Source organism: Aeribacillus sp. FSL k6-2211 (assembly GCF_037966125.1).
Taxonomy (GTDB): Bacteria; Bacillota; Bacilli; order Bacillales; family Aeribacillaceae; genus Aeribacillus; species Aeribacillus composti.
The window spans coordinates 1541436-1656778 of sequence record NZ_CP150190.1; the positions used below are offsets into that span (position 1 = coordinate 1541436).

Below are 115343 nucleotides of genomic sequence, written 5' to 3' on the forward strand. Positions count from 1 at the left end.
ACTGCTTGGGATATCTTCAAAGAAGCGGTTCATTCCTTAACGGACGGATTTTCAGAGAAGGAGTTAGACAAATATAAAGAAACAATTAACAATATACCCGGGGTTCAATCGCTTGAAGATATTAAAGCCAGATATGTCGGAAGCACCGTATATGTTGATGTTGTCATTAAAGTTCATTCTAATTTAAATGTCGTTGAAAGCCATGCGATTTGTGATGAAGTGGAAAGAAGGCTGACGGAAGAATTTAATATTACGAACGTACATGTACATATAGAACCTTTAAAAGGCGACAGTTGAAAAAACGGACTCTTCATTTTTGGAAAGGAAAGTATGAACTGCCGAGAAAGATGAAAAAACTAAATTTTCTATTTCCATTTTAGATGCCTCACCACCAGTCTTAGGTGTTCGATTGTAAATTTTTTCTTGCTTTTGCTGAGTGCAAAATGCATTGACCTCCCCGTTCTTTTTTTGTACGATTATATAGATTTCTGGTAAAGGAGCGTCTTTTTAAACATGGGGTCCTTTAAAGTAAAAAAGGTGTTGAATAATAATGTATTAATAGCTGGCCACGACACCTTTCAGGAAGTCGTCTTGATTGGAAAAGGAATCGGTTTCGGAAAAAAAAGGGGGGAGCTGATTTCCAACGAAACAGTTGAAAAGATATTTGTGCTGAAAAACGAACAAGAACAGGAACAATATAAAAAACTTCTTCCTTATACAAACGAGAAGATGATAGAAGTTGTTTCAGACTGTATTGCCCACATTTCAAAGAAAGTCGGACTTCCTCTGAATGAACATATTCATATAGCTTTAACAGACCATATTACGTTCGCAATTAAGAGGATCGAGCAGGGGATGGACATCAAAAACCCTTTTTTGTCGGAGACTGAAGTGCTTTATCCGAAAGAATATAATATTGCTAGTGAAGTGGTGTCCATTATTGAAGATAAGCTGAAAATCAAGCTGCCCAAAGGTGAGATCGGTTTCATCGCTCTCCACATTCACAGCGCCATAACGCATAAATCAATTTCTGAAGTGAACCGCCATTCTCAGCTTATTGCTCAGTTAATCGAAGTTGCAGAAGATTCCTTAAACATCCAGCTTGATAAAGAAAGCTTTAATTATTTGCGGCTTGTAAGGCATCTTCAGGCAACAATTGAAAGGGTTCTCAAAGAGGAAAAAACGGAAGAACCAGAAGAATTAGCTTTATTGTTGAAAAAAAAATATCCTCTATGCTATAATGTTGCATGGAAAATGATTAAAATGATGCAGCAAGTATTGAAAAAACAAATTGATGAAGCAGAAGCTGTTTATTTAACGATGCATTTATATCGAATAGCAAAAAAAGAATAAATTTTGCGCACGTGTTACTGATTCGATCAGGCATGAGTGAGCAAGGTGTACTGTATAGGGATTTGTTTTCGTACAGTTGACGCCTTGTTTCACCATGCCTTTTTTGTTTTTTCTAATACATCGATTATTCTTGCTGCATTTGTCAAATGATAATTATAAGGAGGTCATGTTATGTTTAAATCAATTTTCGGTGTTTTACAAAAAATAGGACGCGCGCTTATGCTGCCGGTAGCGCTTCTTCCTGCAGCAGGTATTTTGCTTGCATTTGGTAATGCTATGCAAAATCCGGATTTAACAGATAGAATTCCTGCTTTAACGAACGACTGGATCGTGCTTATCGCAAGCGTCATGGAGCAAGCTGGGCAAATAGTATTCACCAACCTGCCGTTGTTATTTGCAGTCGGCGTTGCAATCGGTCTTGCAAACGGCGATGGAGTTGCAGGGATTGCAGCAGTCATCGGCTACTTAATTATGAATGTTACAATGAACGGTATTTTAACAGGTTTGGGTCAAATGCCTAAAGATATTAGTTCTGATCCAGCATTTGCAAACGTTCTCGGAATTGAGACTTTGCAAACAGGTGTGTTTGGCGGGATCATAGTAGGTATCATAGCTGCTTATATGTACAACAAATATTATAAAATTGAGCTTCCGCAATATTTAGGATTTTTTGCCGGAAAGCGGTTTGTTCCAATTGTGACAGCTGCGTCCGCTGTTCTATTAGGGATTGCGATGTACTTTATTTGGCCGCCGATCCAAGGGGCATTAAACCAGTTTTCTCAAGGAATACTTGAGACGAACAAAACGCTCGCCGCTTTTATTTTCGGTGTGATTGAACGTTCATTGATTCCGTTTGGATTACATCATATTTTCTATGCTCCTTTTTGGTATGAATTTGGTTCTTATGTAAACGAAGCAGGGCACGTTGTTCGCGGCGATCAGGCCATTTTCTTTGCCCAAATCAAGGACGGTGTGGAATTGACAGCTGGAACGTTTATGACAGGTAAATTTCCGTTTATGATGTTCGGTCTCCCTGCCGCAGCACTCGCTATTTATCACGAAGCCAAACCCGAGAATAAAAAAGTGGTCGCAGGGATTATGGGTTCTGCCGCGTTGACATCGTTTTTAACAGGAATTACAGAACCGATTGAATTCAGCTTTTTGTTTGTAGCACCGCTTTTGTTTGCGATTCATGCGATATTTGCAGGACTATCCTTTATGGTCATGCATATTTTACATGTTAAAATTGGAATGACTTTTTCAGGCGGAGTGATCGACTTTATATTATTTGGCGTCCTTCCGAATCGAACGGCTTGGTGGCTCGTTATCCCAGTTGGGCTTGTATTTGCGGTCCTTTACTATTTCGGTTTCCGATTTGCCATCCGAAAATTCAACCTGAAAACTCCTGGACGGGAAGATGCAAGTGTTGAAACATCTGATGATGAGCAGGAGAGCGAAAAAGCCGGAGATCTTCCATATAACATTTTAGAGGCGCTTGGCGGAAATGAAAATATTCAGCACCTTGATGCATGTATCACAAGGCTGCGCGTATCTGTTCATGATCAAAAGAAAGTTGATAAAGAACGCTTGAAAAAGCTCGGCGCTTCAGGTGTTTTAGAAGTGGGCAACAACATCCAGGCAATTTTTGGCCCTAAATCGGACAATTTAAAAACTCAAATACAAGACATCATGAATGGAAGAACTCCAAGAGCAGAAAAAGTTCATTCTCCAGAGCAGGAAGTTAAAGAACAAGTGGAAAATGTTATGCCGGAAGAATTACAAAGCGAAAGCTTAACATTTTCATCGCCTATGACAGGTACTCTTCATCCGATTACAGAAGTACCGGATCAAGTATTCTCTGGAAAAATGATGGGAGATGGGATTGCTATTGTACCTGAAGAAGGTATCGTCGTCTCTCCTGTTAACGGTAAAGTGTTAAATGTATTTCCAACGAAACATGCTATTAGCTTGCAGTCTGATTCTGGCCATGAAATATTGATCCATTTTGGTATTGATACAGTAAAATTGAAAGGAAAAGGATTTGACATTTTCGTTTCAGAAGGCGATACTGTAAAATTAGGTGACAAACTTCTTGAAGTGGATCTTGAATATGTTAAAAATCATTCTCCTTCTATTATGACGCCGATTGTCTTCACTAATTTAAAAGAAGGTGAAGCAATTGAATTGAAAAAAGTAGGCAAAGTAAACAAGGGCGAAGAAAACATTATTGCCATTCGGTAGCAGTTAGTAAACCGGCCTTGTTTAAATCGGACAAGGCTGGTTTCACAAATAATTGATTATCAGCTTGCACAACTCGACATGCACTGATAAAATTTTTAAAGAAAATAGCAGAAAGGATTTGATGCAAATGGCTGAAAAAACATTCAACATTACCGCTGACACAGGAATTCACGCAAGACCTGCGACTATATTAGTGCAAACGGCAAGCAAATTTGAAGCCGACATTAATTTGGAATACAATGGAAAAACAGTAAACTTAAAATCTATTATGGGAGTTATGTCATTAGGTATTCCAAAAGGAGCAACCATTAAAGTTACAGCATCAGGTGCTGATGAAAATGATGCACTTCAAGCGATTGAAGAGACAATCAAAAAAGAAGGGTTAGGCGAATAATGATACAGCTATCTGGGATTGCAGCATCAAACGGTATCGCTATTGCGAAGGCATACCGTCTAGAAGAGCCGGATTTAACCGTATCAAAAAAAGAAATACAAAATATTCGAGCAGAAATTGAGCGTTTTGAACAATCTGTCGAAAGCGCCAAAGCAGAGCTCGAGGTAATTAAAAACAGCACAGAAGAAAGGCTTGGTGCGGATAAAGCAGCGATTTTTGAAGCGCATTTGCTCGTTTTGAACGATCCTGAGCTGTTAAATCCAGTCAAAGAGAAAATCGAAAACGAAGCTGTAAACGCTGAATTTGCGATGAGGGAAACAGCTGATCAATTTATTGCGATGTTCGAAGCGATGGAAAATGAGTATATGCGCGAGCGAGCAGCGGATATTCGGGATGTCACGAAAAGGGTTATAGCCCATTTATTAGGCGTTCAAATCCCAAATCCAAGTTTAATTAATGAAGAAGTCATTATTGTTGCAGAAGATTTAACACCCTCTGATACTGCGCAATTAAACAAAAATTTTGTTAAAGCATTTACAACTGATATTGGAGGAAGAACATCCCATTCTGCGATCATGGCTCGTTCTATGGAAATCCCTGCTGTTGTCGGAACAAAGGAAGCTACCGCCAAAATTGAAAACGGTGCTTTAGTCATTGTTGATGGGATTGAAGGACAAGTAATCATAAATCCAAGTGAAGATTGTATTGCCGAATATGAAAAGAAAAGAGAAAAATATGAAGAGCAAAAAGCGGAATGGGCTAAATTAAAAGACGAGCCGACGTTGTCGAAGGATGGACATCGTGTCGAGCTTGCCGCTAATATTGGCACGCCTAATGACGTACAAGGTGTTCTTGACAACGGCGGTGAAGGAATAGGTCTCTACCGTACGGAATTTTTATACATGGGACGAGACCAAATGCCTACAGAAGAAGAACAATTTGAAGCATATAAAACAGTTCTTGAGAGAATGGAAGGAAAACCTGTTGTTGTCCGTACATTGGATATCGGCGGGGACAAAGAGCTTCCTTACTTGAATCTTCCAAAGGAGCTGAATCCTTTTCTTGGATTCCGCGCCATCCGCCTTTGTTTAGAAAAGCAAGATATTTTTCGGACACAGCTTAAAGCGCTGCTTCGCGCAAGCAAATATGGAAACTTAAAAATCATGTTTCCAATGATTGCGACAATCGATGAATTCCATCAAGCGAAAGCTATTCTGCTCGAAGAAAAAGAAAAACTTGTTCAAGCAGGTATTGAAGTAGCTGATGATATCGAAGTTGGAATAATGGTTGAAATTCCATCAACTGCTGTTATGGCGGATCAATTTGCCAAAGTGGTTGATTTCTTCAGCATTGGAACAAATGATTTAATTCAATATACAATGGCAGCAGACCGGATGAATGAACGGGTTTCATATTTGTATCAACCGTATAATCCGGCCATCCTTCGATTAATTTCCATTGTGATCGATGCAGCTCATAAAGAAGGAAAATGGGTTGGAATGTGCGGAGAAATGGCAGGAGACCCGATTGCTATACCGCTTCTGCTTGGACTTGGATTAGATGAATTTTCCATGAGCGCAACATCTATTTTGCCTGCGCGTTCACAAATTAAAAAGCTTTCAAAACAGGAAGCAGAAAGCTTTAAAGAAAAAGTTCTTTCTATGCAAACAACGGAAGAAGTCGTTTCTTTTGTTAAAAAAACGTTCCAAATATAAAAGGTACGGAGCCGATCAGTTTAATCTGAATCGGCTCCTTTTTTTGATGCAAGAGCCGATTTATTTACGGAAGGTGAATATAAAAGAATTTCGGCTCTAAGTAAAATGGAGTATGAAAAACGCAGAGCATCAGCATTTTTTGATTTTACATCCGCTTTATTATCCCGATAAAGTCCATCAAAATATAAAAATGATTTGCAGCGAGCGTATAGCTAATTTGATGCAAACGATAGAAAGCAAAACACAGCAGCTGCAGTTCATAAAAAGCTTTTTGCAGTTTGAGCAACTAAAACGACGGGGTATCACGATATAAATTAGGATAAGTTTGCAAATGCAAAAATTTGAAGCCCTCGATATCCGAATCTCTTCTTGTTACTTTCCTCCAATTTGCTAAAACTTTTTTTCTTTTTCACAGCCGGCACCGCTACGGCGGTATCTTTTTTTAGAAGAAACACATGCAGCCTATGCTTTTTTTTATGCAAGATCGCTCCCAAAAACAAAGCCAATTGGAAATATGAAAAAGATAATTAGTTTCATTTTGTAAAAAGATAAATCAGATTGCCGATATATACATTAGAAAACGTATAAGTTTTCTTAATTATTTTTATTAAATAAAGATTTATGTAGGAGATGGAACAAATGTTTAAAAAGCTTCAGTGGAAATTGACAGCGCTCATCACCATATTGTTAATTTTTTCACTTTTGGTTGTTTTTTTCACGTCTGATTATTTTGTTCAAAAGAACATTAAATCAGATGCGTTTCATACGGGGCAATCGATTGTTAAGCAAGCGAAAAAGAACCTGCTTTTACAGATGCAGGAATATGAAAGAATTTTGCTGCTTTTCAGCAATGAACCGGAAATCGCACAGTTGCTTGAAAAAAATGACGATCAATCTTTACAGTCCGTAAAGGAAACGTTTCAATCGTTTTTAAGCGCTAATCAATTGGTCCGGTCTGTCTATGTAGCCAACACTAAGACTCTTGTTGCTGCAGAACCTGAGTTAAACTTAAAGGAAGATTTGATAATCAATTCACGACCTTGGTATAAAAGCGCTGTAACAAGTCCAAACTTTGTTTCGTGGTCAGAGCCTTATCGTGATGGGGAAAAAGGAGAATATGTTGTTACCGCCTCAAAGGCCATTACAAAGGATGGGGTGTTGCTTGGCGTTATTGGAATTGATATTAATTTAACAACGTTTAATGAATTTGTTAAGCAAGTGGAAGCTGGCTTTGGAGGGTATACATTCCTGCTTGATAGAAATGGAGATGCCATCGCTCATCCGAAAATGACCGGAAAAAATTTATATAAAAACAACGGTCTTATGGCAGCGATTAAAAACCAAAAACGTGGTATAGCTTCTATAAAAGAAAATGGAAAAGATTCAACCATTATTTTTGAAACGATCACGGAACTAAATTGGAAAATCGGTGTAGTCTATTCGGATGCAAATCTGGAGCAAACAGCCCGCACAATCCGGAGCATTAACGTTTCCATTATTATTGCTGCATTGATTGTGGCATTTTTCATCACTAGTTTTGTTTCGAGAAGCATTTCAAAGCCGATTTTGCTTTTGGCTAAAAACGCCGACAAAATGGCTGAAGGGGATTTATCCGGAACATTAACAGTGAAAAATAAAGATGAAATCGGGAAATTGGCTAATAGCTTTACGAAGATGACCGATAACATCCGACAAATTCTCCTCGATCTGGACGGATCCGTGAAGGAGCTGCAGCAATCTGCTCAAACATTAAACGTGGTTTCGGAAGAAGCTACTGCGTCAAGTGAGGAAATTTCCGTTGCAATTGAGGAAATTGCAAAAGGCTCAGGTGAGCAGGCAAACAGTACGGAAATTATAAACGGACAAATCAAACAATTAGAAGATTGTATTCAACAAGTAAACAATGATGTAAAAAATGTCGAAAATTTATCTTACGAATCACAAAATGCCAGCTATAATGGTTTAGAAAAGCTAAATGAGCTTCAAATAAAATCAAATGAGGCTGACAAAGAATCTGAGATGGTCCAATCCGTACTACAAAATCTTGTAGATCGAGTTGAAAAAATTTCTGATATCGTGTCGACCATTTCCAAAATTTCAGATCAGACGAACTTGCTCGCTTTAAATGCAAGTATTGAAGCAGCAAGAGCAGGTGAATCAGGTAAAGGATTTGCCGTTGTCGCTGAGGAAGTAAGAAACCTTGCTGAACAATCGGCAAAAGCGACAGAAAACATTAAAAATATGATTGAAGGAATCCAAATTGAAACGAAAAATGCCTACGATGCAATGAGTCGTTCGAAAAAAATTCATGAAGAACAAAACAAAGCTGTTCAAGTGACAGGCAATGCGTTTCATGAAATTGCAATTAAAATGGAAGATTTGCTTAATGCCATTAAATCAACATTAAATGCGATCGATCGGATGAATGAGCAAAAAGAAACAGTCGTCGAATCGATTGAAAATATTTCTGCAGTAACCCAGCAGCTAGCTGCCTCTGCGGAAGAAGTCAGTGCAACAACGAACGAGCAGGTCAAAGCATTCTCAATGGTTGCGGAAAAAGCGGAATCGTTAAGCGAAGAAAGCAACCGCTTAAAAGGCTTAGTAGAACGCTTTAAGTTATAAAAAATATGCAGGGGGTGTCTAATAAGTCGTTTTTACGGCTTATTGACGCCCCCATTAATGTTTTAGAAACGTTGATATATCGGTGTTTATGATTTTTTGTTTTCAAAGGGATTTCTCTGGACAGCCCTTTCTTTATTTTTGATTTGAATGCAATTCACCTAGATGAGCAGGCAGGTAAGAAAACCATAACAGTTGATGTCAAGAAAAAGCATGGGTTTAAAGCTCCCTTTGAAATTTGAATTTTGGACATACTACTGCGTGAAAGAGGACAAGCTTAAACGCACCTTCGCAGGCCGCCTTTGACAGTGTTGAGCAAACAAAAGAAGCTCTATGTCGTTAATAAATTCAGAATGGGAGTAAAACGAAAGTTTCCCACATTTTGATAAGATCATGATAAGATGAAAGAAAAGGTGAAAGGATGGAATGTCAATGGATTTCGGTTTCAAAGGTAAAACAGCACTTGTTTTGGCATCAAGTCAAGGATTAGGTAAAGCGATTGCAACAAGGCTTGTGGAAGAAGGAGCCGACGTGATGATCACAAGCCGAAATGAAGAAAAGCTAATAGACGTGGCAAATCAATTAAATGCGCTTGGAAAAGGAAAAGCAGCCTTTATTAAAACAGACATTACTTCAAAAGAGGAAATTAGCAGGCTAGTTAATCAGACAATAAAAGAGTTTGGCAAAATTGATTTACTCGTTAACAACGCTGGCGGTCCCCCTGCAGGAGGATTTGAGCAAATGACTGATGAAGATTGGCAAAATGCTTTTGAATTAAACTTGCTCAGCTATATCCGTACCATTCGCGAGATTCTTCCGCATATGAAACAAAGAGGAGGGAAAATCGTAAATATTGCTTCTTCTTCCGTGAAGGAGCCGATCCCGGGTTTAATTTTATCCAACACGTTTCGCTTAGGAATTGTGGGGCTGACGAAAACGTTAGCAACAGAATTTGCAAAGTACGATATTTTAATTAACACGGCGTCACCCGGCAGAATTGCAACAGAACGGATTGATCAATTGGAAGAATGGAATGCAGCGAAGCTCGGTATTCCGAAAGAAGAGATCAAGAACAAATATTTGGAAGCGATTCCTCTCAACCGCTACGGAGAACCGAATGAATTTGCGAACTATGTGCTGTTTCTTCTGTCTGACTTGAATACATATATGACTGGACAAACCTTTTTGATTGACGGCGGTTTAGTAAAGTCCATTTAATCGGGTGTGCACTGAAAGCTGAAAATGCAAGCGTTTCATAGCAGAACAGTTTCATTACTAAGCCGTATACACTGAAATGGGGAAAGGGTGAACAATATGTCAAAAAAAACAATCGGTTTTATTGGGCTTGGAGTAATGGGAAAAAGCATGGCACGTCATTTGCTTGAAGCGGGTTATCCGCTTACGGTTTATACCCGGACGAAAGAAAAGGCCGAAGATTTGATCAATCAAGGTGCTGTTTGGAAAGAATCGATCAAAGATCTCGCAAAAGATGCGAATGTTATTATCACGATGGTTGGTTTCCCGAAAGATGTTGAAGAAGTTTATTTTAGTGAAAATGGAATTTTAGCCAATGCCTATCCAGGAGCTATATGTATTGACATGACAACGACAAAACCATCGCTTGCCGAAAAAATATACGAAAAATCAAAGGAAAAAGGCATTTCCTTTTTAGATGCGCCTGTTTCAGGAGGAGATGTCGGCGCAAAAAATGGAACGCTATCGATTATGGTCGGAGGAGATCAAGAGACGTTCGATGAATGTTTTGAAATTTTTGAGAAAATGGGAAAAAATATTGTTTATCAAGGAAAAGCTGGTGCGGGGCAGCATACAAAAATGTGCAACCAAATTGCGATTGCTGCCGGCATCATTAGTGTTTGTGAATCGCTTGCCTACGCTGTTCGGGCGGGGCTGGATCCAGATAAGGTGTTGAAAAGCATTTCCTCCGGGGCTGCTGGAAGTTGGTCTTTGTCGAACTATGCGCCGAGAATGCTTTCGAATCAATTTGAGCCTGGATTTTATGTCAAGCACTTTATAAAAGATATGGACATTGCTTTAGAGGAAGCAAGAAGAATGGAATTAGACGTACCAGGGCTTGAGCTTGCGAGAAGCTTGTATGAAAAACTGGCTGAAATGGGAGAAGAAAATAGCGGAATACATGCATTATATAAGCTGTGGAAAAAATAAAAACGCACATCATTCTTTTAAGTCACACAATTTTAGTCAGCTTCTTCTTTTTCTCAGCAATTAATTTTCAAAAAAAGTGTGGGGGCATATCCCCCACACCTTTTAAAAAGTTGAAATGAGTGAACTGTCCGATCTATTATTTTCCAATAAACATTTGTGTCCAGTAATTTCCATTTTCTACGTAACCAACGCCGATATGAGTAAAGTTAGGATTTAAAATGTTTTGTCTGTGGCCAGAGCTGTTCATCCAAGCATTAACAACTTCTTCAGGAGTACGTTGCCCCATTGCAATATTTTCCCCTGCTGTTCTGAAGGAAATGCCGAACTTTTTCATCATGTCAAACGGAGAACCGTAAGTCGGGCTTGTGTGGGAAAAATATTTGTTTCTTTGCATATCTAAAGATTTTTCACGAGCTACCTTGCTTAAAGCTTCATCTAAAACAAGAGGCTTTAAACCTTGTTTTTGCCGCTCAGCATTTGTTAGTTCAACTACTTTTTTCTCAAATGCATTTACGGATGAAGCGGTTTGTGATTGTTTTGGTGTTTGGTTGTTGGTTGCTTTGTCATTGGCAGATGGTGCTGGCTGAGTTGTTTTTTGAGTAGTTTGGGCTGGGTTTTTCACAGCTCGCTTGTTCGCAGGCTGGTTTGTGTTTCTTTTAATTGCTTCTTTTATAGCATTATTTGCTTCTATGCTTGGATTTTGTAAACAGTTGTTTAATAGATTTTGCAATTCTTTTGAATCAGCTGATTGAATGAGCTGTTTCAATTGATCTTCGTTTATATGATAAGGTCCGAAAGTTTGTACGTAGCTTTTGATTTGAACTGGTTGGTTTTGAATTTCAGCTGCATTGGCATTTGTGCCGGCGCCTGCAGTGAAAATGGCGGCAGCTGCTGCAATAGAAGCAATAATAGATTTCTTCATGCGTTTTCTACCTCCTTGAAATTTGTTCATGTAATTTACGAAACTATCATAACATGCGTTTTTTGTCATATTTTTGTCTATTCCTTCCATTGACAAATAATAGATTTTAAGTTTATAAACATTATCATGTAATTGTTGAAATTATAGGGTTCCAACCGAGGGAATATATGATATACTTCCTTCAAGAAGTGACAAAATTAAGCAAAATGTCTATAAATTGATAAGAATTAGGGGTTGACAATCTGTATAGAAAACAAAACTTTGTAATGTATGTTACAATATATTTACAAGTTCATGAGTCGACTGAAACATGATTTATAACTGAAACATGATTTATATTAGAAAAGAAAGGAAGATTCCTTCGTGAAAAAAGAAGCGGAAACAACTCCTTCTGAGACAAAACGGCAAAGGAAAGCGAGAATTTTTCGTATCAATTTTTTCTTTTTTATCGTTTTTCTTTTATTTGCCGCACTTGTCGTCCGCCTTGGCATCGTTCAAATTGTTCAGGGTGAAGAATATGCGAAAGAAGTCAGCCGGACAGAAGTGAATGTTGCGCAATATCCTGCACCAAGAGGAAAAATGTTTGACCGAAACGGGAGAATCGTTGTAGACAACAAAAATGTTCCTGCTGTGACCTATACGGTGGAGAAGACGACCAAAACGAAAGACAAGCTGGAAACAGCAAAAAAATTAGCACAGCTGATTGATCTCGACACATCTTTTCTAAGAGAAAGAGATTTGCGGGATTATTGGATAGCCAAAAATCCAAAAAAGGCAGAAAACTTATTGACGGAAAAAGAGAAAAAATTAGAACCTAAGGAAACATATCCACTTCAGGTTGAACGGGTTCCGGAAGAAGAAATTAAAAAAATCGAGAAGGATCCAAAAGAATTGGAGCTTGCCGCTCTATATACGAAATTTTCATCCGGATATGCGTATGAGCCGCAGATTGTCGCAACGAACTTAAGCCAAGAAGAAGTTTCAAGGGTTGCGGAACAGCTGGAAAATCTTCCGGGTGTCGATGTCATCACAGATTGGGAAAGGGTGTACCCTTATGATGACGTATTTAAAACGATTTTAGGGAAAATCTCATCTCCAAAAGAAGGGATACCAGAAGACAATAAATCATTTTTTGTAGCTCGAGGCTATGCCCGAAATGAACGAGTTGGAAAAAGCTATTTGGAGCAGCAATATGAGGATTATCTAAACCCAAGAAAAGCAAAAGTTCAATATATATCTGATAAAGATGGAAATACGATTTCCCAAAAGGAAATTGATGACGGCAGAAGAGGATTCGATTTAAAACTTTCCATCGATATCGAACTGCAAAAAAGAATTGAAAAAATTGTTGATCAGCAGATCAAAGCAGCAAGAGGACGTGGAAATTATTTAGTTGACCGCGCTTTCGTTGTCATGATGGATCCGTATAAAGGAGACGTTTTGGCGATGGTCGGACGAATGTACGATTCAGGAGAGATGTTGAACTTTGATTACGGTGCATTTGGGACGCAATATGAAATGGGTTCTACCGTTAAAGGTGCGACAGTTTTAGCAGGATATCAATTTGGTCTGAGACACGGAACCGTCTTTTATGACGCACCAATTCGTTTAAAAGGGACTCCGGAAAAATCTTCTTATCAAAATATGGGGGCTGTATCTGACCTAACAGCGTTGCAAAGAAGTTCAAACGTTTATATGTTCCATATCGCTATGAAAATTGCTGGTATACAATATTATCCGGGAAGAAGTTTTCCAGCTAAAGATGAAGATTTTCAAAAGATGCGGAATTACTATGCCCAATTTGGTTTAGGGGTTCCGACAGGGATTGATCTCCCGCAGGAGTCTGCAGGGCAGCAATCTGATCCTGGAATTGACAGAGGGAAATTGCTTGACCTTGCCATTGGTCAGTTTGATACGTACACACCGCTGCAAATGGCCCAATATGTTTCAACGATTGCAAATGGCGGATACCGTGTTAAGCCGCGGCTTGTAACAGAAATTCTTGAACCGACTGACGATGGACTCGGACCGATTGCTCAAGAAATGCCGGTAAAAGTGTTAAACCGAATAAACAATACGGAAGAGGATATTCAACGCGTCCAACAAGGCTTTTATCTAGTGACGAATACTCGACGCGGAACAGCTTACGCTCAGTTACATGGATTAAATGTTGCGGGCAAAACCGGAACAGCGGAAACGACTTATTATGGTACGAAGCGTCAATACTGGGGGACAGACGTTTATAATTTAACATTTATCGGCTATTATCCTGCCAAAGATCCGCAGGTTGCTTTCAGTGTTGTCGTCCCTTGGACAAAAAGAACCGGAAGCGAAGATGTGAATAAACGTATAGCGAGAGATATTGTAAAAGCATACATCGATTTACAGAAAGAATACGCCGGAAATTCCAATGCAAAATCAAATGATGACGAGCAATAAAAAATAAATTATATAGAAGGGCCGTCGCTTTTTAACGAGCGATGGCTTTTCTATTAGTTATCGAAAACCATTCATATAAATTGAACGATGCCGCATTCGCATAAAGATTTTTCGATAAACGGTTCGAAATTCGCACATGCCGCAAAAACCGCAAACTTTTGTCCTATCTGCATATCTCCGAATGGTGTGAAACCCGAAGAAAGCGCAAAAACCGCACATGGCCGCAAAATCGGTAAAGCTCATACCACCTCTTGCATGCCTCAGGTGCGTTGTTAAACCTGAGGGAAGCGCAAAAACCGCAAAATAACCGAAAAATCCGCATAAGACAAAAAAAACTAGCCCTTTTTTGGCCAGTATTTTTTAAAATGTTGATACATACATATTTTTTATAGGGAAGGAAATGCAGTGGAAAAAGTCGAAAAAACATTTTAAATAGTAAGATTGACACATTTTTAGATGTTTAATTTGTAAAACTATATTAAAATTTTAGGTGGACAAAAAGTAGCAGGTCAATGAACAAGATAGACTTTTTCTTTCTGGAAAGGGTAGTAATAGGGGGGCCAGGGATGAGTCAACAAATACAAAAGGGTGTGCACAATCAAACAGAAATCATTTATTCGGTTATTTCTAATGAAGGCTATTTTGAATACATCTCCTCAAATTGTTTGAAAGTGCTCGGATATAAACAAAAAGAACTAATCGGTTCCAATCTTTCAGAATACTTGCATGTAGAAGATATAAATATATTTGAAAGCTTTTTATATCATGGAGATGATATCTTTCCTTGTTCCTTCCGTTTTTTGCAGAAAAATGGATCCTATATTTGGATGAAAACGTCAGTTGATGTTATTTACAATCATTTGAACAAGGATCAAAGAGAATTTGTCTTAAAGTTTGCTGTCACTTCGGCGGATGACAAGATAGATGAAGTTCCCAAAGAAGTAAATCCGATACGTGCTGACGGTGCTCTTGATTTTGTGCACGAGCTTCCGTGCCCGCTCATAATTTCAAAAAAAGGGAAAGTTCAATATGCTAATACGGCTGCTGTTAAGCTGCTTGTGGCGACTAGCAGTGAAGATATTGTTGGAAAAATGGTTTTCCAATTTATTGACAAAATGTTTCACGAATCTGTCCATGAAACGATTGAAAATCTTCACAAAGGAATTGATAGCGGAATTTTAGAACAAATTTGGACATCTTTGGACGGGAACAAGATCTATGTTGAGTTGAAGAGCGTGCTTATATCATATAAAGGCGAACAAGCAGAACTGCTTGTCATTACCGATATTTCATCCAAAAAAATATACCAAAGCATTTTGCAGCAAAGCAGTGAAAAGTATCAAAGGCTGATTCAAAATTCCATCGATACAATTGCAGTGATTCATAATGATAAATGGGTTTTTATGAATGAGTCGGGGATCAAGCTTTTCGGTGCGCAAGATTATCCGGACGTATTGGGCAAAAGCATCTATCATTTTTTACACCCGGAATATCATCAGCATGTCAAAGATCAATTAGATGACATAACGAACGGAAGAACGGAAACAATCGTGACCAAGCAAAGCTGGTATACATATTCGAAAAAAATTGTCAATACCGAAATGGTTTGCATTCCGACAACATATTTTGGCGAACCGGCGGTTCAAATAATTTTACGAGATTTGTCTGAACATAAACATGCGGAAGAATTGATGATTCGCTCTGAAAAGCTTTCTGTTGCAGGGCAGCTGGCAGCAGGTATCGCCCACGAAATACGCAATCCGTTAACAGCAATAAAAGGTTTTTTACAGCTGATGCATGGTGAAATCGAAAAAGATAATCAATATTTTGAAATCATTTTTTCAGAGCTGAATCGAATTGAAATGATTTTGAGTGAATTGCTGATGCTTGCGAAACCGCAAGAAACGGTTTTTGAAAAAGCAAATGTCAAAACGATTTTACTCGAAGTTGTTACACTGCTGGAAACGGAAGCAATATTAAGAAATATTGTGATTGAGAAAAAATTTTCTGATGAGAATCAAGAAGTTGTTTGCGATAAAAACCAATTGAAGCAAGTTTTTATTAATCTCATTAAGAATGCAATTGAAGCAATGCCAAATGGAGGAACAGTGACAATTTCTACTAAATCGGAAAATTTTTCCATTGTGATTGAAATAAAAGATGAAGGAGAGGGGATACCGAAAGAGCTGCTAGAAAGATTAGGGGAGCCTTTTTTAACGACAAAAGAAAAAGGAACAGGTCTAGGATTAATGATCACATATAAAATTGTTGAAAATCATAAAGGCACGATCGATGTGTCGAGCAGCGAAAAAGGCACCGTTTTCACAATTAAGTTGCCAAAACAAAAAACAGTGCTTTAAAAGCGCACTGTTTTTCTATTTTCTTTTCAGTTGCACAAAATGCTCAAGCCTGTCCAAAGCTTTTTCCAGCTCTTTTGTCGAGTAAGCGTAAGAGATGCGGATAAACCCTTCTCCAAATTTGGAAAAAGCGCTCCCCGGGACGACCGCTACACCAGCCTTCTCAACCAGCTCCAAAGCAAAATCAAAAGAGCTTTGTCCAAATGATTGAATCGAAGGAAACAAATAAAAGGCTCCGCTTGGTTTAACAACCTCAAATCCCATTGCAACGAGACGACCGTATACGTACTCCAATCTTTTTTCATATTCTTTTTTCATTATTTGACCATCATGAAACCCTTCCGTTAAAGCGTTGTAAGCAGCTTTTTGAGAGATCGACGAAGCGCATGAAACATTATATTGATGCACTTTTAACATATGTTTTGTGATATCTTTCGGCGCAAAAAGAAATCCGATCCGCCATCCAGTCATGCTATGCGATTTGGAAAGTCCATTGACGACGATCGTCTGCTCCCGCAAAAAAGAAGCGATCGAGGTATGAGGTGCATCATACGTTAATTCACTGTAAATTTCATCCGCTAAAATAAAAATATCCTTCCCGCGAACGGCATCGGCAATCTCTATCAGCTCCTCTGCAGTGAATGTAACGCCTGTCGGATTGGACGGGTAAGGCAAAATTATGCATCGGGTTTTTTCTGTTATATTTTGTTTAATCAAATCCGCAGTTAATTTAAATTTGTTTTTTGTCGTATCAACATAAACGGGTATTGCTCCGCACAATTGAATAATTGGCTCATACCCCGGATAAACAGGACCTGGCAGCATTACCTCCGTCCCGGGCTCCAAAATCGTTCGAAGCGCTATATCAATCGCCTGGCTGGCCCCGATTGTAACAATCACTTCCGAACCAGGATCATAGGAGAGATGATATTTTTTATGTACAAATTGGCATGCTGCTTCTCTTACATCGATCAATCCTGCATTATGCGTATACGTTGTATAGTTGTCATCAATTGCCTGTTTTGCCGCTTCTTTTATATGTGAAGGCGTTGGGAAGTCAGGCTGGCCAATCGTTAGCGAAACGACATCGTCATAGTTGGAAACGATGTTAAAAAAAGCTCGAATGCCGGAAATCGCAATGTTTTTTACATTTTGGTTAATCAAATGTTCCATACAAATCACCTGCTTTAATAAGTGTCGTCTTATATTTTATCATGTTTGTCCCAAGCTTTTATTGGTAAACTAAATTTATGTCCAAAAAAATTTAGAAAGTGTGATGTCTATGATACGAACATTAGTCATTACAACTGATTTGGAAGCTAAATATGATGTGGCATTAAAAGAGATTCGAAAAAAGGAAGTTCTTTGGTACTGGGTCGATTTTTACAAGGCGACGGAAGATGAAATTAGATTGCTAGGGAAATTTTTTCATTTTCATCCTTTGTCCATTGAGGATTGTGTCGAAAATGTTGAACGGCCGAAAATAGATTTTTATGACTCTTATATGTTTGTTGTGTTGCACGGAATTCATCAACAGACGCTGGAACCGGAAGAGCTTGACTTATTTGTAAACGAAAAAGGAATCGTCACATTTCACAAAAATGCCATTCGAGATCTAAACAACATTTGGCTGAGAATCAAAAAAGACGATTCTTTAAAAAAAGGGCCTATGAAAATCATGCATCAATTGACTGATAAGCTCGTTGATGATTTTTTTCCGCCCGTGTACCATTTGGAAGATTTATTAAATCAAATTGAGGAAAACAATAAAAACAAATCGATCAATGAGTTAATGAAAGAGCTTTTTTCCATCAGGTCTCAATTATCAAAAATAAGAAGAACAATCATTCCGATGCGGATTTGATGTACCGGATCATCTCGTCCAACAGGCTGAACGAAATGAAGGAGGAAGATTTGTATTTTTATGATGTTTATGACCATTTACTCAAGCTTGTCGAGATGACGGAGGCAAATCGGGAGCTTGCGGCTGATATAAGGGACAGCTATTTATCTTACAACTCAAACCGGATGAATACGATTATGATGACATTGACGGTTATTTCGTCTATTTTTATGCCTCTTACGTTTATCGCAGGAATTTATGGAATGAATTTTGAATATATGCCCGAGCTGAAAATGAAGTATGGCTATTATATTGTATTAGGAGTCATGGCTCTCATCGGAACAGGAATGCTTTATATTTTTTATAAAATGGGTTGGTTCCGGTTTCATAAAGGTCCAAAATTGTAGCGGGCAAAAAATGCGGCCTGCTTCGTAAAAAATAGGATGGGTAAGTTTTTGCACATTATAAAAAAGAAACTTGAAGAGTGCAAAATTTAACAATGAAAGGCGGAAAATTGCTCTTTCAATTTATCGATAAAGCGTCTTTGAAAGACTTGACAAGCATACATAGAAGCTAAAAAAGAAAACAAAGGCGAGAGTAAGAAAAAATTCAGTATGCGCCCCCTCAAATTCTTTTGTAAGGTAAACAATCAAAAGGAACTCTTTTTATAAAAGGCTAAACAGTGACAGCAATACAAGCTGTTCACAAGCTTCGTTCTATAATATAAAACAGCAAAAAATTTGAAATGGAGGCTTATGATGGAGAGAATTGCAGTAATTGGTCAATCCGGCTTGATTCCGGAGCATGTCCGCCTCCTGGCTGAAGAAATCGGTTCAGAAATTGCTAAAAGAGGAGCTGTTCTTTTGACAGGCGGCGGAAGCGGAGTGATGGAGGCAGTTTCACGAGGGGCCAAACAAGCAAACGGCCTTGTCGTAGGTATTTTGGCTGGAGACGACAAACAGGCAGCAAACGAATTTATTGATATTCCGATTAATACTGGATTAGGTTTTGATTACAGAAGCGTTTTGCTTGTTCATTCCGCAGATGCCATCATTATGATTGGAGGAGGAAATGGAACGCTTGGAGAATTGTCTGCCGCATATATGAACAAAAAACGTGTCATCATCGTTGAAAATTCAGGAGGGTGGTCGAACAACGTGAAGCAAATCGCCTTTGAAGGCTGTTATTTAGATGAGCGGAGAACAGTCGAAATTCAGTTCGCTAAAACGGCTAAATCAGCTGTAGATCTTGCTTTTCAATCCATTTACAACCCTGTTGATCCCGATAAAAATACCGGTTTAATAGGTGACTAGCATGCGGATGTTTAAAAGTCCAATCTGTTGAAAACAATATATCAACGTTTCTAAAAAAGTAAAGGGGAGTCCATAAGCCAAAAACGACTTATTAGACAGCCCCGAGTGTCAATTCCTTAAAAACAAGAGAAGGAAGAGATTCTGTTTAAATCAATGCCGAAATATTCCCATCGATTTTGACGAGGTCTCCAGCGCCACCCGGCAATGGACCTTTGTCCTACAAACACAGGGAAATACCAGAAGCTTCTGCCGTTTGTTAATCGGATAAATGTAAAACGATGTAAACATCTTCTAATGCCTCCGGGATCAACTGCAAATGTTCCGACTCCGGGTGATTCTTGAGGAATAAAACTTGGAGGCGGTCCTGAAGGCGGTCCTTGCTGTTGTCCAAAACCGTCACTTGGACTTCCGCCGATTCCAGGAGGGCCGAATGGAGGGAAACCGGGACCAGTCCCCGTAGGAGGAAACGAAGGAAATCCTCCACCCATCCCTGGAAATCCCGGAAAAAATTCTGGCTGTTGAACTCCCGGGAGGATTTGTCGATAGAATGGATACACGTAAATGCTCCTTTCACTTTTCAGTTGTTCACCATAACATATGCAATTTCACTTTTAAGGTGTTTGACCTACATAAAAGTTTTTTATAAAAAAAGGAAATCAAGTCGTCTTTGTCGAAATGAAATGTATCATTTACATTTTTGTGAGTAACGCTGTTCAGACTTATTTCCCACCGATTTGTAGCGAAAGAAGTATTAAATGAACAAAGAATAAAACCGATATAAAAAAGTGAAAAAGAAACGTTCGCAAATATTAGACGGAAGGAAGAAAGATATGAACGAAAAGGGAATTTTGCTTGAAAGCGGTACGAACGAGTTGGAATTTGTAGAGTTTCTCGTCGGCTCGAATAAATTCGGTATAAATGTGATGAAAGTAAAAGAAATCATTCAGCCTCTTCCTGTAACGAGCGTGCCTCACGTCCATCCATACGTTGAAGGAATTATTGAATTAAGAGGAGAAGTGCTCCCGGTAGTTAACGTACCGAAGGCGATCGGCGATCCGAATTGCGAGCCCAGCGAAAAAGATAAGCTGATTGTAACGGAATTTAACAAACAAAAAGTTGTGTTTCGCGTCCATCAAGTAACCCAAATTCATCGTGTGTCTTGGTCGCAAATTGAAAAGCCTTCTGAAATGTATCAAGGATTGGAAACTCAAATTACCGGCGTTGTCAAAATGGGAGACGAAATGATTTTAATGCTTGATTTTGAAAAAATCGTTGTTGAAATTAATCCTGAGTCCGGAATCCAGCAGGAAAAAGCGAAAAAACTGGAAAAGAGGGACAGATCTGATAAAAAAATTGTCGTTGCCGAGGATTCCCCGCTGTTGCGCAGATTGTTGAACGACACATTGACGGAGGCGGGATTTCAACAGATTGAGTTTTTTGAAAACGGCAAGGATGCACTGGACTATTTAGAGAATATTGTAAATGAAGGCGAACCGGTTAAGGAGCGTGTTGATTTAGTCATTACGGACATCGAAATGCCGCAGCTTGACGGATTGCATTTGACGAAGCGAATTAAGGAAAATCCAGAGCTGGATCATATTCCGGTTGTGATTTTTTCCTCATTGATTACGAATGATTTAAAACATAAAGGACAACAGGTAGGTGCAAATGCCCAAATTAGCAAACCTGAGGTCCATCACTTGATTGAGCAAATCGATGAATTGTTATTTAAAAATGAAGAAGATGATGAATTAAAAGACGAGGCTGAATAAGCCTCTCTTTTTACTCAATCATACCGTTCGCCTAATCGTTTAAACACCGGTTTTTGATATGTATGACGATGGAACCGTTTGGGAGAAGAAAGCGGTCGATTCGCTTTATCCATACCGATATAATACTCCAATAAATTTTTTGCCTTTGACAATGATAGATTTGTTTTCGGGTTTCGGTATGAATTATTTAAGGAACCTAAGTGAGGAAGGTTTTGGAAGTCTTCTTTTGTAGGAGGCATATGAAAATAATAATTTCCTGCCGACACCAGAACATCTGACTGCTGTTTGCTTAATTTTGGATTTTTTGAGTAATGCAGTCCTTTCTTTGTTGCTTTTCCTTCAGCGATCAGCTTTTGCAGCGCCTTCTTTTTTAAATAATATAAATATTTAGGATTTGGCGCTGTTTTTGCATGCCGATTGACAACATAGATGGCTCGTGCTATATTTTCCGGCGTCTCATCCCGTAGCTTATAATGACTGATATCGTCCATGATGTCTCTCCTTTTTCATTATTTTCCGTAATCTTTATTTACATTATACTTTCATGAATAGAAAATGCAACCAGTTTTTACAGTCTATTAATTATGCCTATAATAGTTATTATGAAATATTTTAGAAAGCAGGGTGGGTCATGAGCGGAAAAGAGGAATTTCTAGATATAGACGAAGAAACGCTTTTTATCGTGTCGCAAACGTTTAAAGCGTTATCGGATCCGACTAGAATTCGGATTTTACATTTACTTGCGGAAAAACAAGAATGTTCTGTGAATGAAATAGCTGCCGAGCTTGAGCTTTTGCAATCAACCGTGTCCCATCAATTGAGGTTTCTAAAAAATTTGCGTTTAGTCAAATTTAGAAGGGAAGGAACGACCGTTTACTATTCACATGATGATGAGCATGTAAAAAAAATACTAGAGCAAACCATTGACCATGCTCGGCATAATTAAAATGGGCGTCGAGTGGGCAGTTTGATCAGGGGACTAAACGGTTAAGAGATGATCTCGGTATGGAGCCGGGGTCATCTTTTGTAATTTATTGGAAGCGGGGCTGATTTCATTCATTTATTTATTTATTTCACATTCTGTAAAAGATTCGAATTTCTTTCGGAGCATGATAGGGAGGGGGTGTCCAGAAAGTCAAATCGCCATTGAAAACAAAAAATCATAAACACCGATATATCAACGTTTCTAAAACATTCATGGGGGCGTCAATAAGCCGTAAAAACGACTTATTAGACACTCCCTTTTTTGCTTGTTATACGTTTAGTAGAAGTTTTCTTGAGGGTAGAAGCAAAACTAATGATGAATTTTTTCGGTAAAGTTTATTATTATCCCTTTCCTTCAAACGAATATCACAAAAAAACTCCCAATCAATGCGGTTGTAGGGTGAATTCTCATCCACTATGATCCACATTATTGGGAGTATGAGTCTGGCTGTCAAACACATTTTTGTTATAAAACCGATTTGATTGTGTTTTTACCTAGCCGATGCCGTTTTTCGTTTAAATATTTCGGCATCAAGATCATATAAAAGAAAAAGACGAAAAGAATGATAAGAGCCATACCGTAATAAAGTAAATCGATGTTTCGAATGATGTTTGGAAACAATAGTGCAATACATAAAAGCGTAGCAGACTGCGCAAACATCATTAACGGGTCGATCCATCCGCTGACACGTCCCATTAGCTTTGGATGAACGATATTCGGAATCCAACCGCCAATTGCTACGTTCACAGGACCGATGCACATGCCGATCAAAAAAATAATCGACAAGTAAAATTCTACTTCATCCACAAAACCAAGGAGAAAAACAAAAATGCTTGTCAAAAATATCGGTGTAACAAACATTGGAAACGGTTTTATTTTTTTAGCAAAAAATGTTGAAACTGTGCTGCCGACTAAAAGGCCCGCACCGAGAAAAATGGCAAATAAGGATGAATACATTTCATAAGAATTCGGTGCCAGCTCATATTTCATTGTAAATAACGGAAGAACGGCAAAACTTCCTTGAACAAAGCCGAAAATGAAAAAACCAAAAATAATGAGCGATAAAAGCCGATTATGTAAAATGTACCGAATACCTTCCAAAAAGTCGGAAACAGCGGATGATATATGTAAACCTTTCCATGACACTCGACCGTTTGGTAGCCTTGCTGATTTAGGGATTTTACACGAGCGAATGAGCAAGGCGGAAAGAACGAAGCTTATTAAATCAACCAATACGGCCCCATGAATTCCAACTGTTCGATAAGCCAATGCCCCTAATCCGACGCCAAACACTAAAAAAATGCTGAAAAGTATTTGATTCAAACCTGAAGCTTGCGCATATTGATCTTTTCGCAAAATAGCTTGTACTAAACTGGATTCGGCTGGATAAAAAAATTTCGTGACAGCACTCCGCAAAAACAAGATGAAAAAAATGAGCGGAATCGAATTTGTAAATAAGGCGAAAAACAAACATGCAGTCATAATTGCACGAATCCAGTCGCAGTTCTCTGCCACCTTTTTTCGATCGAAGCGGTCTGCTACTACACCGACAATGACAAAAACAAATACAGTCGGCAAAGAATACATCAGCTCAGCAATAGTTGCGTAATAAGGTTTGCTGCTAAAATGCTCCAACAAATAAAAAGCAAACGCCATATTGCCAACTGTTGAACCCATTTGTGAAGCAAGCGCTGCAAAAAACAATTTGACAAAATTGCGGTTTTTAAAAATATCCATTGCGATTCCCCTTAACTGACACTTACAGTAGCTATTATAATTTACCTAATTCAATATGAACATCTTTTTTTCATATTTTGGTTAGAGAAATGAAAGCCAAGTACTTTTAAGCCGGTTAAAAGAGAGGATTATTTGGAATATAATGTAAACAAGGTGATTTCTGGAACTGCCAAAAAACGAAAGGGCAGTCTAGTTGTGCCCAACCCGCGATTGACATAAAGCTTCGTATGATCAACAGTATAAAAGCCCTCCGAAAAGGATTTTGCATAAGGAGGCGTGTAAAGCGGACCTATAAAAGGGATTTTTACTTGTCCTCCATGGCTGTGTCCAGATAATTGGAGATCAACATTGTAATTTTTTGCTTGAAGCACTGTATCAGGTTCATGGGCTAAAAGAATAGTAAAATAGTTTTTGTCAATATTGCCCATTGTTTGATGAAAATCAGGTCTTCCAAGCATGACATCATCAAGGCCGGCGACAATCAATTTGCTTCCGTCAATCAGCTGTATCTCTTTTTTTTCATTTTGCAGTAAATGAAACTCTGCATTTTGTAATATATTGCGATAAACATCAGTGCCGTATCCGCCGTGATCATGATTTCCATAAATTGCAAATTTTCCGAAGTCGGCACGGAGGCGTTTTAAAATCGGGGCAATCTGATGCACAGCGGGATAACTGTTCGGCTCATCGATTAAATCACCAGTAAAAACAATTATATCCGGGTTTAGACGATTGATTTGATTGACGATCCGTTCCAGATTTGCAATTGTAAAGTCGTTATTTAGATGTGTGTCGCTGAATTGAACAATTTTCAAACCATCAAAACCTTTTGGTATTTTTGGATGAGAAACATTTATTTTTTTTATTTCTAGTCTTCCCGGTTCAATATATCTTGAGTAGATGTATAAACCGCTGCTCGCGAATAAACTGCACGCAGCCGTCCAGAAAAAATGCTTTAAAAATTGTCTTCTTGTCAACTTATTCATTCTTACCAACCATTTCAGTTTTTATAGCGATCGAAAAAATTATAACATAAAACTTTCAACATCTTGTTTAATGTTTTTTGACAAATCTTCACATGCACGTTTTTTCTGATTAACTTTTTTGTTATCATCTATGGACGACATTAAAACAATCATTTGGAAAATATGATGAAAAAGGTTTAACTCTTCTGCAGGAGCGAGAAAGTCTTTAGGAATTGAGAAATGAATGGTGTAATTTTCATAAAACATAAAGGGCAGCTATGTAATGATTTAAATTTCTAGTAAAATTGCTATTAAGGAAGGAGGATTAAAATGGTGTCACTTTAAGGGAAAAACCTATTGTAAGAGGAAATGATGCAAGAAGATTTATTAATAAAGCAAAAATTAATAACAGAAATTTGAAAGATAGAGCAAAAATAGAATGAAAAATTTGCAAAGAGAAGGTATTAGTAATGACAAATATCTTCATAAAACCTATTGAATGAAAAGATATGGAAAATAATAATGCGTCAATGATTTTTAATGAAATGAATGATACTGATTTATTTAAAACCAATAAAAATCAACAGTCTAGTTTTGAAATTGATAAAAAGAAAAAGTAAATTCGTTTATGTTGAATAACTAATTCAAATAATTTTAGAGGACACCTCAAACTCCCCTATTCGAATCAGCAAGAGAAAAACTCCATCTTTTTGAATATATTTTCTGCTTAGACGATTTTCTCCGTGTAGAAAAAAGTCATTTTGATGAATATTTTTATCTGGACCCGTCATACTTATGGAAGCAATCACTTCATTTGCAAAGTCGTAGATCGGAGCAGCAGTGCTGAAGCCTTGATGAAACTCGTTCAAACAGATTGTAAATTGTTGAGATTAATGCCGTTAATTGTTTTTCGTTCATTCCTGTATATCTCTATCGGTATTTTAGCCAGAACACTCAAATTACTTTGTTTTCCTTCGGTCCGATGATTTTCGGCTATTTTTCATTTGCAAACGGAATGTTTCTGCTCTCTGTTCTTTTATTGCTCGGTTTTCTGCTTGTATGGTCATTGAAAAAACAAACTACTTTGTTGATTGTGGAAGCGGGCGCAAAACATAAAATCAATTGAGAGGCCAACCGTTGCATCCAGGATGGGCCTCATTCCAATTATGTAAAAATGGGAATGTAGCAAATGCGCAAAAACGGTTCTTCATCATTTTCTAATGTACCAAATAATGCTATAATCATGTATCATATGAGAGTACAAGAAGCGGGGAGATGCCCATGGATCCACTAGATGTCATAACCAATACCGAAAAAATTGTGCCTTATTATCAGGCGATTTTTAGCGCAGATGAACAAAAGGTGATTGGCTACGAAATTTTAGGCAGAATTCATATGGAAGGGGAATACAAAAGCTTAGGCTTTTTTTTCCATGATGATTCGATCCCTGAAGAATACCGAATGGAAGTAGATGATACAGTCGTCAAAAAAGCATTGGAGGAAATGAAAGAACTGGATGATGATCTTCTCATTTTTATAAACAGGGATCCAAATCTGCTTATGATCGATCACGGCGAAAGCTTTTTAAATTTGCTGCTGGAAGAAAAAGAGAAAGGACTTGATTTAAACCGGATTGTTCTGGAAATTACGGAACACAATTATTTAGGAGATATCGAACAGCTCCATCATTTGCTCACTTATTACCGGACTTACGGAATCAAAATTGCGATTGACAATATTGGGAAAGAATCGAGCAATTTGGACCGCATTGGGTTATTATCTCCTGATATTTTGAAAATCGATTTGCAGCCATTAAAATTAGCTTCACCCAGCCAATCGTATTTCGATGTTTTATTTTCGATTTCACTACTTGCGCGCAAAATCGGTGCGACGCTTTTATATGAAGACATCGAGGCAAACTTTCAATTGCAATATGCGTGGAAAAATGGCGGAAGATATTATCAAGGATATTATCTTCATTATCCGGAAAGAGAATTTATTGATCGATGTGTTCTAAAAGAAAGACTGCAGCAGGAATTCAACCATTTCATTCAATTTGAAAAGAAAAAGCTTGAAACACTTTATTCATATTCCGACCAGTTTCATCAGCGGGTGTCACAACTAGTGAACAAATATAAAAAAGCTGTCAGCCAATTTGACGAATTAATTACCCATTTAGCAGAAGAGCTTGGCGACATGAGCTTTCGTATTTATATTTGTGATGAAAACGGGTTTCAAAAGTCAGGAAATATTTTCCGAAAAGAAGACCGATGGATTTTTCAAAAAGAATATTATATGAAAAATTGGAGCTGGCGCCCGTACTTTTTAGAAAATATTATTCGCATGCGCGTCAACAAAAAAGGGTTTTTAAGTGATTTGTATAGTGATATCGAAACAGGGGAGACGATCCGCACGTTTTCCTATCCGCTTGATGACGATCATTATTTGTTTATCGATATTCCATATTCTTATTTATATGAACAAGACGGTCTCCTTTGAATAAACCCCCCTTTTTTCTCAAATAATAGAGAAAAAGGGGGGTTTTTATGCAATTTACGAATTTGATCTTCGGCGGTGTTTTTTTGTTAGTTTTGCTTGTTGGCCTGTTTTATACGTTACAAGTGGGCAGCCAGATGGAAAAAAGGCAAAGTGAGTATGATACAGAAGTAAGCGAAAAAGTTGAAAAGCGCCCGTATATTCGAAATCCGATTTTTATTGCTTATATCGTGCTGATTGCATTCGCGCTTTTTTATATTTTTTATATTAGCTTTTCAACTACTTGGTAGCCATAACTTCGCGTTATGGTTTTTTCTATTAAAGGAAATTTTGTTTTGAAAAATTTTTTTATAAAAAGTGTTGACATCGATATTGATAATCATTATCATTATAAATGTAAGACGAAGTAGTTCACAGACGTCTTGAAGTGAAACATCGCGGCTAAACCCCCGCTCCCCCTTTGTTACACATTCGGACGAGAAACCCGGCTTTGGAGGCCGGGTTTCTTCTTGTGCGCCCGGCATGGGTGTAATCTATAGGGTGAAAGTCCCGAGCTGCGAAGGCAGAAGTAGCAGTTAGCTTAACGCAAGGGTGTCCGTGGTGACGCGGAATCTGAAGGAAGCGAGCGGCAAACTTTAAGGTCTCTCGGAACACGAACTTCATATGAGGCTAGGTATCACTGGGTGAGTTTGCAAGACAAAACAAAGCCCTTTCTGCCGAAGGTGATACAGAGTAAATGAAGCAGATGGATGGAAGGAAAGATTACACTCTTACCCGGGGAGGTCTGGCTGGCACGCCAAGTAACCTTGGTAACCTATCTAGTGATAGATAGCTGAACAGTCAGAAGTCAGCAGAGGTCATAGTATTAGTTGGTCTAGAACAACTAAGAAGGACCGAACAATTAAGAGAGAATAGCCCTTGGCATTCAGTGAGTCATGATGAACACAGAAAACGTAGTACCTCACTTGAGGGAGGAAGCGGTGAATCCCGTGGGAGATCTCTTGGAGGGTGGAGTGACCACTGGCATAAAGAGAACAGCTATTCACGGAAGTTATAAAGACTTGCGTCAATTATCTTAATTGAACCGCCGTATACGGAACCGTACGTACGGTGGTGTGAGAGGACGGGAGTTAATCGCTCCCTCCTACTCGATTCTCTTAAAAAAATGATAATTGACAAGGAGAAAGGGTGGTATTATATTATATTTGTACAAGAAAATGATAATCATTATCAATTTGGAATAAATTGGAGGTTTTCCATGATCCGCCTATACACAGATCGTTTACAAATTTCCTATGGCAATCGACTGATTGTGAAAGATATGAAAATTGAAATTCCAGATAAAAAAATTACAACGATAATCGGTTCCAACGGCTGTGGAAAATCCACTTTGTTGAAAGCGATAACTCGGATTATTCCGCACCAATCCGGTCGAATTATTCTTGATGGCGAGAGTATTTTAAAGCAGGATACGAAAGAACTGGCGAAAAAAATGGCCATACTTCCTCAATCACCAGAAAGTCCAGCCGGCCTTACCGTTGGAGAGCTTGTATCTTACGGCCGCTACCCATATCAAAAAGGCTTCGGCAGATTAACAAAAAAAGATCTTGAGGTCATAAACTGGGCTTTAGAAGTTACGAAAACGGCCGATTTTAAACACCAGCCAGTCAATGCGCTGTCAGGCGGTCAAAGACAGCGTGTCTGGATAGCGATGGCGCTTGCTCAAGAAACGGACATCATCTTTTTGGATGAACCGACCACTTATTTAGATATGGCGCATCAGCTTGAAGTACTAGAGCTTCTACAGCAGTTAAACAAAGAGCAGGGGCGGACAATCGTCATGGTGCTTCATGATATCAATCAAGCAGCTCGTTTTGCCGATTATATTATAGCGTTGAAAGACGGACAAATTATCAAAGCCGGGACGAGTGACGAAGTAATCGACTGCAACGTGCTGAAAGAAGTATTTCAAATTGATGCTGTAATAGGACGGGATCCCCGAACAGATAAACCAATATGCATCACGTACAATCTAATAAAAGGAGAAGAAAAACATGAAAAAACGTCTTATTCCAATTCTGTTCTTGTTGGTTCTCATAGTTAGCGCTTGTGGTAATAAAAAGGAAGACAGCGCTGAAAAGAAAGAAGAAAAACCTGAAACGATTACATATCAATCGGAAAACGGTCCTGTTGAAGTCCCGGCTAATCCTAAAAGAGTCGTTGTTCTCTCGTCATTTGCCGGAGATGTGATGTCTTTAGGAGTAAATCTCGTTGGTGTTGATTCATGGTCAAAAATGAATCCGCGCTGGAAAGACAAATTGAAAGATGTTGCAGAAGTATCTGATGAAGATTTAGAAAAAATCATTGAACTAAATCCGGATTTAATCATCGGATTATCGACGATTAAAAATGTAGATAAACTGAAAAAGATAGCGCCTACTGTTACGTTTACTTATGGAAAAGTCGATTATTTAACACAGCATATAGAAATCGGCAAGCTTTTAAATAAGGAAAAAGAAGCAAGAGAGTGGGTCGAGGATTTCAAAAAAAGAGCTGAAGAAACAGGAGAAGAAATTCGCGCGAAAATTGGGGAAGATGCAACTGTTTCAGTCATTGAAAGTTTTGATAAGCAATTATATGTGTTTGGGAACAACTGGGGAAGAGGAACAGAAATTTTATACCAAGCCATGAAGCTAAAAATGCCTAAAAAAGTGGAAGAGAAAGCTTTAAAACAAGGTTATTATGCTTTATCGACTGAAGTGCTTCCGGATTTTGCAGGGGATTATTTGATCGTCAGTAAGTATTCGGATGCTGATAACTCTTTCCAAGAAACAGATACTTATAAAAACATACCGGCTGTCAAAAACAATCGCGTGTTTGAAGTAAATGCTAATGAATTTTATTTCAATGATCGACTGACATTGGAATATCAGCTTGAATTCTTTCGAGAAAAATTTCTTGGAAAAAAATAAGTAATTAGAAGAAGAGAAATTCAGCAGGCATGAATTTCTCTTCTTTCCATCTATAAAATAGAAAAATAGAAGAGATGAGATGTATGCTAAAAAACGATTCCGCTTCATTTTTCTTTAAATTCATATTCGCAGTCATTTTGCTGATTGGTTCGTTTTTTTTAGCGATGGTGTTTGGAGCGGCAGACACTAGTGTAAAAGATGTTTGGCTGGCGCTAACGACAAATGCGGCTGGTAAGACGATTGATATGATTCGGGAAATTCGTCTTCCGCGCGAAGTCGGTGCTATTTTTGTCGGCGCTTCTTTATCAGTAGCAGGAGCAATCATGCAAGGATTGACTCGCAATCCATTAGCAGATCCAGGATTATTAGGGCTGACAGCCGGAGCAAATGCTGCACTCGCTTTGACAATTGCCCTTTTTCCAAACGCAAATTACTTTAGTATGACCATTGCGTGCTTTATTGGAGCAGCAGCTGGCGCCTTTTTAGTTTTTGGAATCGGTGCGGTAAAAAAAGGAAGGATTTCTCCTTTTCAAATCGTTTTAGCGGGGGCTGCTGTGTCTGCTTTTCTTTTTGCCGTCGCGGAAGGAATCAGCTTATATTTTAATATTTACAAAAATGTTTCGATGTGGACAGCTGGAGGACTTGTCGGTGCAACATGGAAACAGCTCAAGATCCTCATACCGATTGCTCTCGTTGGGATCACCATTTCTCTTTTTTTCTCAAGGCAGCTGACCATTGTAAGTTTAAATGAAGAAGTGGCAGTCGGGTTAGGACAAAAAACGGCACAAATAAAAATGGTGCTGTTTATCATCATTATATTGCTTACTGGTGCATCTGTAGCCCTTGTTGGGAATATGGCATTTATCGGTTTAATGGTTCCGCATATCGTCCGTTCGGTCGTAGGGGCCGATTATCGTTATATTCTCCCAATGTCTGCGATATTCGGCGCCTGCTTTTTATTAATCGCTGATACGCTTGCCAGAACGATTAATGCTCCTTACGAAACACCAGTGGCGGCCATTGTTTCCTTTTTAGGTTTGCCTTTCTTCCTGTTCATTGTGCAAAAAAGGGGGAAAGCTATCACATGATCATACATCCGGCAATTGTAAAAAAGCAGCGGCTGATCATACTTGTTCTGATTCTTTTAATTGCTGCAACGGCCATCATCGGAATGGGATTAGGCACCTCCTCCGTCTCGATGAATCGCTTGCTTCCAACTATTCTCGGCCACGGGACGTTTAAAGAGGAGTTCGTTTTATTTTCCGTCCGCTTGCCGCGGATCATTGTGACCTTATTGGCAGGAATGGCTTTGGCGGTTTCCGGGGCGATCTTTCAAGATATTACAAGAAACGATTTGGCTGAGCCGGGGATCATTGGGATTAATGCCGGAGCAGGAGTAGCTATTGCAGTGTTCTTTTTATTTTTTCCAATTGATGTCGGCTCATTTGTGTATTTACTGCCAGTCGCAGCTTTTATCGGCGCTCTTTTAACGGCAGGGGCTATTTACGTTTTTTCTTATGATCGAAATGCCGGTTTAAACCCCGTTCGATTAGTCCTTATCGGTGTCGGCTTCGCCATGGCTTTATCAGGAACCATGATCGTCATTATTTCTTCTGCAGAACGGCAAAAAGTTGATTTTATCGCCAAATGGCTGGCAGGGAACGTTTGGGGGGCAGATTGGCCGTTTATTTTGGCAATTTTACCTTGGATTGTCATTTTAATTTCGTTTATTGCTTTCAGAGCTCAACAATTAAATTTATTAAGTTTAAACGATCCTACTGCTGTCGGGGTTGGCTTGAAGATTGAGAGGGAGCGAATTACGCTTCTATTGGCTGCTGTCGGGCTTGCCGCAGCTGCGGTTTCTGTAACGGGAGGTGTAGCGTTTATCGGTCTTTTGGCACCCCATTTAGCACGGTCACTGATTGGTCCCCGCAATCAACTTTATCTTCCGATTGCGATTTTGTTGGGAGGGTGGCTTCTACTACTAGCCGATACAATCGGGCGAAACATCGCACTTCCGGACGGCATCCCAGCGGGCATTATGACAGCTTTAATCGGGGCGCCCTACTTTATCTATATTTTATTGAAAAAATCATCATAATCGAGGCACATTTCGTTTAGAAAAGAATGAGGAAAGGAATAAAATAGCTGATAGTAATTTAGAAATCTTCCATTACTCCTATGTGTCGGCTGGCTGTTCATCCTTTTTTAGCTAGAGGGCATCTATTTGCTTACATGATACTCGTAATACATCTGGCTGGAAGTAAGACAAATTGATGCCTTATTTAATAAAAATTGGGCGGCAGGAGGGCTGAAATCTCCCTCCGCCGTTCCTGCCTTTGTCAGTGTGAAAAAGTTTGCCTCATAGACTCTCTTTAAATGCTCATTTTTTAGCAGAATTCAAGAAGTTTGGCAGTTGATCGAACATTTTACTGAAGGTAATGACAGCTTCTTTTTCTTCTTCGTTTTATGTGCAGCCTTTCATAAAGAGTATTTTTGTCTCCAAGAGCTTCAACTGTGATGATTGGAAATTGAACATTTTTCCCACCTAATGACGCATTGATTAGCATCTTTCAACTCTTTGTCCTAATTCGAGCTGTCTGACGTAGAGAATGAACGGAAATACAGCTCTACATGATCTTTTGCTCTAGCTCAACTATTTTTGAGAAAGTTTGGCTGGCTTCATTGTTCGCTTCCGCCTCAAAGATACTCTTAAGTTCATGCGATTTATTGAGCAATGGGTCCATGTTTCCTATTTCATTTCAATCAAATCTTTTCATATAACAGAGAGAGCATACGGTTTCAAAGGGGAGAAGCCCTCGCATCAGTTCCAACCTTTATTGGCGAAGAAACGTATCTATCATTTAGAATCAGTGTAAATAAACACAATTGCCGGAGCCAGAGGAACTGAATGCAGCGGTTCGAACGGTGATGTCATTTAATCGACTTGGTTAATTAAACAAAAAACAATCTGCACATGCTCCAGCTTCGGGCTTCTGATTCGATTTCCAGCTTCTTGTAATTGAAAGCTGCGAAAAAAGGAATATTATTTTTCATGATGTAAGCAAATTTCGACATAATTTTAAAGCTGCTCATTATATGTTATGGTTAGGATGTTTTTTAAAATGAAGGCACTGGAGGATGAATAACGATGCGAGCTGTTCAACCGGTATTGTCTCTAGAAGAAAAGCAATTGCTTGTCGCAATTTTGTTTCGCAACCATTTTGCGATTGAATTGGTTGTGAGCGAAATCAATGATATTGAATGCGGAAAAAAAGAGTTTGATTTATGTACATACAAAAAATTAGTGGAGCTTTATGACAAAATCCGTTCGCATACGTAACCTGTATCCTTGTGAGGACCAGTTTTTGAGTGTGAGAGGCATCTGAACGATGCTCTTTGCAAGAGCATCGCTTTTCGCAGAAATGTAAGTTTATCGCGTGATAAAACGCTTACATAATGATATCATAAAATAGGAAGTTTCTTTTTGGTAAATGGAACACATTTTCCAGATCATATGTTATGATTAAAATGAAATGTCAAAGTGAGAGGAAGAAACGAATGACAAAAGTTTTTTCTGAAGAATTTACAAATATTTCGATTAAAGATTTGATGATACCTGCAGACAAAGTGGCTCATGTCCAAATGGGAAATAACTTAGAGCATGCATTATTAGTGTTGACGAAAACAGGCTATACAGCTGTTCCGGTTTTGGATGCTCAATATCGCTTGCACGGGCTGATTACGACGAATTTGATCATGGATTCAATTTTAGGATTGGAACGAATCGAATTTGAGCGTTTGCAAAATATGAAAGTAGAAGAAGTAATGAACAAAGATGTTTCCAGATTGAATGTATCGGATGATTGGATGAAGGCGCTGAAGCTCGTTATTAATCATACGTTTGTATGTATAACGAATGAGGACGGTGTTTTAGAGGGGATTTTTACAAGAAGGGTCATCTTAAAAAAGCTCCATAAACAACTAATGATATTAAATTCCAGGTTTCCCAAATAAAAACGCCCTTGCCGGCGTTTTTATTTCATATTGGCTCAATAGTTTCGAATCCATCCAACCTTCAAATAATGAAAATATAGATATTGTTTTTTTGGAAAGCAATTGAACGAATGCGAATGCTATGGCAAAATGAATTCATGCTTACAAACGATTGAAAGTGATTTTCAAATGAGGTGATCGTGATGAAAGAGGCGCTTATTGAAAAAGATAGGGGGAAACTAGACCATAAAGAAACAAAGCGTCCGTTCGTTTTAGCTGCCGTCATGCTGGCGATGTTTATGGCTGCAGTTGAGGCAACGATCGTTTCCACAGCAATGCCTGCCATTGTCGCAGAAATTGGCGGTTTTTCAAAATATAGCTGGATTTTTTCTTCCTATTTATTAATGAATTCCGTAACGATTTTAATATATGGTAAATTGGCGGATTTGTTTGGAAGAAAACCGATTTTTGCTTTTGGCATCATTATTTTTTTAATTGGCTCTGTGCTTTGCGGTCTCGCCGATTCGATGGAAACTTTAATTATATACCGTTTTATACAAGGGATTGGAGCCGGAGCTGTGATGCCAGTCGCCACAACAATTGTCGGCGATATTTATACAGTAGAAGAAAGAGCCAAAATACAAGGATATTTGTCCAGTGTATGGGGAATTTCTGCAATAATCGGTCCCGTTTTAGGTGGCTTGTTCGTTGAGTACATAAGCTGGAAGTTTGTATTTTGGGTGAATGTTCCTTTAGGCATTTTATCAATGGCAGGAATCGGTCTGTTTTTGAATGAACGCATTGATAAGAAAAAGTCGAGCATTGATTATGCAGGCGCCATGTTCATGCTTATTGCGATCAGCTTGTTGATGGTCGTCCTTGTCGAAGGAGGAGTCCGCTGGTCTTGGACTTCCTGGGAGGTTGCGGCGTTATTAGCTGTTGCATGCTGCTTCTTTATATTGTTTATTTTTCAGGAAAATCGGGCCGATGATCCGATGATGCCGCTTTCGCTTTGGAAAAATCGCTCCATTTTGCTTGCGAATGTAACGTCCTTGACGACCGGGATGATGCTTATGGGCATTTCCACCTTTTTGCCGACATTTGTGCAAGGTGTTATGGGAAAATCGGCAATGGTGGCTGGATTCACGCTGACAACGATGTCAATCGGATGGCCGATTGCTTCAACAGTAGCGGGGAGGATTTATTTAAAAGCCGGCTTTCGTGCCACATCAATTTTAGGAGGCATTTTTTTATTGGCCGGCAGTCTTGTCTTTGTTATGCTTTCAGCAGATGACGGACCTGTTCATGCTATGATCGGCTCTTTTTTACTCGGCGTCGGAATGGGGCTGACATCGACCTCGTTCATTGTATCGATTCAATCGGCAGTTGATTGGAAAGAACGCGGAATTGCCACCGCCACCAATATGTTTATGCGAAATCTCGGCAACACCGTCGGCGCCGCTTTGCTCGGCGGGATTTTAAACAGCAAGCTGCAAACATATTTGGAGGAGCATAGTGCTGGAAAAAACTTAAACATTGATTCGGCCAACAACCTATTGAATCCAGAATCAGATCTTTCCGGTCCTATAAAAGAGGTTCTTGAGTCTGGTTTGAGCATTGCTCTTCACCATGTTTATTTCGTCGTCTTTTTATTAGCAATTTTGAGCGTTCTTTTTATTTTCTTTCTTCCGAAGAGAGAATTAAAATGAATGTTTTTTGCTAAACTTGTTATGACGGAAAAGCAAAAATATTTTATAATGTTTTTGAACTATTGAATCCACTAAGGAAAGGGTTTAGCGATGCAAATTTCGGAATTGCAAATCCTTGTGACTTTGTCTGAAGAAAAAAATATGAGAAAAGCGGCTGACCGACTTTTTGTTTCCCAGCCTGCTTTGTCGCAGCGTCTTCAGTCGATCGAAAAAGCATGGGGATTTAAAATTTTTTTGCGCTCACAAAAGGGATTGACTCTTACACCGGCAGGAGAAAAAGTTGTCCAGTTTGCAAAAGAAATGATTGAAAAGGAAGAGAAGGTAAGAGAGGAAATCTCTGTTTTGGAAGGAGAAGTGTACGGGACGTTAAAGCTTGCAGTGGCATCCATAATCGGCCAGCACTGGCTTCCAAAAGTTTTGAAAAAATATGTACAAAAATACCCTCAGGCGGAAATTTCACTTATAACCGGGTGGTCAAGCGAAATATTAAAATGTTTATATGAAGATGATATTCATATCGGAATCATACGCGGAAACCCTGATTGGAAAGGGTTTAAACAGCATTTGCTGGAAGATACTTTGTATTTAGTTGACACAGAAATTCAAAGCATCGATGATTTAGTACACACAGAGCGGCCTTTTATTCAATTTAAAAGTGATTCTACATACTATCAAGAAATACAAGAATGGTGGCACAGGCAATTTAAAAACCCGCCAAAAAGGACAATTGTCGTTGATCAGATCGAGACGTGCAAGCAAATGGCGTATCATGGTATCGGCTTTGCGATTTTGCCTTCTGTCAGCATTGATGAAAAGGATGGTTCGATCTTTCGACTGCCGCTCATTGATCATGAAGGAAAGCCGATTAAAAGGGATACTTGGTTGATCGGGCATGAATCATCGTTAAAGCTTAAACAAGTGCAGGCGTTTATGGAAATCGTCCATCAATTTATTAATGAATGATAAATTTGCTTGTCAATTGATTCTTTTCTTTGATACAGTAATGGGGGTACAGAAAAACAGAGAGGAGTATTACGATGAAAATGATGGATGCAAACGAAATTATTTCATTTATACAAAACAGTAAAAAAACGACTCCTGTAAAAGTTTATGTAAAAGGTCAATTAGAAGGAATCAACTTTGGAGAACAGTCCAAAACATTTATTACTGGAAACACAGGCATCATCTTTGGAGAATGGTCTGAAATTGAACAAGCACTAGCAGAAAACAAAGATAAAATTGAAGACTATGTTGTTGAAAATGACCGCCGGAACTCAGCGATCCCGCTTCTTGATTTAAAAGGCGTAAAAGCGAGAATTGAACCAGGTGCAATCATCCGTGATCAAGTGGAAATCGGAGATAATGCGGTCATCATGATGGGGGCAGTGATCAATATCGGCGCCGTCATTGGTGAAGGAACGATGATTGACATGAATGCAACATTGGGCGGTCGTGCAACGGTTGGTAAAAACTGCCACATTGGTGCCGGAGCGGTTTTAGCTGGTGTAATTGAGCCGCCTTCTGCAAAACCTGTCGTAATCGAAGATGATGTTTTGATCGGAGCAAACGCCGTCATTTTAGAAGGTGTAAGGGTAGGAAAAGGCGCGGTTGTTGCAGCTGGTGCTGTTGTAGTGGAAGATGTTGAACCGTACACAGTTGTTGCAGGTGTTCCTGCGAAAAAAATTAAAGATATTGACGAAAAAACGAAAGCGAAAATTGAAATTAAGCAAGAATTGCGGCAGCTCTAAATTCGAAGCGTGGACAGCGTCCACGCTTATCCTTTAGGAGGGGACTCATATGAATAAGGATGCGCTTATTGCCATTCGCCGTGATTTGCATAAAATACCTGAACTCGGATTTCAAGAACATAAAACACAAAAATATTTATTAGATTATATTCATTCGCTGCCGAACGAAAGGCTTGAAGTGAAAACATGGAGAACAGGTATTTTCGTGAAGGTCCATGGAACAAATCCTCGAAAAATGATAGCCTACCGGACAGATATTGACGGATTGCCGATTGAAGAAAAAACGGGGCTTTCATTTCAATCAGAACATCCAGGCTTGATGCATGCTTGCGGTCACGACTTTCATATGACGATCGCTTTGGGGGTTTTAACTCATTTCGCCTATCATCCGATTCAAGATGATCTGCTATTCATCTTTCAGCCGGCAGAAGAAGGGCCTGGCGGTGCAGAGCCGATGCTAAACAGCGAGATTATGCAACAATGGATGCCGGATATGATCACTGCGCTTCATATTGCTCCGGAGCTTCCGGTTGGAACTATCGGAATGAAGCCTGGACTACTTTTTGCTAATACGTCCGAGTTGTTTATCGATTTAACCGGGAAGGGAGGCCATGCCGCTTTTCCGCACACGACACATGATATGGTCGTCGCTGCTTGCTCCCTTGTCACCCAGCTGCAATCCATCGTTAGCCGCAATATAGATCCTTTGGATAGTGCTGTAATTACCATTGGAAAAATTGCAAGCGGCACGATACAAAATATAATTGCGGATCACGCCAGATTGGAAGGAACGATTCGCACATTTTCTGTCGAATCGATGGAAAAAGTGAAAAAGCGGATTGAAGACATGGTCAAAGGTATAGAAATCGGCTACCAATGCAAAGCAGAAATTGACTGGGGTTCGATGTATTATCAAGTGTGGAATGATGAAGCGTTATCAAAAGAATTTATGGAGTTTGTCCAGAATGAAACAGAAGTTCAACTCCACGTATGCAAAGAAGCGATGACTGGGGAAGATTTCGGCTATATGCTGGCGAAAATTCCGGGATTTATGTTTTGGCTTGGAGTTGATTCTCCTTACGGCCTTCATCATGCGAAGCTTTCACCAAATGAACAAGCAATCTTTAAAGCGGTCGATCTTATTTGTCAATATTTTGAATGGAAAGGCAATAAATAGAAGATTCATAGCCTCCTGCATAAAGCAAGAGAAAAAAATTAGAAATACGTTCTATACAAACACGAAGTCATAATTAAAAAGGAAAGGGGATGAGAGATCATCCTCTTTCCTTTTGCTGCTCGTTCTTATGAATCATCACTTGATGAGGGAACGGAATTTCGATGCCGTTTTCATCAAGCACTTCTTTCAGCCGTTTCCGGAGCTTTCTTTCAACAGCCCACTGCTCCATGTTTTTCGTTTTGGCGATGATGCGGATAATCACATCAGACGTGCCGAAATTTTGCACGCCTAAAACGTCCGGACCCTCCACAACCTCTTCAGTTTCTTTTGCAAATTGGTCGCAAGCTTCTTGAAGAATGGACATGACCCGATTTAAGTCTTCATTATACGATATGCTGATATCAACGAGGGCTTGCATATTTCCTCTAGAATGATTGGAAAGGCCGACAATCTGCCTGTTTGGAACATAATGCAATGTGCCGTCAAAGCCTCGGATTTGCGTCGTTCGTAAACCGACAGCTTCCACAATGCCTGAATAATTGCCTGTAGTGACATAATCTCCAACATCAAGTTGTTTTTCTAGGAGAAGGAAAAATCCTGTCACAACATCGCTGACGAGCCCTTGAGCTCCAAAGCCGATCGCAAGACCAACAACCCCAGCCCCGGCTAAAAGCGCTGTGACATTGTAGCCAAACACTTGAAAAACGGTAACAATAAAAATGAAAAACAGGGCATAATGAAAGAAATTCAAAACTAATGTTTGCAGCGTTTTAGCCCGCGTGGTGGAAATTTCCTTCCGATTCTCAAGCCCCTCAAACATTTTGTGAATAATTTTATTGCCGATTGATTTGACGATAATATATGCAATGTAAATTCCAATAAGCTTGGCCAAAACTTCTCCTGATTTTAAAGCCAGATCAGCCCAATCAATAGATTCAAAAAAGTTCAAAACCATTTCCCCTTTCTTTTCAAGCCAATCATTTGGTTATTTGACGGGATCGTGTTAAACTGAATGTACAGTTGAAAGTTTAGCATAGAAAAAGGAATTTTCAATGATTGTTACATTTTTTTAATGATAGCGGCGAAAATTGGAAATAGTATTATTGTTCTCTTCACCGCAATGAAAATGTAAAACAAATTATTTAAATTAATTATTACTTAAAATTGACTAAAATTTTGTTGTTATATATAATAGTAATCGGAGGAAGGATATTGAGAAAATACTCAATTCATTCTCATTTGTTTTTGAAGGAAACGATCAAAAAGTTTCCTTTAAAATAAAATTTTAAAATGGAGGGTTACATAATGGCAGAGCGTTTGGTTGGTAAACAAGCTCCACGTTTTGAAATGGATGCCGTTTTGCCAAACAAAGAGTTTGGTAAAGTAAGCTTGGAAGAAATCATGAAACAAGGAAAATGGACAGTTCTTTTCTTTTATCCAATGGACTTCACTTTCGTTTGTCCAACTGAAATCACAGCTATTTCTGACCGTTATGAAGAATTTGAAGATCTTGATGCAGAAGTGATTGGTGTATCAACTGACACAATTCACACACACTTAGCTTGGATTAAAACTCCTCGCGAAGAGAACGGTTTAGGCGATATTAAATATCCGCTTGCAGCAGATACAAATCATCAAGTATCAAGAGACTACGGCGTTTTAATCGAAGAAGAAGGAGTTGCTCTTCGCGGATTGTTCATCATCAATCCAGAAGGCGAACTTCAATATCAAACAGTATTCCATAACAACATTGGCCGCGATGTTGATGAAACATTGCGTGTACTTCAAGCGCTTCAAACTGGCGGACTTTGCCCAGCAAACTGGAAGCCTGGTCAAGAAACGCTTAAAGTATAATGAAGCTTTTCATTCAAAGGGCCTAGCAGTACGTTAGGCCTTTTTTCAAACGATTATTTTTTTGATATTCATTCTTCAAGGAGGAAGCGGAAATGAAATTACGTGAGCCAATGCCTGAATTAGTCGGAGCAACAACTTGGCTGAATGGCGAAGTAACGAAAGAGCAATTAATCGGTGAAAAACCAACATTAATCCATTTTTGGTCAATCAGCTGCCATTTGTGTAAAGAAGCAATGCCGAAAGTAAATGAGTTCCGCGATCAATATAAAGATAAACTGAACGTAGTAGCTGTTCATATGCCTCGCTCCGAAAAGGATTTAGATATTGATGATATTAAAAAAGTAGCGGAAGAACACGGGATTACGCAACCGATCTTTGTTGACAACGAACATAAATTAACCGATGCTTTTGAAAATCAATATGTACCTGCATATTATGTTTTTGACAAAAACGGCATTCTTCGCCACTTCCAAGCAGGAGGAAGCGGAATGAAAATGCTGGAAAAACGTGTTAATCGGGTGTTAGCGGAAACAGAAAACGCTGAATGATTCAACCATCTGCAAAACATTGCAGGTGGTTTTTCATTTTAGAAAAATACCTTTCCGGCTTTGAAAGGACTTGTTTTTATTGCTTCGAAGCTTTCAAAAGATAAGCATCTCCATTTACCATTCATCTGACATCCTTTTTCCAGCTCTCAATCCTAAAGAAATGATTCACATTCCAAATCACAACATGCTATAATAAATGATGCTAGTTTGAACAAAAAGGAGCATAGGTGGATGGCAAAACAATCACAAACTTTTTCCATTATGAATCTATTAAAGGTGCTTTTGGCTGTCATCGTTATCCTTTTCCTATTTTATTTGCTTGCATTTAACGACGTCGTCGTGCGTTTTATATCTCTGCTATTAAATGGATGTTTAGTTGTTCTCGCCTTCCTTGTCTATCGGAAAATAGACTATATGATAAAGATGAAAGAAGAACGAAAAGAGCCTATTCAAAACGAAAAGCTGCCTGATGAAACAGAAATGGCGCGAAAAGAACAGCAATTAAATAAACTGGAGCTTGATAAAACGCAATTGTTGGAGGAGCTATTAACAAAAGCCGGTATCGAAGAGGAAGAAAAACAAAAGTACCGAGCCAAAATTAGAGAAAAAGAGGATGAAGCTTCAAAGCTTCAACAAGAGCTAGCATTCATGAAAGGCCGGATTGCCAACTTGATTTTAAAAAGAGATCCTGAGATCGAGCGGATTGTCCTGCTGCTTGATGCAGATTTTATATTAAATCATTCGTTAGTGGAAATTAATCAAAGGTTTCAGGAAATTAGCGGCAGTTTTTCTGAACAATCGATCGAGCATTTGAAAAAGGCTAATTATATTGATCAACATTTGCAATTTACTCGAATTGGTTATCGTGAATTATTAAAGACAGCAAAAAGAATCAATTAACCGTTAGCTTGTATTTTTCTATATTTTATGATTTAATGAAATTAAATGAAAATTTCATAATATTAACATACCACTAGGGGAGCCGAAAGGCTGAGAAAGGCGTGTGCCTTGACCCTTTGAACCTGATCTAGATCATACTAGCGTAGGGAAGTGGTGCAGTAATATCGAAACCTGTCTATGGGTTTTGTATATACTTGCCCGTTCCCTTATATTGGGAACGGGCTTTTTGCATTACAAGGCTGGTTGGCAAACCATTTTTCAAAACAAAATGTTAAGAAAGGGGAGACAACGTGTTACAAACGCTATTTCAGCAAATTGATGAAAGGGAAGAAGAACTTCTGAATCTTCTAAAAACACTCGTATCGTTTGAAACGCCAAGCCCTCCGGCAAGAAATGCAAAAGAGGCTCAAAAGTATGTCGCCTCATATTTGGAAGACATCGGCTTTTCCATTGATCAATGGGATTTATATGAACAAGATCCAGTCGTAGTAGGAACGAAAAAAGGAAAAGATCCAGAAAATTACCACAGTTTAATTATTAACGGGCATATTGATGTCGCTTCAATCGAAGAGGGAGAAGAATGGCTAACGCCTCCTTTTGAGGCAACGGTTAAAGGGGATTACATATATGGACGCGGTGTAGCGGATATGAAAGGGGGAATGGCTGCCAGTCTGTTTGCATTAAAGCTGCTGCAAGAAAACGGCATTGAGCCGGGAGGGGATATCATTTTTCAGTCCGTCGTCGGTGAAGAAGTAGGCGAAGCAGGAACAAAATCGTGCTGCGACCGGGGATATCGAGCTGATTTTGCCATCGTTGTCGATTCAAGCAACTGTGAAATACAAGGGCAGGGCGGGGTGATCACGGGCTGGATTACAATTGAAAGCCCCGAGACATTTCACGATGGCACGAGAAGACAAATGATTCATGCCGGCGGGAAGCTTTTTGGGGCAAGCGCGATTGAAAAAATGATGAAAATTATTGAAGGACTGCGAGAGCTTGAACAGCATTGGGCAGTGATGAAAACGAGCAAAGGCTTTCCGCCTGGTTCTGCCACAATTAATCCTGCAGTGATTGAAGGTGGAAGGCACGCCGCTTTTGTGGCCGATAAATGTTCCCTTTGGATTACCGTTCACTATTACCCGGAAGAGCATTATGTAGAGGTGATCCGGGAAATTGAAGAACATATCCATCATGTTGCAATGGCTGATCCATGGCTTCGGAAATATCCTCCGAAATTTAAATGGGGCGGCACATCGATGATTGAAGATCGAGGAGAAATTTTCCCAGCTTTTTCATATGACGAACATTCACTCGGAGTGAAAACATTACAAAAAGCACATAAACTGGCATTTAATGAGGAAGCAAAGCTGACGATGTCCCCTACTGTGACAGACGGCGGCTGGCTGAGTGAAGCGGGAATTCCCGTCGTTTTATATGGACCGGGCACGCTTGAAGATGCACACTCGGTGAATGAAAAGCTGTCCATCCCCCAATTAAAAACATTTACAAAATCGCTGATCGCGTTTTTATTTGATTGGTATCAGAAAAAACGATGACAATTACAAAAGCTGCGAAAGGGGTAATTCAAATGTTTACAGACCGATTGTATAAAACTGCAAAACCGATTTGGGAAGCGAGTTACCATCATCCGTTTGTTCAAGGAATCGGCAATGGGACGCTGGATATCGACAAATTTCGCTTTTTTATGGAGCAGGATTATCTTTATTTAATCGAATACTGCCGCCTGTTTGCCCTTGGAAGCTTAAAGGCTCACAATCTTCAAACAATGACAGTTTTTGCTGATCTTCTACATTCGACGTTAAAAGTGGAAATGGATTTGCATCGTCAATACGCTGAAAGAATAGGAATAGAGAAGGAAAAATTAGAACAAGTTCAGCCTGCTGCTACAACCGTTGCATATACGAGCTATATGTTAAATGTGTCGCAGCGAGGATCATTGGCAGAACTGGTTGCCGCAGTCCTTCCATGTACATGGAGCTATTATGAAATCGGCACACGCTTACATGAGATTCCTGGTGCCAGTGAACATGAGTTTTACGGCGAGTGGGTAAAAATGTACGCATCAACAGAATTCGGTGAATTGGCAAAATGGCTGAAAGATTTAATGAATGAGCTTGCAGAAGGAAAACGGGAAGAAGAATTGAAATGGCTGGAAGATATTTTTGTCACAACGAGCAAATACGAATATATGTTTTGGGAAATGTCTGAACGAAAAGAAATGTGGCCAATCGAAATCAATTCTTAATATAGGAGAGAATGAACATGAAATTTACTGAAAAAATTCGAACAAAAGCAGATCCGATATGGCAGGCCAGCTTCGATCATCCATTTGTAAAAGGTATTGCCGAAGGGAGTTTGCCGCTGGAGTGTTTTCGTTATTACGTTTTACAAGATTCGTATTATTTAAGCCATTTTGCAAAAGTGCAATCGTATGGAGCGGCAAAAGCAAACGATTTATATACGACATCGCGAATGGCTCAGCATGCACAAGGAACATTTGAAGCGGAATTATCTCTTCATGAAACATTTGCCAAACAGCTGGGAATCACAGAGGAGGAGAAGGCGAATTTTAAGCCGGCCCCAACGGCGTACGCCTATACTTCCCATTTATATCGAGCGGCGATCAACGGTCACTTAGGCGATATTATTGCTGCAATACTTCCGTGCTATTGGCTATATTACGAAATTGGCGAAAAATTAAAAGATGCGAAGCCAAAAGAACCGATTTATCACCAATGGATTGCGGCTTATGGGGGCGATTGGTTTAAGCAGCTTGTCGAAGAACAAATTGACAGGCTGGATGAAATCGCACAACAAACGATAGAAGCCGATCTAAAAAGAATGGAAGAGCATTTTATCATCAGCAGTCAATATGAATTAGCGTTTTGGGAAATGGCTTACCGTTTAGAAAAATGGGAAGTGGAACCAAAAATCAGTCAATAAAGGAGTTTGATCATAATGAAAGGATTAAAACTGACAGACATTCTAGTAACAATTGTTATTTCGATCGTTTTTGGAATTGTTTATAAACTATGGGGACCGCTTTACTATGCGGTCAAGCCGATCGGGCTGCATGTCGACCAGCTCATATACGGTATGTGGTTTATTGCTGCGACGGTCGCCTTTCTTATTATTCGCAAGCCTGGAGTAGCGCTGATAGCGGAAACAGCAGCGGCATCTGCAGAATTTATAACCGGCTCTGAATTCGGCATAGAGGTTCTTCTTTACGGAATCGTCCAAGGACTATTTGCAGAGATCATTTTTGCGATTTTTCGATATAAAAAGTTTAATATCGGTGTTGTCATGCTGGCTGCAGCCGCTTCAGCAGCTGGTTCGCTAATTATGGATCTTTATAAAGGCTATATAGATGACTTAGTATTTTGGAACTTGCTATTATTCATTGGAGCTCGATTGATTGGCTCAATCATTATTGCCGGCGCGTTTGCCTATTATCTAGTGAAATCTTTGGAAGCAACAGGAGTGACTAATTTAGTAAGACCTGCGTCGCATGAAGATTATGACGCACTGAACTAGAGGTGGCAAACATGGATCTAGTATGCGAAGTGAAAAATTTACGATTAAAATATCCTGGAGAGGAATCCTTGCTTTTTAAGGATGTATCCTCTTCTTTCTATAAGGGAGAAAAAGTCTTGCTTCTTGGTCCTTCCGGCTGTGGGAAATCGACGTTTTTGCAAGTGCTAAGCGGTTTAATTCCAAAATCTATTGAAGTTCCGATGAAAGCAGAAAAAATCTTGACTCCGTCATCTTGGGGATATGTGTTTCAAGATCCTGACACGCAATTTTGCATGCCGTATGTAGATGAAGAAATGGCTTTTGTTTTGGAAAATTTGCAAGTGAAAAGAGAACAAATGCATGAAAAAATGCGAGTTTACCTGGAAATGGTCGGCCTTCATTTTGATGATCTTCATATCAGCATTCAATCATTATCAGGCGGCATGAAGCAACGGCTGGCGATCGCCACTGTTTTAGCATTGCATCCAGACGTGTTATTTTTGGACGAGCCGACTGCAATGCTGGATCCGGAAGGGACAAAAGCGGTATGGGACACGATGAAACAAGCAGCTCAAGATAAAACAGTTATCATCGTTGAACATAAAATTGATCATGTTCTTGACTTTGTCGACCGCATACTTTTATTTAATCAAAAAGGACAAATCGTCGCAGACGGTCCGAAAGAACAAATTTTTTCTCGGTATCGGAAAGAAATTCGCGAAGACGGCATTTGGTATCCCGGTGTATGGGAGGATTATCTTCGTGATAAGCAGGGGTATTACAAAAAAACCCCTTTAAAAGAACAGGTCGTGATTGAGCTTGAGCAATTTAAAGGATATCGAAAGAAGGAAGTCAAAATCGATGTACCATATGGAAAGGTTCATGCAGGTGAATGGATTGCGATAGTGGGGAAAAACGGCGCCGGAAAGAGCACTTTGTTACATTCATTGATGCAGTTTATACAAACGACCGGCACTTATTTGCTGTTAGAAAAAGAAGCAAAGAAAATAAAAAAGCTTTCCAACATGCTGTCGTTCGTTTTTCAAAATCCGGAATTTCAATTTGTCACCAATTCAGTTTACGATGAAATTGCTTATTCGTTGAGGATTGAACGGATGAAAGAAGAAGAAATTCGAACAAAAGTAGAAGAAATGCTCGAATTATTTCATTTACAGAAGCACCGCCATCAACACCCTTATCAGCTTTCAATGGGACAAAAAAGAAGATTGAGTGTTGCCGCTTCAATCATTAAAAAACAGCCGATCATGCTTTTAGATGAACCGACTTTTGGGCAAGACTCATCCAATACATTTCAGCTCTTGGAGCTTTTAGAACATTATCGCAAACAAGGGTCTACCATTTTGATGGTGACACATGATGAACAAATAGCAAAGCATATGGCGACAAGAGTTTGGCGGATCGAAGGCGGGAAGCTCGTAGAGGATGAAATTCATTCTTGTGAGGATGAGCAGATGTATGTTCAGATATAGAGGGATCTACAATGGATTTTGACATAAAAGAAACATGGCTGCATAAAATCAACCCGAGCTTAAAGCTATTGTTTCTGATCGTTTTATTTATTAGTGTTCTGTTTATTCACAACATTAATTTTTTAATCAACTACACAGTTTCCGCCTTTCTTTTATTTGCTTTTTTTACCGGTCATCCGATGAAGCGCATACTTTTATTGCTGATTCCATTCGTGCTTATTTTTGTGTCGACTGCTACCTCCATGATTTTTTTTGGAAAAGGTGAGACAACATGGTGGGAATGGGGGCTGATCCATATTACAGAAGAAAGCTTTTATCGCGGTCTTCATTTAGGATTTCGTGCCCTTATCTTCGCTCTGCTTGGGTTAATGTTTTCGTTAACGACAAGACCGGTTTTTTTATTTTATTCGTTAATGCAGCAATTAAAGTTGAAGCCTAAATATGCTTACAGCTTTATGGCAGGCATTCGTTTAATCCCTATTATGATCGAAGAGTTTCAAACAATACGGCAAGCGATGATTGTAAGAGGTGTTGAACAAAGAAAAGGCTTAGCGAATTTTTTTCATAAATTGAAAGCATACTCGATTCCGCTGCTATCGCAAAGCATTCGCAGAGCGCACAGAATTGCTGTAGCGATGGAGGCGAAAAGATTTTCGAATGACACAAAAAGAACGTTTTACTACGAAATCGGGTTTTCCAAATACGATCTTTGCTTTGTCCTTTATTTTATAATCGCTATTTTGTTAAGCTACTATGCAGCTAAGATGCTTCCGTTTTTCCCGGTTACAGATGTAAGGTATATTGAATAAATGGCAGCCGGCTGCAAAATGCTTTTTCATAATCGGTTCATGGTAGATTTAAATGATTGAATAGTCCCGAAAGTAAAGTGATTGTCCCAACTTACGAAACGATGGACAGTGTCAAACAATTTTTTCTGAAAAGGAACAAGAAGTAAACCATTTTGAAGCAAAAAGTGAATGAGTTTGTTTGATGAAAAAGAGCCTCTAGGGGAAACACCTAGAGGTATTTTTTTTGAAAAATCATGTTAACATTTTTTCCGTACTTGTTGTATGAAGGAAAGAGAATCGGTATTTTTGTTATATAAAATTACATAAAGTGTTAAAAAGGGGGACAATAATGAAAAAAATTTTTTTATTTCTAACGATTTTCTCTGTAATTTTCGCAAGTGGATGTGCCATGTCTTCTGCTTTAGAGGAAAAGGAATCAAGCGATGGACAGAATAGCGAACAAAATGAAACGGATGTTGTGAAAGTCGGTATTCTCCATTCATTAAGCGGCACGATGGCGATCAGTGAAGTTTCTTTAAAGGACGCAGAATTAATGGCGATTGAAGAAATTAACAACTCAGGCGGGCTTTTAGGGAAGAAAATTGAACCGGTTATTGAAGACGGCGCATCTGACTGGCCGACTTTTGCTGAGAAAGCAAAGAAATTACTGCAACAGGATAAGGTAGCGACGATTTTTGGCGGCTGGACTTCCGCAAGCAGAAAGGCCATGCTGCCGGTAGTCGAACAAAATAAAGGCTTGCTTTGGTACCCCGTTCAATATGAAGGAATGGAATCTTCTCCGAACATTTTTTATACGGGGGCGACCACCAATCAACAAATTGTGCCTGCTGTCAGCTGGCTGTTAAACAATAAAGGAAAGAAGTTTTTTTTAATTGGCTCGGATTATGTGTTTCCGCGCACGGCAAACAGTATTATTAAAGCACAATTAAAAGCTGAAGGCGGAGAGGTAGTTGTCGAAGAATATACACCTTTAGGACATACTGATTACAGCACGGTCATCAATAAAATGAAAAAAGTGAAACCTGACGTAGTCTTTAATACATTAAATGGAGACAGCAATGTCGCCTTTTTCAAACAATTGAAGGATGCCGGAATCACATCGAAGGATGTTACTGTGATGTCGGTCAGCATTGCTGAAGAAGAAATTCGAGGAATCGGCGGTGAAGTATTAGCTGGCCACTTAGCGGTATGGAATTATTTCCAGACAACGGATACACCAGAAAACAAAGCGTTTGTTGAAAAATATAAAGAAGCTTATGGTGAAGAGCGTGTAACGGATGATCCGATTGAGGCGGCTTACATAGCTGTTCATTTATGGGCAGAAGCAGTAAAAAAAGCGGGATCTTTTGAGGTTGAAAAGGTCAAGGAAGCTGCGAAGGGAATCGAGTACAAAGCTCCGGGCGGCACGGTAAAAATAGAAGGTGAGAATCAGCATCTGTGGAAAACAGTAAGAATCGGCGAAATTCAACCGGACGGCCAATTTAAAGAAATTTGGAATTCTGGTGAGCCGGTGAAGCCGGATCCGTATTTAAAAAGCTATTCTTGGGCGGAGAAATTATCTAAAAATAATGAATAATCTAAATTGATAGGAGTGAACAGCTTGTCAATTTTCATCAGTCAACTGTTTAACGGGTTGAGCCTTGGATCGATCATGTTATTGATCGCCCTTGGCTTAGCTATAACGTTTGGCTTAATGAATGTCATCAACATGGCCCACGGTGAATTAATTATGGTCGGTGCGTATGCAACCTATGTAATGCAGCTCATTTTTTCTAAATATTTGCCGGAAAGCTTGTTTAATTATTACTACTTTATTGCTATACCGATTTCATTTCTCGTTGCTTCGTTTATCGGTTATCTGCTTGAAAAAGGAATCATTCGTTTTCTATATAATCGACCAACAGACAGTCTTTTGGCCACTTGGGGAATTAGTTTGATTTTGCAGCAGATTGCCAGATCCATATTTGGCGCTCCGAATGTTGCGGTTGTTGCACCTGCTTGGATGGATGGAGGCTGGCAAATATTTGGCATTACATTGCCTTATAAAAGGTTGTTAATTTTATCTCTGTCAATCGTTTGTATCGCTTTGCTTTATTATTATTTAAACAAAACGTCTACCGGTTTGAGAATAAGAGCGGTCACGATGAATAGAAATATGGCCTCTTGTTTAGGAATTTTTACAAGAAAAATAGATTCTCTAGGCTTTGCTCTCGGAGCTGGATTAGCCGGAATCGCTGGCTGTAGCTTAACTTTATTAGGACCGATCGGCCCTACAATTGGAACGTACTATATTGTCGATGCGTTTATGGTTGTCATTTTAGGAGGAATTGGCGGATTGAAAGGGACGATTATCGGCGCATTTGGCATTGGAATGCTTAGCACTGTTGTTGAATATTCCTTCGGCGCCACGATGGCAAAAGTCATTGTATTTGCAGTGATCATTTTATTTTTGCAGTGGAAACCGTTAGGTATTTTCTCTTATCGCACAAGGGCATTGGATTAGGAGGACGGATTATGCGCAGAAAACAAATGATTTATCTGTTATTTTTCCTGATTTTACTTCTGGCCCCGTTTTATTTAACCGAATTCCGCTTAGCGTTGCTCGGAAAATTTCTTTGCTATGCGATCATTGCAGTAGGAATCTGTCTTATTTGGGGGTACACCGGGATATTAAGCTTAGGTCACGGCGTGTATTTTGGGATTGGAGCTTATTGCATGGCGATGTATTTAAAATTGGAGGCTTCAAAAGGAGCGTTGCCGGATTTTATGGAATGGAACGGAGTGCAGGAGCTTCCGTGGTTTTGGAAGCCCTTCTTTAATCCTTTCTTTTCCATAATGGCAGCAATTTTCATACCAGCAATGCTGGCAGTGGTTTTGGGCATGCTTACGTTTAAAAACCGGATCAAAGGCGTCTATTTTTCTCTTTTGTCACAGGCAGTCGTTGTTGTCGTCGTCACACTTTTAATTGCCAAACAGGATTTGACAGGCGGTACAAACGGATTAACCAATTTTAGCACCGTTTTTGGGTTTTCTTTATCCTCACCAATGGTACAAATTGTTTTATATGCTATTACCGTTTTCGCTTTGTTTGCCATTTTTATGTTATCTGTTTGGATTACCAAAAGCAGACTTGGCCATGTATTAATTGCCATTCGGGACGGCGAAAACCGCCTTCGGTTTTTAGGATTTGATCCGGCTGTTTTTAAAGTGTTTATTTACAGTTTATCGGCTTCGTTTGCCGGAATAGCTGGCGCGTTGTTTGTTTTGCAGGTCGGTCTCATTTCTCCTTCGATGATGGATATAATCCCTTCAATTGAAATGGTTTTATGGGTAGCCATCGGCGGCCGTCATTCGTTATTCGGCGCCATAATCGGAGCGATTTTAACAAACGGAGCCAAAAGCTTTTTCAGTGAAACATATCCGGATGTTTGGCTTTTCTGCTTAGGCATTCTATTCATTTTGATCGTTGTTTTTTTCCCGAAAGGAATTGCCGGGTTGTTCGAAGCTTTTCCAAAGCGTATTGCGAAATTTTTTGAAAAAGGTGTGAAAAAAGGTGAATCCGATTCTGTCGTGTCATGATATTATTGTTGATTTTGACGGCTTTAAAGCGCTTCAAGGTGTCAATTTAGATGTTCATCACGGAGAAATTCGTTTTTTAATTGGTCCGAATGGTGCGGGCAAAACGACTCTTCTTGATGTCATCTGCGGCAAAACAAAAGCAGCAGATGGAAAAGTGATGTTTCAAGGAGTAGATTTGACAAAGCGGAGAGAGCACGAAATCGTTCGGCATGGAATCGCTAGAAAATTTCAAAATCCGTCCGTTTTTACTGAATTAACCGTATTTGAAAACATGGAGTTATCGATCAAACAAAATAGAAATCTTTTTTCCGTTATGAAGGCGAAATTAACCGCGGATGAAAAAGACGAAATTACCGAAATGCTTGAGAGAACCGATCTTTTAGATCGAGCTTATGACCCAGCAGGCTTGCTGTCCCACGGCCAGAAACAATGGCTTGAAATCGGCATGCAGCTGCTGCAAAAACCGGAAGTTTTACTTCTTGATGAACCGATTGCCGGCATGACTGGGGCGGAAAGGGAAAAAACCGGCTTGTTTATTCAAGAAATAGCTGAGAAATGCGCAGTGCTGATTGTTGAACATGATATGGATTTTGTTCGGAATTTTGCTGAACAGGTAACAGTTATGCATGAAGGGAAAATTTTGTGTGAAGGTTCCATGGAGGAAGTGCAGCAAAATGAGCTTGTTGCAGAGGTTTATTTAGGAAGGGAGGCAAAGGTGTGCTAAAAATATCTAGTTTGAAAGCAGGATATGATGAAACGATGGTGTTGAATAATGTCCATCTTGAAGTTGAAAAAGGAAAGGTCGTTTCCATTCTGGGAAGAAACGGGGCGGGAAAAACAACATTGATCAAAACGATTATTGGATTGTTAAAGCCGATGGACGGGACTATTTATTGGAATGATCAGGAAATTACACATGAGCTTCCGGAAAGGAGGGCAAAAAAAGGAATCGGATATGTTCCCCAAGGCAGGGAGATTTTCTCTTCGCTGACTGTGGAAGAAAATCTCATTTTAGGCTTTGAAGCTGTTTCGAAAAAGATAGAAAAAACGCTTGTTTTAGAGGAAATTTTCGAGCTTTTTCCTGTTTTAAAGGAAATGTTGAAGAGAAAAGGAGGAGATTTAAGCGGCGGGCAGCAGCAGCAATTGGCCATTGCGAGGGCTCTTGCCGGGCAGCCCGAGCTATTATTGCTGGACGAACCGATGGAAGGGATTCAACCATCTATAGTAGAGCAAATACAGGAGGTCATTGTAAAAATTGCGTCCAAAAAAGGAATTGGCGTCGTTTTAGTTGAGCACAGCATAGATTCAGCATTTGCCTGTTCTGATGAATACTATATTTTGGACAAAAGAACTGTTGTATCAAAGGGTGTAGTAAAAAACACAAATATTGAAGACATTCAACAATATTTAGTAGTTTAATTTAAAACTTCCTCCTCCCCCTAGAAAAATTTTTTTAAATTTTCTATGTTAAAAAATATGACATAACACTTGGTGTTTCACATGGTGTGAATTATATTTGTAATAAAAAATAACATAAAAACACCTTTTATCTTCAACCCATTGAGGGAAATGGAATGTAAGAAAATCGTGTTATTTTTGATTGTCTGTTAGAAAGGAAGGGTGTAATGAAGCTGACAGCCCGAGAGCAGGAAAAATTGATGGTCGTTGTTGCTGCAGATTTAGCGCGCAGAAGGCAGAGAAAAGGCTTGAAGCTGAACTATGCGGAAGCAGTGGCCATCATCACATATGAGATTATGGAGGGCGCAAGGGAAGGACGGACGGTTTCGGAGTTGATGCAATATGGCACAAAAATTTTAACTAGAGATGATGTGATGGAAGGCGTTCCGGAAATGATCGAAAATATCCAGGTGGAGGCAACATTTCCAGACGGAACGAAGCTTGTAACCGTCCATGATCCGATCCGGTAAAAGAGGTGAAAAAATGATTCCAGGGGAATATCGATTAAAATCAGCTCCGATTGTTTGCAATAAAGGGAAAGAGGCGATCAAGCTCAATGTTGTCAATAGAGGGGACCGTCCAGTACAAGTCGGTTCGCATTTTCATTTTTTTGAAGTAAACAGGGCGCTCGAATTTGACCGGCAGCTGGCGTTCGGCAGGCATTTAAACATTCCGTCCGGAACGGCGGTAAGGTTTGAGCCGGGCGATGCGAAAATCGTAGAGCTCGTTGAATTTTCGGGAAAAAAAGAAGTGTACGGTCTAAATAATTTGACGAACGGACCGTTGACAAAGGAGGCGGACAAATGAGTTTTCAAATGCCGCGCAAACAATATGCCGATATGTTCGGCCCGACAACTGGAGACAGCATTAGATTGGCTGATACGGAACTCTTCATTCAAATCGAAAAAGATTTTACCGTATACGGAGATGAAGTAAAATTCGGCGGTGGGAAAGTGATTCGCGACGGAATGGGACAGCATCCATTTGCCGAAAGGAAAGACGTGATGGATCTTGTTCTCACAAATGCCATTATTATTGATTATACAGGTATTTATAAAGCGGATATCGGCATAAAGGATGGGAAAATTGCCGCGATCGGAAAGGCGGGAAATCCATTATTAATGGATGGCGTCACAATGGTAATCGGAGCTTCAACCGAAATCGTTGCGGCAGAAGGAATGATTGTTACGGCAGGCGGAATCGATACCCATATTCATTTTATATGCCCTCAGCAAATTGAAACAGCTTTGACATCTGGAATTACAACAATGATAGGAGGAGGAACGGGGCCTGCAACAGGGACAAATGCAACGACTTGTACACCGGGTGAATGGAATATTTATAGAATGCTGGAGTCAGTTGAACATTTTCCTATGAATTTCGGCTTTTTAGGGAAAGGAAATTCATCCGGAAAAAAAGCGTTAGAGGAGCAAATCAAAGCAGGTGCAGTTGGTTTAAAACTGCATGAGGACTGGGGTTCAACACCGGCGGCGATCGATCAGTGTTTATCCGTAGCTGACGAGTATGATGTGCAAGTTGCCATCCATACAGATACGTTAAATGAAGCCGGTTTTGTAGAAGACACCATTGCAGCGATTAAAGACCGGGTCATTCATACATACCATACAGAAGGCGCAGGCGGGGGACACGCCCCGGACATTATGAAAATGGCCAGCCTGCCAAACGTTTTGCCTTCTTCGACAAATCCGACAAGACCGTTTACAGTCAACACGCTCGAGGAACATTTAGATATGCTGATGGTTTGCCATCATTTGGATCCGGCTATTCCTGAAGATATCGCCTTCGCCGATTCCCGCATTCGCAAAGAAACGATTGCGGCGGAAGATATTCTTCATGACCTTGGCGTATTCAGCATGATCAGTTCCGACTCGCAAGCGATGGGAAGGGTCGGCGAAGTGATTACGCGGACATGGCAAACCGCAGATAAAATGAAAAAGCAGCGGGGCTCCTTAAAGGGAGACGGCCAAGATCATGACAATTTCAGAGTGAAAAGATATGTGGCAAAATATACGATCAATCCTGCGATTGCCCACGGAATATCTGAATATGTCGGCTCTGTAGAAGTCGGCAAATTGGCGGATTTAGTTGTTTGGAATCCGGCCTTTTTTGGGGTGAAGCCGGAAATGATCATCAAGGGCGGAATGATTGCCTATAGTTTGATGGGAGACCCAAATGCATCCATTCCAACTCCGCAGCCTGTTTATTACCGTCCGATGTTCGGATCATTTGGCAAAGCTGTCTCACAAACATCGATCACATTTTTGTCAAAAGCAGCAATAAAAGCCGGCATTCCCGAAAAGTTAAAGTTGCAAAAAATCGTGAAACCCGTCAAAGGAGTTCGTACATTGACGAAAAAGGACATGGTTTTTAATGGTGAAACTCCTTCTATCGAAGTCGATCCACAAACGTATGAGGTAAAGGTGGACGGTGAATTGATCAATTGTGAGCCGGTTGAAGTTGTTCCGATGGCGCAAAGATATTTTCTGTTTTGAGGTGAAGACGGATGATTATTAAAGAAACACTTGGAAATATTTATGCAAAAGCAGTAAAGGAAAAACATGTGGAGCGCGTCTATTTAAGAAGCGATGATCTGCTCAAAAGAATTCAACGAGTGAAAACAGACCACGGGAACGAAATAGGGATTCGTTTAAAGGAGGAAAAGAAGCTGGCAGATGGTGACATTTTATATGAAGATGAAAACAATATGATCATTATTTCTGTCCTGCCTGAAGATGTCCTTGTCATTTGTCCGGCTACGCTGAAAGAGATGGGAGAAATTGCACATCAAATCGGCAACAGACATTTGCCGGCTCAGTTTGAAGGAAATGAAATGATCGTGCAATACGATCATCTTGTAGAACAACTTGCAAACGAGCTGAACATTCCTTGCAAACGGGAGAAACGAAAAATAAAACAACCTTTTCGATATGTCGGACATCATCACCATGATTGATTGGCTGCCTTTATTGCAGATAAGCGATTCAAACTTTCCTTCCGGAGCCTTCTCCCACTCGTTCGGATTCGAAACATATATTGTTGAGCAGAAAATAAAAGATGCAAGTACATTTAAAAGTTTTTTAAAAACGTACATTGACAAGCAGCTCGTCTATACGGACGGACTGGCTTGCCGGCTTGCATATCAATTTGAAAAAGAAGGGAAACAAGAGGAGCTTTGGAAGCTGGATGAGATTCTTTACGCCAGCTCAATGGCTAAAGAAACGAAAGAAGGGAACCGAAGAATTGGCGAGCAAATGCTGAAGCTTTGTTTAAATATTTACCCTCATCCAACACTGCAACAATATGCTCAAAAAATAAAAGCGAAGGAGCTTTACGGACATGCGGCTCTCGTTTTTGCCATTGTCGGGATAAAAATAGGAGCGGATGAAAAAACAACGCTTGTAACGTATTTGTATTCCACTATTCAAACGCTTGTACAAAACGGAGTCCGCGGCATTCCGATCGGTCAAAAAGAAGGGCAGCTGCTATTAAAAGATTTGCAGGAGGATGTGAGGAGAGCTGTTTTAAAAATTGGCAAACTATCGATCGACGATTTAGGTGCGCAATCACCTGGCCTTGAAATTGCACAAATGAGGCATGAGCAATTGCATGTAAGACTTTTTATGTCTTAACAGACTGTTTTCAGAGTTTCATTATTTTTACAAACTCTCTGCATGCTTGGCTGAAGCGAAAAGGCTGGAAAGCGTAAGAAGCGATCTGCTTCTTTTCAAAAAAAACTGCAAAGCTTGATCAAAAGATAAGGGGGGGAAGATTTGGGGCTAATCCCGAATCAGTCAAAATGGAACCTATACGAATCGGAATTGGAGGGCCAGTAGGAGCCGGCAAAACGCTGCTAGTGGAAAAATTGACTCGCTATTTGTCAAAGGAATTCAGTGTTGCTGTTGTCACTAATGATATTTATACAAAAGAGGATGCCTTATTTTTAATAAAAAACAGCGTTCTTCCGGAGGATCGGATTATCGGCGTCGAAACAGGCGGCTGTCCCCATACGGCCATTCGTGAGGATGCATCGATGAATTTTGCGGCAATTGATGAGTTAAAAGAAAGACACGAGGATTTAGATATGATTTTTGTTGAAAGCGGTGGAGATAACTTAGCGGCAACCTTCAGCCCGGAATTAGTCGATTTCTCCATTTATATCATTGATGTTGCCCAAGGGGAAAAAATCCCAAGAAAAGGGGGACAAGGGATGATTAAGTCTGATTTGTTTATCATCAATAAAATCGACCTCGCTCCTTATGTCGGTGCAAGTCTTGAAATCATGGAACAAGATACGAAAATGATGCGGGGGGAGCGACCGTTCTTTTTTACTAATTTAAAGGAAGAAATTGGTTTAGATAATGTGATCAATTGGATTAAACGAAATGCGCTGCTGGCAGGGTTGTAGAAATGGAAGGAATTTTGCAGATTCGCGCGGAGCAAAAAGGGGAGCGGACCGTAATTACGGATCACTTTTTTCAAGGAGCTTTGAAAATGACAAAGCCGGTCTATACGGAATCGTCGATACCGATCGTTTATGTGATTCATGTCGGCGGCGGATGTGTAGACGGGGATGAATACGCACAAGAAATTTCCTTAGGTGAAAAGGCAAGGCTTGCGGTGACGTCACAATCTTCAACGAAAATTTATAAAACACCGAAAAAACCTGTCAAGCAGAAATTCTTGTTTACATTGCAAAAAGACAGCGTGCTGGAATGTTTGTCAGATCCGTTGATCGTTTATGAACAGGCTCGCTTTGAGCAGGAAACCATCGTCCATATGGAAAAGGGTGCAGCCTTTTTGTACAAAGAAATTATTACGCCGGGCTGGTCTGAAACCGGGCAGCCGTTCTGTTTCGATGCAATACGGCTAAAATTAAAAGTTTATAAGGAAAATCGATTGATTTTGTTCGATCATTTTTATCAACAAGGGGATCGGGGAATTGATCAATTATTGAATATGGAAGGCTATACACATTACGGTTCGTTCCTCGTTATTTCTGACGAAGTGGATGATAAATTAATGGAAAAGATTTCATGCCAGTTGCAGGGAGGACCGTTTGATGGACGGATCGGCATTTCAAGATTTTTGCCATCTGCCTTTATGATTAGAATTTTAGGAAACCATACCGATCACATTGAGGGGCTGTTTTTGGAAGTTCACCGATTGGCGAGAGCTTATCTATTAAAAGAACCTCCAATCCTATTACGAAAATATTAAAGAGATAAATAGAAGAGGTGAAAAATGTGTCAGTCAATTTTTTATCCGTGCTTTTTTTCGGATTGATTCTCGGGATGAAACATGCAACTGAACCGGATCATGTGATTGCTGTGTCCACAATTGCCAGCAGGACAAAAACTTTAAAGAAATCCAGTTTAACAGGAGTATATTGGGGAATTGGACACACCGCTACCCTTTTGTTGATCGGGATGATCGTGATCGGATTAAAAACAGCTATTCCGGAGAAGGTTTCATTGACATTGGAATTATTCGTCGGGATTATGTTAGTGATTTTAGGAATTTTAAGTCTTCGCGATGGCAGGCACAAACTGGCGCGAAACGATGAAACGGAATATACAAATATTAAATCATTGATCATCGGTTTTATTCACGGTTTGGCAGGAAGCGCGGCAATGGTGCTGTTAACGATGACAACTGTTGAAAGCTATTTTCAAGCGTTTTTATACATCTGCATTTTCGGAGTCGGGACGATCGTCGGCATGTTTTGTTTTACAACCATTCTCGGTCTGCCGTTTATTCTCGGAAGCAAAGTGAAAAAATATGTTCCGTTCATTTGCTCGCTTGCCGGAGCAATTAGTATATTATACGGCATCTTTTATATTTATGAAATCGGTTTTAAAGACGGATTGTTTATATAAATCGATTAATTGCTTAAAACCTCGTTTGGATCACTCCATCCAAATGGGGTTTTTTCATGTGTATTGGGATTATTTACAAAATTATTAAAGTATTATTAAAACACCTATTATTTTTACGCCGCACAGCGGTGGAGTGATGGCGCTTCAAGTATTTAATGAGACTGAAAAGTTTTTGATTGGTGCCTATACGAGTGAACCGGATGTAACTGATGCCGGGAACTCCCTTACGATCGGCATACCGCCGCGTTATGACGGCTACGTGGAACCTTTTACAGATTATGCTATGAAACGGTTTGGCAAAAAATTAGCCGCTCTTCCGCCGTCTACACAATATGGGAAAGACTGGGCAAAAACTTTGCTTCCACAATGGGAAAAGAAGGGCGGAAAGGTTGTATATCATTCATCCATTGATTTTTCAAAGGAAACCGACTTTTTCACCATTGTCACAAATGCTCTTAAAGAAAAACCGGATGTTCTATTTATAGGCGGAGCTTCAGAACCTACCGCAAAAGTGGCAAAGCAAGCTAGAGAGCTAGGATTTAAAGGCGGATTCATTATCATGGATCAGGCAAAACTGGATTTTATGGAAAAAATAACAGGTTCCTATGACGTATTAGAAGGTTCTGTTGGAGTGCTGCCGCTCGTAAAATCTAATGATCCGGGAGCGCCGGCATTTGCCGAAAACTATCGAGCAAAGTTTAAAGATGAACCTAGCTCTGAATCAGGGCTCAACTATATCGCTACGTATATTTTCGTTGAAGCGATGAAAGCGGCAAAAACTGTTGACGATGCGGAAGCTATTCGCAAACATATGCAAGATGGACTGGATAATCTGCCAAAAGACAAACGCGTATACGAGATTCCATCAATCGGTGATGACGGAAGATTGGAAGTGAAACGAAAAATCGCGGTAGTAGAGGATGGTCAAATTGTTTTAAAAGTAGTAGATTAATAGGTTTTCCGATCGGATTGAGCAATGATTGAAAATTTAAGAGGCTTCCTGAATGGGGAGCCTCTAAATACATTTTCCAATGCACTGTTAATGAATATTCGGATATCGGGCATGAAAAAGAGAATTGCTGTAAAGTTTCCAGTTATATATTTATAGATCAGGGTTCCATGTGCACTATTATCATTCGCTTATCTTTTCCAGTAATTGGTCATACAGCTTTTGCGTTTCGTCCCTGTCTTTTTGATTCAAAATGATATAATCATCATCTTTTTCGATATATACATACGGTGCACGCCCTTTGTAAACAAACAATTTTCCTCCTCCACCGTATGGCTCTTTTAGCCGAAAAGATCCTTTCAAACGATCAAAAGCCGCAAAGCCATTACTTTTGGCAACGACCTCGGGAAGTTCATCCAACAGCTTCACACGGTCAATCTCATCAATCGGCCATTCCACCCCATATAAACCCGTTACCTTCAACTGTCGGTCATTTATGATCACATCATGCTCCTTAAGTCCCAAATAGCCTAAAACGATAACGAATGTGATCACAATAGCCGCAACAATTCCGGTAATCCAATAATATTTTTTCCGTTTATGCTTTAGTTCATATTTTTGTACATAGATCGAACCGCCGAGCAGTACGATGAGAAACAGCAGCATGCCTATTTCAAATCCATATGGGATTTGAAAAAGTGCTAAAATGACCGAAATGAACAAAATGATGAACGTATAAAACAGCAATCTACCAATTGCCTGCGGATAACCATTTTCAATTAATTGCTGCTGTTCTTCTTCTGGTCTGTTGTAGAAGCCCGATATTAAGCTGTAATCTTGCTTCTTTACGACTAAATACGTCAGGCCCCCGTGTATGATAAGTGTGAACCCCATAGTGATTAAAAAAACGATCGTATCTGTTGACACAATGGTTCCCCCTTACGCTTTACAAAACATTTTGATTATTTCTACGGTTTTATCTTACAAATGTTTCACTCGCATAAATACCTAATGGAACTAAACCAATCTGAAGAAAGAAGAAAACACTTTTGATGGAAAAATCAGATTTTTCAATGATCCTCTCTTCCCTTCAACAGAAATTTTTGGAATAATAATTATAATGTAACGTATGGAGAGGAGCAAGCGTATGGTGATTGCACTTGAAAATGTTTCGCTCATTCGCAACAAAAAATATATTTTGGAGAATATAAATTGGAATGTTGATGAAGGCGAGCATTGGTGTATTTTAGGAAGAAATGGAGCGGGGAAAACAGCATTGCTCAATTTGTTAAACGGCTATTTGTTTCCTTCAAAAGGAACGGTTTCCGTCATTGGATTTACTTTTGGAAAGGCAGATTTTCGCGAGGTTCGAAAAAAAATCGGCCTTGTCAGCTCATCGCTCCAAGAAAAAATTTACGGACATGATCTTGTTGAAGAAGTTATTTTGAGCGGAAAATTCGCGTCAATCGGCTTATATGAAACACCGGATGAACACGATTTAGAAGAGATGGGGTCATTGATGACGCTATTCGGGGTGGAAAAACTAAGCGGGCGTACATATGACAGCCTTTCCCAAGGTGAAAAGCAAAAAGTGCTGATTTTGCGGGCGCTTATGCCTCAGCCGAAGCTCCTTATTTTAGATGAGCCGTGCAATGGTCTTGATATATTGGCGAGAGAAGAACTTTTAGGGCTGATTGAAACAATTGCCAAAAGGCCAAATGCGCCAACGATCCTGTACGTGACGCATCATGTTGAAGAAATTTTGCCTTGCTTCACCAATTCCCTGTTATTAAAGGAAGGAAAGGTTTTTGCTGAGGGAAGAACAGAAGAGCTGCTTTCAAGTGAACGATTGTCAGACTTTTTTGAAGCAGGCATCGTGGTGGAAAATTTTCATGGCCGATATTATGCGAAGCTTTTGCAAAACAATCATAATAGATTGTTATAGGGAGAGTGGGGCTGTCTAATAAGTCGATTTTCCGGCTTATAGACGCCCCTTTAATGGTTTAGAAATGTTGATATATCAATGTTTATGATGTTTCGTTTTCAATGGATTTTGACTTTCTAAGACACCCTTTTTCGGATTTCAGTGGAAAACTGCTTTTTCTTTTTTGAGCATTCTTTTGATCGAGCGGTCTGCTTCTCTTAAAACAATTTCCTTGTCGAGTGTTTTTATTTTTTTGTTTTCCATTACAATCTCCCCATTTATAATGGTTGTTTCTACATTATCCCTTGAAGCAGAATAAACGATCCGCGAAATCGGATCAGCTTCAAAGGAAGGGAAAGTATGAAAATGATGTAAATTTAGAATCACTAAATCTGCTTTTTTGCCGATTTCAATACTGCCAATCTCTTTTTCCAATCCGACCGCTTTTGCCCCGCCGATGGTCGCCATTTTAAATACCTCTTTTGCTTTCATTGCGGAAGGGCCGTGCTTCGGCTTTTGGATGAGGGCTGCAAGCTTCATTTCCTGAAACATATTTAAATTATTGTTGCAAGGCGCTCCGTCTGCGCCTAAGCTTAACGAAACTCCCATTTCCATCAGCCCGGGAATATCCGCAATTCCTGAAGCTAATTTTAGATTAGACCCGGGGCAATGGCTAACATTTACTCCTCTGTCTTTAATGATTTTCTTTTCTTTTTCATCCAGCCAGATGCAGTGCGCCAAAATCAATCGTTTATTGGCAAGTCCAAGATAGTCAAGATATTCGATATTTCGCATCCCTGTCTGCTGTTCAACCAGCCTGATTTCTTCCTGATTTTCCGCTGCATGAGTATGAACTTTTACTTGATATATTTCAGAAAGCCGTTGAACTTCTTTTAACAGTTCTTCTGTACATGAAAGGACAAATCGGGGAGAAAAGGCATATTGAATTCTTCCGTTTGCAAACATATGCCATTTTTCAAGCAAATCAACGCTTTCTTGGAGAGAATCAGTTGTTTTTTCGCGAAGCTCCATTGGCACATCGTCGCCACGATCCATCATCACCTTGCCTGATAAAGCTCTGATTCCGCTTCCTGCAATCGCTTGAAACGCTGCTTCTGTATGGTGAACGGTTTCCATATCGACAATCGTTGTGGTCCCGCTTTCAATCAATTCTCCAATGCCGAGCAATGCGGAATAATAGATCGATTCCTCATCATGTGCTGCTTCCAATGGCCAAATTCGTTTTTTCAGCCAATCTAACAATTCTAAGTCATCCGCCCGTGAGCGGAAAAGTGTCTGACATAGGTGAACATGGGTTTGAATGAAGCCCGGAATGACGGTCCGATTTTCTGCATTGATGATTTGATCGGCGTCACATGCAAGATTTTTCCCTATGTTGCTTATGATGCCATTTTCGATGAAAATATCTCCCGTGAAAATTTCATCCGCATGATTCATCGTAATAATTTGTGCGTTTTTGATCAACAGGCTCTTCATATTCCTTTCTCCTTGCTATAAGTATTGAAATTCATTCTAAGAATGTATGCAGATAAATTCAATAAAAGTGTAAGAATTTATGACAAAAATAAAAAAATGTGGAAAAAAACTTAACAAAGAAATAATCAAACATTTTGAAAAATTGTAAAATCATTTTTAAGAAAAGAGGTGGTTTTTTGAAAGACAAAAGCCTTTTGACAGAACAGAGGCAATCATTAAAAAAAGATATTGCGAGAATTTACAACGAAGTAAATAAAGAAATTTTTCAAACAGGTGTGATTCAACTGCGAGTTGAAGTAACGGATGAAAAAATTTTAATTTTCGGGTTGCATAAACGGGATCCTGCTTTGCAAATTCTTGAAAAAGTAGATGGAGCTTTGACAATGTGGGCAGATTCGTTATTAATTGATGAATTTAAAAAGCGATTTAAATATAAAATGGAAACAATTGTCGGACTAAACGTTTTTTCGGTTTTAAAAGATTATGATCCTTCCACTGGCTCAGCATGCATGACAATTATTCTTAAAAAAAATGAGTTAGCTTGAAGGACGTTTTCCGTCCTTTAGGCTATCCATAGATCATTCGGTATTGTTTTGATCCTGTTTACGGGATGGAAACAAGCCGTAGGAAAGAAAAAACTTATTGTTTTTCTTTTCCTGCGGCTTTTCTTTTTTCACAAAAGTAATCATTTGTTCGGAGGGGAAACGGCATGGAATTTCGCTACCAGGGAGAAGCATTTGAACAGAAATTTTTTGCAAGATTAACGAGTAAGGAAATTGCTGAATTGCCAAAGCAAAATGCTTTAATCATTTTGCCGATTGGCGCAGTTGAACAACATGGGCCTCATTTACCGGTATTTACTGATTCTTTAATAGCGGAGGGGATTTTGCATTCAGCTTGCAAACATTTAAAAGAAGAAGATAATATTTGGATTTTGCCTCCAATTGCGTACAGCAAAAGCATCGAACATCTCGGATATGCAGGAACCATCTCATTATCTGGGAGCACTTTAGAGGCAATGATCAAGGATATTGCCGCAAGTCTGAAAAAAAGCGGATTTAGAAAATTCGTCTTATTTAATTCACATGGAGGAAACCATGATTTACTCAATTCCGTTGCCCGCGATATCCGCATTGAAACAGGTTTGATGACTTTCCGGTTGAACAGCTATGACTTCAATGTCTCAGAGGATCTCATTGAGGAAAAAGAGGCTGCATACGGAATCCACGGGGGAGAAATCGAAACATCCTTCATTCTTTCCTTCAAAACCGATTGGGTGAAAAAAGAGCTTTGTCCCGATGAGTTCATCCAGTTTCCGGAAAGCGCAAAGCATCTTCAATTAAAAGGCAGCCATTATGTTGCCTGGAGGATGGAAGATATTTCGAAATCCGGGGTTTTAGGAAATGCAAAAAAAGCTTCAAAAGAAACGGGAGAAATCATCGCCAACCGTTTGGGTGAAAAGCTGGCGGTTGTTTTGCGGGAAATGGCGGAATTCGAAATGGATGATCTCATCAACATTTCTACCGAAAAGCAGTACAGTCCTTTGACATAGAAAGGATGATCAATTGTTTCAAACATAAAGAAAACTTTGGAGGTGTGGAAGCATGGCTTGGAAAAAAGAAATACAGCAGCTTTTAGGGAAGGAAAAAGTTCTGTTCGATGCAGCTTCAAGAGGAAAATTTTCTAAAGATTATTATTGGTATTCACCCATTCTCACACAAAAGCTAAAGGATAAACTGGCCGATTGCATCGCCTTTCCGGAGTCAGAAGAGGAATTAGTTTCGTTAATATCATTCGCCGTAAAAAGAAAAATTCCGATTACGGTCAGAGGTGCTGGAACAGGAAATTATGGTCAGGCCGTACCTCTTCAAGGCGGTATTGTGATCAACATGACGAGGTTTCATCAAGTACTTGAAATCGGCGAAAACGCTGTAACGGTACAAGCGGGAATAAGAATCGGCAAGCTTGAACGGATATTAGAGCGAAGCGGAAAAGAGCTGCGAATTATGCCGAGCACATATATTCAAGCAACGATTGGCGGTTTTGTGGCGGGAGGATCGGGAGGAATCGGCTCCATTACATGGGGCAATTTGTGGGATGGCAATGTGCACAGCGCTTCGGTTTACACAATTGAGGAAAAGCCGAGAAAAATTGTTGTTTCAGGCGATAAACTCGAGCAATATATTCACAATTACGGAACTTTAGGTGTCATGACAGAGCTGCAATTGCCAATCGAGGAGAAAAGAGATTGGATGCAAGCAATGGTTTTTCATGACTATTTAGATGAAGCGATAAATTTCGCCCATCAATTTTCGGGCATAGAAACTATGAAAAAAAGGCTCTTATCAGTATGTGAAGGAGCTTTAACAAAGCATTTCGCTCCTTTAAAACAATATATTTTGCCTGAAAAAACGTTAACGATGATTGAGGTCGATGAAAAAGCAAAAAGTGAATTTGTCGAACTCGTTTCCGAACATAAAGGAATATTGGCACATACCATTCCTGCCAAGCAGTATCGAAAAGGGGTCCGCCTTTCGGATTTTACTTGGAACCACTCCACGCTGTGGGCCTGCAAAAATGAAGACAATATTACTTACTTGCAAGTTGAGTTTGATATTCAACACCTTTATCATCAAGTCCATTTGTTAAAAAAGGAATTTGGTGAAGAAGTCCTTCTTCATTTTGAATTTATAAAAAGAAACGGAGCAATTATTCCAACGGCCTTGCCGGTCGTTCGCTTTACAAGCGAGAAACGGCTGTATGAAATCATACAATTTTTCCTGAATATAGGAGCTAAAGTGCATGATCCGCATACTTATTTGTTGGGATTCGGTGGTTGGAGTTTACGAATGGATGAAATCATAAAAACCAAGCAAAAAAATGATCCGTTTCATTTGCTGAATCCAGGAAAAATAGCGGACGTCACCTCTTATGCACAAGTGTAACGATGGGAAAATGAATTGAAACGGCTGAAATATACCGAAAAAAGTTCTTATTATCGGCACTAGGTTCTTGGCATGAAGCAGAAATGTAACTAGAAAAATATCAAAAATAGTAGGAGGATTCGTATGCAGGCAAAAGGGAAGGGATATACAAAAATCTTCATTTTATTTCTACTCGTTCTTTTAGCTGGATGCGGCAGCCAATCAGCTTCAACTAATAACGAAGAAGTCAAAGAGGACTCAGAAAAATTGGAAAAAGTGAAGCAAGTCACGAACTGGTTTGCGGAACCGGAACATGGAGGCAACTATGCAGCTTTGATGAAAGGCTTTTATAAAGAAGCAGGCATTGATATGACAATAGAGCCAGGCGGGCCGCAAGTTTCCCCCATTCAAATAGTGGCATCTGGGGAAGCCGATTTTGGAATCACTCAAGCTGACGATATTTTATTAGCACGCGATAAAGGAATACCCATTGTGGCGATCGGAGCCATTTTTCAAGTGAATCCGCAGGCGTTGTTGTACCATGCTGATCAAAATATTAAAGATTTTTCCGATTTGAATGGGCGAACGGTGTACACGGCACCTGGAACAGGGTACTGGGCATATATAAAAAAGGCCTATCAGCTCGACAATGCGAAAGAAATGGCATATAGCGGACAGTTGACCCCATTTATAGAGAATAAAGAGTCAGTTACCCAATGCTACATTACGGCAGAGCCTTTCGCCTTAAAGCAGCAAGGAATCGAAACGAAATATTTGCTCATACACGATTCCGGCTACCAGCCTTATGGCAATGTAATATTTACAACCGAAAAAATGGTCAAAGAAAAACCTGAACTCGTCAAACGGTTTATGGAAGCGACAACGAAAGGGTGGGAGTATTATAAAGATCATTCGGATGAAGTAAATCCATTTATACATGAATATAATCCTGATTTATCAATGGAGGCGCTCGAATATGGGGCTGAACAGCAGCTGAACTTAATTTTCGGGCACGATGCGAAAGACCACGGCTTCGGCTATATGTCTCAAGAACGGTGGAACACCTTGCAAAATCAACTCTATGAACTAGGTTTAATTAAAAAGAAAGAAGATATCGCCAATGCCTACACAAACGAGTTTTTGGCGAAAAATTAAAAATGCGCCTCGGAGCAAGTTGGGCAAAAAGGGGAGAAAGCTATGAGTCAACTGCATTTGCTGAATGTTTGTCTGCCGCTTGAAGATCCTGGTTCTCTCTTTGAAATCATCATTAACGATGATCGATATGAAAAAATCACAAAGCAGCCTTCTTATCTTCAGCGCGAAGACTTTAAAACTTTAGAGGCCATTAACTCATCCTCCGATTCATTCATTGATTGTCAAGGATATGTGTTGCTGCCCGGCTTTGTTGATGCTCATATGCATTTAGATAAAGCCTATTCTCTCAGGAAAGTTCCGAACGCAAGCGGGACGCTTCAAGAAGCAGTAATAAATTACCGGAAGCAATCTCCCCATTTCACGGTGGAAGAAATTGAGTATCGGGCGATGAAAACTGCACTGAATGCACTAAGCCATGGTACAACAGCCATTCGCACACATGTCAATTTTGAATTGCCTTTAGGGGAAGACGTCGTGTTCCGGGCGTTGACAGCTGTTTTAAACGTAAAAGAAAAATTAAAACAATACATTACGATTCAAGTCATTCCAATGTTTTTACTGCCTGACGACGATTCGAAACGAGAGCTGGAATGGATTGAACAAGCGATCAAAATGGGGGCTGATGGAATTGGCGGAGCTCCTCATTTAGCTGAAAACCCTGAGAAGCAAATTGACGGTTTATTTTCATTGGCGGAAAAGTACGACAAACCGATTGATTTGCATGTAGATGAAAGTGATGATCCGAACGTATGCACACTGGATTATATTATCCAAAAAACAATGGAGCGGCAATTTCACAATCGAGTTGTAGCCGGCCACCTTTGCTCTTTGGCGCCAATGGAACAAGAAAAAGCTCTTTCTTTAATTAAACGGATGGCGGCGGCACAAATTGGAGCGGTGACGCTGCCGGGTGCCAATATGTACTTGCAAGGTCGATTTGATCAAGGGATTGTCCGCCGCGGCGTCACAAGAATTCATGAAATTTTGCAAAGCGGGGCGACGCTTGCGGCTGCTTCCGATAATGTTCATGATCCATTTCATCCATTCGGGAAGGCGGATTTGCTGCAAATCGGTTTGCTAACTGCATATGTTGCCCATTTAGGAAGCGGTGAAGGCCTAAAACAAATTATTCGGATGATTACCGAATATCCGGCCAAATTATTAAATTTAAATAATTACGGTGTAAGATGCGGAGCGAAGGCAAGCTTCGTTCTATTAAAAGCTAGATCAGTAGAAGACATCTTTACGAATCTGCCTGTTGAAAGATATGTGTTCCGAAACGGAAAACTGCTCTATCAATCTAAAAAAGCTGAACATTGGAACGATCGCCAGTTGTTGATGTATCAGCACGAGACGGAAAGCCAATATGTAAAATTTGAAAGGAATTTACAATATGTATGACCTTGTATTAGAAAATATCAGACTGCCCAATCAAGAAAGGCATCATTTTATCGGGATTCAAAACGGGATCATTGCTGAAATTTCCCCTTATCCCCTGCAAGGAAAAGCAGTGATAGACGGCTGTGGAGATTTAGCCATGCCGCCATTTGTCGAACCACATATTCATCTTGATACGGCATTTACTGCCGGAGAGCCGAGCTGGAATCAAAGCGGCTCGATATTAGAAGGAATTTTATTATGGAACGAACGGAAGCAAACTTTGACGATGGAAGATGTCTACGAGCGAGCCAGGAAGGCGCTGAATCAGTTAATGAAATTCGGTGTTTTATATGTAAGAGCGATCGCGGATATTTCCGATGAACGCCTCGTTGCTTTAAAAACATTGCTGAAGCTGAAATCAGACTTGCAGGACATCATCCATTTGCAAATCATTGCTTTTCCTCAAAATGGTTTACTCTCTTGTCCGGAAAATCAGGAACGGATGCTTGAAGCAATCAAGCTGGGCGCTGACGGGGTAAGTGCTGTTCCTCACTTGGAAAGAACGAGGGAGGAAGGGATCGAATCCATTCAATTCTGCTTTTCTTTGGCTGAAAAATACGGCCTATTTCTTCATTTCTTTTGTGACGAAATCGATGATCCGCAATCGAGGTTTATTGAAACAGTTGCATCATTGGCGATTTCATCAGGACTGGAAGACAAAGTGACTGCAAGTCATGCGTGTGCAATGGCCTATTATCCGGATAATTATGCTGCCAAATTATTAGATTTGATTGCGAGTTCCAAAATTCATATTGTAGCTTGTCCTCTGATCAACACGGCAATGCAAGGAAGATATGATTCCTATCCTAAAGGGCGAGGGATTACGAGAATAAAAGAGATGCTGCAAAAAAATATCAATGTTTGCATCGCCCATGACGATATCATGACCCCGTTTTATCCGTTAGGTAACGGGAATATATTGCAGGCTGCACATATGGCTGCTCATGCAGGTCATTTAACGGGAATGAAGGAATTGGAGGAATTGATTAACATGATATCGATAAACGGAGCCAAAGCTCTGCAAATTAACGATTACGGAATAAAGGTAGGAAATGAAGCAAATATCATTACGTTCCCGGTTGATCATGCTATAGATTTGATTCGCCTTCAGCCCCATTGCCGCTATGTGATAAAGAAGGGCAGAGTTTTGCTTCACACCAATCCGATGGAAACCGTTTTTTATATGTAATTTAAAAGGCTTTGATTCTGTCCCAATACTGATATAGAAATATTCAAATCGGTTTTTATTTGTAATTTTAAAAGGTTAGGAGCAGAAAGCTTTATGGCAAATATTTTAGTTGTTTTTTATAGTGCTTTCGGACATATAAGACAAATGGCGCAATCAGTTTGCGAAGGAGCAAAGGCGATTGAGAAAACAGATGTACGATGTGTAAAAATTCCCGAATTTACTGATCGTTTAATTCCGGCTATTAGAGAAAATCCGTTGATGATTGATAAAAAAGGAATTTCCGCAACATTTCAAATTGGAAAGAGAAAAGAAAATTATGAGCGTGAAAGCGAAAAGCAGAAAATATTTAAAACAGCGGAAATAGAAGATTTCCACTGGGCAGATGGAGTGATATGGGGATTTCCGACGTATTTTGGATCGATGCCGTCCCAAGTTAAATATTTTTTAGAAACTATCGGCGACCTTTGTGTGGAAGGCGTACTGGAGGGAAAGCCCGCGGGCATCTTTACAAGCGCTGGTTCCATTCATTCCGGGCATGAAGCGGCCATCTTAACATCCATCGTACCGCTTCTCCATTTCGGAATGATCATTATCGGATTACCTTATACTCAAAATCCGGAATATTTAACGGACGCCCCCATTGGCGGAACTCCGTATGGACCAACAGTTTTAGCCGGCCCTGATGGTTCGCGAAAGCCGTCTGATGAAGAATTAAAAATGGCCGGTCGCCTGGGGAGAAACGTGGCGTATATTGCCAACGCATTGTGCATGCAAAGAGAAAGAAACAGTTGATGATTGCGTTTGAACAAAACAATCATTCTCATTACTTTTCTTTCATAAGAGGGGAATTGTTATGGACTATATCCATGAAATTTTAAAGATTGCAACAACTGAGCCAAAAAAAGCTGTGCTTGCTACTATTATTGATGTGGAAGGCTCCTCTTACCGAAAAGAAGGAGCAGCAATGCTGATTCAGGAGGATGGGGAAACAATCGGCGTAATAAGCGGCGGTTGCCTTGAAAATGACCTGCAAGAAAGGGCGAAGCTTTTGCTTGAGGGCGAGTCGCAATGTATCGTATATGACTTGAAAAGCGAAGATGACTTGTCGTGGGGAAAAGGCGCCGGCTGCAACGGCGTCATACGCATCCTGTTGGAGTGCATCGATGACCGTTTGCGAAAGCATTTATCCCGGCTGCATGATTTGCTTCAAAACGGCAAGGACGTTTTCATCGTAAAACAACTCGGCAAAAATTTTTCCGTAAGCAATTATTTATTTTTTACAGAAGACACGGAAACGTTCGGGGAATGGGCTGGTGCGGTACCGAAACAAATCGATGCCATAGCTGCGCAAGAGAAAAGCGGATTAGTTTGGGTCAATGAACTGTCCTCATATGTATATGTTCAGCGATTTGAGCCTAAACCGAGATTGATTATTTTCGGTGCCGGTTCGGATGCTGTACCACTGTCGCATTTCGCTTCGCGGACCGGTTTTTCGGTTATCGTTAGTGATTGGAGAGAAGCGTTGTGCAATAGATGGCGTTTTCCTGATGCCGATCAGCTTATCATCGCTTTCCCGCGGGAAGCGGCAACGAAAATATCTTTTTCCCCCCGCGATTTTGTTGTGTTGCTGACACACCAATTTCAACAGGATCAAGAGCTTTTAAAGCTGTTGTTGCAGCAAAACCTGCGATATATCGGGGTCATCGGTTCAAAAGAACGGACAAAACGCTTGCTGGGAGACCAGGAAATTCCCCCGCACGTTCATTCACCTGTCGGCTTGTCTATTGGGGCAGAAGGCCCTGAAGAAATCGCGATCAGCATTTTAGCAGAATTAATTCAATTGACAAAGCTTCGATCTCCTCAGAAGGTGCGTGCATAATGAAGCCGCAATCACATTTCACAAAAAGCCAGGCGCTAATCGGAATGCCAAAGTCACTTGACCAATAGACGAACCGATGGTTATGTACCGACGCGGTATCTAAACTTGTCAAGCCCCTTTTTAGAGTTCTTTTAAAGTCGGCTTGGAAAAGTCGATAGCAGAGCAAGCGGTGCAATTGCACAAAACAGCCGTTTATTCAACTGGAAATCATCAACGATCTCATTTTTCAATACGAAACTTGATACGCAGCAATAAGTTGTTTGATGAGGATGCTGCCAAGCTGGATCGCTTGCCGAGTACGCCGATTTTGTTATCCCTATTTAAGGAAGCGGACAGGCGATAATGGTGCACAATCGGTCAAATGCGGACGTCCACAAGGCATTTCCGTTTCTAATCGCAATATGGTTGCAAAAGCACGTTATTTTACTATCAAAGGAAGGGGGATGAAGTTGAAAACATTGTCCTCAAAAATATGGATGCCAACAGATTTAAGAGAAGCATGGCGATTGCGGCAGCTATTGCAATTAGAATCACACTTTATAGCCGGCGGAACATTATGGCAAACAAAATGGGAAAAAGGAGCACCGCAGCCATCTCATTTAATCAGCCTTGAGAACATAAAAATTTTAGAAGCGATATATGAAAAAGAAGATGGCGGCCAAAACTTTCTTCACTTGGGGGCGCTTATCCGATTGGCTGACTGCCTCCGCCATCCCATTATAAAAGCGAAATGGCCTTTATTGACCAAAGCTGTCAAGACCATTGCTGCACCAGCCGTGCGCAATCTTGGAACGATCGGCGGAAACGTCGCCTCAACAATTGGTGATGCCATCCCCGCCCTGTTAGTGATGGAAGCGAAAATCGGTTGTTTTGATGGGGACGACATAAAAAAAATCGATTTAGATCATTGGTTGAATGAAGAATTCAAGGATGATCTTATAACGGAAATAGTGGTGCCGGAAATTTCAGCTCCGCCATCATATGTCCATTTTTATCAAAAAATTGGGAGGAGAGAGGCGTTTTCAGGCTCTGTCGTCACCATTGCAGGGATAATCGGCCAAAATGACAACGGAACAATTGACTTTGCGCGGTTGGCAGCAGGCGGAGGCGAGAATCGTCCAAGGCGATTAAGAATAACGGAGCAATTGCTGGCCGGACGCAAGGTTGAGTCCGCTTTACTAAAAAAGGTGCATGAGGCGGTCTTTTCTGAATTTCAACCTGTCGGCGATGCTTTTTTTTCAGCGGATTACCGCAGGCGGGTCGCCGCCAACATAGTCATAGCAGAGCTAAAAAAATTAGAGGAGAAAGATTAATATATTCAAATACGAGCTTTTTCAATTTGGATTATGAAGAAGGGAAGGGATTGAGATTGAAACAAGTGTGCATCAGACCGGACGGAGTAGAAAAAGTAACTGGACATTTAAAGTTTTTAACAGATCTTTCGTTTCCGAATATGCTGTTTGCAAAAATTTTGCGAAGCGAATATCCGCATGCCAATATCGTTTCGATCTCAACGGAAAAAGCGGAGGAATTGCCGGGAGTTCGGGCTGTCATTACAAGCAAGGATGTTTTAGGTTTAAACGGGTTTGGCTTAATCTTTCCTGATCAGCCTGTTTTATGCAAAGATAAAGTTCGTTTTGTCGGCGATGCTGTCGCGGCTGTTGCTGCGGAAACAGAGGAAATCGCCGAAGCGGCGCTTCAGCTGATCGAAGTGGAATATGAGCCGCTGCCGGTTGTTGATGATCCGGAACAGGCTATGCTCCCTTCTTCTCCGCAGCTCCATCCGAACGGGAATATCCTACACCAAGCATCTTATCAAAGCGGCAATGTGGAAGAAGCATTTCAATCATGCGACTGTATTGTAGAGGAAACGTATCAACTTCCAAGGCAAATGCATGCGTACATGGAAACAGAGGGCGGGGTGTTTGTTCCGGAAAAAGACGGCACTTTGACGGTGTATGCCGGCACTCAGCATGGATATAAAGACCGATATCAATTAGCCCGCATTTTAAATATGCCGGAAGAAGACATCCGCGTCGTCTCAAGCCCGCTTGGCGGCTCTTTTGGCGGAAAAGACGAATTAAACATCCAGCCGTACGGAGCCTTATTGGCGCTGAAAACGGGATTTCCTGTAAAAATTCATCAAACGAGAAGGGAATCGGTGCGGTCAGGTATCAAAAGGCATCCGATGAAAATTAAAATGAAAACAGGTGCGAAAAAAAACGGCAAAATCATCGCCCATCAAGTGCGAATTATAGCGGATACCGGCGCATATGCAACGTTAGGCCCCGCAGTATTGGATTTTGCGGTTGAACATGCGATAGGCCCATACATGATCCCGAATATTCAAGTTGAAGGCTATTCGGTTTTTACGAATAACGGTGTTGCCGGTGAATTTAGAGGCTTTGGTGGAAACCAAGTAACCTTCGCATTGGAAGGGCAAATCGATCGCTTGGCGGTCACGCTTGGAATGAGTCCGCTTGAACTCAGACAAAAAAATCTGCGCAAGGCACATGATCCCGGGCCTGTCGGGCAAAAAATCGCCCCAACTGACGGCGCTCAACAAGTTTTAAAACAGATCAGCCAATCGAAACTATTAAACAGCCGCCGAAAACAAGATCATAACGGCTTGATTAAGACAGGCGTCGGGGTGGCAATCACCATGCACGGCGGAGGGCTGGGCTATGGACGTTTAGATCCGGCTGGCGGGAGAATTTCATTGAACGAGGAAGGAAAAATCGAAATTGCTTTTGGGTTTGAAGAATTTGGCCAAGGCTTGCTCGCAGTGATTGAACAAATTGCCATTCAAGCAATAGGCTGCTCCCGAGAGGATTTACACATTGTCATCGGCGATACGGACAAAGTCCCGCGTTCAGGATCATCAACTGCTTCAAGGGGTACGAGCATGGTTTGGCAAGCCATTCAACGGATGAAAGCTCCGTTTCAAAACAGCCTGTTGGAAAGAGCCACACAATGTACGGATGTGCCCGTCAGTCAATTAAAAATAGGCGAAAAAGGTGTTTGGCACCAAGATGAGCTGCTGATTTCATACAAAGAACTGGCAAAACAAACGATAGACAAGCCGCTGATCATTGAAACTCGATTTGACTTTCCTGCAACCCCTTGCTCCATACCAGGCGGACATTTTTTATATTCGTTTGCAGCTTGTGCCGTTAAGGTGGAAGTGGATCTGGCAACTGGATTTGTTCGTGTAAAACAATTAGAGCAAGCCATTGCCGCTGGTCCTGTTATTTTTCCGCAAGGATATTTGGGACAAATTGAAGGCGGATCCGTGATGGCGTTAGGCTATACATTAACGGAAGAAGCGCTGATAGAAAACGGAACATATGTAACGGAAAATTTTGATACGTATTTAATTCCGACGATAAAAGATGTCCCCCTTTCGATTGACATCACCGCAATCGAGGAACTGTGCGAAGAGGATGATTATGGGCCAAGAGGCGTCGGGGAAATTGGCACGGTTGCTGTTGCCCCTGCCATCGCAATGGCCATTTATGATGCGACTGGCATCTGGGTGAATAGGCTGCCGGTATCAAGGGAAGAAATCGTCAATAAGATGATGGAAACGGAGATGAGCAAATGGCTGACAAGCAAATGAGCGCAAGCATAAAATTACCGTCTGAAGAACGAATGCGCATGTCGATTTTTGTGAATGGCAAAAAGAAAGAGCTTGAGATTCATCCGGCCGCTCGGCTAGTTGACATTTTAAGAGAGCAGCTGCATCTGACTGGCACAAAGATTTCCTGCGGAATTGGCCGCTGCGGCGCCTGCTCTGTCATCATGAACGGCAGGCTAGTGAATGCCTGTTTAGTTAGAGCTTATCAAGCAAATGAAAAAGAAATTGTTACAATTGAAGGACTTGCGGAAAAAGGGCTTCATCCGATTCAGCAGGCGTTTTTGGAAGAGGGAGGTTTCCAATGCGGATATTGCACCCCAGGAATGATTATGGCTGTCAAAGCGATTTTGGATCAATATCCGAATCCAACTAGTCAGCAAATAGTTGACGGTTTATCAGGAAATCTTTGCCGATGCACAGGCTACTCCGGTATTATTAGAGCAGTTCAAAAGCTTGCTGAAAAAGAAACATCTCGCTTAGACAGCAAATGTTAAGAAGGCGGAGCAGTTCGGCGATTTTTTTAACATGATCAGTTGAAAGAAATTAGATTTTAGCGTTTTTCGGCTTGTTTCCTTGTCTGCAGCGTTAAAAATTTATGGCTATCGCCGAATGAAATTCGTCATACATCGAAAATAAGTGACCCATAAACGAATATATGCCTGATGAAAACAGACGGTATTCAATCTGTGATTCGTTGTAAAAAGAACCGTTACGTTTCATCATCAGCGGTGCATGTGGCTGAGAATGTATTAAATCGCAAATTTTTCAGCAAGTAAGCCAAAAGAAAAATGGCTGGCGGATGTCACGGAATTCAAGATAGGAAACGGTAAAAAAGCGTATTTGAGTGCAATTCTAGATCTGTATAGTTATGTATTAGGGCATTCGAACAATCATCAACTTGTGTTTCAAACAGTTGATCACGCTATCGCAAGGGTCAAGTCCAAATGATGTGTAAAACATCACACTCCCTGCCCAGAACCTAGATTCCTGGCAAATCACCGCTTTTTTTTTACACAACATTCAGGGCTTAATCTATCACAAGTTTAAAAGAACATAAACAACTTTTGATTTATAGTACATCTCATGGGCTTGAGAAGCGAATAATCGAAGCAAAGCGAACACATAGTATGTCAAGAGTGGGACGCTGCATGGAAAACGACCCAATGGAATCTTTTTGGGCAACCTGAACGTGTGAAAGGTATGATCTGAAACGATATGAAACGTTTAAAGCGTTACAACAAGCGATTAAGAGTTTTATAATAACAAACGCGATCAAGAAAAATTAAACGGCTTAAGCCCATTAGAATTTAGAGCTCAAGCCGTTTAAAGCAATTTTATGATGTCCACTGTCTGCTTGACAGGGGACAGTTCAACTTTTGGACAATCCCTTTAAGAAAGTTATTTTCTTTTTAATGTCTCATCACCATATTCTGTGATGTTCACACAATTCCGGAAATAAGTTAGCGAGATTGATACTCAATCTAGAGTAGCTCCTTCGTCAGCTTGCAGACCACTAAGTTGGTAGATGGAAGCGGTCAAGTGCTTTCCTTGACGGATTCCATTCTACCAACTAGACGATTTTTTTTGTTTTTTAAATAAAGGGAGCCTCCCAAAAGTCAGTAACGCTGACTTTTGGAAGGCCCCGTTTTTTCATGACGTTGTTGAAGAAAGTATTTGTATCCGATTAACTTCCCCGATACACTTGATACCCCCACGGTGAAATAAGCAATGGAACATGATAATGGGCATTTGCATCAGAAATGCCGAAGCGGACGACGACGTGATTAAGAAACAGCGGCTCCTTCAAGGATAAACCTTTGTTTTTAAAATAATCTCCAATGTAAAACAGAAGTTCATAAGTTCCCGGTGTTAATTGCTGCTCAGTGATGAGCGGTTCGTCAACCCGACCGTTTTCGTTTGTGAATGCGGTTTTGAGCAGCTGTTTTTCCGTTTCGTTTTGATCTGTAACAGAAAACAGCTCGATTTTGACGTTTTGTGCAGGCGTACCGTGAGTTAAATCTAAAATATGTGTTGTTAATCCTTTCATATTCCATCTCCTTATTGACCTTTTTATTTGCCTCGTTTTTCATTTTGGAAGCCCGTTTTGTTACTTTGGAAGCGCTTGTCTGACGGGGCATGGCATTTGAATCACGGCTTTCTTTCACTATATAACCAGCGTGTAGTTTCTTTGGTTATTATTTCTCAGCAGATTCAGTTGTACCGCCATTTATGGCGCTTAAAAAGATATGGCTTCGTACTGTGCAAAAGATCAAAAATAACGAAAGTCAATTTGTTCTATCAAAATGGAATGTACGTGTCAGCATAGGTTTCTCTCTTCTTTCACTATATCCTTCAGTCGAAAATAGGCAATTTTTTTAATTTCTGCTATTGCTTGCTCTATCTCTGCTTCCGCATTGTTTTTGATTCGCTGTTCAATCGATGCAAATATTTCCTGCTTTGTTTTGCCGCGCACAGCCAAAATAAACGGGAATTGAAATTTTTCCATATACGTTTCGTTTAATTTTAACAATCGATCGTATTCTTCATCTGTCAGTTTTTGCAGTCCCGCTTTTTGTTGTTCTATTTGCGAAAATCGGGTCATTTTTGTTCTTGCGCCTAAAGCAGGGTGATTGCGAATAAGCGCCAATTTTTCGGGTTCGTCAGCTTGATCCACGATCTCAGCCATTTTGGAAAAAAGCGATTGCACGGAAGAAAACGGGCGGAATTTTTCTGCTTTTTCTGCCACCCATGTTGAATCTTCAAATATCCCGCCTAGCTTCTCAATAAATTCAGCCGCACTGAGTTGGTTAACTTGTTCTATGTCCATTCGGCTTTCTCCTTTCGTTTTTAAAATTTGATCGTTGTCGGTTTTAACTGTTCGGCAGCAGAAGATTTTTTCAGTGAGAAATGGTGAAAAAATAAGTTTAAAAAGATGGCTGTAAGACTGCCTGTTATAATCCCATCACTAAAAAGAATTCGCAGCATAGGCGGCAGCTGTGCAAACAAATCAGGAACAACTGTGGAACCCAATCCGAGGGAAATGGAGCAGGCAATTACTAACAAATTGCTTTGCTGTTGAAAATCAACAGTGCTTAACATTTTAATGCCTGAAGCAACGACCATGCCAAACATGATCACCATTGCTCCCCCTAATACAGATGTTGGGATCATCGTGGCAAAAGCAGCAATTTTCGGAATAAATCCAAGGGTGACAAGTATAAAGCCGGCAACGATCGCAACGCTTCTTGTTTTTATATTTGTCAGCTGCACAAGTCCGACGTTTTGAGCAAACGTGTTGTACGGGAAAGCGTTCAAACAACCGCCGATGATGAAAGCCAATCCTTCGGCACGATATCCGCGCGCAAGATCTTGGTCGCTAAGATCTTTTCCGCAAATTTTGCTTAGGGCTAAAAAGGCGCCAGTCGATTCAATCATGATGACAATGCCCACTAATGTCATTGTTAAGATCGGCACAAGCTCAAAAGTAGGTGGACCGAAATACAAAAATTTCGGAGAATGAATCCATGAAGCTTGCATTACTTCTTTCACATCAACCCCTCCCATAAAAGCCGCGGCGACCGTACCCGCGATAATCCCGATAAGCACAGAGATTGCCCGAAAAAAGCCTGTGAAAAATCGATTCATAAACAAAATCAAAAGAAAAACCCCAAATGAAAGGAGCAAATTTTCCGGATCGCCAAATTTCGGACTTCCTGCACCGCCCGCCATGTTTTTAATCCCGACCGGTATTAAGGACAGTCCTATAAGGGTGACAACTGTACCTGTCACGACCGGCGGGAACAATAATCTTGTTATTTTGCCAAAGAGCGGAGCAAAAAGAATAATGAATATTCCTGCGGCAATGATCGATCCATAGATTGCATTGATGCCGTACTCTTTTCCGATCCCGATCATCGGTGTAACAGCAACAAATGAAGCACCTAATATGACAGGTAAACCAATGCCGAAATATTTTGTTTTGAACGCCTGCAGCAGGGTGGCGATTCCGCATGTCAATAAATCAATCGCAACTAGATATGACAGCTCCTGCGTCGAAAGGTTTAACGCTCCTCCGACAACAAGAGGAACAACAATGGCGCCTGCATACATCGCCAGTACATGCTGCAAACCAAGTGAAAAAAGATGAATTCCTCCATTTTTATTTGTCAAGTGACCTCTCCTCCTCTTATGTAAAAAAATCTAACATTAGATGTTATTTGTTTTTCATAATAAAAGAACGATGTAGTGAAGTCATTGGTTGAATTACATAATCGTTTTTGCAAAATTTAGTTAATGTATCTAAAACTTTATAGACAAATTACATTTTCATTTACTAAAGCTCTTGCCTCAATTTTTTTATAATTGAAGCAAATTTTTTATGCGGAATGCCAAGCGGAGGCTAATAGTGGCTTCTGGATCCTTTAAGCTTTTTCCGATGAGCTCCTCGCATTTTTCTAATCGATAGATCACCGTATTGCGATGAACGAAAAGCTTTTTGGCTGTTTCAGAAATTTGACAATGATTTTCCAAAAATAAAAACAACGTTTGCAGCAGAGCCTGTTTTTCAGTGTCTGCCGGGTCTGAAAGGTTTGTCAAAATCTGTTCGTAAAAATCAATCAGCTCTTCTTTTGGAATCATTTTCAATAACGTATAAATATCTTTTTTCTTATGAATTTGAATGAATTCTTGATTTCCGGAATACTGTTCTTCTTCCAGCACTTCCAACGCTTCTTTATAGCCTTTTTTTACATCTAAAAATTGCTGGCAAAGACTGCCGATGCCGAATGAGACAGTCCGTTGGAACCTGCTTCTAATTTTCGCTTGCAATTCCTTTAAAAACGGCATGATGGAAGAATGAAGCTCCAGCCATGATTTTTGAATCGGGAAGAGCAAAATGCCTACGTTCCCCTTCACAAAAAAATGAACAGGATTTGGGAACGCATCAGCTTCTTTTTCCATAAATTCAAAAATCCGTTCATTTTCTTTATGGAATTGTGTAAACGTTAATGATTTTTTTCTTTCATCCAATTTTCCTGCTGCACAAAAATACGATTGATCATTGCGAATTTTAAATTCTTTTGCTTTAATGACAATCTCTTCTTTTGATTGAAAGGCGCCATCTGTAAAATTGATAAAAAATTCATTTTGAACTTTTCGTTTATGTTGTTTAAGAGCATTTTTTTTCATCAATTCAAATGAAATGACATTTGTCGCTTGTTCAATCGTCAACACAAGCGAAGGACTGTGAAAAGGAATGGCATCAAAAACAATTAAACATCCGCTGTTGCTTTCATGAGTGTAAATGGGAAAAACGGAAACAGTTCGTTTACTAGAAATAATGGAAAAACAAGTGTAAGAGCTTGGCTGTAAGAAAAAGCGAAATCCGTCTGTGTACATTTCCTCGATTTCCGGCAGACTCGATGTAACGGAAGATGAAGAAGCAATCATTTGAAAGTGCTGATCCAACAGTAAAATTGGACAGCCGATCAAGTTTGCCAAATTTTCCAGTAATGAGACGAGCCCTTTTCCTCTTAAAATATGGTTTGTAAATTGCTGATGGATTTCAATCGCATTGAGCAATTCGTTTGTCCGTTTGTCCAATATATAGCTTAATGTCTGGTTCACAACTTCCCCTAACGTAACCTCAATCGGCAATTCAATAATTGGGAAATTTTTTTCATTTGCATACTTCAGGCAAGCCTCCGGAATTTCTTCCAAAAATCGCTTCATTTTAATTGCCAACCCTGCACATTGCTGATCCGCCATATTTTTGATGAGTGCGAGCAGATCATTCGGATTGTCTTTTAAATGAAAGGCAGTTGTTACAAGCAGTTCATTCGCTTTAAGGAAATCGATGATATCCGGTGCATCCATCATATTGACGCTGAAAACTTCTCGATCTTTTCCGTTATGGCCGGCGATGAGCTTGGCATTTTTCATAACGGGAATTTTTAATATTTCGGAAATTTTCATTTTTTCAGCCCCTTTGTCTTCAAATTTTAGTGAACATGCACAAAAGATGGTGAAATTTATATCAAAATTGCCAATGTATATGAAAAAGAATAACGATAAAATAAAGTAAATTCACATTTTATGGAACAAAATGTAACAAGGATATTTGCTCATTTTGAATAGAAAAGAGGGAAGAGATATGACAGTTCATTTACTTGGGCCCATTCAGCTTGAAGAGGAAGTTGAAAGGCTGATCGAATGGCTTGCAACATTCGGTAAAACGGAAAAAGGCGGAGTTACCCGGCTGTTATATAGCGAACAATGGCTGTCAGCGCAGGAAGCGTTGAAGGAGAAAATGGAGGAATGCGGATTAGCTCCATATTTTGATGACGTCGGCAACTTGTTCGGCCGAGCAGAAGGATCATCTCCATCCTCCAAAACAATCTTAACTGGTTCGCATATCGATACGGTTATTGAAGGAGGAAAATATGACGGCGCATACGGCATTATTGCCGGCTTGTTGGCGACTCATTATTTATTAAAGCGTTTTGGAACACCAAAAAAAACGATTGAGGTCGTATCCTTATGTGAAGAGGAAGGCAGCCGGTTTCCGCTTACATTTTGGGGGTCAGGCTCTGTAACGGGGAGGCGCTCTTTTAAACATATACAAAAAATTGTTGATTCTAAAGGGATTTCGTTTGTGCAAGCAATGAATGAATGCGGTTTTGGACAGGAAAGATTTCGCCAGCCATTTCGAAACGATATTCAATGCTTTATTGAGCTGCACATCGAACAGGGCTCTGTGTTAGAAAAAAAGAAAAAATCGTTGGGCATTGTCAGCGACATTGTTGGTCAACGCCGCTATCAAGTAAAGGTTGTCGGTGAAAGCAACCATGCAGGAACAACCCCGATGTCCTGCCGGAAAGATGCGGTGGCCATTGCCTCTGAACTGATTACCTATTTAATGAAACAAGCCAAACAGGTGTGCGACCAACTAAGAGTGACCGTCGGCAAAATAAAGGTTGAACCTAACGTTCCGAATGTGATTGCAGGTGAAGTCGTTTTTACGATCGATATCCGTCATCACGAAGAAGAACTATTGGAGCAATTTTGTTCAACATTTTCACGTCATTTTAAAAATGTGAGCGCACAATACAATGTCGATATTTTGTTAAATGAATGGCTGAACGTCAAGCCGGTCAAAATGGATCAACAATTGCTGAGACTGTCAAAAGAAATTGCAGAAGAGCAAAATCTGTCTCATGAAATCTTGGTTAGCGGAGCGGGACATGATTCGCAAATGTTCGGAACCTATTGTCCGACTGCGCTTTTTTTTGTCCCGAGTCATAACGGAATCAGCCACTCGCCGAAGGAATATACCGCAGCGGCTCATTTAGAAAGCGGCGTTAAGTTTTTAATCCATTATTTATATAGATTGGCATATTAAAAGAAAGGATTGTGGACGAAATGAAATTTCTGCCTCTACAGACACCTAATAGAACGATCATGACACCGGGGCCTGTTGAAGTCGATCCGAGAGTTTTGCAGGCGATGAGTACGCCGATTTTAGGCCAATTTGATCCTGCATTTACTTCGATCATGAATGAAGTAATGGAAATGCTTCGCTATTTATTTCGTACGGACAACCAATGGGCGTTCCCTATCGATGGAACCTCCAGATCGGGCATTGAAGCGATGCTGGCGAGCATTATCGAACAGGGCGATAAAGTGCTGATCCCGATATACGGCCGGTTCGGCTATTTATTAACCGAAATATGCGAACGTTACGGGGCTGATGTCACTACAATTGAGCGCGAATGGGGAACGGTGTTTGACCCGGAGGATGTAATTAGAGAAATAAAGAAGGTTCAGCCGAAAATAGTCGCGATCGTCCATGGGGAAACCTCAACGGGGTGCATGCAGCCGCTTGAGGAGATCGGGAAAGCTTGCCGGGAGATGGATGTAATTCTTGTAGTCGATGCGGTTGCGACAATTGGAGGAACGGACGTGAATGTCGACGAATGGCAGCTTGACGGCGTGATCGGCGGGACGCAAAAATGCTTATCGGTTCCATCAGGGATGGCTCCCATCACATATAATGACAGAATTGAAAAAATCGTTTTGTCGCGTAAAAAGGTAGAAAGAGGAATTCGGACGGAATTGGATCAGCAAATGGCCACAGGTCAAACAATTATTAGCAACTATTTTGATTTAAGCCAGCTTCAAGATTATTGGAGCCCGCGGCGATTAAATCATCATACGGAAGCTACATCAATGCTTTACGCATTGCGTGAAGGCTTGAGGCTTATTATGGAGGAAGGATTGGATAATCGATTTGCACGCCACCGCCTCCATGAACGGGCATTAATGGCCGGGCTGGAAGCAATGGGACTCACATTGTTCGGCGATAAACGCTTTAAACTGCCGACCGTCACATGCGTCAACATACCGCAGGGCGTCGATGGAGAATCCGTGCGCCGCATGCTGCTGGATGAATTCGGGATTGAAATTGCCAGCTCGTTTGGCCCGCTCCACGGAAAAATCTGGAGGATCGGTACAATGGGCTACAGCTGCCGCAAAGAAAATATTCTCAAGCTGCTGACAGCATTGGAGGCAGTTCTCATCTATCACGGTGTTCGCATAAACAGAGGTGAAGGAGCACAAGCAGCGCTGAATATGTATGGGAAACAAAAAAGTAAAGTATCATCTTAGATATTTATGATACTTTTTAACATGTTGATCGAACAATTGTTACCAAAAACAGTTGTTCGATTTTTTTAATTTTTGATATTTTACACAAAATCTTTTTTAATTTTTATTTATTTTGACAGTGGATAAATCAAAGAATTACGTATAATATACCAATATAGTTTCATTTTGCGTTAATAAAAGTTACATAAAGGGATGAGAAATATGACATTGATAGTTGAAAATGTAAAAAAGTTTTATAATGATCATCTTGTTTTAAAAGGGATAAACCTTACTGTTCAACCGCATGAATTTATTTGTGTATTGGGAAGCAGTGGCGGCGGAAAATCAACTCTATTAAATTTGATTGCGGGATTTATTAAACCAGATGAAGGAGTGATTAAGGTAAACGGATCTTTTGTAACAAAACCTTCCAAGGAAAGAGGAGTCGTTTTTCAAGATCATGCACTATACCCTTGGTTCACTGTTTTAGAAAATATCGCTTTTGGACCAATCGTGCAAGGGATGCCAAAAAAGAAAGCATTGGAAAAAGCATTACGTTATATAGAATTAATTGGTTTATCAGACTATGCAAACCATTATCCTGAACAACTTTCAGGAGGTATGAAACAACGCGTCGGCATTGCAAGAGCTTTAGCCGGAGAACCTGAAATTTTGTTAATGGACGAGCCTTTTGGAGCGTTAGATATGTTTACCCGTGAAAATATGAGAACTGAACTAATTCGTATATGGAAAGAAGTAAAGCCTACTATTATATTTATTACCCATGATTTAGCTGAAGCTGTCTATCTTGCAGATAGAGTGATTGTCATGAAAAATGGAATGATTGCTACAGAATTAGAGATTCATTTACCCCGTCCTCGAAATTATCGTGATCCTGAATTTAGTATTTTGATGGAGAATTTAGAAGAGCATTTTGTCAGCTAGTTAGGAGGAAGCTTATGAAAAATATGGCGGCCAGACAAGAAGCAGTTTCTGTCTATACGAAAAAAGTGGGCAAGGTTAGAAATAAAAAATATTTACATGCTATTCCAATAATTGCTTTTTTTGTTTTATGGGAAGTCATTACAAGATTAAATATAAATTTTTCCATAGTAAATCCCGTTTTTTTTCCACCGCCTTCACTTATATTTCTAAATGGTGTAGAACTATTTCATTCAGGATTAATTATAGACAGTATTGTGTCGAGTACGATCCGAATAGTAATTGGCTTTGCAATCGGAGTTCTTCTCGGGGTGATTGCCGCATTATTGATAGGAAGGGTAGAGAAGATTGAATTTTGGTTTATGCCTGTCTTTAACATGATCGGTCCTATTCCAGCTTTAGCGTTGCTGCCTTTATTTATTATTTGGTTCGGAATTGGCGAAATTCCAAAAATTATATTAATTGCTTGGACAACATTTTTTCCAGTTATGACGAATACAATTGATGGAATTAAAAGTGTTCATTCTTCTTATATTCGTTCTGCATTAAGCTTAGGCGCAAATGATAGACAAATATTTAAGAAAATTATTATTCCGTCAACATTACCAAATATTTTTACTGGATGTCAAATAAGTTTAGGATTGGCTTTTTCAGCATTAGTGGTTTCAGAAATGATGGGTGCAAAAAGTGGTTTAGGGTATATTATTGTGGACGCTCGAAACTATATGAAAATTTTAAATATGTATGTAGCTATTATTTTAATAGGTATTGAATATAGTCTTTTTTCCTTGTTATTAAAAGTGATTGAGAAAAAACTATTGAAATGGAGAACAGGCGGATTTGAAAATGCTGTAGAAAAATAATAAGGGAGGAATTATAAATGAGAAAAATTTTTCTTTTTTGCCTAGTTTTTTTGACAATGTTTGCAATCGTTGCGTGCGGTTCAAACAGTTCGACAACAACTAGTGAAAATAGTAATAAAGCGAGTGATGAACTAGAAGTGAAGGATATAACATTAGTAGGGGTAAGAGATGCGCAAATTTCTTCACAACAAATCATTGCAGATAAGTTAGGATTTTTTAAGGAAGAAGGGCTAAACGTAACAAACCAATTAATTGAAAGCGGACCAGATATTGGACCTATGATTGCTGGTGGAAGTGCTCCGGTTAGTTTACAAACAAATTTTATGGATATTATTTTAGCTTCCTCAGGCGTTAAGGTGAAAATCGTAGCTCCGCTTGCACAAATTGCAGGAACACAAGCGGTTGTAGCGGGCAAGCATGCTGAAATTAATTCTCCAAAAGATTTGGAAGGAAAATCAATAGGTATTCCTAGTGGTGCTGATGTAATGATTGCAATTCAAAATATGGCCAACGATTATAATGTTGACATAAAAAAGATAAATTTTGTGAACCTAGCTCCTAGCGATGCTTTAACTGCTCTTGAAAAAGGTGATATTGATGCAATGGCTGCTTGGGAACCGTTTATAACGAAGGCTATCAACAGCGGAGGAAAACTACTATTTAGCGGTACGGTTGACAATTTTGATGAAAAAGAAAAATCTGTTGATTGGATGAGTGTTCATACAACACTGCAAGTAACGGATGATTTCCTAAAAGAAAATCCGAATACGGTAAAAGCAATCATTAGGGCTTTAATAAAAGCTACAGATTACATTAATAAGAATAGAGAAGAAGCAATTAAAATTTTAGCGCCTGAACTTCATTTAGAAGAAAGCGAGTTAAAGGAAATTATGAATAGAAATGTTTATACAATGCAAGTCGACGATTCCTTTATGAACAAAAGCAATGGTTCTGAAGTAGGAGAATATTTATTGAGTGTAGGAAATATCAAAAATATCCCAAATAAGAAAGATTATATTGATTTTTCATTATTAGAAGAAGTTGAACCGGAACTTATGAATAACAAATAACATGAAAAAAGCATGATGGAAAAATTTTTATTTTAAATGGAGTTTGATAAAAATGATCTACGATCTTATAGTCAAAAACGGCAGCGTTGTGTTTCATGACGAAGTGAAAAAAACAAATTTAGCTGTTAAAGACGGCATTGTTGTTGAAATTGGCGATGACATTGACGGGGAAGCCGATGTCGTTTGGGATGCGGAAGGCCAATACGTTTTTCCCGGATTGATTGATGTCCATGTTCATTTCAATGAACCGGGCAGAGAGGATTGGGAAGGCTTTTCAACAGGTTCATCTATGCTTGCAGCGGGCGGCTGTACAACGTTTTTTGATATGCCGCTGAACGGTGTCCCTTCTACAACTGATCTTGAAGCTCTTCGACAAAAAGGAAAAATAGGCGAGGAAAAGTCATTCGTTGACTTTGGATTGTGGGGCGGGCTTGTTCCGGGCAATGAAAATGATTTAGCGCCTCTTGCCGAAAAAGGAGTTGTCGGATTTAAAGCTTTCATGTCTCCGAGCGGCAATAAAGAGTTCGCAGCGGTTGATGATAATACGCTCTTGAATGGAATGAAAACGATCGCCGGCTTGCGTAAAATTTTGGCTCTTCATGCAGAAGACGGTGCAATGGTGCAATTTTTGCAGAGAGAAAAAGAGCGGCAAGAAAAATTCGGTCCGGACGATTATTTACAATCAAGACCGATTGCTGCGGAATGGCTAGCTGTCAGAAAAGCCATTACATTTGCGGAACAGACCGGCTGTTCTTTGCATTTCGTTCATATCAGCAGTGCAGAAGCCGTTGAAGAAATCCAGCAAGCGAAGAAAAGAGGACTTGATGTCACATTGGAAACGTGCCCGCATTATCTTTTGTTTGACCATGAACATACGAAAAAGCTTGGAGCGGTTGCAAAATGCGCTCCCCCATTGCGCGAATTAAGCGACCAAAAAAAATTGGTTGATTTGTTTTTAAAAGATCAGATTGACTTTGTCGCATCCGACCATTCCCCGTCGCCATGGAGCTTGAAAGAAGATGAAACGAATTTTTTCAATGTTTGGGGAGGAATCAGCGGGGGACAATTTACATTGATGGCGATGATCGAACTAGCGGTTCGCTATCGCATTCCTTTTCCGAAGCTGATTCATTGGACATCTGCTAGACCCGCCAAACGATTTGGATTGGACGGGAAAAAAGGGGAAATTGCAAAAGGAAAAGACGCAGATTTTGTGATTATAAGTTTAAAAGACTCCTTCACAGTCGAGAAAAACAGTTTGCTTCAAAAACACAAGCATAGTTTATATGTCAATCATACATTTCCTTGCAAAATCCTTGCGACATTTCAACGGGGGAAATTGGTATTTGACAACGGGCGCATACGGGCTTCCAAGCCTCTTGGCCAATGGCTGAAGTTATGATGGAAAGGGTAAGGGGGCTGTCTAATAAGTCGATTTTCCGGCTTATAAACGCCCCTTTAATGTTTTAGAAACGTTGATATATCAATGTTTATAATGTTTCGTTTTCAATGGATTTTGACTTTCTGGACAGCTTTTTTTTGAACGTTTTCCGTATCCTCCATTTTGCAATCATGTTCCGTGAAAAGTTTTCAAAAAAATTTTTAGCACGTTATCTGCAGCCTTAAAGGACTTGTCGGAAAACCGAAACAGGAAGTTTGGTTAGGCAAATAAAAATGTGAACAGGGGATCTGCGAATATTGAGGTTGGCCCAATAAATAAATGAATAGGTCAGTCTTACGAATTTGTTCAGCTTTTTTGCCGAGTGACAACAGGTTCGAGGTCTCCAAAAAATCGCATAGGTGCCTTCTCCTAAATCGTTACCTTTTCTTTAGAAAATTCAGGAAGAAAGAAGGTGAGGATTGCTGAAATGACTAATATGATTATTGAAAAATAAAAAGCAACATTATAATTCCCGTGGTAACTGTATAGTAAACCCGGCACATAGGCTCCTAGTGCTGATCCAATTTGGTGGCTGAAAGATAGCCAACCAATGATAAAACCAACAGAGTGTTGTTTAAAGTATTGCGTGACCAACAATTGTGTAGGAGCAACAGTGGAAAAATCAACCAATCCAAAAACGATAGCGAAAATAATTAATAGCAGAGGGTTATAGCTATAGAATAGAATAAACAACGATAATGCCCGTATAACATATAGACAGATGAGCATTTTTCGACTACTCCAGCGATCTGCTAACACACCAGAAAATAGTATTCCTACAATATTAAAAGCAGCCAATATAGTTACTGCTGCACTAGTCGCACTTGTTGGAACTCCACACAACTGGGCATAAGGGATAAGATGTGTATCCATTAAACCTGTAGTGGTAAAACCGCAAACGCTAAATGGTAAAATCAAGAACCAAAATTGTTTTTTACGAAAAGCATCCCAAATTGAAAAATCATTGAATTTACTTGGCTGTTCAGTTGTGCTTTCTTCTTGATCCATTCCGCCAATTGGCAACATACCTTTTTCATTAGGATGGTTTCGTAAAATTAACAGGACAATTGGAAACACAACAATCATTAAAAAACATCCCAAGATGATGACCGTTGCTTTCCAATTCAACCATTGAATTAATAATAGAGATCCTGGTACCAACAGCATTTGTCCGGCTCCAAACCCTGCTTCGACAATCCCTAAAGCAAATCCTCGTCTTTCATTAAACCAGTTTGTAACGACTACTGTTGCAGCCACGTTTGACGCTCCGCCAACCCCAAGTGATACAAATATGGCATATAGAATAAACAATTGCCATGGATGATGGACAAAAGCTGTTAATAGAATACTAACTGCCACCAAAAAAGTACTGACAGAAAGGATTATACGAGGCCCAAATTTATCAACTAACCTTCCTATAAATGGTTGGGAAAGTCCATAAACGATAAAGCTTAATGTCGAAATTAGCGATACCGTCCCTCTGTCCATTGAAAATTCCCTTTCCCAAGGTTCAACAAAAGCCCCGAAAGAAAGACGAACACCTTGAACAGCTAAAAGAGATAAAAACGTGACAAATAAAATAACCCAAGCATAGTGAAATCGTAACATCATTTTAGTTTAGTCTCCTAACTTCAAAATTTTAAAGATTCAATATTTTTTCTATTTTACCGAATTGGATGTTTAAGTCAAGCCATTTTTTCCAATATTTTTCTCCGTCAATCGCGACAAAAATCAGTTCATATTCCGAGATGGTGGTTATTTTACAGAAGAAGGTCTCAGTGATTTGAATAAGCCAATTGTCGTCGCCCCCAATCGTGCAAAAATCTCTGTTCAACCGATGCAAATCAAAGGATTGGCAAAGTTTTCCTAAAAATAATCAATCAAGCATTAAAAATGAAATGCGTATATAACACTTTTTTGGGGTTTTTATCTTCACTATGAGGAATTGCAAGCAAATCGAAAGAGAGAAGTTTGTTTGACGTCTGGAGGCCATTATTTATCATACAGCCAAATTGCCAATTATTTATGTTTCAAAAGGAGCCGTGCCAACAATGATTGAACGTGCGGAAAAGAAAATAGCGGAGAGAAAAACAGAAAGCCTCTTCTGCCTTTAAATGGGTAAAGAGGCTTTGTCTTTGTTTGTGCATTTACAATTGCTTCACGGTTTCGTTCGCTAATCATATGATCAGTTGTTAAAAGTGTGCCGTCTAAGTCGATTGCGATTCATTTCATTAGCATTTTTCCACTGGCGTTAGGAATTTCACTACATCGTCAACAGCTTCACAACTTGTTTTGTCCGTTCATGACTATTTATATCGGATTCAATTTTGCCGTTTTTCACGCAGTTTATAAATTCTTCTACTTCATAATACATCGTTTCAAATTTATGTTCCACGGTTAAATCTTTTATTTCACCGTTTCGATATTTGATGACAACTTTCTTCGGATCACTGATTTTGTCAATTTCAATAACACCTTTTTCTCCTTGGATTTCACTAGGGAAAAAGGAGTCTGTTATTTTGGAATACATTACGACTGCTTCAAAATTATCATAATTTAAAATCATACTTCCTTGACCGTCTGCACCGGTGGATAAGTAATAGTGATTTTTTACTATGGATTTTGGTTCGCCGACTAGATGAACAATTGGTGCTAAGCAGTATACACCCAAATCCATTTTCGAACCGTTTCCTAATTCCGGTTTAAAGGCGTTTTCAATAATTCCTTCTTTATATTTATCATATCGTGAAGAATATTGATTGTAATGGAAAACAAATCGTCTGATCGGAGCGATTTCGTCAAGATGTTTTTTTAAATTTAAAAAGGTCGGTGTAACGGTTGATTTCATCGCTTCCATAAACATGGCATTGTAAGTTTTGGCTGTTTGAATGACCTCATCCATTTCTTGCACGGACGTTACTGCCGGCTTTTCGCAAAGAACGTGAATTCTATTTTTCATGGCCAAAATACTTTGTTCGGCATGGAATTTGTTGGGGGATGCAATATAAACGGCGTCAATATTGCCGCTTTGAAACATTTCTTCAAGGTTGGTGTACACGTGTTTTATTTGATATTTTTCGGCAAACATTTTTGCTTTTTCCATTGTTCTCGAATAAACAGCGCCGAGGGAAAATTCCGGGTGTGCGCTTGCAGCTTTTATAAAATGGTCGGTAATCCAGTTTGTTCCTATAATACCAAATCTCATAACGAATCCCACCTTTATTGTTCATATTTGTACATGAATATCATATTATAACATGTTCTGCAGCAGCTTTTTATTCGATTATCTTTTTTTTTTGAACTAACTTAAAACTCCATGTCAATAAAAGCCAAAACATACTAACATAGTAAGAGCTGTCTGAAAAGTCCCGAAAAAAAGAGTAAACGACAGTTTCTTTTCATCTGCTTATCTGTTTTGATCGAATTTCTGAAAAGGATAAACCGGCATTCAGAGTGGGAGCAACCCAACTCGCTTGGTCAATCGGACCGACCATTACATTTATACTGGCCGTATTATTGGTACCCTTAAGATTATTCGGTTCGGGATTGCCTTGGCACCGAATACGCAAGGAAAAACATTGCGGGAATTGAAAAAGAACGGTATGGAATTTTGGAAACGGAAGAAAAAGTTACGAATATTTAGAGAAGTTGCTTCACGACTTGCTTAAGCAGCTTGGTAATCCTTTGTCTCGCATCGTGTGAGTAAAATGTTTGTGGGAGAAATTCTTAGAATTCCCCGATGAGGGGGTTGGGAACGTAGGTTCGCAATCCCCCTCATCGGGGCCACCAAGCAAAGCGCGGTAGGATCCCAAGCAGGAAACATGAAAAAAGGACTCTCTCCCTGGTAAGATGTTCATTGACCACACCACAAACAGGAGGAGAGAGTCCCATGAATATTCAACAACATCTTACCACAAATTCGTTGACATGGAAAGAGATCGAACTTGATTTGTTTCGAGCCTTGCAAAACGCCTTCACCGAGCTGTTTACGGCTTTGTTGGAGGACATCGACCGACAATTGGCGGAAACCCGGGACAAGCGCCGGTACCACTTGAAAGACAAACGACGCACCACGATTCAAACCCTGTTTGGCGAAGTTACCTTTGAGCGAAACTACTATTTAGACCGAGAACAAAACCGTTACACGTTTTTGCTTGACTCCTTTTTAGCGTTTGATGGATCACAGTCAATCAGCCCTTGTCTAGAAGAAACAGCGGTGGGATTGGCTATGGAGTGCTCTTCCTATCGCAAAGCGGCTCATACGCTTGCCCAGATGGTCGGGTATCCGGTGATGAGCCATGAGGCGATCCGCCAGTTGGTGCTCGAGGCTGAAGTTCCGCTGCACTGCCCGGTTGACCAGCGATATGGACGGGTGCTGTTTGTGGAGGCCGATGGACTGTTTGTCTCTCGCCAAGGGAAGGGAAAACGGGCCAAGGAAGACAAAATCCTGACCGTTCACGAAGGGTGGAAGCGCAACGGCTCACGGATCGAATTCGTGAATCAGCGCCATTACGTCCATGAGGGCAAGAGGGAGGTGTGGGAAGGCTTCGAGGAATTTTTGATGAACGAATATGCCTATGATCCGTGTCGGGATCTTCTTGTCATCAACGGGGACGGCGCTCCATGGATTACCGCATGCCGGGAGTATTTCAAAGGACGGGTCTGCTTCCAATTGGATCGATTCCACGTGGCGCGTGAGTTGCGCCAATGCCTCTCGGGCCATCCACGGTGGCAGGCGATTCGGCAAAAGCTGGCGAAGCAGGATGAAGAGAAGCTGCTTGTGGAACTGAACAGCGCCCTCGGCACGCTGGGGGACGAAGCGAAAGAACAACAGCTGGCTGCCTTGATCCACCGGATCGAATCGATGCCGGGATGCATCCGTGATTACCGGGAATGGCTGAAGGAGCAAGGAGTGGACACAACGGGCATGTATCCGATGGGGAGGGCTGAAAGCGTGATGAGCCAGCTGGCGTATCGGGTGAAATACCGCCGCAGTTGGACAGACAAGGGACTCAGGACGTTTTTCAAGGCAATGATTGCCCGGATGGATGGGATTCGTCTTTTCGGACGTCGTTTCGGAGAAGAATCGTCGCATCCGGCGGAGGAAACGGCATCTACCAAACAGACGATCGTGAACAAGGCGAAACAACGCATCCGCCGTCTTCTTCCAGAGGTAACGCGGAAACAAGCCATATTTACAGCAATCGTCCGGGACTCCGATCTATCATGCCCTGTCTGAACTCAAGGGATGGTAAAAAAAGGTATACATATCGGTCTGTCATGGCAAGGGATGAGAGTCCGAAAGCGCTTACGGATGAAATTCAAAAAAATGGTTCGCCAATCTATGACTTACACCTGTTTTCAGCGAACCAAAAAAGTTCCCACAAAATCTTGACTGACTCAAGCGGACACATAAACATTGGTACCGTCAAGAATTTTGTGTAATGTAAGATAGATAAGGTATCTCTGAAATGGATTTAGAATAGAGGGGGGATATTTCCTCCACACAAGAGACTGAATATTCAGTCTCTTGTGTGGAAAGGGAGAATCCCCTTATTTTGTTTATTTACAATATTTGGTTAATGATAACGTTCTTCAAACATTCGCTCGAGGGCTTCATGCGCTTCGGCAAATCCTCGCAACTTTCGCCCTGCCCATTTCTCATTAAAATCTTGAATGGTCAAATACACGATTTTTTCAGCGGCTTCTAAACTATTCAAACTGTTCATCGGTTTTAGGCGTTTCCGAATCTCCTTGATCGTTCGTTCGATGGCATTGGTCGTGTAAATCACACTTCGAATACTGCTTGGATAATCCATAAATGTAAGGAGGACATCCAACTCATTGGCCCAAGATTGGACTTCCCTTGGGTACTCGCGAGACCATTTGGATTGAAACTGTTGAAACATCTCCAATGCGATTTCTTTATTCGGAGAACGATAAATGAGTTTCAGATCCTCCGCCATTTCGAATTGGTCTTTTTTCCGAACACGACTGAGCGTGTTACGGACTTTGTGAACGACACAACGCTGTACATCGGCTTTCGGATACACCGCCTTAAAGGCTTCCTCTAGACCCGGTAGTCCATCGAATACGCCCAGAAGCACTTCCTTGACGCCTCTTTTGTAGAGGTTTTGAAGAATTTCCTGCCATACATAGGCACTTTCTTGTCCTCCCACAAAGAAATCAAGAATTTCGCGATACCCTTCTTCATTCACCCCTAACACCACATAAATGACTTCTTTCTCCACGGTTTCGCAACGAAGTTTTGCGTATAAGCCATCCAAATATAAGACCGAATAACGCTTGTGTAGAGGGCGAGTGTGCCATTTCTCGATGTCTTCCTTCACGACATCGGTAATACGACTGATTGTTGCGGGAGAATAGGCATTGCCTAAAATTCGTTCAATAAACTTGCCAATTTCACGCGTACTCATGCCACTTTGATACATCCTGATGATGGCTTCCTCCAGCCAGCCGGTGTGGCGTTGGTAAGGAGCGAACAATTGGGTTTGAAATTCTCCGTTTCGGTCTCTAGGGACCAAAAGACCTTCAATCCGGCCATATTGCGTATCTAGATTTCGTTGATAGTAGCCGTTTCTCATATTTGATGTTCCGGCCTGTTCTATTTCGAGGAAATTCTTGATTTCTTCCCGCATGATCAGTTCTAATTTTTCCTTTACAAACTGACGAATGACACTTTCCAGTTGATTTGCCCAGTCGACATTCGGTATACTTCTTTTAGACATAGGTAGGGTTCTCCTTTCTCTGGAATGTGTTGTGGTCCAAATCAGAGAATACCCTACCTTTTTTCTTTTGGTCTAGCAAAATGCTTTACACAAAATTTTATACATCATCTGCTGGTTAGCCAGCAGTTTTTTGTAAACATACTGTGCTCGTTTCCAATCCGCCGCTTATGTTTAGTTTTTTTTTCATTGGTTTATACTAACAAAAGCAGTTTAATCACACTAAAGGGAAGTTGAGGTTCGTGAAAAAGATATGGAATCTTTATGTTCACGATATGAAGCAAATAGCAACAAACTGGGTAGCGGCGGTATTGGTAGGCGGATTGCTTCTTCTGCCATCGCTTTATGCGTGGGTGAATATCGAAGCTTCTATTGATCCGTATGCCAACACGAGAAACATTAAAGTAGGAATTGTCAATGAAGACAAAGGGGCAAAAATTCAAGGACATGCGTTTAACGCCGGAAAAGAAATTGTTAGGGCGCTACGAAACAATCATGACTTAGGCTGGAAATTTGTTGGCAAACAAGAAGGAATGAAAAACGTCCGCTATGGCGATTATTTTGCGACGATCGTCATTCCAAGCGATTTTTCAGAAAAATTGGCTACCATTGTGCAAGATAGGCCGGAGCAGGCCGTCATTCATTACTATGAAAATGACAAAAAGAACGCGATTGCGCCGAGAATCACATCCAAAGGAGCAAGCACCATCACCGAGCAAGTAAGCGATCAATTTGTCGCTGTTGTCAACAGCGTTTTGTTTTCTATCTTTCATGAAGCGGGGGTGGCATTAGAACAACAGCTGCCAGATATTCGCCATTTTGAGACCCTGATTTTTCAGCTGCAGACGAAGCTGCCGGAAATCAAGCGGCTGTTAAACCAATCGATGTCCGACGCGAAAGAGGCGGAACGGCTCGTCAATAAAGCGGAAAAAACGCTTCCCGAAGCGAAACGGATCGTCAACAGCGGCATTGCGTTTCTTGATGAAATGAATCAGTTTTTCACGAAAGCGGAAGCAAAAGCAAAGACATTGACGCCGCAAATCACGGAAAATTTGCGTACGCTGCAGCAAATCGCCATGTCCATCTATGCCGTAACTAACAAGCTGCAAGAAAACCTTTCCCTTGCCCAGCAGCGGCAATGGCTTTCCGACGTCCAGAGCATGGCCGCAGCTGGGGAACAAATGGCAGATGAAGCGCAAACACAGCTTCGCATATTCAATAACATGATCGAAAAGCGAGCTTTCTCTCGCACGGCTTCCGCCAATATGGAACAATTGTCCGGCCGTCTGACAGGCATAAAATCCAATTTAAGAGAAGCACAACGCCTTGCCAAGTTAGCGTACGAGCAAAGTGAAAACGGGGCGCAGCTAGGCAACCATCTTCTCACCGACCTAAATGAGCGGGCGGCAGCTGCGGTAAAGCAAGTCGATCGGGTGATGAATGAATACGAGCAACATATCGCACCACTCATGAAAGAAAAAAAGAACGAAACGAAGCAGACGCTTCAAGACGCCCGCCGCATACTCGCGGACATCGCCAACACCATTCTGGAATTAGAGCGGTTTCTTCAGCACGCCGGCAGCGGTCTCAAGCAGGGGGAAGAAATGTTGCAGACGGCAAGCGATCAGTATCCGTTTCTTGCGCGGAAAGTCAACGATATCGCTTCCTTTCTTGTAAAATTGAAAAAAGAGACAAACATCTACGACATCATTCGTTTATTAAAAAATGATCCAAGAGCAAAAGGTGAATTTTTGGCCCATCCCGTCGACTTAAAGACGCATAGATTGTTTCCGTTTCCGAACTATGGATCGGGGATGAACCCGTTTTATACCGTCTTGTCCATATGGGTGGGCTGTCTGCTGTTAGTGTCGTTACTTTCTACCGAACCTTATGAGGCAGAAGGGTATACCAGCAGAGAAATTTATTTTGGCCGGCTGCTGACGTTTTGGACATGCAGCAGTATTCAGGCGCTTATTGTCACGTTAGGAGATGTATTTCTTTTAAAGAATATTTATATTCATGACTCCGGCTGGTTCATCCTCTTTGGGCTGTTATGCAGCTTTGTGTTTATTGTCATTGTCTTTACGCTCGTATCAGTATTCAGCGACGTCGGCAAGGCGCTGGCCATCGTCCTGCTCGTTTTCCAAATCGCCGGAGCAGGGGGGACGTATCCGGTTCAGCTTATTCCGGAATTTTTCCAAAACATCAACCCGTTTTTGCCGTTTACGTATGCGATTGATTTGATGCGCGAAGCAGTCGGCGGCATTGTGTGGGGAAAAGTGAAAAACGATGCGGTTCGTCTCATGATGTTTGCCGTCCTGGCTCTCTTATTAGGTACGCTTCTGAAAGAACCGTTGAACAAATACATGCATTCGCTGCATGCGAAAGCGAAAAAAAGCGGATTGTTTCATTAAACCATGCGGCATAGGCAAAATGACCGCCTGGCTTTTTTGTTTATATCCGATGACGCCATCGATGGGAAACAGAAACAGCCAGCGCGGATATGGACGCTGTTTTAAAAAAAATAGATTCGTTACGGCGGAAGGCACGGATTTGATTCGTGCCTTTTTTCATGACGAAGTTGCAAATGATTTGACAAATGAATGCATGTATAATATCCATCTTGGAATGAGGCTTTGAAAACGAACCGGACCAAACGGTATAGAGGCTAACTTTAGTGGGCTACACCATTAAAGACATCGCGTTGAGGGCTGGTGTTTCGAAGTCGACGGTTTCGCGCATCATTTCGGGAAAAGGGGTTGCAAGTCCAGAGACGCGTGAAAAAAGTATTAAAGATGAAGGAGCTGCAGTATAAACCAAATGCCTTGGCAAGGGCGATGGTTTCGCAGCGAACGAACAATATAAGCGTAGTGGTTTATCATTCACGTTCTCCAATGGCTTCGATCCTATAATTTTTCTTGAAACATGCTCATTTTCCTGCTTTTCCAAAAGTTTGTTATTCTACAGTAACAGATAGTTAAAGATGGAAACTTCTTGTATACTAAATACGTATAACCATTACGTCGATGGATTGTCTTTGTTTAAGGGGGATAGAGAAATCATGAATGGAGAGCCCGGAAAAAGAATCTCCGAACGAGCGCTATCGGTATGGCGGATATACGGCATGATCGGATTGGCCGTTTCTTTTATCGTCTTTGCGGCTATCATTGTCCTTATTATCGTTTTTGACGGACCGAAATGGATTATTCCGATGCTGATTATTATATTGATTGGAGAAGGCTATTTTTTTATCTTCTTTATTCCCGCATTGCGTTGGCGGAGATGGCGTTATGAAGTGCGTGAACAGGAAATCGAGATTCAAAAAGTCCTGCGGTAATATGTCAAGGTGAAAAATCATAGAAATTGGAAATTCCCTTGTCCGATGATCCGAAAAAAGGCAATACTGAAGAAACCCAGTATTGGTACATGTAATAAACTGGGTCTAAAGGTTGATATTGGTATACCAGATCGATCCTCTTATCGATCTTCCCCCTTTCTTGGCGTGTAGATTTGACCGTTGCGTAGCAGCGCATCGATCACATGCACGAGTTTTCTAGCGGTGAGGACGAGGGCTCGTTTATGTTGGTGTTTGGGCACTTCCTCATACTTCTTCCGGTAGTACGCACGAAACGTCGCATCATGCCGTTGCACCGAGTTGGCAGCCTCCACTAGGTAGTAACGGAGATAGCGATTGCCGGAACGAATGAGGGAGGTGTCCTCGGCTTGAAAACGGCCCGATTGGTGCTTGGACCATGTCAAGCCGGCATATTTTGCCAAGGCGGCCTGGTTGTGAAACCGCTCGATTTGCCCGATTTCGGCCAGGATGCCTGCGGTATAAACCGGTCCGATGCCTGGGATGGTTTGCAGTGTGTTCGGAATGCCTTCAAGATGGCGGGTAATGGCTTTATCGAGCTCTTTGAGCTGCGATTGCAGGCTGCGGATTGATTGAATCGACAGCCCTAACAGCAAGTCGATGGAATCCTCGACACACTTGGACAACCGATACGACGAACGGGCCGCCTTTTGAATCGACTTGGCGATGCATTCCGGATCGGCAAAGCGATTGCGCCCTTTTTGGCGCAGGAAGTCGGCCAACTGCTTGACATCCATTTGGCAGATGTCATCGAGGCTCCACGACTCAAGCAGCAGTTCGAGAATGGCATGTCCGAAGATCGAACTGTCCACCTCTTGGGTAAAGGAACTGCATTTGTAAAACAAGTGCTGGAGAAAATACTGTTTCTCACGGGTTAACTGGTGGACGAGATGATATCGCATGCGTGTCAGTCGCTGAAGCGCGAGAAACTGCTCCTTGAGGACAGCCGTCATCTTCAGACGGCCGAAGCGAAGCCGATCCGCAATGATCCAAGCATCGATGTCATCCGTTTTCTCCAAGTCGACATAGGCTTCTTTAAACTTGCGAATGAGCTTTGGATTGATCGTAAACACCTTGACGTTCCAAGCCTGCAAGGCCTCCTGCTGGTGGAAAAACATAGCTGGATGCCAACTGTAGACCGAGGTGGCTTCCATCCCGATCAGAATTTCGGTTGGCTTTCGCTTGTTAGCCCACAGGAGGATTTGATCCCGAAGGAAGGTGGCGCCCAGAAGATGATTATCCACTTTGAAGCGTGCGCACGTATTTCCTTCATGATCCATAATGCAGGTGGCTAAGTCGCGTGAGCTCACGTCGATCCCGACGTAGAGTTTCATGAGATCACCTCCTATTGTTGTAGGATCGAGGGGTTGGACTCTTCGGGATGCCCCCGGATCGCGCCTGTTGACCAGTCACCCTCGCATATGAGAACTCACGTTGGACCATGGGCTGCCCTGGAAGCTGCTCCTTCCAGCATGGGGAAAACCAACGGGAACAGCCTGCGGGTTAGACGTCCAAACAGGAGCCGGGAAGACAGACTTTACAAGTAGTCAAAGCTACAGGAGTGAGAAGAGTATCCCCGATGATCCTAAGACCATTATCCAGGAACATTGCGAAAAGTCCAACCCCGGTACGCTGAACCCTTTGTGGGAGGGGCGCGCCCCTCCCACAAAGGTAACCACCCAAGATATGCGATTGTCAAGGAGCGTATCGGACTGGAAATTCGATAAAAAAACTTTCTGAAACTTAGTATACGAGGACTGTTTGTCGTGAAACGTACATTGATTCCAATGATTCGGGTCCAGCATGTTGATTCAAGTCAAGGGCCATTATTAAAAAAATACAGACTGGCATCCGTCACCATTTCCACTGCCGCAACGGTGCATGAAATTCCGGCACTTGATGAGGAGGAAGCGGAGGAGCTGCGTTATTCTATTTCCAGATTGGCGAGGGTGGCGGATGAAGATGTCTAAGAAAAAACGACTGCACCCCATTTCCGTTGTAGCCAATATCGTAAAACAACTGAAAGACGCGATTTTACCGATCATTCTCGTCATTATTGTCGGGAATAAAACGATTTCCTCTATGTGGGATATCGCCGTGCCGTTTGCCATTATCATTTATACGATTGTCATTGGAATTGTTTCTTGGATTCGCTTTACCTATCGTTTGGAAGAAGGGGAATTGCGAATCGAATATGGCGTTTTTGTAAGAAAAAACGGTACATTCCTTTTGAACGCATTCAAGGCATTTCCATATCACAAGGCTTTCTGCAAAGAATGTTTGGAGTTGTAAAAGTAAATGTAGAAACAGCTGGCAATCAGCTGGGAGAAGCGGAGGGCTTGTCTAAAAAGTCCATAAAAACAGAGCGAATGGAGAAAACAATGAGTTTTTCCATTCGCTCTGTTTCCTTATTTTTGAAATTGGTTTGGGAATTTGCGGCCCATTTCAGTATGTTGTGGGCCATTGCCACAATCCCGAATTCTGTTCGGACTTTATGAAGCCCCCGTAACAGAAATCGAGTGAAACGCAAATTGCCCTTGATGTTACCGAACACACTTTCGACATCCACTTTACGCTTCGCATAAAGAGCTGCCTTTTGTTCGTCACCAAGAGCTGCTTTGGCTTTCGCTTTCATTTCTTCATAAATCGTGTTCCAATATACTCGACGATTTCCTTTGGCTTTCGTACACCCATTCTTCAACGGGCAATCCGTACAATCTTCACACTCGTACACTTTCAAATCTTGTATGTATCCAGATGCATTTTTTCTTTTTTGATAATACTTGAATACGACTTTCCGATTGTTCGGACAGATAAAGCAATCGTCTTCTTCGATGTATTTCCAGTTTTGTACTTTTGATAAATCCTTTTTAAACTTTTTACTTTGTTCCTTCAAATAGGTTTGGTATGGGGCTAATAATTCAAAACGAGGTTCTTTTTCTTCGCCAATCGCATATAAATAGTTTTCTTCACTCGCATATCCTGCATCGGCAATGACATACTTGAGTTTCTTTTCCTTCGGCATCGATTCCAATAACTTTTCCATAAATGGTTGGAAACAGCGAGTATCTCCTGGATTTTGATAAATTTCAAATCCCACGATAAATTGATGTTGTGTGGCGAGTTGAACATTATAACCCGCCTTGAGTTGGCCGTTTTTCATATGGTCCTCTTTCATTCGCATAAAAGTGGCCTCATGGTCGGTTTTCGAGTAGCTATTTCGTTCACCTAGAATCTGTTTTTGTACTTTGTATTTTCGTAATCGTGGAAGATAATCCGTTTGAATCGTTTTCAGTTGTTTGGTGAGTTGGGATTTTTTAGAGCGAAGTTCTTTTTTCTTTCTTTGTCTTCTTCCTGTTTATAATCTTTTTCCAAAGCTTCTATTCTCTCAGAAAGTTGTGCCGATGATTTTTCTAATTCTTCTTCTAATTGTTCTTCTTTTAATTCCTCCAAGGCGATTTGGTGCGCTTCTTGTAGAAACGATTGAATTTTGGCTCGTAGTTTCTGATCATATTTTTCTACGGATTTTCGCCATACAAACGTATATTTGTTGGCATTCGCTTCTATTTTCGTACCATCCACAAAAATATGGTCGAGGTCGATAAGTCCTTGTTCTACTAGTTGAAGGACAAATTGTTCAAATACAGAATCCATCATGTTTGACATACGAACACTACGAAAATCATTTATTGTGCGATGGTCAGGGGTTTGCAATCCCGCCAACCACATCATCGGAAGATTTTCTTTCACCATTTGCGCTATTTTCCGACTTGAATAAACATTTTGAGTGTACGCATATAAAATCACTTTCAATAACATTTTAGGGTGATAGGGTGCACGACCCCCACCAACATAATGAGTATACAACACTTCATCCGGAATCGATTCCACCATTTCATCCACTAAACGGGCGACATGATTTTCAGGAATATACATTTCGATATCTAAAATGCTCATGACTTGACGATTGCAATAAGGTTGGAAAACTAGTTTTTTGCGTTTCTTATTCTTTTGAACCTCTATTTTTTGAATACCCTCTAGAGTCATTTCTAATTGCGTGTTATAATTTTCTTGAATAGTCATTTGATTATTCATAAGAAATCGTCCTTTCTGTAGAATGTTTTTTGGTCAATTTCATTCTATAAAAAAGGACGATTTTTTTGTACCCTAAAAACAGAAAAAAGGGCTGAGCCCAAGGTCGATTCAATCGACTTTTCGGACAGCCCCATCGTTGCCTTTGATCATTTCTCCGTTTTCGTTTACAAAAATGAGGCGAGCTTATATCATTTATCCACCTTTTTCGATTTAAAGATGAAGCTCGTTTCGCCGACTGATTACATTGAAAAGTATAAGCAATATGTACAAAAAACATTCGGCATTGATATTGAACAGCAGGAAAGTGTTAGGATTTTCTTGAAAATGAAAGACTGGTCGCCGCTTCCGCATAGTAAAATGAATTACATGCCTTTAAATAATTATAAAAAAACCCTCGTATTACCGACTGTTCAATCGCTGCTCAATAACGAAAAAGAGCAACGTCAAAGCAAGCAAAAAAATAATCACCAGTCGTACAAAACAAAAAAGAAAAATCCATCAAACTGTTCCAATAAACACAAAGTAAACGATCGGACTCAAAGTATAAACACTGCCCTTGCGGATCAGTTGAAAAAAATATATCGACAAGAAAAATAATAATCTCTGTTAAGCGTTAAAGCGTTTCCTTCATTTTTTCAAAAGAAGCTTTTGTTTGAGAGAATTTACCCGTGCCCCCATCAAGTGTAGGGAGATGGTGGGGGCATGTCATGAAAGAATAGAGAGGAGATCAAATAATGGCAAAAGTACTCATCTCGCCCCTCGGTAAAGGGATACGGGAAAAAGAAAAAACAACCGCTGGAGGAAAATACATAAAAACTACTTATAAATTTGCAAACAGTGATAAGGGGTATGACACTTCGTTTATCACATCGGCATTAAGTGAACATCTGCAATTGGATAAAATTTTTATGATTGGAACGGATCAGTCGATGTGGGAGGAAGTTTATTATTATTTTGGTGAAGTAAAAGAAAATTCGTATGGAGAAGACGTGTACTTAGAACTTGATGAAAAAAAATCAAAGGGAACGCTAACGGAAGCAGATCTGACCTGTGTCAATGAAGCGATTGACCGTTATTTGAAAAAAATGAACCCTTCAGCAACTGGGGGATCTTGTTGCAAGCTGATTCAAAATGGAAAAAATACAGAAGAGATTATAAAAAATTTTCTGATCTTTATGGAATTTAGCCAGCTTATCAAGCCCGGTGATGAAGTGTATTTAGACATCACTCATTCCTTTCGTTCGATTCCCCTGTTTTTGTTTGTGTTGATTGACTTTGTGCAAACCTTGCGAAAGGACGAAAACATTCAGCTGTCGGGTGTATACTATGGCATGTTGGAAGCAAAAAACGATAATGTGACTCCTGTTGTTGATTTGAAGGCGTTGTTTGAAGTGACCCAATGGACTCGGGGGGTTTATGAATTTATTCATTATGGTCATGCGGATCTTTTCGCTGAGTTAATCGATCATGAGAGTTATAAAGAAAGCTTAAAACATATATCCAATTTGGCGGATTTAAACCACATTAAAAGTTTAAAAAGTAAAGTGGATCAATTTCGCTCCAATTTTGAAAAAGGATACGAGCATAAAAACGGTCTACCAATTTTCCCGTACCTTAAACCACATTTGAATCGTTTTTTTGATTATTTTAAAGGAGCTGACACTGATGCCAAATTCCAATTCCAATTGGCAAAGTGGTTTTTTGATCATAAACGGTATGCCAACGGTTATATTTGTCTAGCAGAATCGATGATTACCCATGTGGCCTATGTTTATAGCAAAGTGGAAAGAAACTTAGATGTTGGGAAACGTATAGTTCGGGATAACATTAAAAAGTTGATTAATCATTATTTACAAACAAATTCAAACGAGCATTATCAGAAAATGCATAAACTTTACAAATGTGTTTCTAAATTTCGCAATGACATCGCCCATGCCGGGTTTTTATCTGAAAATAATAGCGAAGATGTCATCACTAAAGCCCATCAGTTCATTAAAGAAACAGAGAAACTTTTTTTCTCAAGTAATGGAAAGAGATTAATTGAGCAGCTCCCCCGTGAGTATCCTTATTCCACACTACAAACCCAGAGGAGTCGTAGCAAATGAAAGTATTGGTTATCATGTCACACAAGTTAACAGAAGGACAAAAGCAGGAACTTTGCCAGCGGTTCAACGCTGAATCCTTCATCGATTTTCCTGAACCCTTAAAAAAGCAATGGATGAATATTCCGCCTGTTGGTCCGTGGCAAAACGAATTCCTAAAAGAAATCAAAGAATGGTTAACCAACCAGCTGGCAAAGGGGGATAAAGTGATCGTTCAAGGGGAATTTGGCGCCACTTTTTCCCTTGTTTATTGGCTCAAAAAGAACGGTTATGCGGTGTATTATGCCACAACGGAAAGAAAAGTCGTTGAAGAAGTAAAGCCCGACGGCACAGTAGAAACGATACGCCGCTTTCAACACGTCTGTTTTCGCGAATATCCCGACATCGATTAGATGCAAAAAATGTCATACCGGTGTCGTCGACCTCCAGTCGTAGGGGGTCGACGACAAAATGAAAAAAAGAGAAAACAGCTGAAATTTATTAAGTTTAAAAGAAAATACGGTTTTACAAAAGTCAAGAGAAAGTCAAGAGAATTAGAAGAAGGAATTTTCAAATCATGTCGAATGTTGATTTATCAAGCAATTTTAGGGTTTAGATCTTAACTATAAGGAATTGAAACTGCTATTTGCCGCCATTCGTTTTTGTACCGTCATCAGTTTTTATCTTAACTATGAGGAATTGAAACCCGTCCGACATCGCTTATGGTGAAGGAGTTACAGAGTTTAATCCTAACTAAGATCCGTCTGAAGAAATAGTCGTGTACGAAACACCCCATTTTTAACTAAGCTGCCTTGTATGCGAATGCTCTGCAGTCGCAGGGATAATCACAGATCATCAACAACATCACTATTACTTGACTGTTATACGAATACAGCTCTTGTTGGAACTTCAATTACACCTTTATAGTTTTTTGTATTTTCCACTCTGGAAGTAAAGCTAAGTCAATTTTAGTCTGTATCCTATTGACTGCCTGAGAGGTTATAGCAAATGTTCCACCTGGATCTGCATGGCCACCAAAAAAAACTATTTTAAGAAAAAGATAGACTAAGAGTAACTATATCCAAAACTCGGGGGTTAATCCGATCTTTTTAAAAACTTGCAACTCCAAATACTTTCCAATTAAACCTAGATAATCAGCAAAATACTCATCTTCATCTAGGATCGTTATTCCTGCGTCTATTGAGTCCTTATTTAAAATACCTCGAATATAGTAACCCGAGCCAATACGCTCCAATTCTTCTTCTCATCGTATATTACTCTAATCTCTAACTCATCTAAAATTGTAAAACCGATTGAGACAGGATAACTTTTTCCTACTTCAATTTCATAGGGACATACAGAAGAGAAGCCTGTAAATTCAATTCCTTCCACCTCTAAGGTGACTTCCTTCTTCTATATGCGGGTCTAATCTTTTAACTAATGCAAAATACTCCATCTCTAACCCCCTCTTCTTACTCAACAGAATTGATTATCGGAATGTTTTTGCCGTTTATAGTTTTCCAAAACTTCTTGCCACTTTGAGTATGATAAGTGGTAATTCACTATTATTGTTCGTACCTACAAACTCAAATTTAGTTTTACCATCTCTGTTGTTACCCATAAATTTCACGTATCCTGTTCTAGTCTCTCCTTTATATTCAAATTGTACCTTAATTCAGTATACCCAAATTTGGTGTTTAGTCTACTTGACCTTAATTTTATTGTCCAGTTAAGAGTCGACGAGGATAAAGCCAAAGCCGTACAACGAGTGTTTGAGTTAAGAGAGCAACATAGAGAAATGTACAGTAAATCTATCAATCATAGGGAGTGTCTATAATGGCTAGACGTTTTGATAAGTGGTCGAGGAAGGAAAGGCGGTCGCTCAAATCGCAAGACAACTCGATATTTCACCAAAAACTCTTCATAAATGGGTCGCAGATTATAAAAAAGATGCCGAACATAGTTTTGTCGGAAGCGGAAACCTTAAACCAGAAGATCAAGAAAAGCGTGAACTTCAAAAGCGCATTCGGGATCTGGAGGAGGAAAACACCATCTTAAAAAAGGCCATGAGCATCTTCGCCAAAAACCAGAAGTAATTTATGAATTCATTCATACCCATAGAAAGGAGTTTCGTGTGGCGAAGATGTGCGAAGTCCTAGGTGTTTCAAGAAGTGGATATTATGCATGGGTCAAACGCCCAGAAAGTCAACAAAAGAAAAGACAGGAAGCGTTGAAAAAGCAAATCAAAAAGATTCACATCGAGTCAAGAGAAACGTATGGCAGCCCAAAAATCACAAAAATCCTTCAGAAGCAAGGGGTTGAGGACGGTCGCCAGAATCATGAAAGATGGTGATATTCGTTCAAAAACAAAGAAAAAATATAAGGCAACCACGAACTCGAAGCATCATTGGCCGGTGTATCCGAACTTATTAAATCAGCAGTTTGAAGCAGATGAGCCGAATCAAGTATGGGTGGCGGATATTACGTATATTTGGACGAAAGAAGGCTGGTTGTACTTAGCCTCCATCATGGATTTGTTTTCTCGTAAAATCGTAGGCTGGTATCTTTCCGAGCGTATGACAAAGGAGTTACCGGGCCATCCATCAGCGAAGTCCTCAACCTGGTCTGATTCACCATTCGGACCAAGGGGGCCAGCATGCATCGAATGAATACCAAGCCATGTTGAGGCAATACGGCATACAGACGAGCATGAGTCGAAAGGGAAACTGTTATGACAACGCATGTGCCGAATCGTTTCACAGCATCATGAAAAAAGAACTCATTTTCCACGAAACCTTTACGACAAGGGAAGAAGCGAAACAACGGATTTTTGAATACATTGAGTGTTTTTATAATGCCGAGCGAATTCATTCCGCTAATGAGTACATGTCCCCAATGGAGTATGAGAAGATGCATCGGCAAGACAAAAAGCAGCAACGTTTCTCACCATAAGTTACGATATAAGGGACATCTTTCCTCTTGAGAAGGGGAATGGTTTACCAAACCGTTCTCCTTCTCAAGAGGCCACCAAACGAAGTGCGGTAGTAGGATTTTAAATTTTTCTCGATTTTACGTGTCTATTTTCTTGACATAATACCATTAGACCCTTATGAGTCAGAGCCTTATTCCCGTATAAAATACCTATATTTAGATTACTTTAACTTCTAAAAAGTCACATCCTGTTATATTTTTTTTCTCTATTAATTCTCTAAGTTCTTCTGATATGAATATTGGAATTTCATCACCCTTGAGCTTAATAATATGCTTTGATTGTATCGCCTCCTTACATAAAGCATATTTTTTTATACTATATATACTTTCACCATCAAGTTCAAACACACTATAATCTGAATTTTCTAAGTTTAATGCATCAACAACATTCAAAATGTTAGCTACCGAAAAACCTTTTAAAATTTTGTTTTCACCTTTAATCACTACATTTATAGGCAGATATTGTATACCATCATCTACTTTCTCTAAAATCGCTTTAAATCTTTCAGAAACTATAAACCACCCTAAATTGTTTGCTAAGTAATCTGTTAACCTTTCGCCTTCTTTAGGATCAAAGTAAAAGGTGATTTCGCTATTCCAATTATGAATATACTTACCTTCCGATAATTCATATTGTTCAAATCCCTTTGTATCTATACAGTATGCTACTACATCTCTATCATCACTATCATCCATTAGCAACTTATAAAATCTCATTATTTCTTCCTCCAATAATCTTTATAAAGCATCTCCGGGTTCTTTCTAATTTCCTGTTTTACTTGTTCGAATAATCTTGAAAATTTCCTTTTATCCCCCTTAGCTATTTTATCAAAAGTTCTAATATTGCTTAACACATACTCGTGATAAGCATTTGGATGTCTTCCCTGATGAGGTAGTAATTCTATATTCCAAACGTCATCCAAATCTAGTCCATATTTTTTCGTTATAGCCTCTATTTGTGGAGTATATTTTTTACTTTTATTAGTAGCATAATGATGTTTTTGTAAAGGTTTACCCGTACCCTTAGTGCTAAGTTCAACGCCATCGTTGCCTGCTTTACCTCCGCCTAGATTTAACCCCGTCTTCTCACTTAGATAAGCTCGAACTTTATTCTCCAATCCATTGGTGTTTTCGACCGGAACTTTAACGTTCCCAATCCCTTCCATGGCAAATCCCATTTGCCGGTCAGGGATTGAATTTTTCAGATTGGTCAGGGCGTTGTCTACGAACCGGGCGGTTTTCAGTGCACTGTTTGCGCTTTTGTTTTTCAAATGGTGCGGGATTTCTTTTGCCAAGCTTTTAGCATTTCTAATGCGGGGGAATATGCCTTTTTCCGCACGAACCACCATATCCCGGACAGATGATTTGGACTGCAAACCCGTTTTCGTCGCTAATAATTTTAGATCACTGGCTTCTCTTAGATGGAAAAAACGGGCGGCGCTGCTGAATGTGAAAAGCCCCTTTACGCCAGGGACGATATCCAATGGAGAAAGGACACCACGGAATACTCGTTCGTCTGTTTTCAACTCTCTCCCTGAAATCCAGTCTTTTCCGGAAACGGCTGAACTTAATTCCAGTGTACCATAAGCTGTCCCCAATGCCATTCCTGCTGGCGGACAAATGAAGGAAGTGCCTACTATGACAGTTAGTGCCGTTATTTGTCCCCAAAACTCTTTGTTCATCTGCCCGTCTTTGATCGATTCATACTGGAAAGCTTGGGAATTCAATGCTTTCTGTATATATTCTTGTTTCGAAAAATTTGCTTTAGGGTTCAGTTCTTTCCATGAAGCGTATTCCCGTTCTATCAACTTAGCATAGTAGTTGCTGCCACTGAACAGATCTTCCAGTCCAACTTCCGCTTTCGGCACGTCGATTGTTTGTTGTGTGCTGTATGCTCCGGAAGCGACAACTGTTTTTTTGGCACCAATGTGATTTTTCGTTTTGATCTTTGATATGGATAAGTTGTGCATCGCTTCCACAAAAGCATCGATCTCTTGATAAAACTTATCATCGATGGTGCGGTCAACAATTTCTCCGACACGGCTGCTAAAGCGGTGCAAGACGAGATAATCTTCATATAATTGTTGATATTGTTTTTTTCGGTCTGTGTAGGTGAAAGAGATGACACCATCTGTGTCATATTTGGCGATGTCTGCTTGAACGTCTTCGAGAAGATCGTTTAGATCTTTTAATTTATCAATCATACCTTTGCCCCATACACCGAGACCGACCAGGTCGCCAATACCTTTCTTCGTCTTTTCCCATTCAGAAGGGATATACTTGACATTCACTGCCTTCATGCCTCCGATTGAAACGAAATGGATTCCAACATGTGGAACAGCTTTCTGTTTCATTATAAGAGAAAATATGTAACTTTTGGTAAACAGGAAGAAAAAAAGGGAATTTTAAGTAAAAACTACCAATCATTTTTCAGATCATGTTCTTATTTTAGATCGTAGGAACCGATCGAATAGACCTAAACCAATTTTTCCAGAATGAAACGTTAAATATGGTCTCACTCTTGCTTCAAATGAATGAGAAGGATAAACCTAGAATATAAAATGAGCCGGATGTTTACTTTATTAAAACAGATGGGTCAGGTAAAATAGTTGATAAAACATGGATTTCATTGTCGGCAGGCAAACTTTGAAATCTGTTTTAAACGGAAATAAAAAAGAGTCGTCGACCCCCAATCGTGCAAAAATCCCAGGGGATCGACGACTCTTTTAAATCTCCATTGAGCCCACGCAAATCAAAGATTTGATAAAAATTCCCCTTTTCGTTAAAATAAAAATAACCAGTCAAGCATTAAAAATGAAATGCTTATTTAACAACGTTTTTTGGGGTTTCTTAACTATAAGGAATTGAAACATGCTGTTAATGCTTCCAGCGATACGGAAAACTCGAGCGGTTTCTTAACTATAAGGAATTGAAACATGTTCATAACCTCGCCCCCTAATAAAAATGGGCTTCCTCGTTTCTTAACTATAAGGAATTGAAACATGATATGACTTTCTAGATCCCCGAACCAAGTCATATCCGTTCTTATCTTAACTATGAGGAATTGAAACCTGCCCCTTGCGGAAAGGTTTTGCATGACTGTATGGGGTCTTATCTTAACTATAAGGAATTGAAACTTGTAGAACAGCCTTTCATTGATCAGTGTTAAAAGGTTTTTATCTTAACTATGAGGAATTAAGCCCCTGTATCTAAGAAAATATGCTAGTCTAACCCATGGTGCTAGTTGAGCGTCAACGCTCAACTAGCCCAAGAACAACGAGCGAATAGGCCAATAAAATGGCATCAAGCGCCGTTTCAAATCCAGAGATCGAATTGGCGCGAATTTTCGTGATCCGAAATGAATCCACTAAAACCGAGAACGCGGTTTCGACGATTTTGCGTTTTCACTTCATCCATTGTTTCCATTCTTTTGATTGCACCACACGTTGATTTTTTCGGGCAGGCGTCCAAAAAGCGATCTTGTATTCATCGTACAGCTTCTTTTGCAGGGCTTGGCTCACATATCCTTTGTCGCCAAGTGTATACGGATGAGGAAGTTGAGTCATCACTGTTTCCGCAGCTGTCCGATCGTGGCAGGATGCCTCGGTCAGGACATATCCCATCGGAAGCGCTTGGTCGGTAATCTGAAGATGAAGCTTAAACCCATAGTAAACCATCTTTTTGGATGCACAATACCCAATATCTGCGATTCCTTGAAATCGTTTGACGCGATACATTCGTGCGTGGTGGCAGAGTTCAATGGGTAAGCTGTCCACTACCGCATAAGCGTGATGTTGTCCACGTTTGGCGAGTTGGTGACGAATCCATTTGATCGCCCAACGCAAAGAACGGCATCGACGGTTGTATCGAGAGCGCTCTAGGAACTTTTCCTTGGTGAACAGGTTTCCAATGACAAATCGATGCCAAGCCCGTTCCGAAGTAAAACCCAGCAATTTTCCAAGAACGTGAATGGCGATGATAACCTCATCCTCTTGCTTCAACAAATGACGATTTCGACGTTGCAAATACATCTGAATACAAGACAGTTGTGCTGATACAACGAATAAGATCGCGGTATATTGCTTTTGAATTTTTGCTTGGTTTATTGTAAAATGAAAGTGCTCTTGCATGGAACTTCTCCTTTTGAATGTTTGTTCGCACTTTCATTTTAAAGGAGATCCTCATGCAAGGGCTGTTTTTATGTCTCGAGATTTTATCTAGCACCACGGGTGCTAGTCTACTAATAAGTGAAGCTATAAAAGAGCGCTAGACGAATACCAAAGGAGCGCATGAAATGACGTGTAAAGAACCTAAATTTACAAAAAGTCCTTTCTTCGTTGATGAACCGGGTAACTGGCACCTAAAGCCTGGAGCGCCGGAAGACATAGTAAAAGAGTTTAATGAATATATGGAAGCCCAAAAAATGTGTGTAGAAGCTCCGAAGTTAGACGAAGCAGAGTTAGAAAAAATCCTTTCAGATCAGAGCTAAAAAAACTTTGAACGACTCTTTTTTCTACTGGCTGCTTCCCGTACAAGTATCAATAGGGTCTTGGGGCAGTTGTGATGGAAACGCACAGAATTTCACATTCAGCGCTGTAAAGCAGCTGGTTTAATCTTAACGAAGCTTTGGCATTGTCAGGGAAACACATCATTTAAATTGGTGTGTATTCTTTCATAATACATTAACAAATCCTTCGGGTAAGAAATGTTAAAGTGGAGCGAATGATTACGAAAATATGAGTGATGAAAACCGTAATGATTGCAAGGACCAATCAGTAACAAATTGGCAAAAGAACCTAATCTGTGAATCAACGCCACAACGCGTTGATTCTTTTTGTGCGCCCGGCATGGGTGTAATCTATAGGGTGAAAGTCCCGAGCTGCGAAGGCAGAAGTAGCAGTTAGCTTAACGCAAGGGTGTCCGTGGTGACGCGGAATCTGAAGGAAGCGAGCGGCAAACTTCCGGTCTGAGGAACACGAACTTCATATGAGGCTAGGTATCACTGGGTGAGTTTGCAAGACAAAACAAAGCCCTTTCTGCCGAAGGTGATACAGAGTAAATGAAGCAGATGGATGGAAGGAAAGATTACACTCTTACCCGGGGAGGTCTGGCGGATATGTGAAGTACGCTTCATAACCTACTTAGTGATAAGTAGCTGAACCGTCAGAAGTCAGCAGAGGTCATAGTATTAGTTGGTCTAGAACAACTAAGAAGGACCGAACAATTAAGAGAGAATAGCCCTTGGCATTCAGTGAGTCATGATGAACACAGAAAACGTAGTACCTCACTTGAGGGAGGAAGCGGTGAATCCCGTGGGAGATCTCTTGGAGGGTGGAGTGACCACTGGCATAAAGAGAACAGCTATTCACGGAAGTTATAAAGACTTGCGTCAATTATCTTAATTGAACCGCCGTATACGGAACCGTACGTACGGTGGTGTGAGAGGACGGGAGTTAATCGCTCCCTCCTACTCGATTTCGCGCTTTTCGATATGAAACAAATTTGTTTTTAGCGTTTCCTAAATCGAATTCTTGAGTCCAAAGTGATAAACATTAAGACTAAAGAACTGTCTCGTCATTTAACTTTTAAAAAAGAGAAGAATTTGGTATGATTATAAACAATAATGATAATCATTATCATTTATAATCTTTGTGTTAAAATATTTTCCTTGCTGTTCTTCCAATATTTGAAAAGAAATGAACATGCTAGTTGACATAAAGATACAACTAATTAGGAAGGTGGAAGCTGATGAGTGGACATAGTTTTGTTGTGAAAGAGGTTTCGAATAATTTATCTTTAGATGACTTGTCTTTTAGACTTCGAGATATTGAGTTATTAAAACGGAATGGAAATTTGCAAATTGAGCAGCAGCTAACCTTCTCATATGTTCTTATCATAGTGGTGAACGGACATGGACAATTGACGCTGGGCACAACCGAGTATCGGATTCAACAAAATCATGTGTATGCGTGTAAACCTGGAGAGACTTATGGAGGTGAAATACAGGCTCTCGATGAAACAGAAATCTACCTGTTGAAGTTTGAGGTGTTCCGATCAACCGATCAAAGGTATGAATGCATGGTAAATGAGAAAGATGGACGTTTATTTTCTCTGCAAGGTGAAATTCAAGTGTTCCCTTTTGATCAACTCACCTCATTGTGCAAATCGATCTTTCAATATTGGGATAGTGATGACGAGCTGGAACGCTTCCGCAGTCAGTTTACTTTCCAAAAATTGCTCTATATTATTTTGAAAAGCCGATCTTTTTTACATAACGGATCGTGTGCAGCGCTTGAACTGGCAAAGGACTATATGGACCATTATTATTATGAAAATTTGTCCATCGAGCAATTGGCAGCAATCGCAAAAATCAGCCCGAAATATTTTGTCGATTTATTTAAAAAAACGTACGGAATTAGTGCTATCGACTATTTGACAGAGCTGCGGATCAATAAAGCAAAACAGCTTATGGCACAGTCTCATGCCAAGCTAAAAGATATTGCCCATCAAATCGGCTACAACGATGAATTTTATTTTAGCCGCAAATTCAAGAAGCAGGTTGGAGTTACACCAACACATTATATGAAAAGACGACGCCGTAAAATAGCTGCTTATCGCTCTCCCATTACCGGTCAATTGCTGGCTCTTAAAATCATCCCGTATGCTGCGCCGCTTCATCCGAAATGGACCGCTTATTATTATAAGGAGTATCGTACAGATATCTCTGTCCATCTCAATGCTTATCGGAATGGGCAAAAATGGGAGTCCAACATCGAAAAGCTGCTTCAAGCAAAACCTGAAGTAGTCATAAGTACGGATGATCTAGATGAAATGGAGAAAGAAAAATTATCTCGGGTTGCTCCAATTTATTATATTCCGTGGCAGGAGAAAAATTGGCGGGAACAGCTGATGCTGACAGCTGAATTTTTAGGTGAAACGCAAGAAGCTGAGGACTGGCTTAAAAACTATGACAGAAAAGTAAAGCATGCACGAGAATGGGTGAAAAATAAAGTGAAGGACGATACTTTCCTCATTTTACGAATTTCCAAACAGAATTTGTATGTTCATTGCAATCGGAGTATTTCAGATATTTTATTTCATGAATTGCAGCTGGCATCTGCGTATAATTGCAATCAATTAACCCGCGATGAACGAATGACAATAGATCAGTTAATTGAATTAGATCCTGATCGGCTTCTCTTGCTAATTCGCCAAGAAGAAGAAACGTTAGCTTATTGGAAAACTTTGCAATATTCGTTGCCATGGCAAGAATTGAGCGCAGTTCGAAATAATCAAGTTTATTTCATTTCCTCAGATCCATGGCTGGAGTATTCTGCCAGCGCGCACGAACGAATAATTGACGAAATGGTAAGTCTTTTTTCTGGAAATCGTCCAAAAAGAATTCTGGATACTGTCCATGGTCATATATAAGAAAGACTTTTTATAATTAAAAATGATAATTATTATCAATTGGATGATAGGAGGACATTCTATATTA

At 40.2% G+C, this 115343-nt stretch carries 98 protein-coding genes, 7 pseudogenes, 1 CRISPR repeat array and 1 riboswitch (2 of these 107 cut by a window edge); of the genes and pseudogenes, 82 read left to right on the forward strand and 23 right to left on the reverse strand.

Features of this window, described 5'->3' with window-relative positions:
- The 8 genes from NSU19_RS07550 to NSU19_RS07585 all read left to right on the forward strand — a co-directional run.
- Positions 1-297, forward strand: partial view of a cation diffusion facilitator family transporter gene (locus NSU19_RS07550; RefSeq protein WP_063389341.1) — the 3' portion only. It extends 579 nt beyond the left edge of the window; 297 of the gene's 876 nt are visible here — the last part of the coding sequence; the start codon falls outside the window, past its left edge; its stop codon occupies positions 295-297.
- Between the two features lie 216 nt (positions 298-513).
- Positions 514-1353 carry a PRD domain-containing protein gene (locus NSU19_RS07555; RefSeq protein WP_063389340.1) on the forward strand — a complete coding sequence of 280 codons (840 nt, stop codon included), beginning with the start codon at positions 514-516 and terminating at the stop codon, positions 1351-1353.
- Between the two features lie 171 nt (positions 1354-1524).
- Positions 1525-3594 carry a glucose-specific PTS transporter subunit IIBC gene (ptsG, locus tag NSU19_RS07560; protein WP_339199612.1) on the forward strand — a complete coding sequence of 690 codons (2070 nt, stop codon included), beginning with the start codon at positions 1525-1527 and terminating at the stop codon, positions 3592-3594.
- Positions 3595-3721: 127 nt separating this feature from the next.
- Positions 3722-3988, forward strand: coding sequence for a phosphocarrier protein HPr (locus tag NSU19_RS07565; RefSeq protein WP_063389338.1), 267 nt, complete (start codon positions 3722-3724; stop codon positions 3986-3988).
- Positions 3988-5703: a phosphoenolpyruvate--protein phosphotransferase gene (gene ptsP / locus NSU19_RS07570; protein WP_066247962.1), complete on the forward strand. Its 1716-nt coding sequence runs from the start codon at positions 3988-3990 to the stop codon at positions 5701-5703. Before NSU19_RS07565 ends, ptsP begins: the two co-directional genes overlap by 1 nt.
- Positions 5704-6342: 639 nt before the next feature.
- Positions 6343-8325: a methyl-accepting chemotaxis protein gene (locus NSU19_RS07575; protein WP_339199615.1), complete on the forward strand. Its 1983-nt coding sequence runs from the start codon at positions 6343-6345 to the stop codon at positions 8323-8325.
- 429 nt (positions 8326-8754) lie between these two features.
- A complete protein-coding gene (locus tag NSU19_RS07580) occupies positions 8755-9540 on the forward strand; it encodes an SDR family oxidoreductase (RefSeq protein ID WP_063389335.1) in 786 nt (261 codons plus the stop codon).
- Between the two features lie 96 nt (positions 9541-9636).
- Complete coding sequence (locus NSU19_RS07585) at positions 9637-10506, forward strand: NAD(P)-dependent oxidoreductase (RefSeq protein ID WP_063389334.1); 870 nt, start codon at positions 9637-9639, stop codon at positions 10504-10506.
- A 136-nt stretch (positions 10507-10642) separates the two neighbouring features.
- On the opposite strand, the gene NSU19_RS07590 is transcribed toward NSU19_RS07585, so the two are convergent.
- On the reverse strand, positions 10643-11428 hold the full coding sequence (locus NSU19_RS07590) for a CAP domain-containing protein (RefSeq protein WP_339199985.1): 786 nt from the start codon (positions 11426-11428) through the stop codon (positions 10643-10645).
- A 429-nt stretch (positions 11429-11857) separates the two neighbouring features.
- Here NSU19_RS07590 and NSU19_RS07595 point away from each other — a divergent pair, with 429 nt between their 5' ends.
- Positions 11858-13867, forward strand: a complete 2010-nt coding sequence (locus NSU19_RS07595) for a penicillin-binding protein 2 (RefSeq protein WP_082830406.1) — start codon at positions 11858-11860, stop codon at positions 13865-13867.
- A 566-nt stretch (positions 13868-14433) separates the two neighbouring features.
- Complete coding sequence (locus NSU19_RS07600) at positions 14434-16227, forward strand: PAS domain S-box protein (protein ID WP_339199620.1); 1794 nt, start codon at positions 14434-14436, stop codon at positions 16225-16227.
- Positions 16228-16242: 15 nt separating this feature from the next.
- On the opposite strand, the gene NSU19_RS07605 is transcribed toward NSU19_RS07600, so the two are convergent.
- Complete coding sequence (locus NSU19_RS07605; protein ID WP_339195054.1) at positions 16243-17397, reverse strand: aminotransferase A; 1155 nt, start codon at positions 17395-17397, stop codon at positions 16243-16245.
- 109 nt (positions 17398-17506) lie between these two features.
- Here NSU19_RS07605 and corA point away from each other — a divergent pair.
- Positions 17507-18474, forward strand: a pseudogene (gene corA / locus NSU19_RS07610) (magnesium/cobalt transporter CorA).
- Between the two features lie 351 nt (positions 18475-18825).
- Positions 18826-19380: a TIGR00725 family protein gene (locus NSU19_RS07615; RefSeq protein WP_339199623.1), complete on the forward strand. Its 555-nt coding sequence runs from the start codon at positions 18826-18828 to the stop codon at positions 19378-19380.
- Between the two features lie 116 nt (positions 19381-19496).
- On the opposite strand, the gene NSU19_RS07620 is transcribed toward NSU19_RS07615, so the two are convergent.
- On the reverse strand, positions 19497-19937 hold the full coding sequence (locus tag NSU19_RS07620) for a transporter (protein ID WP_311067156.1): 441 nt from the start codon (positions 19935-19937) through the stop codon (positions 19497-19499).
- 273 nt (positions 19938-20210) lie between these two features.
- On the opposite strand from NSU19_RS07620, the gene NSU19_RS07625 reads away from it, so the two are divergent.
- A complete protein-coding gene (locus NSU19_RS07625; RefSeq protein WP_339199626.1) occupies positions 20211-21152 on the forward strand; it encodes a chemotaxis protein in 942 nt (313 codons plus the stop codon).
- A 14-nt stretch (positions 21153-21166) separates the two neighbouring features.
- Here the strand turns inward: NSU19_RS07625 and NSU19_RS07630 are convergent, their stop codons facing one another.
- The gene (locus NSU19_RS07630; protein WP_066247978.1) at positions 21167-21643 is read right to left on the reverse strand and encodes a YkyB family protein; all 477 of its coding nucleotides are present in this window, start codon (positions 21641-21643) and stop codon (positions 21167-21169) included.
- Between the two features lie 140 nt (positions 21644-21783).
- Between NSU19_RS07630 and NSU19_RS07635 the strand changes: the two genes are divergently transcribed.
- Positions 21784-22098 (forward strand): metalloregulator ArsR/SmtB family transcription factor, encoded by a 315-nt coding sequence (locus tag NSU19_RS07635; RefSeq protein WP_063389325.1) that lies wholly within the window; start codon positions 21784-21786, stop codon positions 22096-22098.
- A 504-nt stretch (positions 22099-22602) separates the two neighbouring features.
- On the opposite strand, the gene NSU19_RS07640 is transcribed toward NSU19_RS07635, so the two are convergent.
- The gene (locus NSU19_RS07640; RefSeq protein ID WP_327863573.1) at positions 22603-23874 is read right to left on the reverse strand and encodes an MFS transporter; all 1272 of its coding nucleotides are present in this window, start codon (positions 23872-23874) and stop codon (positions 22603-22605) included.
- 128 nt (positions 23875-24002) lie between these two features.
- Complete coding sequence (locus tag NSU19_RS07645; RefSeq protein ID WP_094245553.1) at positions 24003-24860, reverse strand: metallophosphoesterase; 858 nt, start codon at positions 24858-24860, stop codon at positions 24003-24005.
- 1254 nt (positions 24861-26114) lie between these two features.
- On the opposite strand from NSU19_RS07645, the gene NSU19_RS07650 reads away from it, so the two are divergent.
- The 12 genes from NSU19_RS07650 (at position 26115) to NSU19_RS07705 (ending at position 38937) form a co-directional block, all read left to right on the forward strand.
- Positions 26115-27338, forward strand: coding sequence for an EAL-associated domain-containing protein (locus tag NSU19_RS07650; protein WP_066247984.1), 1224 nt, complete (start codon positions 26115-26117; stop codon positions 27336-27338).
- A 47-nt stretch (positions 27339-27385) separates the two neighbouring features.
- A complete protein-coding gene (locus NSU19_RS07655; RefSeq protein ID WP_094245557.1) occupies positions 27386-27625 on the forward strand; it encodes a hypothetical protein in 240 nt (79 codons plus the stop codon).
- 968 nt (positions 27626-28593) lie between these two features.
- The gene (locus NSU19_RS07660; protein WP_066247988.1) at positions 28594-29439 is read left to right on the forward strand and encodes an ABC transporter ATP-binding protein; all 846 of its coding nucleotides are present in this window, start codon (positions 28594-28596) and stop codon (positions 29437-29439) included.
- Positions 29390-30307, forward strand: coding sequence for an iron-hydroxamate ABC transporter substrate-binding protein (locus NSU19_RS07665; RefSeq protein WP_066247990.1), 918 nt, complete (start codon positions 29390-29392; stop codon positions 30305-30307). The genes NSU19_RS07660 and NSU19_RS07665 overlap by 50 nt, the downstream gene beginning before the upstream one ends.
- An 83-nt stretch (positions 30308-30390) precedes the next feature.
- Entirely contained in the window at positions 30391-31395 is a 1005-nt protein-coding gene (locus tag NSU19_RS07670) for an iron ABC transporter permease (protein WP_063389317.1), read from the forward strand.
- Positions 31395-32408: an iron ABC transporter permease gene (locus NSU19_RS07675; protein ID WP_066248009.1), complete on the forward strand. Its 1014-nt coding sequence runs from the start codon at positions 31395-31397 to the stop codon at positions 32406-32408. Before NSU19_RS07670 ends, NSU19_RS07675 begins: the two co-directional genes overlap by 1 nt.
- A 1050-nt stretch (positions 32409-33458) precedes the next feature.
- Positions 33459-33650, forward strand: a complete 192-nt coding sequence (gene abbA / locus NSU19_RS07680) for an antirepressor AbbA (RefSeq protein ID WP_066247994.1) — start codon at positions 33459-33461, stop codon at positions 33648-33650.
- Positions 33651-33868: 218 nt separating this feature from the next.
- On the forward strand, positions 33869-34324 hold the full coding sequence (cbpB, locus tag NSU19_RS07685) for a cyclic-di-AMP-binding protein CbpB (RefSeq protein WP_063386842.1): 456 nt from the start codon (positions 33869-33871) through the stop codon (positions 34322-34324).
- A gap of 182 nt (positions 34325-34506) precedes the next feature.
- The gene (locus NSU19_RS07690; RefSeq protein WP_339199633.1) at positions 34507-36012 is read left to right on the forward strand and encodes an MDR family MFS transporter; all 1506 of its coding nucleotides are present in this window, start codon (positions 34507-34509) and stop codon (positions 36010-36012) included.
- A 90-nt stretch (positions 36013-36102) separates the two neighbouring features.
- Positions 36103-36975, forward strand: coding sequence for a LysR family transcriptional regulator (locus NSU19_RS07695; protein ID WP_063386844.1), 873 nt, complete (start codon positions 36103-36105; stop codon positions 36973-36975).
- A 74-nt stretch (positions 36976-37049) separates the two neighbouring features.
- A complete protein-coding gene (gene dapD / locus NSU19_RS07700; RefSeq protein ID WP_063386845.1) occupies positions 37050-37760 on the forward strand; it encodes a 2,3,4,5-tetrahydropyridine-2,6-dicarboxylate N-acetyltransferase in 711 nt (236 codons plus the stop codon).
- 49 nt (positions 37761-37809) lie between these two features.
- Positions 37810-38937: an N-acetyldiaminopimelate deacetylase gene (locus NSU19_RS07705; RefSeq protein WP_117016835.1), complete on the forward strand. Its 1128-nt coding sequence runs from the start codon at positions 37810-37812 to the stop codon at positions 38935-38937.
- Between the two features lie 97 nt (positions 38938-39034).
- Here the strand turns inward: NSU19_RS07705 and NSU19_RS07710 are convergent, their stop codons facing one another.
- Positions 39035-39892 carry a mechanosensitive ion channel family protein gene (locus NSU19_RS07710; protein ID WP_066248002.1) on the reverse strand — a complete coding sequence of 286 codons (858 nt, stop codon included), beginning with the start codon at positions 39890-39892 and terminating at the stop codon, positions 39035-39037.
- Between the two features lie 350 nt (positions 39893-40242).
- Here NSU19_RS07710 and NSU19_RS07715 point away from each other — a divergent pair, with 350 nt between their 5' ends.
- From NSU19_RS07715 to NSU19_RS07825, 23 genes and pseudogenes are all read left to right on the forward strand, one after another.
- Complete coding sequence (locus tag NSU19_RS07715; protein WP_063386848.1) at positions 40243-40791, forward strand: peroxiredoxin; 549 nt, start codon at positions 40243-40245, stop codon at positions 40789-40791.
- Between the two features lie 92 nt (positions 40792-40883).
- Positions 40884-41339 (forward strand): TlpA disulfide reductase family protein, encoded by a 456-nt coding sequence (locus NSU19_RS07720; protein WP_063386849.1) that lies wholly within the window; start codon positions 40884-40886, stop codon positions 41337-41339.
- Positions 41340-41570: 231 nt separating this feature from the next.
- Complete coding sequence (locus NSU19_RS07725; RefSeq protein WP_339199637.1) at positions 41571-42239, forward strand: hypothetical protein; 669 nt, start codon at positions 41571-41573, stop codon at positions 42237-42239.
- Between the two features lie 65 nt (positions 42240-42304).
- A riboswitch (TPP riboswitch) is annotated at positions 42305-42405 on the forward strand.
- 124 nt (positions 42406-42529) lie between these two features.
- Positions 42530-43795, forward strand: coding sequence for an acetylornithine deacetylase (locus NSU19_RS07730; RefSeq protein ID WP_311067163.1), 1266 nt, complete (start codon positions 42530-42532; stop codon positions 43793-43795).
- Positions 43796-43827: 32 nt separating this feature from the next.
- The gene (tenA, locus tag NSU19_RS07735; RefSeq protein WP_063386916.1) at positions 43828-44505 is read left to right on the forward strand and encodes a thiaminase II; all 678 of its coding nucleotides are present in this window, start codon (positions 43828-43830) and stop codon (positions 44503-44505) included.
- A 17-nt stretch (positions 44506-44522) separates the two neighbouring features.
- On the forward strand, positions 44523-45203 hold the full coding sequence (gene tenA / locus NSU19_RS07740) for a thiaminase II (RefSeq protein WP_339199642.1): 681 nt from the start codon (positions 44523-44525) through the stop codon (positions 45201-45203).
- Positions 45204-45218: 15 nt separating this feature from the next.
- Positions 45219-45794 (forward strand): ECF transporter S component, encoded by a 576-nt coding sequence (locus NSU19_RS07745; protein WP_063386853.1) that lies wholly within the window; start codon positions 45219-45221, stop codon positions 45792-45794.
- Positions 45795-45805: 11 nt separating this feature from the next.
- Entirely contained in the window at positions 45806-47263 is a 1458-nt protein-coding gene (locus NSU19_RS07750; protein ID WP_339199645.1) for an ATP-binding cassette domain-containing protein, read from the forward strand.
- Positions 47264-47274: 11 nt separating this feature from the next.
- Positions 47275-48072 carry an energy-coupling factor transporter transmembrane component T gene (locus NSU19_RS07755; protein WP_063386855.1) on the forward strand — a complete coding sequence of 266 codons (798 nt, stop codon included), beginning with the start codon at positions 47275-47277 and terminating at the stop codon, positions 48070-48072.
- Between the two features lie 328 nt (positions 48073-48400).
- Complete coding sequence (gene urtA / locus NSU19_RS07760) at positions 48401-49648, forward strand: urea ABC transporter substrate-binding protein (protein WP_063386856.1); 1248 nt, start codon at positions 48401-48403, stop codon at positions 49646-49648.
- Positions 49649-49672: 24 nt separating this feature from the next.
- Complete coding sequence (urtB, locus tag NSU19_RS07765) at positions 49673-50575, forward strand: urea ABC transporter permease subunit UrtB (RefSeq protein ID WP_063386857.1); 903 nt, start codon at positions 49673-49675, stop codon at positions 50573-50575.
- Positions 50576-50586: 11 nt separating this feature from the next.
- Complete coding sequence (gene urtC, locus NSU19_RS07770; RefSeq protein WP_339199649.1) at positions 50587-51651, forward strand: urea ABC transporter permease subunit UrtC; 1065 nt, start codon at positions 50587-50589, stop codon at positions 51649-51651.
- Complete coding sequence (gene urtD / locus NSU19_RS07775) at positions 51626-52375, forward strand: urea ABC transporter ATP-binding protein UrtD (RefSeq protein ID WP_339199652.1); 750 nt, start codon at positions 51626-51628, stop codon at positions 52373-52375. Before urtC ends, urtD begins: the two co-directional genes overlap by 26 nt.
- A complete protein-coding gene (gene urtE / locus NSU19_RS07780) occupies positions 52369-53070 on the forward strand; it encodes an urea ABC transporter ATP-binding subunit UrtE (RefSeq protein WP_066248741.1) in 702 nt (233 codons plus the stop codon). The genes urtD and urtE overlap by 7 nt, the downstream gene beginning before the upstream one ends.
- Positions 53071-53276: 206 nt before the next feature.
- On the forward strand, positions 53277-53579 hold the full coding sequence (locus NSU19_RS07785) for an urease subunit gamma (protein ID WP_063386861.1): 303 nt from the start codon (positions 53277-53279) through the stop codon (positions 53577-53579).
- A 13-nt stretch (positions 53580-53592) separates the two neighbouring features.
- On the forward strand, positions 53593-53916 hold the full coding sequence (locus NSU19_RS07790) for an urease subunit beta (RefSeq protein ID WP_063386862.1): 324 nt from the start codon (positions 53593-53595) through the stop codon (positions 53914-53916).
- On the forward strand, positions 53913-55622 hold the full coding sequence (gene ureC, locus NSU19_RS07795) for an urease subunit alpha (protein WP_066248737.1): 1710 nt from the start codon (positions 53913-53915) through the stop codon (positions 55620-55622). The genes NSU19_RS07790 and ureC overlap by 4 nt, the downstream gene beginning before the upstream one ends.
- Positions 55623-55633: 11 nt before the next feature.
- On the forward strand, positions 55634-56083 hold the full coding sequence (gene ureE, locus NSU19_RS07800; protein ID WP_063386864.1) for an urease accessory protein UreE: 450 nt from the start codon (positions 55634-55636) through the stop codon (positions 56081-56083).
- A complete protein-coding gene (locus NSU19_RS07805) occupies positions 56076-56759 on the forward strand; it encodes an urease accessory protein UreF (protein WP_339195099.1) in 684 nt (227 codons plus the stop codon). Before ureE ends, NSU19_RS07805 begins: the two co-directional genes overlap by 8 nt.
- 167 nt (positions 56760-56926) lie before the next feature.
- Complete coding sequence (ureG, locus tag NSU19_RS07810) at positions 56927-57535, forward strand: urease accessory protein UreG (RefSeq protein WP_063386865.1); 609 nt, start codon at positions 56927-56929, stop codon at positions 57533-57535.
- Between the two features lie 2 nt (positions 57536-57537).
- Positions 57538-58347, forward strand: coding sequence for an urease accessory protein UreD (locus tag NSU19_RS07815; protein ID WP_066248729.1), 810 nt, complete (start codon positions 57538-57540; stop codon positions 58345-58347).
- Between the two features lie 26 nt (positions 58348-58373).
- Entirely contained in the window at positions 58374-59006 is a 633-nt protein-coding gene (locus NSU19_RS07820) for an urease accessory protein UreH (RefSeq protein ID WP_339199655.1), read from the forward strand.
- A 91-nt stretch (positions 59007-59097) separates the two neighbouring features.
- Positions 59098-59958 (forward strand): annotated as a pseudogene (locus NSU19_RS07825) (ABC transporter substrate-binding protein); the annotation flags it as partial.
- Positions 59959-60138: 180 nt separating this feature from the next.
- Here the strand turns inward: NSU19_RS07825 and NSU19_RS07830 are convergent.
- On the reverse strand, positions 60139-60882 hold the full coding sequence (locus NSU19_RS07830; protein WP_242009367.1) for a DUF3784 domain-containing protein: 744 nt from the start codon (positions 60880-60882) through the stop codon (positions 60139-60141).
- Positions 60883-61102: 220 nt separating this feature from the next.
- Between NSU19_RS07830 and NSU19_RS07835 the strand changes: the two genes are divergently transcribed.
- Positions 61103-61900: an ABC transporter ATP-binding protein gene (locus tag NSU19_RS07835; RefSeq protein WP_339195106.1), complete on the forward strand. Its 798-nt coding sequence runs from the start codon at positions 61103-61105 to the stop codon at positions 61898-61900.
- 138 nt (positions 61901-62038) lie between these two features.
- Here the strand turns inward: NSU19_RS07835 and NSU19_RS07840 are convergent, their stop codons facing one another.
- The gene (locus NSU19_RS07840; RefSeq protein ID WP_339199658.1) at positions 62039-63376 is read right to left on the reverse strand and encodes a 5'-deoxyadenosine deaminase; all 1338 of its coding nucleotides are present in this window, start codon (positions 63374-63376) and stop codon (positions 62039-62041) included.
- A gap of 176 nt (positions 63377-63552) precedes the next feature.
- Between NSU19_RS07840 and NSU19_RS07845 the strand changes: the two genes are divergently transcribed.
- From NSU19_RS07845 to NSU19_RS07900, 12 genes are all read left to right on the forward strand, one after another.
- Entirely contained in the window at positions 63553-63921 is a 369-nt protein-coding gene (locus NSU19_RS07845) for a Na-translocating system protein MpsC family protein (protein ID WP_063386888.1), read from the forward strand.
- A 164-nt stretch (positions 63922-64085) separates the two neighbouring features.
- Positions 64086-64928 (forward strand): creatininase family protein, encoded by an 843-nt coding sequence (locus NSU19_RS07850; RefSeq protein WP_339199661.1) that lies wholly within the window; start codon positions 64086-64088, stop codon positions 64926-64928.
- Between the two features lie 52 nt (positions 64929-64980).
- Positions 64981-66321 (forward strand): FAD-binding oxidoreductase, encoded by a 1341-nt coding sequence (locus NSU19_RS07855; RefSeq protein WP_339199664.1) that lies wholly within the window; start codon positions 64981-64983, stop codon positions 66319-66321.
- Between the two features lie 123 nt (positions 66322-66444).
- Positions 66445-67455 (forward strand): ABC transporter substrate-binding protein, encoded by a 1011-nt coding sequence (locus NSU19_RS07860; protein ID WP_063386891.1) that lies wholly within the window; start codon positions 66445-66447, stop codon positions 67453-67455.
- Between the two features lie 42 nt (positions 67456-67497).
- The gene (locus NSU19_RS07865; RefSeq protein WP_339199667.1) at positions 67498-68856 is read left to right on the forward strand and encodes an amidohydrolase family protein; all 1359 of its coding nucleotides are present in this window, start codon (positions 67498-67500) and stop codon (positions 68854-68856) included.
- Positions 68849-70084, forward strand: coding sequence for a cytosine deaminase (codA, locus tag NSU19_RS07870; protein ID WP_094245579.1), 1236 nt, complete (start codon positions 68849-68851; stop codon positions 70082-70084). Before NSU19_RS07865 ends, codA begins: the two co-directional genes overlap by 8 nt.
- Before the next feature lie 93 nt (positions 70085-70177).
- Entirely contained in the window at positions 70178-70876 is a 699-nt protein-coding gene (gene wrbA, locus NSU19_RS07875) for an NAD(P)H:quinone oxidoreductase (RefSeq protein ID WP_063386893.1), read from the forward strand.
- A gap of 61 nt (positions 70877-70937) precedes the next feature.
- Positions 70938-71963 (forward strand): XdhC family protein, encoded by a 1026-nt coding sequence (locus NSU19_RS07880; protein ID WP_339199670.1) that lies wholly within the window; start codon positions 70938-70940, stop codon positions 71961-71963.
- A gap of 169 nt (positions 71964-72132) precedes the next feature.
- Positions 72133-72306: a hypothetical protein gene (locus NSU19_RS07885; RefSeq protein ID WP_339200068.1), complete on the forward strand. Its 174-nt coding sequence runs from the start codon at positions 72133-72135 to the stop codon at positions 72304-72306.
- 100 nt (positions 72307-72406) lie between these two features.
- Positions 72407-73276: an FAD binding domain-containing protein gene (locus tag NSU19_RS07890; RefSeq protein ID WP_094245582.1), complete on the forward strand. Its 870-nt coding sequence runs from the start codon at positions 72407-72409 to the stop codon at positions 73274-73276.
- A gap of 50 nt (positions 73277-73326) precedes the next feature.
- Positions 73327-75582 (forward strand): xanthine dehydrogenase subunit D, encoded by a 2256-nt coding sequence (gene pucD, locus NSU19_RS07895; RefSeq protein WP_339199673.1) that lies wholly within the window; start codon positions 73327-73329, stop codon positions 75580-75582.
- Complete coding sequence (locus NSU19_RS07900; protein WP_082829479.1) at positions 75564-76094, forward strand: (2Fe-2S)-binding protein; 531 nt, start codon at positions 75564-75566, stop codon at positions 76092-76094. Before pucD ends, NSU19_RS07900 begins: the two co-directional genes overlap by 19 nt.
- A 1190-nt stretch (positions 76095-77284) precedes the next feature.
- Here NSU19_RS07900 and uraH read toward each other — a convergent pair.
- From uraH to NSU19_RS07920, 4 genes are all read right to left on the reverse strand, one after another.
- Positions 77285-77647 carry a hydroxyisourate hydrolase gene (gene uraH / locus NSU19_RS07905; protein WP_094245585.1) on the reverse strand — a complete coding sequence of 121 codons (363 nt, stop codon included), beginning with the start codon at positions 77645-77647 and terminating at the stop codon, positions 77285-77287.
- 270 nt (positions 77648-77917) lie between these two features.
- Positions 77918-78427, reverse strand: a complete 510-nt coding sequence (uraD, locus tag NSU19_RS07910; protein WP_339195131.1) for a 2-oxo-4-hydroxy-4-carboxy-5-ureidoimidazoline decarboxylase — start codon at positions 78425-78427, stop codon at positions 77918-77920.
- A gap of 20 nt (positions 78428-78447) precedes the next feature.
- Positions 78448-79710: a nucleobase:cation symporter-2 family protein gene (locus NSU19_RS07915; protein WP_339199988.1), complete on the reverse strand. Its 1263-nt coding sequence runs from the start codon at positions 79708-79710 to the stop codon at positions 78448-78450.
- A 246-nt stretch (positions 79711-79956) separates the two neighbouring features.
- A complete protein-coding gene (locus NSU19_RS07920; protein WP_094245587.1) occupies positions 79957-81573 on the reverse strand; it encodes a PucR family transcriptional regulator in 1617 nt (538 codons plus the stop codon).
- Positions 81574-81751: 178 nt separating this feature from the next.
- Between NSU19_RS07920 and allC the strand changes: the two genes are divergently transcribed.
- The 6 genes from allC (at position 81752) to NSU19_RS07950 (ending at position 88520) form a co-directional block, all read left to right on the forward strand.
- The gene (gene allC, locus NSU19_RS07925) at positions 81752-82999 is read left to right on the forward strand and encodes an allantoate deiminase (protein ID WP_066249038.1); all 1248 of its coding nucleotides are present in this window, start codon (positions 81752-81754) and stop codon (positions 82997-82999) included.
- Between the two features lie 20 nt (positions 83000-83019).
- Positions 83020-84264, forward strand: a complete 1245-nt coding sequence (locus NSU19_RS07930; protein ID WP_339195136.1) for an alanine--glyoxylate aminotransferase family protein — start codon at positions 83020-83022, stop codon at positions 84262-84264.
- Positions 84265-84465: 201 nt separating this feature from the next.
- On the forward strand, positions 84466-85188 hold the full coding sequence (locus tag NSU19_RS07935) for an ABC transporter ATP-binding protein (RefSeq protein ID WP_066249032.1): 723 nt from the start codon (positions 84466-84468) through the stop codon (positions 85186-85188).
- A 14-nt stretch (positions 85189-85202) separates the two neighbouring features.
- Positions 85203-86048 (forward strand): ABC transporter permease, encoded by an 846-nt coding sequence (locus tag NSU19_RS07940; RefSeq protein WP_339195139.1) that lies wholly within the window; start codon positions 85203-85205, stop codon positions 86046-86048.
- A gap of 17 nt (positions 86049-86065) precedes the next feature.
- Complete coding sequence (locus NSU19_RS07945) at positions 86066-87118, forward strand: ABC transporter substrate-binding protein (RefSeq protein WP_066249026.1); 1053 nt, start codon at positions 86066-86068, stop codon at positions 87116-87118.
- 52 nt (positions 87119-87170) lie between these two features.
- On the forward strand, positions 87171-88520 hold the full coding sequence (locus tag NSU19_RS07950; RefSeq protein ID WP_339199674.1) for an allantoinase: 1350 nt from the start codon (positions 87171-87173) through the stop codon (positions 88518-88520).
- A gap of 408 nt (positions 88521-88928) precedes the next feature.
- Here NSU19_RS07950 and NSU19_RS07955 read toward each other — a convergent pair whose 3' ends face one another.
- On the reverse strand, positions 88929-90170 hold the full coding sequence (locus tag NSU19_RS07955) for an MFS transporter (protein ID WP_066249019.1): 1242 nt from the start codon (positions 90168-90170) through the stop codon (positions 88929-88931).
- Positions 90171-90822: 652 nt separating this feature from the next.
- Entirely contained in the window at positions 90823-91764 is a 942-nt protein-coding gene (locus NSU19_RS07960) for a Gfo/Idh/MocA family oxidoreductase (RefSeq protein WP_063386903.1), read from the reverse strand.
- A gap of 684 nt (positions 91765-92448) precedes the next feature.
- Here NSU19_RS07960 and NSU19_RS07965 point away from each other — a divergent pair.
- Positions 92449-93814, forward strand: a pseudogene (locus NSU19_RS07965) (ISLre2 family transposase).
- 324 nt (positions 93815-94138) lie between these two features.
- Here the strand turns inward: NSU19_RS07965 and NSU19_RS07970 are convergent.
- Positions 94139-95308, reverse strand: coding sequence for an IS256 family transposase (locus NSU19_RS07970; RefSeq protein ID WP_339199677.1), 1170 nt, complete (start codon positions 95306-95308; stop codon positions 94139-94141).
- Between the two features lie 239 nt (positions 95309-95547).
- Between NSU19_RS07970 and NSU19_RS07975 the strand changes: the two genes are divergently transcribed.
- The 3 genes from NSU19_RS07975 to NSU19_RS07985 all read left to right on the forward strand — a co-directional run bounded on the left by NSU19_RS07975 (position 95548) and on the right by NSU19_RS07985 (position 98642).
- Positions 95548-97719: a YhgE/Pip domain-containing protein gene (locus NSU19_RS07975; RefSeq protein WP_339199680.1), complete on the forward strand. Its 2172-nt coding sequence runs from the start codon at positions 95548-95550 to the stop codon at positions 97717-97719.
- A 263-nt stretch (positions 97720-97982) separates the two neighbouring features.
- Complete coding sequence (locus NSU19_RS07980; protein WP_233504918.1) at positions 97983-98120, forward strand: LacI family DNA-binding transcriptional regulator; 138 nt, start codon at positions 97983-97985, stop codon at positions 98118-98120.
- A 246-nt stretch (positions 98121-98366) separates the two neighbouring features.
- On the forward strand, positions 98367-98642 hold the full coding sequence (locus tag NSU19_RS07985) for a hypothetical protein (protein ID WP_245566479.1): 276 nt from the start codon (positions 98367-98369) through the stop codon (positions 98640-98642).
- A gap of 140 nt (positions 98643-98782) precedes the next feature.
- Here the strand turns inward: NSU19_RS07985 and NSU19_RS07990 are convergent, their stop codons facing one another.
- Entirely contained in the window at positions 98783-100012 is a 1230-nt protein-coding gene (locus NSU19_RS07990) for an IS110 family transposase (RefSeq protein ID WP_339199683.1), read from the reverse strand.
- A 420-nt stretch (positions 100013-100432) separates the two neighbouring features.
- Here NSU19_RS07990 and NSU19_RS07995 point away from each other — a divergent pair.
- From NSU19_RS07995 to NSU19_RS08005, 3 genes and pseudogenes are all read left to right on the forward strand, one after another.
- Positions 100433-100648: pseudogene (locus NSU19_RS07995) on the forward strand (PH domain-containing protein); the annotation flags it as partial.
- On the forward strand, positions 100641-100970 hold the full coding sequence (locus NSU19_RS08000) for a hypothetical protein (RefSeq protein ID WP_339200069.1): 330 nt from the start codon (positions 100641-100643) through the stop codon (positions 100968-100970). The pseudogene NSU19_RS07995 and the gene NSU19_RS08000, both read left to right, overlap by 8 nt.
- Entirely contained in the window at positions 100946-101176 is a 231-nt protein-coding gene (locus NSU19_RS08005; protein ID WP_339199990.1) for a hypothetical protein, read from the forward strand. The genes NSU19_RS08000 and NSU19_RS08005 overlap by 25 nt, the downstream gene beginning before the upstream one ends.
- 2 nt (positions 101177-101178) lie before the next feature.
- Here the strand turns inward: NSU19_RS08005 and NSU19_RS08010 are convergent.
- Positions 101179-101862 (reverse strand): annotated as a pseudogene (locus tag NSU19_RS08010) (transposase); the annotation flags it as partial.
- Positions 101863-101969: 107 nt separating this feature from the next.
- Positions 101970-102773: a transposase gene (locus tag NSU19_RS08015; protein ID WP_339199687.1), complete on the reverse strand. Its 804-nt coding sequence runs from the start codon at positions 102771-102773 to the stop codon at positions 101970-101972.
- A 216-nt stretch (positions 102774-102989) separates the two neighbouring features.
- On the opposite strand from NSU19_RS08015, the gene NSU19_RS08020 reads away from it, so the two are divergent.
- The 3 genes from NSU19_RS08020 (at position 102990) to csx20 (ending at position 105267) form a co-directional block, all read left to right on the forward strand.
- Positions 102990-103370, forward strand: coding sequence for a hypothetical protein (locus NSU19_RS08020; RefSeq protein WP_339195156.1), 381 nt, complete (start codon positions 102990-102992; stop codon positions 103368-103370).
- Between the two features lie 137 nt (positions 103371-103507).
- Complete coding sequence (gene csx2, locus NSU19_RS08025; RefSeq protein ID WP_339199690.1) at positions 103508-104878, forward strand: TIGR02221 family CRISPR-associated protein; 1371 nt, start codon at positions 103508-103510, stop codon at positions 104876-104878.
- Positions 104875-105267 carry a CRISPR-associated protein Csx20 gene (csx20, locus tag NSU19_RS08030; RefSeq protein WP_339195163.1) on the forward strand — a complete coding sequence of 131 codons (393 nt, stop codon included), beginning with the start codon at positions 104875-104877 and terminating at the stop codon, positions 105265-105267. Before csx2 ends, csx20 begins: the two co-directional genes overlap by 4 nt.
- Positions 105268-106066: 799 nt before the next feature.
- On the opposite strand, the gene NSU19_RS08035 is transcribed toward csx20, so the two are convergent.
- Entirely contained in the window at positions 106067-106246 is a 180-nt protein-coding gene (locus tag NSU19_RS08035; protein WP_339199692.1) for a hypothetical protein, read from the reverse strand.
- A 464-nt stretch (positions 106247-106710) separates the two neighbouring features.
- Here NSU19_RS08035 and NSU19_RS08040 point away from each other — a divergent pair.
- Positions 106711-107806: pseudogene (locus tag NSU19_RS08040) on the forward strand (IS3 family transposase).
- A gap of 195 nt (positions 107807-108001) precedes the next feature.
- On the opposite strand, the gene NSU19_RS08045 reads toward NSU19_RS08040, so the two are convergent.
- From NSU19_RS08045 to NSU19_RS08055, 3 genes and pseudogenes are all read right to left on the reverse strand, one after another.
- The gene (locus NSU19_RS08045; protein WP_339199694.1) at positions 108002-108562 is read right to left on the reverse strand and encodes a DUF1629 domain-containing protein; all 561 of its coding nucleotides are present in this window, start codon (positions 108560-108562) and stop codon (positions 108002-108004) included.
- Positions 108562-110136: an AHH domain-containing protein gene (locus NSU19_RS08050; RefSeq protein ID WP_339199696.1), complete on the reverse strand. Its 1575-nt coding sequence runs from the start codon at positions 110134-110136 to the stop codon at positions 108562-108564. Before NSU19_RS08050 ends, NSU19_RS08045 begins: the two co-directional genes overlap by 1 nt.
- 555 nt (positions 110137-110691) lie before the next feature.
- Positions 110692-111050: direct repeats of the CRISPR family, unit length 23 nt; unit sequence TCTTAACTATAAGGAATTGAAAC.
- A gap of 46 nt (positions 111051-111096) precedes the next feature.
- Positions 111097-111975, reverse strand: a pseudogene (locus tag NSU19_RS08055) (IS982 family transposase).
- A 164-nt stretch (positions 111976-112139) separates the two neighbouring features.
- Here NSU19_RS08055 and NSU19_RS08060 point away from each other — a divergent pair.
- From NSU19_RS08060 to NSU19_RS08070, 3 genes are all read left to right on the forward strand, one after another.
- Complete coding sequence (locus NSU19_RS08060; RefSeq protein ID WP_063388265.1) at positions 112140-112334, forward strand: hypothetical protein; 195 nt, start codon at positions 112140-112142, stop codon at positions 112332-112334.
- A 1259-nt stretch (positions 112335-113593) separates the two neighbouring features.
- Entirely contained in the window at positions 113594-115276 is a 1683-nt protein-coding gene (locus NSU19_RS08065) for an AraC family transcriptional regulator (protein WP_339199700.1), read from the forward strand.
- Between the two features lie 66 nt (positions 115277-115342).
- Position 115343, forward strand: partial view of an ABC transporter substrate-binding protein gene (locus tag NSU19_RS08070; protein ID WP_339199703.1) — a 1-nt sliver only. The gene runs 989 nt beyond the window's last position; a 1-nt sliver of its 990-nt coding sequence is all that appears in the window; only part of the start codon is in view: it crosses the right edge, with 1 base visible at position 115343; the stop codon falls past the right edge of the window.

Coding starts and splice junctions, on each gene's coding strand:
- NSU19_RS07805 (WP_339195099.1), top strand. CDS start 56,076: ATGATTGATTGGCTGCCTTTATTGCAGATAAGCGATTCAAACTTTCCT.
- NSU19_RS07865 (WP_339199667.1), top strand. CDS start 67,498: ATGAGTCAACTGCATTTGCTGAATGTTTGTCTGCCGCTTGAAGATCCT.
- ureG (WP_063386865.1), top strand. CDS start 56,927: ATGGAACCTATACGAATCGGAATTGGAGGGCCAGTAGGAGCCGGCAAA.
- NSU19_RS07715 (WP_063386848.1), top strand. CDS start 40,243: ATGGCAGAGCGTTTGGTTGGTAAACAAGCTCCACGTTTTGAAATGGAT.
- NSU19_RS07935 (WP_066249032.1), top strand. CDS start 84,466: ATGACATTGATAGTTGAAAATGTAAAAAAGTTTTATAATGATCATCTT.
- NSU19_RS07970 (WP_339199677.1), bottom strand. CDS start 95,308: ATGTCTAAAAGAAGTATACCGAATGTCGACTGGGCAAATCAACTGGAA.
- NSU19_RS07745 (WP_063386853.1), top strand. CDS start 45,219: ATGAAAGGATTAAAACTGACAGACATTCTAGTAACAATTGTTATTTCG.
- ptsP (WP_066247962.1), top strand. CDS start 3,988: ATGATACAGCTATCTGGGATTGCAGCATCAAACGGTATCGCTATTGCG.
- NSU19_RS07790 (WP_063386862.1), top strand. CDS start 53,593: ATGATTCCAGGGGAATATCGATTAAAATCAGCTCCGATTGTTTGCAAT.
- wrbA (WP_063386893.1), top strand. CDS start 70,178: ATGGCAAATATTTTAGTTGTTTTTTATAGTGCTTTCGGACATATAAGA.
- NSU19_RS07555 (WP_063389340.1), top strand. CDS start 514: ATGGGGTCCTTTAAAGTAAAAAAGGTGTTGAATAATAATGTATTAATA.
- csx2 (WP_339199690.1), top strand. CDS start 103,508: ATGGCAAAAGTACTCATCTCGCCCCTCGGTAAAGGGATACGGGAAAAA.
- NSU19_RS07955 (WP_066249019.1), bottom strand. CDS start 90,170: ATGATGTTACGATTTCACTATGCTTGGGTTATTTTATTTGTCACGTTT.
- NSU19_RS07710 (WP_066248002.1), bottom strand. CDS start 39,892: ATGGTTTTGAACTTTTTTGAATCTATTGATTGGGCTGATCTGGCTTTA.
- ureC (WP_066248737.1), top strand. CDS start 53,913: ATGAGTTTTCAAATGCCGCGCAAACAATATGCCGATATGTTCGGCCCG.
- NSU19_RS07625 (WP_339199626.1), top strand. CDS start 20,211: ATGAACGAAAAGGGAATTTTGCTTGAAAGCGGTACGAACGAGTTGGAA.
- NSU19_RS07615 (WP_339199623.1), top strand. CDS start 18,826: ATGGAGAGAATTGCAGTAATTGGTCAATCCGGCTTGATTCCGGAGCAT.
- NSU19_RS07580 (WP_063389335.1), top strand. CDS start 8,755: ATGGATTTCGGTTTCAAAGGTAAAACAGCACTTGTTTTGGCATCAAGT.
- allC (WP_066249038.1), top strand. CDS start 81,752: ATGACAGTTCATTTACTTGGGCCCATTCAGCTTGAAGAGGAAGTTGAA.
- urtA (WP_063386856.1), top strand. CDS start 48,401: ATGAAAAAAATTTTTTTATTTCTAACGATTTTCTCTGTAATTTTCGCA.
- NSU19_RS07630 (WP_066247978.1), bottom strand. CDS start 21,643: ATGGACGATATCAGTCATTATAAGCTACGGGATGAGACGCCGGAAAAT.
- NSU19_RS07840 (WP_339199658.1), bottom strand. CDS start 63,376: ATGAAGAGCCTGTTGATCAAAAACGCACAAATTATTACGATGAATCAT.
- csx20 (WP_339195163.1), top strand. CDS start 104,875: ATGAAAGTATTGGTTATCATGTCACACAAGTTAACAGAAGGACAAAAG.
- NSU19_RS07855 (WP_339199664.1), top strand. CDS start 64,981: ATGGCTTGGAAAAAAGAAATACAGCAGCTTTTAGGGAAGGAAAAAGTT.
- NSU19_RS07660 (WP_066247988.1), top strand. CDS start 28,594: ATGATCCGCCTATACACAGATCGTTTACAAATTTCCTATGGCAATCGA.
- NSU19_RS07645 (WP_094245553.1), bottom strand. CDS start 24,860: ATGAATAAGTTGACAAGAAGACAATTTTTAAAGCATTTTTTCTGGACG.
- NSU19_RS07815 (WP_066248729.1), top strand. CDS start 57,538: ATGGAAGGAATTTTGCAGATTCGCGCGGAGCAAAAAGGGGAGCGGACC.
- urtC (WP_339199649.1), top strand. CDS start 50,587: ATGCGCAGAAAACAAATGATTTATCTGTTATTTTTCCTGATTTTACTT.
- NSU19_RS07635 (WP_063389325.1), top strand. CDS start 21,784: ATGAGCGGAAAAGAGGAATTTCTAGATATAGACGAAGAAACGCTTTTT.
- ureE (WP_063386864.1), top strand. CDS start 55,634: ATGATTATTAAAGAAACACTTGGAAATATTTATGCAAAAGCAGTAAAG.
- NSU19_RS08015 (WP_339199687.1), bottom strand. CDS start 102,773: ATGAATAATCAAATGACTATTCAAGAAAATTATAACACGCAATTAGAA.
- ptsG (WP_339199612.1), top strand. CDS start 1,525: ATGTTTAAATCAATTTTCGGTGTTTTACAAAAAATAGGACGCGCGCTT.
- NSU19_RS07705 (WP_117016835.1), top strand. CDS start 37,810: ATGAATAAGGATGCGCTTATTGCCATTCGCCGTGATTTGCATAAAATA.
- NSU19_RS07880 (WP_339199670.1), top strand. CDS start 70,938: ATGGACTATATCCATGAAATTTTAAAGATTGCAACAACTGAGCCAAAA.
- NSU19_RS07890 (WP_094245582.1), top strand. CDS start 72,407: ATGAAGTTGAAAACATTGTCCTCAAAAATATGGATGCCAACAGATTTA.
- NSU19_RS07755 (WP_063386855.1), top strand. CDS start 47,275: ATGGATTTTGACATAAAAGAAACATGGCTGCATAAAATCAACCCGAGC.
- NSU19_RS07640 (WP_327863573.1), bottom strand. CDS start 23,874: ATGGATATTTTTAAAAACCGCAATTTTGTCAAATTGTTTTTTGCAGCG.
- uraH (WP_094245585.1), bottom strand. CDS start 77,647: ATGAAAGGATTAACAACACATATTTTAGATTTAACTCACGGTACGCCT.
- NSU19_RS07590 (WP_339199985.1), bottom strand. CDS start 11,428: ATGAAGAAATCTATTATTGCTTCTATTGCAGCAGCTGCCGCCATTTTC.
- NSU19_RS07585 (WP_063389334.1), top strand. CDS start 9,637: ATGTCAAAAAAAACAATCGGTTTTATTGGGCTTGGAGTAATGGGAAAA.
- NSU19_RS07920 (WP_094245587.1), bottom strand. CDS start 81,573: ATGAAAATTTCCGAAATATTAAAAATTCCCGTTATGAAAAATGCCAAG.
- NSU19_RS07670 (WP_063389317.1), top strand. CDS start 30,391: ATGCTAAAAAACGATTCCGCTTCATTTTTCTTTAAATTCATATTCGCA.
- NSU19_RS07650 (WP_066247984.1), top strand. CDS start 26,115: ATGCCCATGGATCCACTAGATGTCATAACCAATACCGAAAAAATTGTG.
- NSU19_RS07950 (WP_339199674.1), top strand. CDS start 87,171: ATGATCTACGATCTTATAGTCAAAAACGGCAGCGTTGTGTTTCATGAC.
- NSU19_RS08020 (WP_339195156.1), top strand. CDS start 102,990: ATGAAGCTCGTTTCGCCGACTGATTACATTGAAAAGTATAAGCAATAT.
- NSU19_RS07915 (WP_339199988.1), bottom strand. CDS start 79,710: ATGTATGCAGGCGCCATTGTTGTTCCTCTTGTTGTCGGAGGAGCGTTA.
- NSU19_RS07940 (WP_339195139.1), top strand. CDS start 85,203: ATGAAAAATATGGCGGCCAGACAAGAAGCAGTTTCTGTCTATACGAAA.
- codA (WP_094245579.1), top strand. CDS start 68,849: ATGTATGACCTTGTATTAGAAAATATCAGACTGCCCAATCAAGAAAGG.
- NSU19_RS07850 (WP_339199661.1), top strand. CDS start 64,086: ATGGAATTTCGCTACCAGGGAGAAGCATTTGAACAGAAATTTTTTGCA.
- NSU19_RS07565 (WP_063389338.1), top strand. CDS start 3,722: ATGGCTGAAAAAACATTCAACATTACCGCTGACACAGGAATTCACGCA.
- cbpB (WP_063386842.1), top strand. CDS start 33,869: ATGACAAAAGTTTTTTCTGAAGAATTTACAAATATTTCGATTAAAGAT.
- NSU19_RS07990 (WP_339199683.1), bottom strand. CDS start 100,012: ATGAAACTCTACGTCGGGATCGACGTGAGCTCACGCGACTTAGCCACC.
- NSU19_RS07985 (WP_245566479.1), top strand. CDS start 98,367: ATGAATGGAGAGCCCGGAAAAAGAATCTCCGAACGAGCGCTATCGGTA.
- NSU19_RS07600 (WP_339199620.1), top strand. CDS start 14,434: ATGAGTCAACAAATACAAAAGGGTGTGCACAATCAAACAGAAATCATT.
- uraD (WP_339195131.1), bottom strand. CDS start 78,427: ATGGACATAGAACAAGTTAACCAACTCAGTGCGGCTGAATTTATTGAG.
- NSU19_RS07695 (WP_063386844.1), top strand. CDS start 36,103: ATGCAAATTTCGGAATTGCAAATCCTTGTGACTTTGTCTGAAGAAAAA.
- abbA (WP_066247994.1), top strand. CDS start 33,459: ATGCGAGCTGTTCAACCGGTATTGTCTCTAGAAGAAAAGCAATTGCTT.
- NSU19_RS07725 (WP_339199637.1), top strand. CDS start 41,571: ATGGCAAAACAATCACAAACTTTTTCCATTATGAATCTATTAAAGGTG.
- tenA (WP_339199642.1), top strand. CDS start 44,523: ATGAAATTTACTGAAAAAATTCGAACAAAAGCAGATCCGATATGGCAG.
- tenA (WP_063386916.1), top strand. CDS start 43,828: ATGTTTACAGACCGATTGTATAAAACTGCAAAACCGATTTGGGAAGCG.
- NSU19_RS07930 (WP_339195136.1), top strand. CDS start 83,020: ATGAAATTTCTGCCTCTACAGACACCTAATAGAACGATCATGACACCG.
- NSU19_RS08065 (WP_339199700.1), top strand. CDS start 113,594: ATGAGTGGACATAGTTTTGTTGTGAAAGAGGTTTCGAATAATTTATCT.
- NSU19_RS07575 (WP_339199615.1), top strand. CDS start 6,343: ATGTTTAAAAAGCTTCAGTGGAAATTGACAGCGCTCATCACCATATTG.
- NSU19_RS07655 (WP_094245557.1), top strand. CDS start 27,386: ATGCAATTTACGAATTTGATCTTCGGCGGTGTTTTTTTGTTAGTTTTG.
- NSU19_RS07960 (WP_063386903.1), bottom strand. CDS start 91,764: ATGAGATTTGGTATTATAGGAACAAACTGGATTACCGACCATTTTATA.
- NSU19_RS08000 (WP_339200069.1), top strand. CDS start 100,641: ATGTCTAAGAAAAAACGACTGCACCCCATTTCCGTTGTAGCCAATATC.
- NSU19_RS07750 (WP_339199645.1), top strand. CDS start 45,806: ATGGATCTAGTATGCGAAGTGAAAAATTTACGATTAAAATATCCTGGA.
- NSU19_RS08060 (WP_063388265.1), top strand. CDS start 112,140: ATGACGTGTAAAGAACCTAAATTTACAAAAAGTCCTTTCTTCGTTGAT.
- NSU19_RS07690 (WP_339199633.1), top strand. CDS start 34,507: ATGAAAGAGGCGCTTATTGAAAAAGATAGGGGGAAACTAGACCATAAA.
- NSU19_RS07720 (WP_063386849.1), top strand. CDS start 40,884: ATGAAATTACGTGAGCCAATGCCTGAATTAGTCGGAGCAACAACTTGG.
- NSU19_RS07665 (WP_066247990.1), top strand. CDS start 29,390: ATGAAAAAACGTCTTATTCCAATTCTGTTCTTGTTGGTTCTCATAGTT.
- NSU19_RS08045 (WP_339199694.1), bottom strand. CDS start 108,562: ATGAGATTTTATAAGTTGCTAATGGATGATAGTGATGATAGAGATGTA.
- NSU19_RS07900 (WP_082829479.1), top strand. CDS start 75,564: ATGGCTGACAAGCAAATGAGCGCAAGCATAAAATTACCGTCTGAAGAA.
- NSU19_RS07860 (WP_063386891.1), top strand. CDS start 66,445: ATGCAGGCAAAAGGGAAGGGATATACAAAAATCTTCATTTTATTTCTA.
- NSU19_RS07605 (WP_339195054.1), bottom strand. CDS start 17,397: ATGGAACATTTGATTAACCAAAATGTAAAAAACATTGCGATTTCCGGC.
- NSU19_RS07945 (WP_066249026.1), top strand. CDS start 86,066: ATGAGAAAAATTTTTCTTTTTTGCCTAGTTTTTTTGACAATGTTTGCA.
- NSU19_RS07835 (WP_339195106.1), top strand. CDS start 61,103: ATGGTGATTGCACTTGAAAATGTTTCGCTCATTCGCAACAAAAAATAT.
- NSU19_RS07785 (WP_063386861.1), top strand. CDS start 53,277: ATGAAGCTGACAGCCCGAGAGCAGGAAAAATTGATGGTCGTTGTTGCT.
- dapD (WP_063386845.1), top strand. CDS start 37,050: ATGAAAATGATGGATGCAAACGAAATTATTTCATTTATACAAAACAGT.